The organism is Chitinophaga pollutisoli, from assembly GCF_038396755.1.
Taxonomy (GTDB): Bacteria; Bacteroidota; Bacteroidia; order Chitinophagales; family Chitinophagaceae; genus Chitinophaga; species Chitinophaga pollutisoli.
This window is the reverse complement of sequence record NZ_CP149822.1, coordinates 1,844,847-1,960,189: the sequence shown is the minus strand read 5'-3', so window position 1 is coordinate 1,960,189 and position 115,343 is coordinate 1,844,847. Positions and strand designations below refer to the sequence as shown.

Below are 115,343 nucleotides of genomic sequence, written 5' to 3'. Positions count from 1 at the left end.
TCCTGGGCCCCACCGGCGTCGGTAAAACCGAACTGGCCAAATCCCTCGCCCGGTACATGTTCGACTCGGAAGACGCGCTCATCCGTATCGATATGTCCGAGTACATGGAGAAATTCTCCGTAAGCCGCCTCATCGGCGCGCCTCCGGGATACGTAGGTTATGAAGAAGGCGGACAGCTCACCGAAAAAGTGCGCCGCAAACCTTACTCCGTGATCCTGCTCGATGAAATCGAGAAAGCCCATCCGGATATTTATAATATCCTGCTGCAGGTGCTCGACGACGGTATCCTGACCGACGGTCTCGGCCGGAAAGTGGACTTCAAGAACACGCTCATCATCATGACCTCCAACATCGGGGTGCGCCAGTTGAAAGACTTCGGCGCGGGAGTGGGCTTCACCACCGGCACCCGTGTGGTGAACGAGGAAGAGAACACCAAAGCAGTGATCGAAAAAGCACTGAAACGGACGTTCTCCCCGAGTTCCTGAACCGTATCGACGATGTGATCATCTTCAACTCGCTCAGCAAAGAAGATATCTACGTCATCATCGATATCACCATGAAGGGAGTGCTCGCCCGCCTGCAGAACCTGGGCTTCAGCCTGGAACTGACAGACGAAGCGAAAGGGTTCCTGGCAGAGAAAGGCTACGACCAGCAGTTCGGCGCCCGTCCGCTACACAGGGCCATCCAGAAATACCTGGAAGATCCCCTGGCGGAAGAAATCCTCAATATGAACATTCATAACGGGGATATCCTGATCGCGGATCTCGACAAGGAAAACCAGAAACTGGTGTTCTCCCTGAAGAATCCCTCCAAAAGCAAATCGGAGAAATCCGAAGCGTAAATCGTAACATATCACACGATGATACCAGCTGCCGGCAATCGCCGGCAGCTTTTTTTATGCCTATGGTTGATTATCAAAGGGTTTAAAACGAGGTTTTGATATATTATAAAAAATTGGAATAAATATTCTGAAAAGAACATATTATTCAAAAACTATATGTATCATTGTGGAAGATTAGCGCTAAGTACCGGTCGGGGGACCGGAGTTTTAACCGTATCAGTTATTCGATTCAGAGCCGAGGTTTTTACATTTTATCTCTATAAACGCATATTTTTTAATTTCTTACCTATGAGACAGTCGTTACGCATAGCGGGCATGATCCTCGCATTATTTCTCTCGTACAACAGCGTGAAGGCACAGGTCAAAATCGGGGGCGACCCTGCAACAGTGGACCCTAACGCCATCCTTGAACTCGAAAGCAGCCGGAAAGGCTTGCTGCTGCCCCGCCTCGACCGGGCCGGGTATGAATTGCTCGTCGGCCGCAACCCTCAGGCCGGTATGGTCATATACATTAAAGATCCGCTGGCGGATACCCGTGGCGTAGGTTTCTACGTGAAAACAGGCGCTGCCGCCGACAAAACTTCCTGGACCAAACTCGCCGCGGACAACGGCGGCGCGGGATTCTGGAAAGTGAACGGCAATGATGAAGTGATCGACGGCGACTGGCTGGGTACCAAAACCGCCATCCCGCTGATCTTCAAAGTGAACGGGAACAACACGGTGATGCAGTTCGACGGCACTTCCGGCCAGTTGACCATCCCTTACGCCAACGTTCCCGTAGCCGGATCTTCCGTGAGCGACGTGGTGATGATCGACAACAACGGTCTGATCCATAAGAAAGATCTGTCCCTCACATCCGTGACTTCCCTCAATTCCTTCCAGGGAAATGTTACGGTGAAAGTATCGCCAAAGAATACTTTCGACACGGCGGCACTGAAGGCAACTTCCTCCCCGAATGAACTGGATGTGCAATTGCCCATCATGGCAGGCGGCGCCACGCAGGAATATGGCTTCATGACCATCGCAGACTGGAAGAAACTCCAGGCTATTACTTCCACCGACGGGATTACCATCGGCAACCTCATCACCTCAGGTGCGCTCGCCGATAATGGCGCGCGGATCGAGCGGCTGACGGGAGCCGACGAAGGCAAACTGGTGCTGCGCCTTGTAGAAGCATCCGCCACAGCTCCGGGTATCGTGAGCGTGGGTGCGCAGACTTTTGCCGGCAACAAATCCTTCACAGGAACAGTTTCCGTAGCGGAAGCGGCGACCTTCGCCAAAACCGTCGGCATCACCGGTAATACAACTGTTGGCGGTACACTGGGCGTTACGGGCGAGGCAACCTTCGCAGAAGCGGCCACATTCAATAAAACAATCGAAGTGATCGAGAATGCCGCTATCGCCGGCAACACCACGCTCGGCGGTTCCCTGGGCTTTAATAACCCTGTTTTTTACAGCACCCCGAAGCCTTTGACTTATCGCCTGGCGGTATTGAACCCGAATAACGACAACAAGCTGGAAATGGTGGAAGTACCTGCCGCCAGCGTAAAAGGCATCGGTTCGATCCGGCTGCCGCGTACATTACCCGCACCGGACGATACCGTTACGGCCGACGGCTCCAGCGGCGCGCTGACGCTCCTTGCCGGTAAAACCGGTAACGCATTCAATATCGCCACGGATGCACCCAATACCCTGACCATCAATATTCCGGATGCAAGTACCACAGCCAGCGGTGTTGTTACCACGGGTACGCAAACTTTCAACGGGATCAAAACCGTGGAAGATACGCTGAACGTGGGCGGCAATACGACGCAGACATCCCGCTTCAACCTGAACAGCGCGATGTCGGTTCCATTCAAAATACTGAACCCGGGCAACTACATCATGGGCAACGATGATTACATCGTAGTTACAAAGTGCGATAACAGCGCCGTGGGCGCGGATCCCGAGCCGATCAACACCGTGACGCTTCCCGCCGCTACGGATGTGAAAGGAAGGATGTACACGATCCGCAGGGCGCGCCGTATCACAAACGAAATCGCGCAGCTCCACATTGCTGACGCCAACGGCGTTAAGATCGATGGCCAGGACGCCATCATCATCTACGAACCCAACTTCGCAGTAACATTGGTTTCTGACGGAGCCGCCTGGCACGTAATTTCCAGATCAGTTATGTAATAGATTTTCGATTGAAGGGAACGGCGGTTCCATGCCGCCGTTCCTTTATAATCCAGTAATCGTTCGTTATGAAATTCTTTCTCACGCTTTGCAGCATTACCGCATCCGTTTTCTTTGTCCTGATCTTCGCAGGACAGGATGCCAAAGCCCAGCTGAAAGTTGGCGGCAATACCACCATCACGCGTGGAGATGCGATCCTGGAGATGGAAAGCAACCGTAAAGGGATGCTTCTGCCCCGCGTCACTTCACTGGCATTAACCGTGCCGCCGCTCGATACCGCGGCACAGGGCATGATGGTCTACAACCTTACCGACAACAAAATTTATATCCGCGCAAGCGGCGCCTGGAAAGCACTCAGCGATGCAGATGCCAGCGGTTGGAACCTCACCGGCAATTCATCCGTCAACCCCGCATTACATTTTTTAGGTACCACCAACGCCCAGCCGCTCATCCTCAGGACCAACAACCTGGAAGCCGCCCGCATTACCGCCGACCGGAAACTGGGTATCGGCACCACCGCGCCTCATTCCATGTTGCATGTGAACGGTTCCACCGCCACCAACGTGGCCGTGGGTACAGGAAACTTCACCATGGCGGATTCCAACAGTGTGGTGATCATGAACAACAACGCCGTGGCGAATTTTGCTTTGCAGAATCCCGCGAGTTTTAAAGGCCGCGCTATTGAAGTGATCGCCTACGGAACGGATTCCGTGAAATTTGCAGGGTATAATGTACGCGGGCAGCAGTCCGTCAATCCCACGCTGGCGATCCTGCCGGGTTACAGCGTCCGGCTCGTCAGCGACGGCGCCAGTTGGGTGATTGCGGCTAAACAGCGCAGCGGGTTGCCGTTGTATTATGCCACTACCCTGGGCACCGGCGAAGGGGAAGTGGTCCGCGATTATAATGGTTATATCAGTCATGGCAGCGGCGTGTTTCAAACGGACGTGAGGGCCGAGGCATTGAACCAGATTCCCAATGAAACGGCATGGTTCAGCATGATGCTGCAAACCGTTGGCGGCGGGTATTTCGGGCAATTCAACCTCAACGACCATGACGCTTATTTCCGCGGCAATTCTATCAGTAATCTCGGGACTTCCGTTTGGCAGAAAATGATCAGCCATCCCGCGACGATCAATTTCAAAGGCGAACGGCTGGGGACGGATAGCCTCAATCTCAACATGATCGCCAACCGGAACGTGGTTTTCAGTACGAATAACACGGCGCGGATGCGGATTCATAACAACGGAAATATCGACATGATGAGCCCATCGGTTACGATGGAAGGCTCCACTAGCATGAAAGGAGCGGTGTTCAATAACATCACCACAGTTGGCGGCAGCTATACCGTGGCCGACGATGACTATACCATTTATCTATATACTAATTCCACCAATCAGACAATCACACTGCCGTCTGGCGCGGACAATATCGGTCGGGTCATCGTAGTGAAAGGAAGGAGAAGCGGAGGTACAACCAGGTCTTTTACGGTGAACGTAGCAAACAGCGGCAACATCGATGGCGCTACAAGTGTGACAATGAATGCCGGAACTTCAACGAGCACCGACAGCCACATGACTTTCCAGATGGTGAACGCCACCACCTGGCTGATTATCGCAAGGTAGAAAACTGAAAAGATGAAACGTATTTACACCTTACTCGCTTTATCCTTCCTGCCGTTGCTGTCGAAAGGGCAGCAGGGCGTGTACATTGCGCCGGGCGAGCGTTTGCAGGTATTTTCAGGGGAGAACTTCAGCATTTACGGCAATATGGTGAACAGCGGCGCTTTCGGCACCGGGAATAATACGGTCGTTCATTTTTTCGGGAAATCGTGGACTAACGGCAACGGCGCTTCCTTGCCGGACGAGAGCAATAACGGGCTTAGCGGCAGGGGAGGCGTGATCCGCTTCCAGGGGAACAATCCTTTGTATGGAAATCTCGGGGCGCAACAGGTATTCGGCGGCTACAGCGCCGTCAGCAAGCTGGGTGCTACCTTTCCCAATATCGATATCAATAATCCTTTAGGATTGATCATGGACGACTTTACCGACATGAAGATCCGCAATACGCTCAACTTCACCACCGGCCATCTGTTCCTTAACGGTTGGAACCTGGTGGTGGGTAACGGGCATCCGGGGCAGATCACCGGTTTCAGTGAAAGGGCGTTCATCATCACCGGTACCGCTATTGCGGGAGGGTTTCTCTTCCGCGAAAAGGTGAAAGCTTCCGATGGAAAGGTGGCATTCCCCATTGGTTCCTCCACCGCGGGATACGCCCCCTTCCAGATCGAATACAGCGGCCCTGCGGATGATTTCCGCGCCAGGGTGTTCGACAGCGTTTACCAGTACGCCGTTTCCGGCCTGGTCAACAAACTCGATTTCACCAACAAAACCTGGAACATCGCCCGCGGGCGCACCGATCAGGGCGATACCCGCCTCACCATTCAGCACATGGATATTGACGAGGGCCGCGATTACAGCGCCTGGCGCGCCGCTTCCTACGTTACCCGCTATTTGAACAACGCCTGGGATTACGAAGAACCGGAATCCTTCCCCACGGCGGGCAACATCAGCACCGGCGGCACGCTGAGAAATGCGACCATGCACGTCCGCCGGTTCAGCAACGGCATCCGCAACAATGAATATTTCACAAAAGCTTCCATATTGTACGGCCCGTATGCTCCGGCCGTTTTCATCGTCTTTAACGCTTACCGCATCAACGAATCCCAGGTGCAGCTGGAATGGTCGGTGGCCCGCGAGATGAACAACGAGCGATTCATCATCGAGCGCCGGCTGGATACCGATACCGGTTTCGTGAAGGTCGGGGAGCTTTTTACCATGGCGCCCAACGGGAGCACCGGCACCCGGCTGGATTACCGGATCGTGGACCCCAACGGGCACGACGGATGGAGTTACTACCGGATCCGCGCCGTGGCGCGCAACGGCCGCGAAAGCGTTTCCGAAATCCGGGAAGTACCGCCCTTCCTCCGCCTCGACGTATTCCCCAACCCCAGCTTCGGCAGCTTCCAGGTGCGGGTGAGGGGCACGCAATCCAACCTGCTTATGCAAATCGTGAATACGATGGGGCAGATCATGAACCAATACAGTATCGAAGGCGAACGCACGATTTATGTGAACAACCTGGCGAAAGGCACCTATGTACTGGTGTTTTATGACAAATCCACCGGAAAGCAAATCCGCACTTTCAGGGTAGTGGTCCTGGAGCGGTAAGAACAAATTGCTTTGTAAAGTCCCGGAATTGCAGCAAATTTGCAGTGTCTGATTATACTACTGCACACGCTTAGAATTTACCGGGTTTGAAAAAGATCATCATCACGATAGACGGATACTCCTCCTGCGGGAAAAGCACGCTGGCCAAACAACTGGCCGCGAAACTGAACTATCTGTATATCGACAGCGGCGCCATGTACCGCGCGATCACCTTGTATTTCATCCAGCAACGGGTGGACTGGGCGGACATCTTCCAGGTGAAAACCGCTTTGGACAATATTCATCTCGAATTTGTGCACAACCAGCTGACCGGCCAGAGCGATATGTTCCTGAACGAAGAGAATGTGGAGCCGATGATCCGGGAGATGGTAGTAGCCGAAAAGGTGAGTGAAGTAGCGGCGATCAAAGAAGTGCGAAACTTCGCGGTGGCCCAGCAGCAAAAGATGGGCGCGGGCAGGGGAATCGTGATGGATGGCAGGGATATCGGAACGGTTGTTTTTCCCTATGCCGAACTGAAAATTTTCATGACGGCGGACCCCGGCATCCGGGTGCAGCGCCGGTTCAAAGAGCTGTACGCCAAGAACCCCAATATCACCCTCCACGAAGTGAAAGAAAACCTGGAGCTCCGCGATTATATCGATTCCAACCGGGAAGCCAGCCCCCTCCGCAAAGCCGACGACGCCATCATCCTCGATAACAGCAACCTGACGATGGATGAACAGCTGGACCTCGTGTCCCAGTGGGTGGAAGATGCTATCATGTCACATTCCTCCTGATTTTTTTTGTATATCAAAAAAACGTTATTACCTTTAGGTAACGATACTATACCTTCTTAACCTCATCCTCCGAAATTCCTGCATTATTTAATGGTCTTGGCGCTATTTCCTCCAGAGAGGAGATGCAGAGCATTTGCCGCCCCGATATTGGACCTTGTGACTTTATTCCTGGAAAAAAACCTGCTACATTGTTGCCTGTCAACCTGTTGACACCTGTTCCCGGACGCCGCTAAGCGCCGCCGGCAACTTGCCATCGCAACAATCAGCGGTTTTTGTGATTGTCCAAAGGCTTTAAGCCATATCCGGACTGCATCCAGTTAAAAGACCATGCTATTAACCGTATAACAATGAACTCTGAAATATATTCAACACTGCCATGCCCTCCGGGCTGGCGGGCTTGTAAAATCAATGTGGACCGGCGGCGTTTTCCGCCCCGATTCATATTTTCAGTAGGTGTATTCGGTTAATAGGAAAGGGGCGAATTCTTTCGCCCCTTCGTTTTTCTACCTGAAAACGAACCGGATAACAGGATTTCGCAATTATATTTTACCTTGTGGAAGCTGTTTGCTCCATTAAGCATGTTTCTTAGAAGGACCATCACCCTGCTCATACTGCAGTTATTCCTCATGGTTGGCGCTACGGCGCAGGATTCCCTGCGGGTATTCGGGTTGCTCGACTCGATCCGCGGCCTGCGCGATGATACGGCGAAAGTCAATGCCTACCTGGCCAAATCCCGGACAGTATACCGGTATTTCGACAAAGGGGGCAGGGAGAACCCCTTTCTCCAGGAAGCCCTCGCACTGTCTGTACGCCTCAATTACCCGAAAGGCCGGGCGGAGGCTTACAACGACCTCGGCACCTCGCGCCGCAACAAATCCCAATACATCCTCGCCACCGAGTACCACGAGAAAGCCCTCAAAGCCGCGATCGAAAGCAAAGACCAGCGCCTTATCGCCACCTCGTACAACAACGTGGGCGTCGACTACCGCCGGCGGGAAATGCTCGAAAAAGCCTTCGATAACCACTTCGAGGCGCTTAAAATCGCCGAAAAGATCAACGAGACGCGCTCCCTCACCGTGGCCATCAATTCCATCGGCAACATTTACCTGTCAGACGCGAAGTACGAAGCCGCCATCCGCGAATTCACCCGCGCCCTGGAACTGGAGCAGCAGGGCAATAACAACCTGGGCGTGGCCATCAACCTCGGCAACCTCGGGTACGCTTACGAAGGCCTCAACCAGCTCGACCGCGCCATCGATTACTACGAACGCTCCCTGGCCGTCAACCAGCAGCTGAACAATCATACCGGCATGGCCATCTGCTACACCTGCCTCGGCACGGCCTACCAGAAAAAAGGCAATTACGCCGCAGCCATGGTCTACCTCCAGAAAGCCCTCGAAGCCAACGAGCAAGTGGAAGACAAAGTGCACCTGGCCGAAAATTACATCTCCATCGGCCGCCTCCTGAACAACGAAGGCAAGCTCCCCGAAGCCCGCAAATATATCCAGCAAGCCCTCGACCTGGGGCACCAGTGGACCTTCAACTACATCCTCCAGGAAGGCTACAATGCCATGGCCGACAACTACAAACGCGCGGGCGATTTCGCGAAGTCGTTCGACAATACGCAGTTATCGTTGCAATACAAGGACAGCATCCTCGAAGAGCGTACCAGCACGGAGTTCGCGCAAATGAAAGCGCTGCATGAGGTACACCGGAAAGACAATCAGATCAAGGAGCTGCAGCAGGACCAGGAGATCAACCAGCTTCGCATACGGCGGAACCTCGCATTGGTGATCGCCCTGGCCGGGTTCCTGTTTATGCTGATCGTGGGCGGCTTTTTCTATATCCGCCACCGCAACCTGCAGGCCAACCGGCAAACGCTGCAACTGGAACTGCGGTCGCTCCGATCGCAGATGAACCCGCACTTCATCTTCAATTCCCTCAATTCCATCCACCGTTACATCTGGAGCAACAACCAGGAGGAAGCATCCGAATATCTCACGAAGTTTTCCAAGCTGATGCGCATGATCCTCGACAACAGCCAGCATACCTTCATCCCGCTCAATAAAGAGCTGGATTCTTTGCGGCTGTACCTCGACCTGGAGGCACTGCGTTGCAGCCATATGTTCGATTATCATATTTTTGTGGACGATGAGATCAATGAAGAGGAAGTGCTCATCCCGCCCATGATCATCCAGCCGTATGTGGAAAACGCCATCTGGCACGGGCTGGTACACCGGAAAGAGAAAGGAAGACTGGATATTGAGGTAACGCTGAACGGGCGGATACTGGAAGTAACGGTGACAGATAACGGGATCGGGCGGAAGCTGGCGATGGAAATCCGGGAGAAGAAAGACAAGCTGCATAATTCCATGGGCATGAAGGTAACGGAAGGGCGTATCGCACTGATCCGGAAAATCAATAACACCAAAGACGCAAACGTCGAGATCACGGACCTGCACGGTCCGGAAGGGGAGGCCACAGGCACAAAGGTGCGCATCGTGCTGCCGGCAGAGTTTTTATTTTAACAGCATAAATATTCCTGTATGAGTGAAATCAGAACCATCATCGTAGACGACGAGCAACATTGTATCGAGGCATTGCAAACGATGCTGACAAAGAAATGTCCGGAAGTAACGGTGTTGGCCGGGGTGAAGAGCGTGCAGGAAGCCAGGAAATTGATTGACGAGCTGCGGCCCGACCTGGTGTTCCTGGATGTGGAAATGCCCCATCAAAACGGTTTCGAGCTGCTTAAACAATACGACCGCATTCCTTTCGACGTCATCTTTACCACCGCATACGAGCAATACGCGCTCAAAGCTATCAAATTCAACGCACTCGACTACCTGCTCAAGCCGTTCAGCATACAGGAGCTGCAGGATGCGTTGCGGAAGTTTCATGAAAGGCGGCAAAACAAACCTGAGCCGGGCATGGCGCCGCTGGAAATGTTTCTGCAGAACATGAAAACCCTCCAGCATTCGAACAAAAAAATCGCATTGCCGACCATCAATGGCCTGGTGTTCATGCCCGTCCAGCAAATCGTGCGCTGCGAATCCACCGGCAACTACACGAAGATCTTCTTCACCGACCGCAAGCAACTCCTCGTGTCCAAGCCCCTCAAGGAGTTCGAAGAGCTGCTGACCGACGTGGATTTCTTCCGCGTCCATAACTCCCATCTTATCAACCTCCAGCAAATGGACAGCTACATCCAGGGTGAGGGCGGTTTTGCGCTGATGAGCGACGGTACCCAGGTGGAAGTTTCCCGCCGCCGGAAAGCGGAGTTCCTCCGCAAGGCGATGCAATTTTAAGTCCGCTTCCGCATCCGAATTTCATTTTCACACCGCCAGTTATGCGTTATTCGATACCGGATATTAATTACCGGTTGCGGACGTTTGTACCTGATAGTACATTTGTACCAGCAATTATCACCGTGTTTGTTACTAAGCCCCAAAATTAATTTTCTCTGCATTACTAGCGTTTGATTACCCCCAAAGAAAAAAGCACCGCTCAGCGGTGCTTTTTTCATGTATATACAATCTGTTAGTCAGTAAAGTTGTCTTTTAAGCCCATGCGGCGGCGGTTTCATCAACCAGGTGCTCCAGTCCGAAGAATCCCGCCAGTTTGCGGATAACCGCTTCCACGATGGCATCCGGGCAGGAGGCGCCGCTGGTGAGGAGGAGGGTGATATTTTCCTTTTGTGGCAGGTAGCCGGAGCTGCGGAGCTCTTCGTGGTTGTGGAAATCGTAGTGCAGGAGCTCTTTGGGCGAAATCAGTTTTTCTTCGGAAGAAATGAAATAGGTAGGGAGCTTTTCTTCGCAAAGTTCCACGAGGTGCGAGGTGTTGGAGCTGTTGTATCCGCCTACCACGATGGCAAGGTCGGCTTCCACGTTGAGCATGCCGGTAACGGCCGTCTGGTTGTCGTTGGTGGCGTAGCAAAGCGTGTCGCGGGTATCGGCGAAGCGTTCGGCGATCCGGTCGTCGGGGAGTTGGTAATGTTCCTGGATGGCCTGGCGCACGTAGTCGGCGATGGCCTGCGTTTCGGAAGCGAGCATGGTCGTCTGGTTCACGACGCCTACGCGCCCGAGGTGTTTCGTAACGTCGAACCCTTCGCTGTACTGCCCTTTGAATTCTTCGTAGAACCCTTCGGCCGGGGCTTCTTCCCGGATATAGGCGGCGAGCCGGTGCGTTTGCTCCATGTCTTTTACCACGATGGTGGGCGTATGCGAACGGCTATGCGAAAAAGTAGCCCGGGTTTCCTCGTGCTTCGGTTTCCCGTGAACGATCACCGTGTAATCCTTCCCGCCGATCTGCTCAGCTTTATTCCAGACCCTTTCCACGAACGGACAGGTGGTGTTGTATTTCAAAGGCGCGATTCCCAGCGATTCCAGCCGCGCTTCGATTTCCAGCGTGGTGCCAAAAGCGGGGATGATGACGATATCTTCGGGCTGCAGCGATTCCCAGGGAATGAGCTGCTTGCCGGAAGTGTCCATGAGAAATCGCACCCCGCGCGACAGAAGGTCGCTGTTGACCTGCGGGTTGTGGATCATTTCGCTCAACAGGAAAATCCTTTTTCCCTCATTTTCCTCCACCGTCCGGAATGCAATCTCGATGGCGTTTTCCACGCCGTAGCAAAACCCGAAATGCCGGGCCAGCAGAATCGTAAGCGGCCCAAATTCCAGTCTGGTAGGCGTAAAATCTTTCTTCATCTTGTCCTGCTGCTTTCTTTGCTGTTTGATGGCAGAGATGAGCGGGCTGCGGTATATGATCGGTACGTTGAATGTTTTCATGGCTTATGCGATAGGCAAAGATAGGCATTTCATCGGTGGAATTCCCGCGGCGGGATGACGCCCGCCAGACAATTCCCGCGGGGTTTGTTGAAAATGAGGAAAGCGACGGATGAGAAGCACGACCATAAGCTGGTGCAGGAGCACGTCGCCCGGGGCGAGGCCGAAATACAGGATGGCGAAGCACTGGTTGAGATAGGTGACGAGTGCGGCGGGGGTGTGTTCATTCCGGTGGTTCAAATACAGCGCTGATGCGGCGATGAGGCTTTCAGCAACGGCAGGAAGGATGATGTAGGGGTTGCCGGTCAGCAGGTAAAACAAGGGGCCGGTAATCAACACCAGGGCGCTGAGCGCTGTTGACGAGGATGATGCTCTGGATGGCGGACTCCTCGTGCAGGCCTTTGGTCCCCGTTTTGGTGATCGAAGCAATCTTTCTGCCAGCCGAACGGATCATGGTCTGGACGGACTTTGGAACACGGGATCTAACGTCTTGCAATGTATGTATCTCCAGCATACGGCCGGAATTATTTTTCGTTGCTGTACTGGCGGAGCCATTGCTTTTCTTCGGAGGTGAGGCTGTTGTAGCCTTTTTCCGAAATCTTGTCAAGCAGCTGGTCCAGCCGGGAAGCGTGGGAGGGATCGGGGGCGTTGCGTACCACGCGGAGGGGGGATTTTTGGGTTTGAAGGTGCGGGTGTTGGTTTTCCGGCGGCTGAAGAGGTGGTTGATGCCGTCGAACAGCTGCATGAGCGGTGCGCAGAGGTCGGTGCCGGAGGATTTGAGAATGCGGACGTAGCCGAATCCGAAAAGGGCGCCGCCCAGGTGGGCGAGGATGCCGCCGACGTTGCCGTCGGGGATGGATATGAGGTTGAGGATTAGCACGGCGACGGCGAGCCATTTCAGTTTGAAGTGGGCGACGAGGATGCTGATTTCCAGGTTGGGCATAAGGGTGGCGCTGGCGATGAGGAACGCCATGGTGGCGCCGGATGCGCCCAGGAGGGGGCCGCCGAGATAGGGCGTGGCGGGAAGGAGGTAGTAGAAAAGGAGGTACATCCCGGCGCCGAAAAGGCCCGAGAGGAGGTAGAGGGGAAGTACGCGGCGGTTACCGAGCTCAGAGCGGAACAGGTTGCCGAACCAGTAGAAGGTCAGCATGTTAAACAGGATATGCAGGACGCCGATGTGGAAAAACATATAGGTAATGGCGCCCCAGGGCTTGAAAAGCAGGGTTCGGTCTGCATGCATCACGAGGTTGTCGACCAGGAACGCCCAGGCGCCGGCGGCGAAAGGGATTTGCAGGGTGCCGAGGAGCCGCAGGATGCCCACGATAAGGAACACGGCTACGTTAATGATCATCAGGTGGTTCACCGTATTGTCCTGTCTGAGCCAGTATTTGATATCCGCTTTGAAAGTAGTTCCGTTCATACCGGAAAATTAAGGAAAAAAATGCTCGCCGGCCTTTCCCACGGCCAATTTTCCATTTTCGCACCGAAAACGGATGGTTTTGGCGGAAATGCATAAATGATTCATTTTCAATAACAGTTTTGGTCAAATAAAGTTGTCGCGAAGGGAGATTTATCGTATCTTTGCCCCCTTAAAACTTTATATTTTGGAAGAAAACAACATTACTAACGAACAAAACGCTGAACAACAGGCTCCTGTGGCTCCGGCCGCGGCAGAAACAGCGACAAAAAATGCTCCTGTTGCAGTAGTTGAGACCGCTCACGATGATTTCGACTGGAGCGTGGACAAACGTAACGTTACTTCTTACACCGCTGAGGAAAAAGCGAAGTATGATGCTACTTACGACGGTACCTTCAAGGTGTTCGACGAGAACAGCCTGCTGATGGGTACGATCGTTGGCCTGACGAAGACCGACGTGGTGATCAACATCGGGTTCAAATCCGACGGTTTGATTTCCTTCAACGAATTCCGTGACCTTCCCGGCCTGAAAATCGGCGACGAAGTGGAAGTACTGGTAGTTGAGAAAGAAGACCGCGACGGCAACCTGCACCTGAGCCGCAAACAGGCTCGTATGCAACGTGCATGGGAGCGTATCGTGGAAGTTTACAAAACCGGCGAAGTGGTTACCGGTACTGTTACCAGCAAAACCAAAGGCGGCCTGATCGTGGACGTTTACGGCATGGAAACGTTCCTGCCCGGTTCTCAGATCGACGTGAAACCCGTTACCGATTACGACCAGTTCGTGGGCAAAACCATGGAATTCAAGGTGGTGAAAGTGAACGAGGCTATCCGCAACGCCGTGGTATCTCACAAAGCGCTTATCGAATCCGATATCGAGCAGCAACGTGTGGACATCATCTCCAAACTGGAGAAAGGCCAGGTGCTGGAAGGTACTATCAAGAATATCACCGATTTCGGTGCGTTCATCGACCTGGGTGGTCTGGACGGTCTGCTCTACATTACCGACATCAGCTGGGGCCGCATCAGCCACCCGAGCGAGGTGCTGCAGATGGACCAGAAGATCAACGTGGTTGTGCTCGACTTCGACGACGAGAAGAAACGTATCTCGCTGGGTTACAAGCAACTGACCCCGCATCCGTGGGATACTTTGCCCGCTACCATCTCCGAAGGAGCGAAAGTAAAAGGCAAAGTGGTGAACATCGAAGATTACGGCGCGTTCCTGGAAATCCTCCCCGGTGTGGAAGGTCTGGTACACGTTTCCGAGATCTCCTGGGCTTCTACCCCCATCAATGCGAAAGAATTCTTCAAACTTGGAGAAGAATACGAAGCAGTGGTGGTTACCCTCAGCAAAGACGAGCGTAAAATGTCGCTCTCTATCAAGCAACTGACCGAAGATCCCTGGTCTACCATCGAAACCAAATTCCCGCTCGACAGCCGTCATAAAGGTATTGTGAAAAACATCACTCCTTACGGCGTATTCGTTGAACTGGAAACCGGCATCGGCGGTATGATCCACATCTCCGACCTCAGCTGGATCAAACGCTTCAACCACCCCTCCGAGTACACGAAAGTGGGCAACGAGATCGAAGTTGTTATCCTGGGTATCGATAAAGACAACCGCAAGCTCTCCCTCGGTCACAAACAGATCGAAGAAGATCCCTGGAACACCTTCGAAACCATCTTCCCGATCGGTTCCATCCATGAAGGTACCGTGGTGAAGAAAGACGACAAAGGCGCTACCGTGCAGCTGCAATATGGCCTGGAAGCTTACGCTCCCGCCCGTCACCTGCGCACCGAAGATGAAAAACCGATCGCTGTTGAAGACGTGAAAGAATTCCAGATCATCGAATTCGATCGCAACGAAAAACGCATCCTGGTTTCTCATACCAAGGTTTGGGAACAAGCGAAAGCCGACGAAAAAGATGCAGTCATCAAAGAAAAACGTGCTGACGCTGAGAAAACCCGCAAGACTGTGAAAAACATCCAGTCCAAGGTAGAAAAAGCCACCCTGGGCGACCTGGGCGCGCTTGCCGAACTCAGAGAAAAACTGAAACAATCCGAAGGCGGCGAAGAAAAGAAAGCCGAGTAGTAGTATTGTTCTCGAAAAATAAAAATCCCCCTGGTGAAAACCGGGGGGATTTTTTTGCCCCGCCCTGATCCCGCACGAATACAACATCATAGCACCGTACTTCATGGTTAGGCAAGGGGCCGGCATGGATACGCTGTAGCAGCATACTTTCCCCCTATAATATCATTTCATTCGACTTGAATGAACCATTCCGTAACAGGCAAACAATACTTGGATTAACATCAATACGTATTCCCGTATTTTTTCAGCATATAGCCCCAGGCCGGATTGTACAAATCACGGCAAATGAATTGGCATCGCCCCCTGAAAGTACGTCCTGTAGCCCGTTATAGCCTGTCTATATCCCCTATAACCAAAATTTATTAGGTTTATTTTAACACTTCCTATACCTTCGCACCCTATATAGTCTATAAAATTAATAGGGTAAAAGATGTCAAATTTGTACAAGCTAACCCTGCTTATGCTGCTGTTTAACCTGACTACATATGCACAAAGCAGGAAGATCTCCGGAAGCGTTCGCTCCGGCGATGGCCAACCACTTCCCGGCGTCACCGTTTTCATAGCGGGCACATCCACCGGAACTATTTCCTCACCCGACGGCACCTGGAGCCTCTCCATCCCCGATACTGCGACCGCAGTGTCTTTCCGCCTCATCGGCATGGAAACGCTCGTGCTGGCCATCAACGGCCAGTCGGTATTGAACGCCGTTCTCCACAACTCGGATAAGCAACTCCAGGAAGTAGTGGTGACCGCGCTCGGTATTTCCCGCGCCAAAAAAGCCCTCGGTTATTCCGTGCAAGAGGTGAAAAGCGCGGAACTGCAAACCCGGCCCACCAACGCTCTCGGAGCCCTCTCCGGTAAGGTAGCCGGTCTGCAGATCATCTCCGGCGGCGGTAACATGGGCGGCTCCAACAGGGTACTGCTCCGTGGTATCAATTCCATCTCCGGTAATAACCAACCGCTCTTCGTGATCGACGGTATCACGATCGACAACGCCGATATGAACACCCGCACCACCGCACAGGGCGGCGCGGGAAAAGACGTGGGCAACACCATCCAGGACCTCAACCCAGATGATATTGAATCGGTGAACGTGTTGAAAGGCCCCGCTGCCGCGGCACTTTACGGTACCCGCGCAGCCAACGGTGTGATCGTTATCACCACCAAAAAAGGCCGCGCCGGCAAAGGGCTCGACGTCACCATCAACTCCGGCCTCGAACTGGAACGCATCGTGCGCCTCCCCGAACGCCAGCAATTATACGGCGGCGGTAAATCCAATTCCTTCCAAACCGCCAACATCAACGGTACCACCTATAACCTCGTCAACTACGGTATGGATGAAAGCTGGGGCCCCAAACTCGATGGCACCCCCGTTCTCCACTGGTACAACCTCGACCCGGAGTTCGCAGACGATTACCTCAACCCCCAACCCTGGGTGTATCCCAAACACGACGCCACCGACTTCTTTCGGACCGGCCTGGCCACCACCAACAACGTTTCCGTGAGCGGCGGCAACGACAACCAGACCTTCCGCCTGTCGTACACCAACAAACTCGTGCGCGGCACCACGCCCAATTCCAAACTGCAACGCAACACCGTGAACTTCTCCGGCTCCAACCGCTTCGGGAAATTCCTCGCTACCGGGAACTTCAACTTCGTGAAGAACCAAAGCACCGGCAGGCCCTGGACAGGCGCCACCAACCGGGGCATTATGCTCGAAGCCTTCCAGTGGGGACAGGTACAGGTGGATTACGACAAACTCCGCGAATACAAACGCGCCGACGGTACCCCTCGCGCCTGGAACCGCAACAGTTGGGATAATACCGCCGCCGGCCGCGCCACCAAATACATCGACAATCCTTTCTGGTCGGCCTACGAAAGCTATCTCGAAGAAAACCGCGACCGCTTCTACGGCAATATCGGCCTGAACTTCGAAGTCAATTCCTGGCTGAACCTCAGCACCAAAGTAAACGCAGACCTGTACGGATACGATTACCAGGATCGCATCGCCGTGTACTCCCGTTCGCCGAGCAGCTACACCGAGTACAATAACAAATTCAGCGAGTTCAACTACGAATTCCTCGCTAACGCCAACAAACGCTGGAATGACATTTCGCTGTCTGCATACGCCGGCGGTAACATCATGAACCAGAAGCGCACGATTTCCAACGCGGTTACGCAGGGCGGACTGATCGTGCCCTTGTACTACAACCTCAAGAACGCGAACAGCGTCCTCAACGAAACAAACCGTTACCAAAAAAGTATCTATTCGCTTTTCGGAAGCGTGTCGCTCGGGTACAAAAACCTGTTATTCCTCGATGGTACGCTGCGGAACGACTGGAGTTCCACGCTGCCGCTCGACCGGAATTCTTTCGCATATCCTTCCGTTTCGTCCAGCTTTATCGTGAGCGAACTTTTGAAAAGCGCTTCCTGGCTGGATCTGCTGAAAGTGAGGCTGAGTTGGGCGCAGGTAGGGAATGATACCGACCCTTACCAATTGCAGCAAGTGTATGAGTCGGTGCAGTCGTTCAACGGCAACCCCGGCGCCAAACTGCCCACGGTACTGGCCAACAGCCGCCTGAAACCGGAAATCACGTCGTCCCTTGAAGCGGGTGTTAGTTTCCGCATCCTGAAAAACAGGCTGGGACTGGATGTGACGGGTTACAGCAACGACAGCCGCAACCAGATCATCAACATACCAACTTCCACCGCTTTCGGTTATGACAGCAAATTCATCAATGCCGGTAAAATCAATAATACCGGTCTGGAAATCACGCTGACGGCGGTGCCCATTTCGAAGAAAGATTTCAACTGGGATGTCAACCTTAACTGGTCCACCAACCGCAACAAAGTGGTGGAACTGACGGAAGACGTGACCAGTTTCCCCATCAACGACGCCAATAGCCTCATCGCGCTTGTGGCGCGGGAAGGACAGTCGTTCGGCCAGCTCATGGGCTATGATTTCGTATACGACGGCCAGGGGAATAAAGTGATTGACGCAACCGGCGCCTATGCGCGTACCCAGCAGCTGGTACCGCTCGGCAGCGTGCTCCCGCGCTGGCAGTTCGGTATCGGGCAGCACTTCACCTACAAGCGTTTCGATGCCGGCTTTTTGGTTGACGGGCGCGTAGGTGGCAAGGTGTTTTCGCAAACGTATAGCGTAGGTATGACCACCGGGGTGCTGAAAGCGACAGCCGAAAACGGCATCCGTGAAAACGGCCTGGTGCTCGAAGGCGTGAACGGAACGGTTGTTTATAATGCCGATGGCACTTACACCGTTTCCGGCACCAAGCCCAACACCACCCGCATCACGGCGCTGAACTGGGGCGCGGGACATAGCAGCGGGCCAACTTCGCAGAGCATCTTCGACGCCACTTTTGTGAAACTGCGGGAAGTAACGGCAGGTTATACGATTCCATTCCAAAATAAAACGGTACAGCAACTGCGCGTTTCCGCCTATGGCCGTAATCTTTGGAATATTTACCAGGCCAACCGCAGCGTGGATCCCGAAATCACCAGCAGCGGCGGCAACATCCAGGGCATCGAAGGGGGCAACATCCCCGTGCCGGCCACTTTTGGCGTAAACGTACAGGTAAAATTCTGATAAACCGACATGAACATGAAACAGCTTACTTTTCTTAAATATACATTCGCAGCCATTGCCGGGCTCTTCCTGGCAGCTTGCAGCGACGATAAATTCAGGGACATCAATACCGATCCCAATCGTCCGACAGACGTACCCACCACCATGCTAATTACCACCGGCCAGAAGCAGTTGGTGGACGCCCTCCGTGGCTCCGCCGCCAATTTCCGCGGCAGCATGTTGTTTGCGCAGTATTTTTCCCAGAACCAGTACACCAACGAATCGCGGTACGACCTTGGCCGTACCGGTTCGGACGCTATTTGGGACGGAACTTACAAAGCGTTGAATAACCTCGAGCAGATCATCCGCCTGAACACGGATCCGCTGACCAAAGACAGGGTCGCCGGCGCTGTGGGGCCCAATGAGAACCAGATTGCCATTGTGCGCATCCTGAAATCCTGGGCTTTCCTGTCGCTGACGGATGTTTTCGGTGATATTCCTTACAGCTCTTACGGCAGCTCCGACCCGGATTTTCAGGCGTTGAAGCTCAATCCGGAGATACTGAAGCCGAAATACGCTTCCCAGGAGAAGATTTATACTGATATCCTGAAAGAGTTGAAAGAAGCGGCGGCACAGCTCACAGCGGAGAATACATTCCAGGCTTACGACGGGATTTACAAAGGCAATACGGCTTTATGGAAAAAATTCGCCAACTCGCTCCGGTTGCGGGTGGCGGTGCGCATCCGCGCGAAATTGCCTCAGCTGGCGGAAACGAATATCCAGGAAGCCATTGCAGGCGGGTTGATCTCCAGCAATGCGGAGAACGCCACCTTGAAATATGAGAATAAGTCACCCAATGAGGCGCCTTTATTCCGGATCACCGTCACGGAGAACCGCCGCGACTTTTCCGTTTCGCATATCCTGATCGATGTGCTGAAAGGAGATGTGGGGCCATTTACCACGGCTGATCCCCGGTTGGCGGTGTATGCCCGTCCCAACACCCAGGGGCAATACCGTGGCCAGCCTTACGGGCTGCAGCCTTCGGTGGCGAGCCTGCTGACGGCGGAAAATATCAGTTTGCCCGGTACGGTCGTGAATGCGGCAGATTATGCGGAAGTGCTGATCGAGCTGGCGGAAGTGAATTTCCTGCTGAGTGAGGCCCGTGGCTGGACGCAGGCGGATTATGTGGCGGGGGTGCGCGCTTCCCTGGAGAAATGGGGGGTTGATGGCACCGCGGCTACCACTTACGTGAACGCCCTGCCCGCGGCAAACCGGGAGAACGTGCTGTCGCAGAAATACCTGGCGTTGTACATGCAAGGTATTGAAGGATGGGCCGAGGTTCGCAGGACCGGCGTGCCTGCCTGGCTGGTGAAGCCGGGGGATGTGGTTTGGCCGGATCTTCCGGATCCGTTGCCGGGAGAAGATAAGTTTACCCCGTTTGTAGGAACCGGTATTCCCGCCCGGTTGTATTATCCGCAGAAGGAGCAGACGGTGAATGTGGACAACTACCGCTCGGCGCTGGCCGCCCAGGGTGGTGACGTGTTGGCGACCAAACTTTGGTGGAATAAATAAAACCAGCCATATATTTTTTAAGATGGTGGAAAGGCGTTCTGAAAAGGATGCCTTTCCTTTTTTATATTTATCGGGTGGAATTTATATTGGCCATATTTTCATTCAGCATTGCCGTGTTTTATAGGACTATTGTAGGGTTCGTACTCGTCTCATTGCCAGGAGGAACGATCCGGTGGCTGACTGGCGGCCGGAAACGGTGCTGGAGATCATATCTAACAGAAAATGAATCGTTTGATAACTTCCGGGCGGTGTGCTTATTCGTGCTGGCCCTGGCTGTTACCGGTGGGATGGGATATTTGATTTTGCGGAAAGCGGGGTTGATATAATAGATTCCCCCGATGTTTATCGTATTGAAATGCCCGACACAAACCCGGAATCCAACTGTACCTCACTATTTTTCCCGATTGCGTAAATCATTTTCCCTTTTCGATAAGGTGTCCCCCTCGTCCTGTATGACCTTTGCGCCGGATTGAGACACCGGAGATGGCCCATTTGTACCCTGCAAAGTGCCTTTTCTATCTGCGGTGTTTCTTTCCACCAAACTTTGCTTTTTTAAACATACATGATGAAACATTTAATCTATACTTTATTGCTGATGGTTGGTTTTGCCGGTATTGCGCAGGCAGAAGAACAGGCGCCGGGCAATATCGTGGGCGTGGTATTGACGAACGACGGTCAGCCGGCACCCATGGTAACGGTATTGCTCAAAGGCAAGAACCGTGGTGATATGACCAACGAAAAAGGTGAGTTCAACATCCGCCGGGTGCAGCCAGGGACATATACCCTGCAGGTTTCCCTCGTAGGTTTCGAGACTTCCGAGCAGACGGTGACGGTAGAGGCCAATCAGACGGCCACCGTCAACATCCACCTGCAACTGTCCAACACCCAGCTGAACGAAGTGATTATCAAAGGCATCCAGCTGAAAGGGAAACGCGAAAGCGACCATATCGCCCGTTTGCCCATCAAGAACCTGGAAAACCCGCAGGTATATAATACGATTGGACTGGAACTGATGAAGGAACAGGTAGTTGTTTCGTTCGATGATGCCATGCGCAATGCACCGGGCGTGAACAAGTTGTGGTCTTCCACCGGCCGTCCCGGCGACGGTGCCAGCTATTTTTCCATGCGTGGTTTTGCCGTGCAGCCTTCCATGATCAATGGGATTGCCGGTCTTACCAACGGGAACATCGATCCCGCGAACATTGAGCACATCGAAACCATCAAGGGGCCTTCGAGCACCTTGTTCGGCAGTAGCCTCATTTCTTTCGGCGGGCTCATCAACATTGTGACGAAGAAGCCTTACGACCACTTCGGCGGCGAGCTTTCTTATACAGGTGGCGGATTCGGGCTTACCCGTATTACTGCGGATGTAAACGCACCTTTGAATACGGATAAATCGGCGCTCCTGCGCGTGAATGCCGCCTATCATAACGAAAAATCTTTCCAGGACGCCGGCTTCCGGAAATCCATCTTCCTGGCGCCGAGCTTATCGTATCAGGTAAACGATCGCCTTTCATTCAATGTAAATGCGGAGTTTTACAACGGCGAAGGCACCAATCCACTCATGGTGTTCCTGAACAGGTCGCGCCAGCTGAAGTACCGGACGCCGCAGGAAACCGGTATCGATTTCGACCGTTCCTTTACCAGCAACGACATCACCAACCGTACACCCACCGTGAACCTGTACGGCCATATGCAATATAAACTGTCCGACAAATGGACTTCCCAGACCAACGTTACCCGCAGCAGCCGCAAAAGCGACGGTTACTACCAGTATGTAATGTTCCTGGACGCGCCTTACAATCCGATTCCGGGTCAAACGAAATATCCCGAGCAGGATTCCTTCATGACGCGGTATGCCTATAAGCAAAACTCCATCGCCGTAACTACCGGGATCCAGCAGAATTTCATCGGCGATTTCAAGATCGGTTCCCTGCGCAACCGCATGGTGTTCGGCCTCGATTTCCTCGGCATGGAAACGACCAATAACAACTCGCCTTATGCCATTTTCGACGTGGTAAGCGCCATGGACCCGAAGGATCCTCGTTATTCCCAGCTCAACGCGTCTGCGGTGGATGCAAAACTGGCCGGATTAACAACGGGTCAAACGCGCAATGAGCAGTCGACATATACCTACAGCGCCTACGTTTCGGATGTTTTAAATATTACGGAAAAGCTGATTGCGATGGCGAGCCTTCGCGTGGATTATTTCGAGAGCAAGGGAACGAAGAACTTCATTAACGGCACCAAGGCCGGCCATTACAACCAGACCACCGTTTCTCCGAAATTCGGCCTGGTGTACCAGGTTGTGAAAGACAAAGTGGGCGTTTTTGCCAACTACATGAACGGGTTTAAGAACGTGGCGCCGGTGACGCAGCCGCTGCCGGAGCTGGATGGCAATTTCAAGCCGCAACATGCCAACCAGATTGAAGGTGGTGTTAAATTCGATGTGCTGAACAAGCGGTTGAATGCTACCATCAGCTATTACGACATCAAAGTGGACAACATGAATATGCAGGGTTCCATTACCAAGGAAGGCGTGAATTACAACTATACCTACCAGGGCGGCACCCAGCATAGTAAGGGCGTAGAGTTCGATCTGAATACGAATCCCGTAGATGGATTGAATATCGTAGCGGGTTATTCCTATAATAACAGCAAGATGGTGAAGGCCGATAAATGGACTTTGGGTCGCAGACCGGTAAGCGCAGGTCCGGAGCATTTTGCTAATTTGTGGGCCACCTATACAGTGCAAAGCGGTGTATTGAGCGGGTTCGGTATCGGTGCGGGTGGTAATTACGCCGGCGACAATGTGATCACCAATGATTTCCGTACGGGTACTTTCACGCTGCCGGCTTACACAGTGTTCAACGCCACAGTGTTCTACAACGCGAAAGCGTTCAGACTGGCGCTGAAAATGGATAACATTGCCAATAAAGAATACTTCACGGGTTGGACGACCATTGAAAAGCAAATGCCCCGTCGTGTTTCTGCAAACATGACTTTCAAATTCTAGGCAGAAGGAAAATATCTTCTTGACAAGGGCGCTCCCGGCATGGGGCGCCCTTGTTCATTCTATCGCAACTGATGCAGATAACTAATTGACGGGCAGTATGGTCCCAGCTTTCAGCTGTTGAGTAGCTGGAAGTCGGTTGCCTGGATTGGGTATTTAGAAATCATGTGACGATGCATCAAAGCGAGAGCTTCTCCAGTTCCGCTTCGCCGAATGCGAGGAGGGAGGGGAGTTGCATATCTGCCAGTACGAACCGTTGTTCGGTGCGTTTGTGGGCTTCTGGTATCACGACCACTTTCATGCGGGCGGCTTTGGCGGCGATCATGCCGGTAACGGAATCTTCGAAGGCCAGGCAGTTGAGTGGATGGGTGTTAAGGGCTTCAGCGCAGGCAAGGTATACAGCTGGATGGGGTTTGCCATATGCTTCAAATTCGGCGGAGGATACGGCGCCGAAGTAGGAACGGATATGCAGGTGGTCCAATACGGATTGGATGAGGCGCATGGGGGAGGAGGAAGCGAGGCCGATTTTGTAATTACGGGAACGGAAGAAGTCGAGAATGTAGGTTAGTCCTTCCATAGCCTGGGCCTGACGGAGGATTTTGGCGGTAACGCTCTCGATGATCTCGTCGGTCACTTGCTCGGGGCTTTTGGTGTCCCAGCCGAAGTAGTTGTGCCAATAGCTGACAACTTCGCGGGTGCGGAGGCCGGTGGTGAGGTGCGTGAGCTCGGGAGAAAGGGAAACGCCTACGGTTGAGAAGACTTCCCGCATCGCGATACCCCAGAGTGGTTCGGAGTCGATGAGGAGGCCGTCCATGTCAAAAATCGCCGTCTGAATCATCATATTGTACCTTTTTGCGCCGCAAAGGTACGTGGTTTTGGGGAGAAATGGGGCGGAAATGGAGGATGACGGAAGGATTGGATAGTATAAGTGGTTGATAGATAATTAGATGAGATGAGTTTCGCGATATTTGGTAGTTTTTGCTCCAGAGACATCCTAAAGGATGAGTATTGGGGGCAAATCAACCTGTTGGGAGGAACTTTGCGATCATGATTTGGCTGATTGGGGATGAAACAGTTACGGGAAGCGGCAATTGGACGTTGACCTGTTGGGAGGAACTTTGGTGTAATGATTTTGGCTGATTGGGAGGGATTTGGGGATGGGAGAGCACTAGCCAGCCGATAAATAAAAGTTATGGGCCATAACCAAAGCTCCCCGGTCCCGGAAGCTGGCGTTGCGTCGCAATCCCGCTGTGGAAGGGTGCGACGCAACGGTTGCCCGGGCAGAATTCCTCCGCTGGCTCCTCCGAGTTTAGAAATTTTCTAAAATCCCCCCGCCTTTTTTATGAAAAAAGTTTTGCGTTATGAAGGTGGACCTATACCTTTGTATTACTCTACAAAATCTATAGGAATATGGGTTATGAAATAAGGAAGAAAGTAAGGATGCACATGTGCAGATGCTGTTGGGAAAACCCGGCGGACTAGAGCGGAGCGCTTACATAGGAACATCTGTTTACAGAAATATACTACAAGAGCCTCCCATGCCAGGGAGGTTTTTATGTTCTTACGACCTCCCCTCCCAATGTTATGAATACCATTTTATCACGAGCAACTCATTCATCATGCAAAGTTTCAGAACCGAACTGGAAAATCCGATCGTAGAAAAGGACATCATCGAACTGGAGCAGAAAATCAGACTCTACCGCGAAGGCAAAATGACGGACGAAAAATTCCGATCCCTCCGCCTCGCCCGCGGCGTCTACGGCCAACGCCAGCAAGGTGTGCAAATGGTCCGCATTAAACTCCCCTACGGCAAAATGACCCTCCGGCAATGGAAACGCATCTCCGATATCTCCGACGAATACTCCACCGGTAACCTGCACCTTACCACCCGCCAGGATATCCAGATACACTTCGTGTCGCTGGACCGGACCCCGGAGCTGTGGTCCAAACTGGAACTCGACGAAGTCACCATCCGCGAAGCCTGCGGCAACACCGTCCGCAACATCACCGCGTCCGACACCGCCGGCATCGATCCCAACGAACCCTTCGACGTAACGCCCTACGCCGACGCCGCGTTCCGGTATTTCCTCCGCAACCCCATCTGCCAGGACATGGGCCGCAAATTCAAAATGGCCTTCTCCTCCAGCCCGAAAGACTCCGCCCTCACCTTCATCCACGACGTTGGAGCCATCCCCAAAATCCGTGTGGTAGACGGGAAAGAAGTGCGTGGATTCAAAGTAGTGGTAGGCGGCGGCCTCGGCGCCCAACCCTATCTCGCCAAAACGACCTTCGATTTCCTCGAAGCGGACCAGCTTATCCCGTACATCGAAAGCCTCCTGCGCGTGTTCGACCGCTACGGCGAAAGATCCTCCCGCCACAAGGCCCGCCTCAAATTCCTCATCCAGAAAATCGGAATCGAAGAATTCGAGCGCCTCGCCAAAGAGGAATACAAAGCCCTCAAATCCAAAACCTACCCAATCGATTTCGCTGCATACCCCGAGCCGGAGCTCCCAGCGGCCAACCCCGCCCTGCCCGCGTTCACCATCCGCGACCCGAAAGCCTTCGAAGCCTGGAAAAAAACAAACACCTTCGAACAAAAACAAAAAGGCTTCTTCGGCGCATACATCCGCGTGCTGCTCGGCAATATCAGCTCCGTAACCTCGCGCTCCCTCATCGAAAAACTGGCGCCCGTAATAGGAGACGACATCCGCGTGACCGTGAACCAGGGCCTGCTGCTCAAGTTCATCCGTCCCGAACACCTTCCCTACGTTTTCAGCGTACTCGAAGAACATGACCTGCATAAAGCCGGTTTCGATTCCGTAGCCGACATCACAGCCTGCCCCGGCACCGACACCTGCAACCTCGGCATCTCCAGCTCCACCGGCATAGCTGTTGCCCTGGAAGACGTGATCCGCGACGAATTCCCGGACCTCATTTACAACAACGATATTAAGATCAAGATCTCCGGCTGCATGAACTCCTGCGGCCAGCACGGCCTCGCCCACATCGGGTTCCACGGCTCCTCGCTCAAAAGCGGCGGAAGGGTGCTCCCCGCCCTCCAGGTGCTCCTGGGCGGCGGCGTCCTCAGCGACGGCGAAGGCCGCGTGGCCGACAAAGTACTGAAAGTGCCCAGCCGTAAAGGCCCTGACGTACTGCGCACCCTCCTGCACGACTACGAAGCCAATGCGCAAAAAGGCGAACTGTTCAACGACTACTACGACCGCAACGGCGAAAAATATTTCTACGAGCTGCTCAAACCCCTCACGGATCTCACCGCCCTGAGCGACGGCGACTTCGTGGACTGGGGCCAGGCTGAAACCTTCGCCACCGCCATCGGTGTGGGCGAGTGCGCCGGCGTGATGATCGACCTCATCGCCACCCTGCTCTTCGAAGCGGAAGAAAAACTGGACTGGGCTACGCAGGCTTTTGCCAATGGAGCCTGGGCCGACGGGATCTACCATTCCTACGCCTGCCTCATCCAGACGGCGAAAAGCATCCTGCTCGACGAAAATGTGAACTGCAACACGCAGCACGGGATCATGAACGATTTCGACAAGCATTTCGTGGAAACCGGCAAATTCCCTGTGGAAGGGACTTTCCGCGCGCTGGTCCTGCAAATCAACCAGCACGAGCCTACCGAAAGCTTCGCAAAACAATATTTACAACAAGCCCAGGCGTTTTTCGACCGCGCGCAGCAATACAGAGCCGCCCGCCAGGCCGCAGCCGCCAATGCTTAATCATCAACCACCATTCTTAAAAAACACGATCATGCAAACATTACATCCGAAAGTGACACTGGTAGGCGCCGGCCCCGGCGATCCGGATCTGATCACGGTGAAAGGGCTGAAAGCCATCCAACAAGCCCGGGTGATCCTCTACGACGCCCTGTCTAACAACGAACTGCTGGACCACGCGCCGCAGAATTGCCTCAAGCGTTTCGTAGGCAAGCGCGCCGGCATGCATGTTTACACCCAGGCGGAAATCAACCGCATGATCGTGAAGTACGCACTGACATACGGCAGCGTGGTACGGCTGAAAGGAGGGGACTCCTTCGTATTCGGCCGCGGCCAGGAAGAAATTGCCGCCGCACAGCAGTACGGGATCGAAACCGAAGTAATTCCCGGTATCAGCAGCGCCATATCAGTGCCCGGGGTCAATAAAATCCCCGTAACCGCCCGCAACGTCAGCGAAGGGTTTTGGGTGATCACGGGCACCACACAGGACGGTAAACTGAGTCGCGACCTCGAATTCGCCATCCAGGCGGATACCACCGTGGTGATCCTCATGGGCATGAGCAAACTCGCGGAAATTGCTTCCATTTACGAAGCGAAAGGCCGCGGCCAGGTGCCTGCCGCCATCATCCAGAACGGTACGCTGCCCGACCAGAAAGTGGGCGTGGGCGTAGCCGCCGATCTGGCCGCTATCGCGGAAGGCCAGGGCCTGCGCAACCCCGCCATCATTGTGATCGGCGAAGTCGTACGCTTCCATGAAGCCTTCCAGGAACTGCAAACCAAACTGGCGGATAACTATAAACTGGCTGTTTAATTCTTTATCTTGTCACCATGGAACAGAACCATCTTTTTCCCATCTTCCTGAAACTCGACCAGCTGCAAGTGCTGGTAGTGGGCGGGGGGAACGTGGGTTGCGAAAAAGTGGGGGCGATCCTGAATAATTGTCCTGCCGCCCGCGTAACCGTGGTTGCCACCTGGTTTGCCCCCGAAATGGCGGGCATCGTGGAAGGCTTTCCCAACGTAACGTTGGTGGAAAAGCCGTTTTCCTGCGGGGACATTTTCGGGAAAGACCTGGTGATTGCCGCCACGGCAGACAGGGACCTCAACTACTGTATCTGGGAAAAATCCAAAGCGGCGAAAGTGCTGATCAATGTAGCGGATACACCCGCATTGTGCGATTTTTACCTGAGTTCGGTAGTGCAGAAGGGGAATCTGAAGATCGCCATCAGCACCAACGGCAAGTCGCCGACCATCGCCAAAAGGTTGAAGGAAGTGCTGAATGAATCGATTCCCGAGGGCCTCGAATCCATTTTACAGCATTTGCACGCCATCCGCGACCGGCTGAAAGGGGATTTCTCCGAAAAAGTGAGGAAATTGAACGAGTTGACAAGCGTGTTGGTGAAGAAAGACTGAAGTTTCATATATACAGATATCTCAGAAAAAATGGGCGCGCATCCTCCGGGGTGCGCGTTTTGTGTTGGGGGAAACGAAAATCCCGCCGGAAGCGTGAGCCGCCGGCGGGATCGGTATTTTGAATAAACGGTGGTTTATTGTTCGTAGAAAAGGGCTTTAAGCTCGTTGGCGTCGGCCGGTTTCATTTTACCGCCGAGGATGAGGCGGAGCTGGCGGCGGCGTAGGGCGCCGTCGTAGAGTTTTTTCTCGTCTTCCGATTCGGCGATCACCTGGGGAACGGGGCGCGATTTGCCGTTGGGGTCCAGGGCAACGAAAGTCATAAAGGCTTCGTTGGATTTGTAACGGTATTGTAAAACCGGGTCTTCGCCCCAAACTTTCATATGCACTTCGATGGACGTGGTGAAAGCGCGGGTTACGATGGCTTCGATATGCACCACATTGCCCAGTTTGATAGGGTTTTCGAAGGAAATGTTGTCGACGGAAGCGGTAACTACCGGGGCGGCGCAATGTTTCATACAGGCCAGGGCGGCGGCAATATCCATCCAATACATCAGGCGGCCACCCATCAGGTTGCCGAAAGTATTGGTATCGTTAGGGAGCACCAGCTCGGTCATCTGAATGAGCGATTCATGGGCCTTTTTAGGCATCAAGGTCATAATGGAACGAATTTCGGGGGCAAAATTACGGGAATGCAATGACAATTCCCGGGGCTTGCGATGGAAGGGAGTTTGAAGCGATCTTCCGCCGGGAAATTTTTGAAACATGCTGTGGTGGCTGGTTTGAGAGGGGTTTTGGAGGGCGGTGGGAAAATTCGGTTTGGGAGGGGAACAAATTTGTGTAACTTTGCATGACCTTACGGAAGTAAATTACTTGACAGGATACCACCATTACAGTCCCGGCATCACTTCCCGCTTTGGTCAAGTAAAAGAATCAGGAACTTAGTTTTTATGGCAAAATATATCTTCGTTACGGGAGGTGTTACTTCCTCATTGGGTAAAGGAATTATCGCTGCGTCCCTCGCTAAATTATTGCAGGCGCGCGGCTTTAAAGTGACTATTCAGAAATTCGATCCGTATATCAATGTGGATCCCGGGACATTGAACCCTTACGAGCACGGCGAGTGCTTTGTAACTGAAGATGGCGCAGAAACCGATCTTGACCTGGGGCACTATGAGCGTTTCCTCAATACACCCACTTCCCAGGCTAACAACGTTACCACCGGCAGAATTTACCAAACCGTTATCAACAAAGAGCGCGAGGGCGCCTACCTGGGCAAAACCGTTCAGGTAATCCCGCATATCACGGACGAAATCAAACGCCGTATCCTCCTGTTGGGGAAAGACGGTAAGTATGATATCGTTATTACCGAACTCGGCGGCACCGTGGGCGACATCGAGTCGCTGCCCTACATCGAGGCGGTTCGCCAGCTGCAATGGGAGCTGGGCGAAGAAGATTGCCTGGTAGTACACCTCACCCTCATCCCTTACCTGCGCGCCGCGAAGGAGCTGAAAACCAAGCCCACGCAGCACTCGGTAAGACTCCTTTCTGAAAACGGCGTGCACCCGGATATCCTGGTGTGCCGTACCGAAGAGCCCATGTACCGCGAGCTGAAGAAGAAAATCGCGCTGTTCTGTAATGTACAGGTCGACGCGGTGATCGAAGCCAACGACGTGGGGACCATCTATGAGGTGCCACTGGAAATGATGCGCGAAAAACTCGACGTCATCACCCTCAAGAAACTGAACCTGCCCGTCGAAAAAGAACCTGAGCTCACCAAATGGCGCGAGTTCCTCGACAAGCTGAAATATCCCAAGACTAAAGTAACCATCGGCCTCATCGGTAAATACGTGGAACTGCAGGATGCATACAAGTCCATCCTGGAGTCGTTTATCCATGCAGGTGCGGTGAACGAGTGCAAGGTTATTGTGCAAAATATTCACTCTGAGCACATTACACCCGATAATGTAGCGGAAAAACTGAAAAACCTGGACGGCCTGCTCGTGGCGCCCGGATTCGGTCACCGCGGCATCGAGGGTAAAATCACGGCGATCCAATACGCCCGTGAGAATAATCTGCCCTTCTTCGGCATCTGCCTCGGCATGCAAATGGCCGTTGTGGAATATGCCCGCAACGTCATGAACCTGAAGGATGCGCATTCTACGGAAATGAATCCGGAAACCGCCCATCCCGTGATCAACCTCATGGAAGAGCAGAAAAAAGTGACCAAAATGGGCGGAACCATGCGCCTCGGCTCCTACGCCTGCGACCTGAAACCCGGTTCCCAAGCCTCTGCTATTTATAACGGCGCCACCGCCATCACCGAACGCCACCGCCACCGCTACGAGTTCAACAATGACTTCCTCGACCAATTCGAGAAAGCAGGCCTCGTTGCTTCCGGTAAAAACCCGGAAACCGGACTCGTGGAAATGATTGAGCTGCCCGGCCATCCCTTCTTCGTCGGCGGCCAGTTCCACCCCGAGCTGAAATCCACCGTGGAAAGTCCGGCGCCGCTCTTCGTTAGCTTCGTTGCCGCTGCCAAAACCTATGCCGAATCTAAAAATGGCAAGGCTAAACAGCAGGAAGAGAAAGTGGTACATGAATAATAAAATCTTGATGTAATATGGATTTCTGTTAGCGGATGACTTTAACATTTCCGCTAACAGAAATCATGCATCATACCCGCCTTTATATTACCTTTGCTCCTTAAATTTTAATTTTCGACATGGATAGAAATTCGGTCATTGGTTTTGTGTTACTGGGCGCCCTCCTCGTAGGGTATATCTGGTGGAACCAGAAGAGCGCGCAGGACGCAAGAATCGAAAAGGCCCGCCAGGATTCCATCGCCAACCTGAACAAACCCAAAGAGCAACAAGCGAAAACCGTTGCCATCGGCGATAGTTCAGCGCCCGCCGGTCAGGATTCCCTGCGCCTCACCAACGAATATGGTCCCTTTACCGCAGCAGCCACCGGTGCCGAAGCCACCGCAGTGCTGGAAAACAAACAGGTGAAAATCACCTTTACCAATAAAGGCGGCCAACCCAAAGCCATCCAGCTGCTGGATTTCAAATCCTCCGCCGGCGAACCCCTCATGCTCCAGCAAGGTTCCTACAACCGCCAGGGCATCAAGGTTCCCTTGCCCAACAACCAGTCACTCAATACCGCAGACGTATTCTTTACCCCCGGCAATGTGGAAAAGCACCCCGATGGCAGCCAGTCCATCAGCTACCGCCTCCCCACTTCCAACCCGGCGCAATACATCGAATACACCTACATGCTGAAAAACGACAGCTACCTGGTAGACTACACCATTAACCTGGTAGGTATGCAAGGCGTGCTGGGCGCAAAAAATGTAGAATATCAGTGGAACAGCCAGTCGGACCTGCAGGAGCACGACATGCAGCAGGAACGCCTGAACAACCAGATCCACTGGCGCGACTCGGAGAAGGACCACGACTACTTCACGCTTTCCAACAGCAGCGAGAAAAAACTCGACCGTAAACTGCAATGGATCAGCTTCAAGCAGCAGTTCTTCAACACGACCCTCATCGCCAGGAAAGATAATTTCGCATCCGCCGACATTCACACCAAGGTGCCCGAAAGCGCCAACATCGTGGGCCAGCAGATGACAACCCTGTTCATCCCGTACAACGGCGCCGCCAGCTACAGCTTCCCCATCGAAGTGTACTACGGCCCCAATAAGTACAAGACCCTCAAGGCGATGGACATGGAGCTGCAGAAGATCATCCCCCTCGGCACCGGTATCTTCGCCTTCGTGAAGTATGTGAACATCTGGATCATCATCCCCGTGTTCGATTTCCTGGGCGGCCTTACCTCCAACTACGGCCTGATCATCCTTCTGCTCACCATTTTCATCCGCCTCATCATCGCGCCGTTCACGTACCAGAGCTATGTGTCGTCCGCCAAGATGAAAGTGCTGAAACCCGAACTGGACGAGCTGCGCGCCAAATATAAAGACGACCAGCAGGCTTTCGGTATGGAGCAGATGAAACTCTTCCGCAGCGCAGGCGTGAACCCGCTCGGCGGCTGTTTGCCCGCACTGTTGCAATTGCCGATCCTCGTAGCGATGTACTCGTTCTTCCCCAGCTCCATCGAGCTGCGCCAGGAAAGCTTCCTGTGGGCGAAGGACCTCAGCACCTACGATTCTGTCTATAACTTCGGATTCACCATCCCGCTGTACGGCGACCACATCTCGCTGTTCACCATCCTGATGACGATCACCAGCTTGATCCTCGCGTTCTACAACAGGGGCATGGCCGACCAGAGCAACCCGGTGATGAAGTACATGCCTTACGTGTTCCCCATCATGCTGCTGGGTATCTTCAATAGCATGGCGGCGGCGCTCACGTACTACTACTTCCTGTCTAACGTGATCTCGATCCTGTTGCAGTGGGTGATCCAGACGTTCATCATCAACCACGACAAGATTCACGCGCAGATCCAGGCGAACAAATCGAAACCCCAGAGCAAGTCCAAATGGGCGGAAAGACTGGAAGAGATGCAGAAACGCCAGGCAGACATACAGAAAACACGGAAGAAATAATGTAACCGCATAACACAAAAAGGCTCCACTCAAATGGGGCCTTTTTTTACTTTTACCCATATGAAGCAGATTGCAATATTGACGATCTGGCTGGCCGCAGCAGGCGCAGCCATGGCACAGGAAACGGCGCCATCCCCTGAAAGGATCAGCGCCACGGTGAATTACCTCGCGTCCGACAAGCTGAAGGGCCGGGGTACGGAAACGAAAGGAGGAGAGAAGGCCGCGAAATATGTAGAAAAGGAGTTTAAGTCGATCGGGCTGAAGCCCGCCGTCGCTGGACAATATTACCAGCATTTCGTGTTTGCCCGCGGGAATCATTACAACCTGCGCAGCAAAAACGTGCTGGGCTATATCGACAACGGCGCTTCCCGCACCGTGATTATCGGCGCGCATTACGATCATCTGGGGCATGGGGAATTGTTTAACGGGCGCTATCCGAACGAGATTCATAACGGGGCGGACGACAATGCATCCGGTGTGGCCGGGTTGCTGGAGCTGGCGCGGCATTACCAGGGCAACGGGGTTAAGGAGCCATTCAATTTCCTGTTCATCGCTTTTGGTGGAGAAGAGCTGGGGCTGCATGGTTCGAAGTATTACACCCGTTACCCGCTGGATTCGCTGGGCAAGGCGCATTTCATGTTGAACATGGATATGATCGGAAGGTATGATGCAAAGCGTGGCGTGGGGATCGGCGGTTATGGCACGGCGAAGGAGTGGCCGGAGATTTTCAAGGGCGTGCAGGATGGAGGTATAAAGTTCTTCACCGACGGTTCCGGAAAGGGCGGCAGCGATCATCATAGTTTTTTCATCGCGGGGGTTCCGGTGTTGTTTTTGCATACGGGTGGGCACGATGATTATCACAAGCCTACGGACGACGCGCCGAAGGTGGATGCAACGGCGGAAGCGGGAATCCTGAAGATCGCGATCCAGTTGATTGATAATGCCATGAAATTTGAACGGTTGACGTATGTGAGCCAGGATTAAATGTATCCAAAGGAATTGTAAAGCGCGCGCTGTTCAAGGCACGCGCTTTTTTATTTTTATCAAATTAAAAAGGCTGATTTCTTCGATTTATGGAGAAACTCTCCGCAATCCGGAGATATTCTCGCCGTTTTTCCCAACGCCGGATCATTTCGCTCATTACATTTGACAACTCAACCACCTCATTAAAAAAATACGATTGTTATGTTAACGACCATTGATTGGGAGAAATTCCACCGGATACTGGGCACTTATCTGTTTATGAACAGCCGGATGACTTTGGGTTCTGACGAGCATCTGGATTTGATTTTGCGCGTGCGCGATGATTTGCGGGAACTGACGGCCTTGATAGAAATGTTGACCGGTGAAATCGGGCAACATATTCCCAGGTTCACTTATGCTTTAGCCCGCGACACGGTGATGGCTTTGATTCCCTGCATCCGGCTGACGCGGAATGTGGTGATGGAAATCAGGCAGGCGTCGTTGTTGGATGGTAAAGTGGAATTGCTAGAGATGGAAGCGGCCCTGGCGGGGCTGCAGGAAGTCGTTTTGGAACTGACGCGGGGCCATATGCAGGGTCGGCGTGAAATGCACAACATTTTAAATTGATGATTATGTATACGGCCAATCAAATTGCCAGTTGGTTTCTCATGCATCTGAATACCGAAGCAGGGGATACAATTTCACCGATGAAGTTGCAAAAGTTGATATACTATGCGCAGGCGTGGCACCTTGCGCTGTATGATAAGCCCCTGTTTGAAGACAGGATTGAGGCGTGGGGACATGGGCCTACGGTGCCTGCCGTGTATAAGCGGTTTAAGGACGAGTTCCGGGATGGAATTCCTTTCGATGAATTGTATAACAGTGAATATGATTGTCCAAAATTTACCATTGAACTGGAGGATTTTCTGAAGGATATTCAGTTCAGGTATGGAGAACATTCTGCTGGATTTCTCGAAACGTTGGTATGCAGGGAGGTGCCATGGCGTAAAGCGAGAAGGAATGCGAGAAATAATATACCGGATTACTCCCTGGCGGAAATCACGCAGGAATCCATGAAAGCTTATTATACAAACTTAAATATGGAAAGCAGCCGCGAACGGCGACGCATTGATTCATCCTTTGCGGTTAACCCACAGCATTTCGTGCAGCAAGAAAATTACCAGGCGGTAATTTCCAATGGTGCGAATCCGGAAGATGAAATAAAGATGTTCGTCTCAATTACATTTTTGCAACACCGATTTGAGTGTTTTTCTCAATGGGGAAAGCCTGAAATGAGGCGTTTCTGGCGATTTCTGGATAAGCTGGTGCACTCGAACTGGCTGGAACTGAAAATGAACGGTGGGAAGAGCGGCAAAGCTGGTTTTGGCAAGACCAAAATCCGGAGAGATTTGTATCCAGCCGGCGGGTACATTTATGGAGTGGATGCGGATCAGGCATTTTATGAACTGAGGGTAGATGACCGGAGAAGAGTTCATGGGTTTTATAAAGGCAATGTATTTCACATCTGTTACCTCGACCGGAACCACCGAATCTGCTCATAAAAAAAGAGCGTGCATTTTTCGTACACGCTCTTTCTGGTTATGTTAGTTGTTGTTCTTCGGTTTCGCTGGCATCAGGGCTTTGGGTTGGGAGCCTGGTGATTGTTGAGGCTCGTCGCGCTTTGGGGCTTTTTCCTTCGGAGTTTCCTTTGGATCTTTTTGTTCCTTCGGGGCGTCTTTCGGTGTTTCTTTTGGCTGTTCTACAGGTTCACCGTATGCGCCCACGTCGATGCTTTCATAATCGCTGGCCCCGCCGTTGCCGACATCTTCCGCTTCCGCGCCCGGCTGTATGTTGTTTTCATAGTTGAAATACAGGTCGTTGTGCATATTCGGCGGAATGGGGAATTTGGAATTCGGGTCGATGCCGAGGGTTTTGTCGGCATACACTTTTTGCAGGAACATCGCGAAGATGGGGAGGCCGGTATTGGCGCCCTGGCCCAGCGAGGTGCTGTTGAAGCGGAGGTAGTTGTTGTCGCAACCTACCCAGGCGCCGGCCAGCAGCTGCGGGGTGTAGCCGAGGAACCAACCGTCGGTATTATCGTTCGTTGTACCGGTTTTACCCGCTACTTCGCCGGGGATGTTGTAACGGAAGCGCAATCGGGCACCGGTACCGCCGCTTGCGGTCACGCCTTCCATCATTTTTACCATGGTGTAGGCATCGATCTCGCTGATCACTTCTTTCTTCTCGGGAACATATGTTTCGAGGATGTTGCCGAAGCGGTCTTCGATGCGGGTAATGTAGATGGGCGTAGTGATCACCCCGCGGGCGGGGAACATCGTATAGGCACGGAGCATGTCGTACAGCGAGATCGTAGAAACCCCCAGTGCGATGGAGGGATACGGTTCGATCTTGGTCGACTTGAAGCCGATTTTGTCGTTCGCGAAATTGGCGAATGACTTGGCGCCGAATTGCTTGATGAGGTATGCGCTCACCAGGTTGAGCGATTTAGCCAGCGCGCCCGCCATGCTGATGGAGCCGCCCACGCTGCCTTCGGAGTTGCGGGAGAGCGTCCAGTTGCCAATGGTAACGGGCTCGTTGGGGAGCATCGTATTCGGGTTGAATCCGTTCATCAGGGCGAACAGGTACAGGAACGGCTTGAAGGTGGAACCAACCTGCCGCGTAGTCTTGAACACGTGGTCGTTCTTGAAATAACGGAAATCCGGGCCGCCAACCCAGGCCTTGATTTCGCCGCTTTCAGGATCCATGGCCATAAAGCCGGACTGGAGAATGGCGCGGTGGTATTTGATCGAATCGACCGGCGTCATCGTCGTATCGATCTCGTTCTGGTCTGTATTGGTATAACTGCGCCATCCAAAGGCTTTCATCTTCGTGGGCGTGTTGAATGCCTTTTCGATGTCTTCGTCGCTGGCGCCTTCTTCCTTCATGCTGCGGTAGCGGTCGGTGTCTTTGATGAAGTTTTGCAGGTCCCTGGAAGCGATCGGTCCTGTCCAGATCTTGCCGGATTTGATGTTGGACTGCTGCTGAAAGGATTTCTGGAGGTCTTTCAGGTGATGCGCCACTGCTTCTTCGGCATACAGTTGCATGCGGGGATTGATAGTGGTGTAAATCTTCAGGCCGTCGCGGTACAGGTTGTATTCGGTGCCATCGGGTTTTTTATGCTCCTTGCACCAGGCTTTCAGTTCGCCGCGCAATACTTCCCGGAAGTAAGGGGCCAGCCCTTTGTTGTGGTCGAGCTTGTTATAGCGGAGCACGATCGGACGGGCCTTTGCGGCCTCGCCTTCGGCGCTTGTGATATAACCTTCGTCTACCATGTTGGCGATCACCGTGTTGCGGCGGTTGAGCGCTACTACGGGATTGCGGCGGGGATTATATTGGGTGGAACCTTTGAGCATGCCCACCAGTGTGGCGGCTTCCTCGATGGACAGGCGGGCCGGATCTTTACTGAAGAAAGTCCGTGCGCCGTTCTCAATGCCGTACACGTTATCGCCGAACGCGACAGTGTTCAGGTATAACGTGATGATTTCCTTTTTAGTGAGGTTTCTTTCCAGCTTAATGGCGATTACCCATTCCGAGAGCTTCTGGAAAGAGCGCACCACCAGGTTGCGGGAACGCGTTTTGCCTTCGCCGTCTTGCTGCAGGTTAAGCGCCAGCTGCTGGGTGATGGTGGAGGAGCCGCGTTTCTTCCCGATCATCAGGTAGAAAGGTATGGCCGCCGTGGCTTTGGCGTCGATGCCGGAGTGACTGTAGAAATTCCGGTCTTCCGTGGCCAGGAGGGCGTTGAAAACGTTAGGGGAAATATCCTTGTAGTCGACATTGGAACGGTCGACCTGGAGATATTTACCCATGATGGTACCATCTTCCGCGATCACTTCGGAGGCGAGGGCCGTTCGCGGGTTTTCCAGTTCCTCCATGCTGGGCATGTGTCCGATCAGCCGGAGATTGATCAGCAGGAGCAGAATGAGGAATAAGGACACCCCGCACCCGAAAACTACCCATAATATTTTTACGGATTTTCTCATATATTAAAAAGTGTGAAACAGTCTGTTTGCTGCAAAATTATGCTTTTTCCCCTGCGTTTCATAGGCCGGGCGGCATAGCTAACTTGTTTGTATCGCAAATATTATTCCGTTATGTAGTTGTTGCCAAAGAATTTGCGGTAGCCCTCCAGGTCTTTGGTATTATTTAACAATATGAAGTTTTCCCTGGAAATGATGAATAGCTGGTAGTCGGTGGGCCGTATCCGCGGGATAATGGTTTCACTTGCCACGCGGGACACCTCGTCGAAATACGTAAGTGCTTTATTCTCATCGGGGAACAACCTTACGATCACCATGATTTCATTCGGCGTAAGGGCATACATGCTGGTTTGCAGCTGCTGGGATGCGTGTTTTTCGCTGTTGTATTTCGAGAATTGGGTCACGGCCTCGTCAATCAGGACTTTCGAAACCCGGTCGAAGTGGATCACCACAAAGTGCGGAATCGATGCCTTTTCGTCGCCAAGCTGGTAAGGAGTTACAGGTTTCACCGGGGCGGGAGGTGTCATGTTTGCCACGGCTGCCGCGGAATCCGCTTTGGCTTTCAGGGCCAGGGAGTCCGGCAGGTCGGGCGTTGGTGTTTGCCAGGGATACCGGATGCGGATGTTCTCGTCTACGATGGCCGTTCCGCTGCTGTCGCGTTTGATTTCCAGGTTGGCGAGGTACTCGGTCAGCTGCTGGCGGCGCTCAAGGGCTTCCTGGATCGCTTTGGCCTGGCCGAGTATGGCGGCGTCTCCCGGATATTTCGTGATCACCGAAGCGATGGCGGCTTTGCCTTCGTCGTCGGGGCGCGTTTTGATGATGGCCATAGCCTCCAGCAAATCGAATTTCGGCTGAAGCGAACTGTAACCCACCGTGGAATCGGATACCTTGCGCAACACGAACACGGTATCGTAGTTTCCACTGCGGAAAGCATTATACGCGGCTTCATAAATGGCTGCGGCGGCCTGCGTTTTCTCCTTGTCCTCCTTCTTCTCCAGGCCATACGTTAGGATGCTGGCGTACTGGCTGCCGGGAAACTGGGTGAGGATCTGGTTCTTGAATTTCGCTGCCTGGTCGTTGTGATTCAGCTTGTTATGCCAGGCATACAGGCTGTAAAGCACTTCCACCTTGCGCGGATGTTCCGGGAACCGCAGGAGCAGGGAATCGTAGGTATGAATCCCCTCACGGGTATCGTCGAGCTTATCGTTGTAAAGTTTGCCGAGATCGTAGAATGCGTCTTGCTGGCGCGAACGGGAAGTTTCCAGTTTCTCAGGGGTATCGGGCAGGCGGCTGGCCAGCAACGTTGTCGTGATGCTGTCGGCCGGGAGGTCGGCGATGGACGGCGCCCCGCTGCCTTCGGTCCCTTCCGTTTCCGGAACGCTGCCGATGCTGCTGGAATTATTGTTACCCGCTAGCAACGAACTTGCCTGGCTGCGGCGCCAGTTGTCGACCGGTGCACGGTTGCCCCAGCGCCGGCGGAACTCGCTGAACCCGGATGATTTATTGGTTTGGTTATAAAAATACCACTCACCACCTTCCGTATTGGGACCGAAAGCCGAATTATTGTTGTTTTTGCTGACGGCGAAAGGCGCATTGTCCCTCGCGGAGGTGCCTCCGCCTTTCTTTCCGCTTTCCACCGGCGGGTTCTTGGCGGCCTTGATGGCGGCCACCTGGGCGACGAGGAAGGAGTCGCGCATTGCCGGGGAAAGACTGGCGATTTGCTGCAGGCTGTCTTCGTCATGAATGATCTGCACTTTCTCCGCCACCGCGCCCAGCGTTTCTTTCCGGGCGTTCACAACGTCGCGGTCATGGAAATCGGGCCCCATAATGGAAGCGGTGCTGTCGTAGTATCGTTGTGCGTCGCGGTAATTTTTCCGGAAATAGTTGATGTCTGCCATCCCTTTGAAAGTCAGGGTTTTCTGGAACATGTTGGCGCTTTCCACCCGCAGTGATTCATTCAAAAAAGCAATGGCGCGTTCGGGGTCTTCATTGGCGCACAGTACCGCCATATTATACCAGATCGCGTCGCGGAAGGGGAAAAAGCGTTCTTTACGGAGCATGCTTTGCAGCGCGGCGATGCTTTCTTCGAGGCTGCCGCCATTCACTTTGGTATTGGCTTTGGCGATTTGCACCCGGGCGTTGAAATCGATCGTGGCGTCGGGTTTGGCGGCGATCACCTCGCGGAAGGCGGTCATGGACGAGTCGTGCTGCCCCTTCCAGGCGTAGAGCTGTCCGAGGATGTAGTACATGCGCGCCTTCTGGTCACGGCCGCTGCTGCCTTTCTTCAGGGCTGTTTTCAGCGGTTCGATGGTTTCGGCGTACATGCCCTGTTTATAGAATTTCCAGGCCTGGAGCTCGGCCAGCTGCCCGTCGAGCCGGCGGGGGAAATAAGGGTCGGTTTCGAGAATGTTGAGCAGCGATTGCGCCTCGTCATGCTTATTTTGCTCGATGAGGGTGCGCGCCTGCCACAGAAATGCGTCGTTGCGGGCCACTGTATGCCGGAACTGGCGGTCGTACCAGGTTTTTTCCTTTTCGCGGCTGGAAATCGACAGCAAGTCGTTCTGGTTGCTGCCCACCACCGCGTTATAATCGGATTTCTTTTTGGGCGCGAATTTGGTATTGATGAACTGGAAAGTGGTAAAGGCATTTTCCCAGTCGCCTTTGTAATAATAAGCCTTCCCTACGAGGAGATAGCAATCGTCGATCCAGCGGCCGCGCGGATCGTGGATCTGCACGGCCACGGAGGCTTTGTGGATCACGGAGTCCAGCTCGTTAACGTCGAGGTTGAGCTTTTCGACAGTATAAGGGTAGAAGGGTAGGAAGATATTATAATTGTCCTGCCGCTGACTGTTGATGCCGGCGAGGACTTTTTCCAGTTTAAGTTTTGCGTGATAGTAATAGTTGTACCGGGTCACGGTATTCTGTACCACCCTGCGGGTGAAGGAGTACGGCTTGGAGGCCATTTTTTCTGACGGGGGGCGCCGGTCTTCCACCTTAAGGGGCTTCTCGGGCCTGGCCGGGGGCTGTGTGGCAGGTTTTTCCTGTCCGAAAACCGTGGCGGAAGCGGCGAATACGAATATCCATCCCATCAATCCGGCACGTAATAGAGATATATTAGAACAATGCATGTAAAGCCAGGTCGGTAAATACTTCTTTATTAACTTTTTTATGGTAAAAAATATTTTAAAGATAGGATAATTTTTTTCACGTCTGTGCGTAATAGGGGCTAACTTGGGGCTTTTCGTAATTCGTTTTTACAAATTATGAATTTTTGATGGATATTTCGGTAAAATCTTCAATCTTTACATCTTTGCAGACATATGGCTACTGAAGACAAAAATAAGGGGAGAAGCCTCGACCGGTTGAACCATAAATACCGCCTGGTGATCATGAACGACGATACCTATGAGGAAGTGACGGCTTTCCGGCTATCCCGCATGAGCGTATACGTGGCCCTGAGCACCCTGTTTGTGCTCCTGGTAGCGATTACGGTGGCAACGGTGGTGTTCACTCCCCTGCGGTATTACATCCCGGGGTATGGCGACCTGAAGCAGCGCAAAGAGTTCCTGCAGCTTAAAATGCGCACCGATTCCCTCGAGCGCGCCATTTCCACCCGCGACCGCTACCTCCAGAACCTGAAAAATGTAATCGGAGGCAACATCCAGCTGGATACCACCATGCTGAAGGTCCCGAAAGTCGAAAACAGTACCTATTAAATATTTTTTCACTATCTTACACCATCTTTATTAAAACGAAAAACCTTCTGACCTATGTTTAACCAAAGTAAGAAAAGTGAAGGCAAGAGCATTATGCCTTCGTCTAACATCAACCTTATCGGGAACGGAACCACTATTCAGGGGGATATTGTGTGTGAAGGGGATATCCGTATCGATGGACAGGTAACAGGCCTGGTTTCTACCAAAGCGAAAATCGTGGTAGGACCGGAAGGGGAGATCCTGGGAGATCTGATCTGCAATAGCGCCGATATCCTCGGTAAAGTGACCGGGATCATCAAGGTAGACGATTTATTGTTCCTGAAAGGCAACGCCTACATCAAAGGCGATATCTATACCGCGCATTTCGAAATGGAGCCCACCGTGAAGTTCAATGGCCGCTGCTATATGGACCCGGCCGACGCTCCGCCTGCGCGCTCCGAGTCAGCCACCACCGCAGCATCCAAACATGGAAGACCCGTCATCCAGGAAGAAACAGAAACAGAAGCCGTCTAACCTGCTGTTGCGGTATGCCGGACTGGCCTTCCAAATGATGGCCGGGATCGGTGTGGCGCTATGGCTGGGTTACCTGCTGGACCAAAAAGTGGACCTGGGTTTTCCTTTGTTCATGATCATTTTTTCTTTACTCGCTTTAGCCCTACTTTTGTGGCAAATTGTAAAAGATACCAGCAGGCATGACCGATAAATTTATTTTCTGGCTGGCGGCAGTGTTCGCGGCGATTACGAGTTTGTTATTTATTCTGGAGAAAGGATGGCTCACCTCCCTGGGCGTGCATTTCCCCGTTCTCATTATCGGCAATATCGTGCTCGCGCTCATTACCCTGGTTGGTTATTCCCGCAGCAAAAAAGGCCTGTCTGCGGCCAATCCGAACGTTTTCGTAAGATCTGTCTATGCCTCCACGCTGAGCAAGCTTGTGCTCTGCGTGGCGGGCATCGGCGCGTATGTATTCGCCAACCGCGACCACGTCAGCAAGGCCACCATCTTCATCCTGCTGTTCTTTTACCTCGTGTATACCGTGCTGGAAACCTGGCAGCTGTTCCGCGCCAGCATCCGGCAGAAGAAACCTGAGTAGCCGTTGAAGCAAGAACATCCTTTACAAGCATTGGCTGCCTACCTGCCGGAAAGCACTTTCGAGCAGGTAATCGCCTACATCACCGAATTCCGGGTCCACCTAACCATCACCCGCGAGCGCCAGAGCGTGCTCGGCGACTATCGCCACCCATTTCAGGGCAAGGGCCACCGCATCAGCATCAACGGTGGCCTGAACAAATACGCTTTCCTGCTCACCCTTCTCCACGAAATCGCCCATCTCACCACTTTTAATATCTACGGCAATTCCGTTTCCGCACACGGCCGTGAATGGAAAAACGAATACGGTAAAATCCTGAAAGAATTCATCGGCAAAGGTTATATGCCGATCGACGTCGAAACCGCCGTCCGCAAAAGTCTCCACAACCCCGGCGCCACTTCCTGCTCCGATGAAGAGCTTATGCGCGTGCTTATGCGGTACGACCGCAAAAAAGAAAACCATTACCTGGTGGAACAACTCCCCATTGGCCAGCTCTTCCGGACGAAAGACGGCCGCATTTTCCGGCGCGGGGAAAAAATCCGGAAGCGCATCCGTTGCGAAGAAGTCGAATCACGGCGGGTGTATCTTTTCAGTCCCGTTTATGAAGTGGAGCTCGTTAGCGAGTAATGTCAGTCATGATTGACCATCTGCCGGAATAGTTTCCATTCCCCGTTTTCTTCTTTCTTCCAGATATTCACACTCTTCCCGCTGCCGGTGCCGCCTGTTGGGTCGGCTTTCGTATGCCAGCGGACTTTATAATATCCGTTCTCCAGCACCAGGTCTTCACTGAGTTGGATCATATTGGCATACCGGATATCGAGTGAATCGATGAGAAGGTCGTCGGGCCTTTCGTGGCGTACGAAATACGCCTGTATACTGTCGAACCCGACGTGCATTTGCTCATAATAAGGCATATAAATCGCATCCGGCGCAAACAATTGCGCATGCGCCGAGCCGTTCCTGGCGGACACGAGCTGCCTGATCTGTTCGTTCCGTCGCGTGATTTGTACTGCTACCGCCGGGGCAACGGAAGAAGCGGGCGCCGCCGCCGGGAAGTCGGGTATCTGCGGGAGCACCGACCGCTCGAACCACTGCACCGAGCCCCAGATTTCCGCTATGATGCGCGGGGTTTTCCGGTCGCGGAGATTCCAGACGCGGAGGTATTTGGCGTTGTACAAGCTGGTATCTTTCCCGGTTTGCCCGAACTGCTGCTGGAATGTGCCCGCTTCGATGGCGAATGCCCCCGACTCCCGGATATCCGCGATCTGCCGGGTAACTTGGCTGTAACCGGTACCCCGCAGCCAGTGGTCAAAATACTGTCCCACGCTTTTGCTGCCATAAAGAATGGAATGGAACTCGGGCATGACAACAGCCTCCGGCGCATAAAACGCACTGATCTCCGCTGCGCGGCCCTGGTGGAAAGCTTCCGCCTGCCGTTGGCCAGCGGACTGTATGGTCGTTTTTGCATCTTGCGCATGCAGGTGCAGGGAAAGGAACAGAAAGCCGGATGTGAGGATGTGTAGGGGTTGCATGGAAAGGGATTTATGAGGATACCTGGAAAAATGCATGCTATTCCCGGATAAATGACCGGAAGATTTGCCGGTATTCCCGCAACCGGTCGCTGTTCCCTGGCTGTTTTAGCCCTTGCGCACGTCGATCGAATTGAGTTTTACCGGGGTGCCCGCGCGCAGCGATTGGGGGATATCGGCCGTTTGGTCTACGCTACGGATGAGCGCCTCCACTTCCTCACGTGGGGCGGTGGATTCCAGTGTGATGTCGTACCGGATGTTGCGCGCCTGCACGGGCTCGCCGCCCCAGTCGCCGTTGACCACGATTTCCACGTGGGCCACGGGGATGCCCCGTTCCGCGGCTTCGCGGTACAGGCTGTTGCAGACACCCGCGGCGATCGACATCATGAACAATTCTTCCCCGCTGAACCCGATACCCAGTCCGCCTGCGCGTGGGGTACGGTCGATGACGAGACTGCGCGGGCCCGCCCAGCCAGCCGCCGCACTCGTTTCATGGATGGTTTTAAGATGTACCTGCATAGTATGTTTAATGTACGCAAACTTCGGGTGATTAGCAAATGTGGGTGGCTACACGTATGCGGTTTCTTCCTCCGCTTTGCGTATGCGGGTGTCGGTCTGCATTTGGAGGATAGCTTTCTTTTCTTTCCGATGCATGGCGAAAGTGAATTCGTGTTGGTCGAGCAGATCGTCGTAGGGTCCCCGTGGCGAGATGAGTTTTACGAATACGGGTGCGGTTTCGAGTGCGATGAAGAGCAGCATGATGAACCAGTTGGCCCATTGGATGGGGGCGCTTTTTTGGGTGATGCGGCCGAGTGCTTCCAGGCGGGAGGCCATGCCGTCGGGTTTGTGGCGTTCGAGGGCGAGGATGCGTGCGGCAAGGCTATCGTCTTCCGCGCGGATATCGGCGGTGAGGGCGGCGCGTTGTGCCTGGAGGGCTTGCAGGGCCGCGGTGGCGCTGTCGGCGTCGGCTTTTTTGGCTTTGTAGATGGGGCCAAGATTTTTGACGCGGGAGCCGCCGGTGCCGTCGGCTTCTTCCTGGGCGCGCAGCTGGAGGGTGTCGACGCGGGCGGTTTGTGTGGCAACCTGGGCCTGGAGGGCCGTCATCCGTGTGGCCAGTTCTGCCTTGCGGGCGGTGAAGGCGCCACGGACGAGGGAGTCTTCCGCCTGCCGTTGCTCCTGTTCCATGAGGGTGAGCTCTGCGAGGATTTCACGTTCGAAGATCTTCAGCTCCAGGGGTTTGGAGATTACTACGGCGATCATGACCGCCAGGATGATACGCGGCAATGCCATCCAGAGCTCTTTGCCGAAGCGGTCGCGTTTCTTGAGGCTCGACACGATGTAGCGGTCGAGATTGAAGATCATGAGGCCCCACAGCAGGGCGAACCCTACGGCAGCCCAGGGGGTCCGGAAAACGGTCCATAAGGCGTAACCGGCTGCGAGGGCGGCAAAGAGGCCGGTAAAGAAAATAGTGGCGCCGATGCCGGCGTACTTGTTGGTTTCGGCAGGTGCGCGGCGAAGCAGGGGCAGGTGAGCGCCCGAGCAGATAAGGAAGAAATGACGGATTCGTAACATGCTGTTCGTGATTTTAGGCCGTCATGTTTTAGCAAGGAAGGATGGACCATAAAAATAGGCATTTTTTCGGCCCGGAACGCAAAATTACCGCGGATGCATCCGCCGACAGCGCGCTGCCGTTGAAGGGAGTGACACAACGGGGGCCGGGGCAGGGGAATGGTGCCGGTTACAAAAGAAAAAGACGGTCAAACCGACCGTCTTTCCCAGGAAAAATATGATAAAACCGGCGGCTTATGCGCTTACGGCTTTGTTTACGAGTGCTGCCGCTTCGCTGAGGAGGATCGCGGATTGTACTTTCAGGCCGCTTTCTTCAATGAGGGCTTTGGCTTCGGGAGCGTTGGTGCCTTGCAGGCGAACGATGATGGGAACGCTGATGTTGCCGATGGATTTGTAAGCGTCGATAACGCCTTGCGCCACACGGTCGCAACGAACGATACCGCCGAAGATGTTGATGAGGATGGCTTTCACTTTCGGATCCTTCAGGATGATGCGGAAACCGGCTTCCACGGTTTGGGCGTTGGCGGTGCCGCCTACGTCCAGGAAGTTGGCGGGTTCGCCACCGGAGAGCTTGATCATGTCCATCGTAGCCATGGCGAGGCCTGCGCCGTTCACCATGCAACCCACGTTACCGTCGAGTTTCACGAAGTTGAGGTTGTATTTGCCTGCTTCCACTTCGGTAGGATCTTCTTCGGTGATGTCGCGCAGGGCAACGAGTTCGGGGTGGCGGATCAGTGCGTTGTCGTCCAGGTTCAGTTTGCAATCCACCGCGATGATTTTTTCGTCGCTGGTTTTGAAGAGGGGGTTGATTTCGAGCATGGCAGCGTCGAGGCCAACGTATGCGTTATACAGGTTGGTCACGAATTTCACCATGTTTTTGAAAGCTTCGCCGGAGAGGCCGAAGTTGAAGGCGATTTTACGCGCCTGGAAGCCTTCGAGCTTGCCGCCGGGGTATACCCATTCTTTAAAGATCTTGTCGGGCGTGTTATGCGCAACTTCCTCGATGTCCATACCGCCTTCGGTGGAATACATGATCACGTTCTGGCCGGTGGCGCGGTCGAGGAGGATAGAGAGGTAAAATTCCTTTATGGGATTGGCGCCGGGATAGTAAACGTCCTGCGCTACCAATACTTTATTGACAACCTTTCCGGCTTCGCCGGTCTGGATCGTAACGAGGGTGCCACCGAGGATATTTCCGGCGATGGTTTTTACATCTTCCGCGTTTTTACCCACGGCAACGCCGCGTTGTTCGGTACCACGTACTTTCCCTTTCCCGCGGCCTCCCGCATGGATTTGCGCCTTTACAACGGCGAACTCGTTTCCAAACTGCACCTTCAGTTGCTTGTAAGCCTCTGCGGCAGCTTCGGGCGTGTCAACCGGGATACCTTCCTGTACCGGTACATTGTATTTTTTCAGCAGTTCTTTAGCCTGGTACTCGTGTAAATTCATCGGAATACAAATTTGGCCGCTAATTTAGGCATTTTATGTTTTAATATGGGGATTTCTTTGGAGGGGGCGGATGATATGCAACGAAGAATTAACTTTGCGGGGCATAAAACCCGGATGGATATGCTGGAACAGATCAACGAATCGAAGGCTTACATACAGCAATTCGCCAAGGAGCGCCCCGTGCTGGGCATCATCCTGGGCAGCGGCCTGGGCAACCTGGCGGGGGAGATAACGGATAGGACCGAAATCCCCTATGACCAGATCCCCCACTTTCCACCGGCGACGGTGGAAGGCCATTCGGGGCGGCTCATCCTCGGGAAGCTCGCCGGCAAACCGGTCGTGGCCATGGCCGGGAGATACCATTATTATGAAGGGCTCTCCATGCAGCAGGTCACCTTCCCCGTCCGCGTGATGAAGGCCCTCGGCATCGAAACCCTCCTCATCTCCAACGCCGCCGGCGGCATGAACGCGAATTTCCGGGTGGGCGACCTGATGATCATCACCGATCATATCAACCTCCAGCCCGAGCATCCCCTCCGCGGTCCCAACAACATCGCCCTCGGCCCCCGTTTTCCCGATATGAGCGAGCCTTACAGCAAATCCCTCATCGCCGCCGCCAAAAGCATCGCGGCAGGGAAGGGGATACCTTTGCATGAGGGGGTGTACGTTGGCGTCCAGGGCCCCACGTTCGAAACGCGGGCCGAATACAAATTCATGCACATCATCGGTGGCGACGCCGTGGGCATGAGCACCGTTCCCGAAGTGATCGTGGCCATCCACAGCGGCCTCCGCGTGTTTGCCATGAGCGTGATCACCGACCTGGGCATCCGGGAAGAGGAAAACGTCATCACCCACGAAGAGGTACTGGCCGCCGCCAAATCGGCGGAACCACATTTAACTTATATTTTCAGCGAACTGGCCCGGCAATTGTAGCATATGCCGGACCTTACACGAATCATCCCGATGAGGCAATTCTCGATCCTTTTCTTCCTGCTGGTTTGCACCGGCACCGCCCTTAAGGCACAATTCAACACCGGCCGCCTTCCCGGACGCGGCATGGGCGGCGGCGGCAACACCAGCATGCAGCGCGATACCACCAAGCACGACCATGAGCCGGATACGCTCACGCTCCGCTACCGGTTCCTCGACGAGCCCACCGATTTCACCATCGACTCCACCATCGCCGACTTCTCGCTGAACTACCTCGGATTCCCCTCCACCTACATGACGCTGGGCAACAACGGCAACGCCGCCCGCAACCTCGTGTTCACGCCCCGCATGCTGCCGGGATTCGATCCCGGGTTCCACGCCTACGACGTGTACGCCTTCAACCACCAGAACGCTAAATTCTATAACACCAACCGCCCCTTCTCCGAACTGTGGTACCTCATCGGCGCCAAGCAGGAGCAGATGATCAACGTGCAACACACGCAGAACCGGGGCGAGAAATTCAATTTCTCCTTCCAGTACCGCAAAGTGAACAGCCCGGGCTTCTTCCAGAACCAGGCCACCAACCACGATACCTATAATGTAACGGCCAATTACAACAGCCAGGACAAACGCTATCACCTCTACCTCAGCTATTACCTCAATAAAATCAATGGCGGCGAAAACGGCGGTGTGATGGACCCCGCGGACCTGAGCGACCCGGACAACAAAGACCGGCGCCTCGTGCCCGTACGCCTGGGTGGCAACAACCCCGGCCTCGGAGGACTTCTCAACACCAACATCCCCACCAAAAGCTATAACCAGGACGCCAGCATCCTCGTTCGCCAGCAATACGACTGGGGCCACGGCGACACGGTGCATGTGAACGATACCACCCAGTACTACAAGTTCGACCCGGTGTTCCGCGTGGAGCATACGCTTACTTACACCGAAAACACCTACCGCTTCCAGGATGCGGCGCCTGATTCGCTGTACTACCGCACTTTCTATAATCTCACAGTACCGCTGAACAATCCGGATACCCTGCGCACCCGCCACCGCTGGCGCGTGTTCAGCAACGACATCTCGCTCATGCAGTTCCCCATGCGCGGGAACCAGGCGCACTTCATCCGCGTGGGCGCGGCCTTCGAGATCATCAAAGGACAATTCCAGGGAAGCGAGCTGAGAGAGGAATCTTTCACCAACCTGCGCCTCCATGGCGAATACCGGAATAAAACCCGCAACCAACGCTGGGACCTCCAGGCCAAAGGCGAGCTCTATCCCATCGGCGAGAACGCCGGCGACTTCTCGGCCTACGGCCGCCTGAGCCGCTATCTCAACGAAACCCTCGGCAATGTAAGCCTCATGGTCAACAACGTGAACCGCGAACCGTCGTACGTGTACCGCTACTTCGGTACCCGCTACGGTGAAGAGTGGTCCAACAACAGCCTCAGTAAAGAAAATATCACGCAGGTGCAGTTGAGGGCAGACAATAAAAAAGGGAAGTACAACCTCTCTGCCAACTATTTCCTGTACACCAATTACACCTACTTCAAAAGCTTCACCGAAAGCGCCCAGAACAGCGGGTTGTTCAACCTCCTCCAGCTCGTGGCCTACAAACGCATCGATGTGAGAAGCTTCACTTTCGACGGCGACGTGGCCTTCCAGCAGCTGGCGGGCACCGCGCCCCTGCAGCTGCCCACGGTATGGGCGCGCCTCCGCGTGGCATACACCGCCAAGCTCTTCAAAAACCTGAATCTCTACACCGGCCTGGAAGGCAAATACAATACGCCGTACTATGCGGACGAATATTCCCCCGTTCTCGGTCAGTTCTTCTACCAGAACGTGCAGCAGATTTCCAATATGCCCGACGTGGCCGCTTTCGTGCATTTCCGGATCAAATCGCTGTCGGCCTACGTCCGAGGCGAAAACCTGAACTCGCTGGTATGGGACAACAACTTTGTTTCCCCCTGTACCCGTCGAACAACTTTGGTATCCGGGTGGGCCTGCGCTGGTGGTTCGTAAACTGATGGCCCGTTGCCGGAAAAAAGCGTAACTTTGTAATATGAAGAAATTCCTTACCATATGCATTGCAGGGCTGTACACGCTGATTACCAGCGGGTTCAGTGTGAATGTGCATTACTGTATGGGGGAATTGGCTTCGGTGGATTTGCACGATACCCATGACGAAGGCTGCAATAAATGCGGCATGCCGGTGAAAGGGGATTGCTGTAAAGACGAAGCCCACTTCGTGAAATACGACGACTCCCACCAGGCCGCCAAAGCCGGGACGAACCTTCCGGCCCCTTCACCCGCCGTTTTGATGGTGCTGCAACCCGACTGGCAGGCCATTGCCGCCGTTTCGCCCGCGTTTACCGTTTGGGCGCCCATCAACGCCCCGCCGCCAACCGGCATTCCCCTTTACAAACAATTCTGTCTCTTCCTGATTTGATATGGCGTCTTCCTCAAGACACCATTATTGAACTATTAGCATATTCAACCGGCCCCCGGGCCTCAAATCCAGGAAAAATGAAAACGATTCTCTTCGCGCTGGCGCTGACCGGCATTACGTTCTCCGCATCCGCGCAACAATATAAAAAAGCTTCCCTCCAGGCCGCCGGCCTCACCTGCGCCATGTGCTCCAACGCCACGCAGAAAGCCCTCAAAACACTGTCTTTCGTCGACAAGATCGACACCGACCTCAACGCCACCACCTTCATCCTCCATTTCAAACCCGGCGCCAACGTCAATATCGACCAGATTCGCCAGAAAGTGGAAGGCGCCGGATTCTCCATAGGGAAACTGGTGATGACGGCAGACTTCAACAACGTGAAAGTCGAGAACGACGCCCACATTCCCTTCGCCGGGCAAACCCTGCACTTCGTGAACGTGAAACCGCAGACCCTGAGCGGCGAAAAAGACGTGACCGTCATCGACCGCGATTTTCTGCCCTCCAAATCCTTTAAAAAGTACAGCGCCCTCACCAAAATGAACTGCATCAACACCGGCTTCATGGAAGCTTGCTGCAGCCAGGAAAAGAAAGGCGCCGGCAACAGGGTTTATCACGTCACCATTTAACCGCCGCACATGCTGAAAAAAATTAGTATCATCCTCGCGCTCGCAAGCGCGGGGCTGACGGTGCAGGCGCAGGAACTGTACGTCAACACCGAGCCCGCCAGCAACATGCCCGCCAACTCGTTCGGCGTTCGCGTGACCAATAAATGCTATCCCCTCGACCACGACAGCTACACCGGCTACCGCCTGCAACCGGAACTGATGTTCGGCATCAGCAAAAAGCTTATGGTACATGCCAGCGGATTTTTCTCCAACGTGATGGAAAACCGCTTCAGGGCCGAAGGTGCGCAGTTGTACGCCAAATACAGGTTCCTTTCCGTCGATGATGTGCAATCCCATTTCCGGATGGCCGCCTTCGCAAAAGGTTCCATCATCAACAATCCCTACACGCCGCCAATGGACGGCAACCATGATCACAACGCTCCGGCATTCAACAACCAGGACCTCGATCTCGACGGGATGACGTCCGGTGTGAGTGCGGGCATCGTGGCCACGCAGCTGGTGCACAAGCTGGCCGTGTCCGGCAGCCTGGCTTACGAACGGTATATGAACAACACGCGGCACAATTTGCCGTACGTGTCGCGCAGCGCGCTGAATTACACGCTGTCGGCCGGTTACCTCTTGTTGCCCAGGAAGTATAAAAGCTACAGGCAGACGAACGTGAACCTGTACGTGGAGCTCCTCGGCAAATCGAACCTCGACCCATACCGCAGCGGTTATTACGTGGACGTGGCGCCGGCGGTGCAATTTATCATCAACAGCAATTCACGCGTGGACCTGGGTTACCGCACGCAGTTATTCGGTGATATGACCCGGATGGCCGATCAGAGTTTCCTCGTTCGTTACGAATACAATTTGTATAACATCTTCAAAAAATAGCATGAGCACGGTATTACATATCAAAAACATGGTTTGTCCGCGTTGCATCAAAATGGTGCGGTATGTGCTGGAACACGAAGGACAGGTAGTGAATGATGTGACGTTGGGGAAAGCCGTTCTCGCAACCGCACCCGATGCTGAAGCCTCCGCGCGCATCGCGAAAGCTTTGGAGGAAGAAGGATTCCTGCTGCTGGACGACCGCAAGGCGCAAACGGTGGAAGCCATCAAGAATTTCGTCATCGAAACCGTGCATTACGGCGAGCTGGATGAGATGAATGAAAATTTTTCCACGCTGCTGTCGCAGAAGTTGCAGAAAGATTATCACCTGCTGAGCAAACTGTTTTCTGAAACGGAGAATTCCACGATCGAGCAGTTCATCATCCAGCAGAAAATAGAAAGGGTGAAGGAATTGCTGGTATACGGCGAGCTGACGCTGAGCGAAATCGCCTGGAAGCTGGGTTACAGCAGCGTGGCGCATCTCTCCGGCCAGTTCAAGAAGGTGACGGGGCTTACGCCGAGTCATTTCAAACAACTGAAGGAAGAGAAGCGCCGGCCGCTGGATAAAATCTGATCAGACCGCGTTGCTGAACAGCTGTGATTGCGGCACGTTCCGCCACAACCGGGCATCGAAAGCCATACATATATTGCGTATGTATGGCTTTCCTTTTTCGGTGACCACCACTTTGCCGGGATGCACTTCCACCAGTCCGTCGTGTTCCAGTTCCTGCAGGCGCTGGAGGCTTTCGGAGATGGCGTCGCAGTTGGCGTCCTGGCGGTCCCAGCTGGTTTCGAAGCGGCACATGAGGTTCAGAATGTGGTTGCGGAGCCGGAGGTCTTCTTTCGTAAGCATATGTCCGCGGAACACGGGGAGTTTCCCCTGGCGGACTTTTTCCTGATAGGCAGACAGGGATTTCTCATTTTGCGTGTATGCATTACCGGTATCGCTGATCGCGGAAACGCCCAGGCCGATCAGGAGGGAAGTGCGATGGTCGGTGTATCCCATGAAATTGCGGTGCAGGCTGCCGTTGGCCGCCGCTTGGAACAGTTTGTCGTCGGGCAGGGCGAAGTGGTCCATGCCGATTTCTTTGTAGAAGTAATTTTCGAGGATGGATTTTCCCAGTTCGTACAGCGCGCGTTTCTGGTCGCCGGTGGGCAGGTCTTTTTCACTGAAGAGCCGTTGCCCGTTGCCTTTGATCCAGGGCACGTGGGCGTAGCTGTAGAAGGAAATGCGTTCGGGGAGCAGGTGCATGCACTGCGTGAAGGTATTGCGTATGCTGTCGGGCGTTTGCAGGGGCAGGCCGTAGATAAGGTCGAAGTTGATGGAATCATATCCGATCCGGCGTGCGATGTCGACGCAATTGCGGACGTTTTCGAAAGGTTGGATGCGGTTGATGATGGTTTGGACGTTCAGGTCGAGGTCCTGGATACCGAGGCTCATCCGGCGGAAGCCGAGGTCGTAGAGCGCCTGCATATGCGCTTCGGTAGTGTTGTTGGGGTGCCCTTCGAAGCTGTGTTCCGCGCCGGGCAGCACGTCGGCCGTGGCGAAGATGGCTTGCATGAGGCGGGTGAGGTTGGCGGGGCTGAAGAAAGTGGGTGTGCCTCCGCCCAGGTGCACTTCGCGGATGCGCGGGCGCTCCGGGAAATGTTGCAGGTAAAGATCCCACTCTTGCAGGATGGTGTTGATGTAAGGAATTTCGTGGTCGTGGTTGACGGTGATATATTTATTGCAGCCGCAGTAAGTGCAGAGCCGCTCGCAGAAAGGAAGGTGGATGTAGAGGCTGATACCGTCTTCATTGTTCAGCGAGGCGAAAGAAGGCGCGAGCCCGTCCAGCCATTCGGTCTCCTTGAATGCGCCGGTTTCCCAATACGGGACGGTTGGATAGCTCGTATATCGCGGTGCGGCGACCTGGTATTTTTTCAACATGGTGGTAGTCATGACGCTCTATTTATGACAACATTTTTCAATCACTTTTTCCGCTTGTACAGCATGCGGGTGCATCTCCGGGCTAACATACGGGATGCCGAGGTTCAATCCCCGGAGAATCAGCAACACGGCCATCAGGCCCATCACATAAGGCATGGCGCGGCGTACGGTGAGGCGCCCCTTCATCCCCAGGAGCTGGCTGAACCACGAAACGGCCGCCATGGCAGGTAAAGTGCCCGCGCCAAACGCCCCCATAAACAAGGCCCCGCCCCACACGCTCCCCGACGCTACCGCCCCCGCGATGGCCATATACACCATTCCGCAGGGAAGAAAACCGTTCAGGAACCCGATGGCATACAAGGTGCCGGTGCTGCGGCGCGCCAGCAATTTGCCCAGCGAACGCTGCACGAACCCGATCTTCATATTGGGCATCAGCTTGCCGAAGAGCACGGCGGCGAGGAGCAACACGCCCAGGCCCACCGACAATCCCTGCTGCCATCCGCCCAGGTAAAACTGCTGCCCGAGCCAGCCGAAAGCCATGCCCAGCAACATATACGTCGTAACCCTGCCGGCATTGTACAACAGGATGCCGCCCATTTTCCGCCAGCCGCTCAAATGCTGAACGGGCAGCGTGAGGGCGATGGGCCCGCACATCCCGATGCAGTGGAAGCTGCCGAGGAAGCCCAGCCCCAGGGCGGAAAGCAGCCATGCGGCGGTAATGGCGGTGGTCATCATTGTACGTAGAATTGCGTTTCCTGGAAATAATCTTTACCGTTGTGCTGCCACTGGAATTTGATGCGGTATGGGCCACGGTCGAGCTGCGAACGGCTTACCAGCAGCCTGCCGGCTTCATCCAGTTGCAGGGGCAGCGTAATGTCCCGCCGGGAATCCGACGGACGGTAGAAATGCACTTTCCCTTGCAGGGGCTCGCCTTTCAGCTCGCCGGGGAACGTGATCTCGATGGTGTCTCCGGGCTGTTGCACGCGCACCGGAGCGGAAAGGGCGCCGGTGTTGTTGCGCGCGTCGATGGTAGCCTGGTATTTCAATTCTTCGGCGTAGTAATCGGGCGTCACCATGTCGATGCGGGTTTGCATGCTGCGGGTGACGAGCGTAAGAATGCCTATGGCGAAGAGGACGAATACGATGATGATGGAATGACCCCAGTTCATAGTAGTTTGTTTTTATTGGCTGACGGGCCCGAGGAAGGTGGTCTTCTTTTCCCCGATCCTTTTGCCGTTTTCATATAATCCCACTTTTAAAACGGATTTCCTTTCCAGGATGGCGCTACGCGGCAGCACGATAAAGAACGTGCCCTCGCCCTGCGCTTCCGCTTTCACATGGATGGGCATCCCCACCACTTCCACTTTCCCGCTGCCGCTTTCGATGCGGAGTTCCAGCGGTACATCCTGCAATGTTTTGTTGACAAGTTTGATGCGGTAGAGATTGCTCACACTGTCTTGCCCGCGCTCCTGGTACAGCATTCCCGCCGTCCGCAGGATAGACCCATCCACCGGTTTGCGGCTGATGAGGAGGAAGGTGATGGCGGTGAGCAATAAGGTGCAGATGACGGTATAGACTTTCAATCTTCCCGTATACCGCAGCGGCTGCTTCTGCGCGATGCCGTTTTCGGAAGCGAGGCGGATGAGCCCCTGCGGACGGCCTACCTTCTCCATCATGAAGTTGCAGGCGTCGATGCAGGCGGTGCAGTTCACGCATTCCAGCTGCGTGCCGTTGCGGATGTCGATGCCGGTGGGGCAAACGTTGACGCATTGCATGCAGTCGATGCAATCCCCCAGGTCGTTCGCTTCTTTTTTAAATTTGCCCCGCGGCTCGCCGCGTTCGTAATCGTAGGCAACCACCACGGAATTCTTGTCGAGCAGAACGCTTTGCAGGCGGCCATAAGGACAAACCACCGTACACACCTGCTCACGGAAGAAGGCGAACACCGCATAGAACACGAATGAGAACGCGATCATAGCGAGGAAGCCTCCGAGGTGGGCGCTCATGGGATCGGTCATGATCTTTTGCAACTCCTTCACGCCGATGACGTAGGCGAGGAAGGTGTTGGCGATGATGACAGACAGGAGGAAGAATGCCGCATGTTTGCCGGTCTTCTTCACGATCTTTTCCGGACTCCATTCCGCGCGGTTGAGAATACGTTGCTGCGCTGCGTCGCCTTCGATCCAGTATTCTATCTTCCTGAACAACATTTCCATGAAGATCGTCTGCGGGCAGATCCATCCGCAGAAAATCCTTCCGAAGGCCATGGTAAAGAGTACGATGAAGACGATGAACGCCAGCATGGCCAGGCCGAAAATGAAGAAATCCTGCGGCCAGAACACGGCGCCGAAGAGCGTGAAACGGCCGTTGGGAATGTCGAAAAGAAACAAGGGCCTGCCGTCGATTTGAACGAACGGCAGGCTGAAGAACAGCAGGAAATAGCAGACACTCAGGACCGTTCTGGCTGTATACAGCCTTCCGGATGGTTTCTTGGCATAGATCCATTTGCGTTTTCCTTTCTCGTCGATGGTGGCCAGATGGTCCCTGAACTCGTCGTGTTCTTCCATGTTTCCTTGTTTTTTATTCCGCTACCTCAACACCTTCCGGTGCTTTGGGATTGGCGGGAGTCGTACCTTTTATGGAGTGGATATAAGCGCACAGCTGCGCGATCTGTTTGGGGGAAAAGTCTTCTTTCCAGGATTTCATTCCTTTCTCCGGAACACCGTATTTAATGGTGGAGAAAATCTCACCTACCTTACCGCCATGCACCCAGAACTTGTCGGTGAGGTTGGGGCCAACGAGGCCTTGTCCTTCCGGCCCGTGGCAGGCGGCGCAGTTGGTGGAGAACATTTTATGCCCCGCTTCGATATCGGCCGCATCGGCCAGCAGCGTCACGTTGTTCTCATCGATATTGTTGGCGGAGTTTTTCATGTATTCCGCTTTTGCGATGGCTGCTTTTTCTTCTTCGATGGCCAGTTCCTGCAATTGCAGGGGCGCCGTTTCGGAGATGTGGAACCGCCATACATACACGACACCGAAGATGATACTGATGTAGAACGTCCAGCGCCACCACGGCGGCGTGGGGTTGTTCAGCTCGCGGATGCCGTCGTAGTCGTGCCCCATGTCCACATCTTCTTCGGATGCGGCATCCAGGCTTTTGGTCTGGTTGAGGCGCTCCATAAGCGTAACGCGCGGCTTGCCGGGCTTCGCTTCCGTCGCGGCTTTTACTTTCTTCTTCTTCGCCGCGGTAATCCCGGTGAGGATGCGCAGGGCCTGCAGGAGGAACAGCAGCACGAGAATTTCCAGCCCGATCACTGTCAGCAGCATATAGAAAGTGCTGTCTGTAAGCCCGGCCACGACCGGTTGCGATACTTTTTCCGCCACTTGCTCCGCTTCCTGTGCAAAGGCGCCATGGCCTGCAGCGAGCAGGAGCAGCACCAGCGGGAGTTTTTTCATGCGGTCGCGGAAGATGTCGATAGCCCCTATCACGGTATGCCCGAGGATGACGATGGCGATCAGCAGTCCGCAGGCAATGGCGATCAGCAGGATGGCCACCGGGTGAGACAGCTCGCCGTAAGGATCGGGCGGTGCGCCGGCGGCGGATACCTGCAGGGCGGCGAGCGTGAACAATAATGTGAGAATGCGTTTCATGGGCTTACTGTTTTTCGGTTCCATCGTTGTCGATCGGGTAGTGGCTGATTGCGTCCATCGTCTTCTTATCGCTGCGGAACGCGAAATACGCGGCCGCGAGGAAGAAGATGGAGAAGATAAGCAGCGATGCCATCGGGTAAACGCTGACGTCCTGTATGCTTTTGAGATAATTGATAAATTTCATGGCGATCAGTTTGAAGTAGCGGTTGGTGTTGCTTTGATATCTTTACCCAGTCGTTGCAGGTAGGCGATCAGCGCCACTATCTCGCGGTCGGCCGGGATTTCCAGCTTGTCCTTCTTCAGGTTGGCCGTGATTTCCTTCGCCTGTTTCTCCAGGTCTGCTTTAGACTGTTGTTCGTACCCTTCTGCGTAAGGCACGCCGATCTTGCGCATCACGTTGATCATCGCCGGCGTTTTTCCTTTATCGATCCGGTTGTCGAACAACCAGGGATAAGCGGGCATGATCGATCCGGGGGACATGGACACGGGGTCCAGCATGTGATTGTAGTGCCAGCTGTCGGGGTACTTGCCGCCCAGCCTTGCCAAATCGGGCCCGGTGCGTTTGGAGCCCCACTGGAACGGGTGGTCGTAGATGAACTCGCCGGCTTTGGAATACTCGCCGTAGCGGGCTACTTCGTCGCGGAAGGGGCGTACCATCTGGGAGTGGCAGGTGTAACAGCCTTCGCGGATGTAAATGTCGCGGCCATGGAGTTCCAGCGGTGTATAAGGTTTCACGCTGCTGATGGTGGGGATGTTGCTGCGTACCAGGAAGGTGGGCACCATTTCGAGGGCGCCGCCAATGCCAACCACGATCAGGCTGAACACCACCATTTGCACAGGGCGTTTCTCGATCCAGTTGTGCCAGTGGCCTTTGCTTTTGCCATGGTTTTCTACAGCGGCGGTTTTCACGAGGGGCGCGGCTTCAGCGGGCTCGTTGGCTACGAAAGTACCACGGCGCACGGTTTTCCAGATGTTCACGATCATGAGCACAACACCGGAAATGTAGAGCAATCCGCCCACTGCCCGCAGGGCGTACATGGGAACGATGACGTTCACGGTTTCGATGAACTGGTATTTCAGGGTGCCGTCTTCCGTAAACTGTTTCCACATCATGCTCTGCGTAAACGCAGCCCAGTACAGGGGAATGGCGTAGAAGATGATACCCAGGGTGCCGATCCAGAAGTGGGCGTTGGCCCATTTGCGGGAGAATATTTGCGTGTTGAACAGCCGCGGGATCATCCAGTACAGGATGCCGAAGGTCAGGAAGCCGTTCCAGCCGAGGGCGCCCACGTGTACGTGCGCGATGGTCCAGTCGGTGTAGTGGCTGATGGCGTTCACATTTTTCAATGACAGCATCGGTCCTTCGAAAGTGGCCATGCCGTAAGCGGTGAGCGCTACCACGAAGAATTTCAGCACGGCGTCTTCCCGCACGCGGTCCCATGCGCCGCGGAGGGTGAGGAGGCCGTTGAGCATACCGCCCCAGGAGGGAGCGATCAGCATGATGGAGAATACGGTGCCGAGGGATTGCGCCCATTCAGGCAGCGCGGTATATAATAAGTGGTGCGGGCCGGCCCAGATGTAGATAAAGATCAGCGCCCAGAAATGGATGATCGACCAGCGGTAGGAATAAACCGGGCGGTTGGCGGCTTTGGGTACGAAGTAATACATCAGCCCGAGGTAGGGCGTGGTGAGGAAGAACGCCACGGCGTTGTGCCCATACCACCATTGCACCAGGGCGTCCTGCACGCCGGCGTACCACGAATAGCTCTTGAAAAGCGACAGCGGCATCTCGAAGGAGTTCACGATATGCAACATGGCGATGGCCACCCAGGTACCGATGTAGAACCAGATGGCAACGTACAGATGGCTCACACGGCGCTTGAGGATCGTGCCGAGCATGTTGGCGCCAAATACCACCCAGATAATGGTTATGGCGATATCGAAAGGCCATTCCAGTTCGGCGTATTCCTTACCGGTAGTGTACCCGAGGAAGAGCGTCAGCGCGCCCCCCAGGATGATGGCCTGCCATCCCCAGAAGTGGATTTTGCTCAGCAGGTCGCTCCACATGCGCGCCTTGCAAAGGCGCTGCAGCGAGTAGTACACCCCCATGAAAATACCGTTGCCCACAAATGCGAAAATCACCGCATTGGTGTGCACCGGCCGGAGGCGTCCGAAAGTGATGGGCGCAAAACCCAGGTTGGCGCCGGGGACCACCAGCTCCAGCGCGGCCCAGAGGCCCGCCAGCATACCAATGAGGCCCCAGAAAATGGCGGCATAGGCAAACCATTTGACGGTGCGGTTGTCGTACGAAAATTGTTCAAGAGACATATTAACGGAGGTTTATTCTTTACTGGTTTTGTCGTCGAAAAGCATGCGGTGCGCAGGGGAATAATCATCGTCATACTGGCCGTCTTTGACAGACCAGATAAATGCCGCCAGGAAAAAGATGGCCACGGCAAGACTGACGCATAAAAGAATGATGATAACACTCATGATCCGGTGGTTTGTAATTGTGGTGTAAAAGTATCGAGGCGGCGCCCGCGTACAGATGACCCGGATCAAACCGCCCGATGATGCTCATCAACGGAGTTGCTTCCTTCCCGCATATTCGCTCATCCCCCAGGTCAGCAGGATAATGCTGATGGAACTGGATGGCATGAGGATAGCGGCCGTCAGCGGGCTTAAAATGCCCTGCACGGCGAAGAACAACCCCGTCAGGTTATACACGATCGAATACACGAAAGCAATGAGAATGATGCGTTTATTGATCCGGCTCATCCGGATGAACGCCGGTAGCCGGTGCAGCTGAGATGCTTCCAGGATGCCGTCGCTGGCAGGGGTGAAGTTGTTGGAGTCCTCTGTAAGGCTGATCCCGGCATCGCTCTGGCGAAGGGCGCCGGCGTCGTTGAGCCCGTCGCCGATCATCAGCACCTTTTCCCCTTTTTCCTGCAATTGTACGATCCGGTCGAGCTTGTCGTGCGCCTGCTGCTGGAAAAGCAACGTCGCTTTGTCGCCCATCATCCGCCGTAAATTCCCCGCTTCTCCAGGCTGGTCGCCGGAAAGCAGCGTCAGCCCGAAATGCTGCTGCAATTCACCCAGCATTTCCGGAATTCCTTTCCGGTAAGCGTGTTCCAGGAGGTAATACCCGGCATGGTCGCCATTGATGTTCACATGCACCACGCTCGCGCCCGGCTGCGCGGCCTCCCGCGCGCCGGTGTACGCCGCGCTGCCCAGTTGCACGTGCATCTGGTGCACCCAGCCCTGCAAGCCCTGCCCCGGCTGCTCGCTGAACCGGTCGATGGTATGCACCACCGGCTTACCCACAAACTCGCGGACCTGCCGGCTCGCCGGGTGCTGCGAGTGGGCCGTCAACGCCGCTACGGCGCTTACTTCCGCGTGCGTCAGCTCCCGCCCGTGCCACGACACGGTGGTGCTCGACTTACCCGTCAGCGTGCCTGTCTTATCGAAAACGATATGCGTCACCCCCGCCAGCCGCTCGATGGCCTGCGCATTGCGGAGGTACAGTTTATGCCGGCTCAGGATCCGCAACATATGCCCGTTCGTGAACGAAGCCGCCAGCAGCAGCGCGCAGGGGCAGGCGATGATAAGGATCGCCGTCACCGAGGGCCAGATTTTAGCATTGTCGTAAATCCCCCAGTACACGGCCGTTGCCGCCGCTATAAACAACACCACCCAGGTGAAATATTGTCCCAACAGGTGGATGAACGATGGTTTGCCGGGATTGTCGCGGCGCAGCTCTTCGCGGTTCCAGAGGCTCGTCAGGTAGCTCTGCGCCACCTCGCGGATGGTGAGGATTTCCATATTCCCTTCCAGCTGCCGCCCGCCGGCGTAAATGATCTCGCCCATCTGTTTGCGAACCGGAACGGATTCCCCCGTCACAAAGCTGTAATCAATCAACGCCGAACCCTTCACCAGCAAGCCATCCGCGGGGATCAGCTCCTGGTGGTGGATCAGCAGGGTATCGCCTGTTTTTACGTCGGGGAGCTGCGTGGGCGCTTCGTTGCCGTCTTTCATCACGGTCACGGCAATCGGGAAATAAGCCGTGTAATCCCGGTCGAACGAAAGCCCCCGGTATGTTTTATCCTGCAGCAACCGGCCGATCAGCATAAACATCACGATGCCGGTCATCGAATCGAAATAGCCGCCCCCTGAACCGGAGAGCACATCCACCACGCTGCGGACAAATGTGGTCACGATGGCGAGTACAATGGGGAGGTCGATATTGAGGAAACCATGCTTGAGTCCTTTCCAGGCGGGCATATAGAAAGCCTGTGCGCTATAGAGAAAAACGGGAAGGGAGAGCAGGAGGTTCAGGTATCTGAAAACCACTGTCATCTGGCCTTCCATATGCCCCTCGCCTGAAAAGTATTCGGGGAACGACAGTAGCATGATGTTGGCAAAACAGAATCCCGCCACGCCCAGCTGGTAAATGAGCTTGCGGTTGGGAGCGGGCTTGCGGGACTTGAGATCCTGCAAGCTGATGTACGGCTCATAACCGATGCTGGTCAGCGTTTCGGCTATTTTCCGCAATGAAGTTTGATTGGGGTCGTAGATGATGCGTACATCCTTTTCCGCGAAATTCACCTCCGTCTGCTGCACGCCGGCGTCCAGGCGGTGGAGGTTTTCGAGGAGCCACAGGCAGGAGCTGCAATGGATGTGCGGGATGTGAAACGTAACGTGTGCCTGCTTTTCGTCGCGGAACTGCAACAGCTGCCGCTCGGTGCGCTCGTCTTCCAGGAAAGCGAATTTATCCTGGCGTACCGGCTGGCGCTGCGCCACGCCGGGCTTGTCGTTGATCTCATAATACCGGCAGAGGCCGTTTTCGTTCAGCAGTTCGTAAACTGTCTGGCATCCCTGGCAGCAGAACTGTTCGTCGGGTGGACAAGGCTCGCCGCAATGCGCGCATTGATGGCTTACTTCCTGGGCTTGTTTGATCATGCGCCAAAAGTATCGGCACTTGCGCGCATGGGCGATGAGTCGGGTCACACCCGGCAATGATCGTTATCAGCTTCCTTTGAGGGAAATAATGAACCCGGTCACCTGTGCGGTCTCCAGGTCGCTGAGGACTTTCTCCCAGGCCTGCATCCCTTTTGAGGGTACACCGTTCTTAATGGTGTGGAAAATCTCGTTGGCGCTGCCGCCGTGGAGCCATTCGCCGTCGGTGAGGTTGGGCCCGATGGTCCCTTTGCCGGCGCCGCCGTGGCAAACCGCGCAGCGGCGGGCGAAAATGCGTTTCCCGGCTTCGAGGTCGGCCGCATCGGTCAGTTCCGGCACGTTGGCCGGGTCGATCTTCCGTTCGGGCGCGGGCGCGGTGGCTTCCGCTATGGTTGTTGGCGGCAACGGTCGCTCACCCAGCGTGTTGGCCAGCACAAAGCCGAATACCCCGAAGAGGATGAGCGTGGTGGCCCAGGCCTTATAGCTGATCCTGATGCCGGTCATGAAACGGAGGAGGGCCAGCAGGACGAGGATGACCAAAACCTCCAGCACCACAACCGCCGTAAGGGTGAAGAACATATCATCGGCCAGACCGGGAACGAGGATCAGGGGGAAGAAGGATTGGGTCAGGTTGTCTTTTTTCAGGTGTTTATCACGGTAAACATCCATGGAGGAAATAACGGTATTGGCAAGAAGAATGATGATGAAAAGCAGGCCGGTGGCCGTACAGAGCAGGAACAACGCTACAGGGTGCGTGAGCTCTATCCATTGTGAAGCATTCATAGGTCGAATCGTTTAAGGAAAGCTACGAAGGGATATCATACCCGGAGGTGAGCCGCCTCAGGCGGAACGTTGACTTTCATCAATTTCCCGGCAAGGATGTTGTAAATGAAAGGGATATAAATGATGTAACAGAAGCGCATAATTGTGTAACGGAGGCCCCCGGGATGGGGGGTACCTTTGTGTCATCATTCAAATTTGGCCAATATGAAGATCGTCACCAGCATTTTCCGTTTTATCGGATCGCTATTCACAAAGAAAAATTGTTGTAAGTAAACTTTTGGGTATGAAACGACTAGCAGCACTGGCCTTGTTTGCCACCATCGCTATATCCGCGTCCGCGCAGCATGAGCATCATACGATGCCGAAAAAAGACACCGTGCCTTCGAAGGATCCCCACGCCGGGCATGCCATGCAGGACCACGGCGGGCATCAGCAACACGGAATGGGCAATATGTCCCACGCTTACAGCCTCCACCTTCCCATGAACCGCAACGGGTCGGGAACCAGCTGGCTGCCCGACAACAGCCCGATGTACATGTACATGACCGGCAACGACCGCACCAGCTTCATGTTCCATGGCAACGTCTTTTTTCGTTATACATCCACTGATTTCACCGCCAAAGGCAGTCGCGGCGCCGCCAAACTTGATGCGCCCAACTGGTTCATGGGCATGATGAACCACCGGGTGGGCAAGAAAGGGCTTTTCAATACCACCGTCATGCTCAGCTTCGACCGGCTCGTGATGGGCGGCGCTGGTTACCCGCTCCTGTACCAATCCGGCGAAACCTGGAACGGTCGCCCGCTGGTCGACCGTCAGCACCCGCACGATCTCTTCGCGGCGGTGAGCGTGGGGTACACGCATAGCATCAATAAAGACATGGATGTGTATGCTTACCTCGGTTACCCTGGTGAGCCTGCGATAAGCGCCCCTGTGTTCATGCACCGCGTTTCCGCTATGAGCAACCCCGACGCGCCGCTGGGCCACCACTGGCAGGATGCCACCCATATCACGTTCGGCGTGGGTACGCTGGGGTTCCGGTATAAGCAGGTGAAGGCGGAATTCTCGTCGTTCACCGGGCGGGAACCTGATGAAGACCGCTACAATTTCGACAAGCCGCTGTTCGACAGTTACGCTTACCGCGTGAGCTACAATCCCTCGCGCCAGTGGGCCCTCCAATTTTCGCAGGCTTTCGTCCACAGTCCGGAAGCCGGCGAGCCCGAAGAAAACGTGACGCGCACTACTGCGTCGGCCATTCATACCGTTCCGCTTCGCAAACCCGGCAGCTTCGTGGCGTCTTCGGCTGTGTGGGGGCTGAACGACAAGAGCGACGGCCACCGCGAGCACTCCTTCCTGGCGGAAAGCAACCTGCAGTTGCAAAGGAACGCCGTGTACGGCCGGTACGAGTTTGTAGAGAAATCCACCCATGAGCTGCAACTGGAAGACAAGTTCGGCGAAGATAAATTCAGCGTACATGCTTTTACGTTAGGTTACGCCCGCACGCTAGCCACCGTCTGGAAAACGAACGTGGCGCTCGGCGCCCAGGGCACCATTCATTTCGCCAATTCCGCGCTGGACGGCCTGTACGGCAAGCAACCCCTCAGCGGACAGGTGTACCTGCGGATCAGCCCGGCCATGCACAAATAACCCACCTCCCGGCAACAACACAAAAATAACCGGATCACCCATCCGGATGCAAAAAATGGGGTGACCGGCAGACGTATTGGGGTGAGCAATGTAAAAACGTGGGGTGAAAGGACAAAGGTACGCTCATCCTTCAATGATCCTTCTGCCATCCTTCAGGTAAACACCCTCAAACCTAAGCCAGCATTGGAGACGCTTGGAGAATCATTGAAGGATGTCAGCAGGATGTCAGCAGGATTTGCCGGAGAAACGGCCGGCAGGATGTGACAAATCTCCGTCGATCCTTCGTCAATCCTTCGTTCATCCTTCGTCGATCCTTCGTCCAAATACCCTCAAACCCGCACCACGAGCGAACACGTTCGAAGGATGAACGAAGGATGGCAGGAGGATGTCAGTAGGGATATCCGGGAGAATTTGCGGTAAATACGCAATCCGGTCGGGTTAACACGCATAATCGGACAATCACACGTTCATAGCAGCACGGTCTTTGCAATAATCACTACATTCGAAAGTCAATTTTAATCTGCGTCAGGAATGAGATTTTGCAAGATCGTATTGTCTTTTTTTGTCATCCTTATGGCCGCGGCTTGCGGGCAGAAAAAGGGAAGCCCCGTCAACAGGAAGTTGTGCAGAACGTGCAGCAGCTCGACGAAGTGGTGCCGCAACAGATTGCGGAGCGGCTGGAGTATGTGGATGGGAATGAGGGTTGGATGGAAGACAGCGTGATGGCGCAAAGCCCAGCCGCACTACATGCTGCTTATGCCGGCAATGGCGGGAAGGCCATCTGGTCCAGGAACGGGGAAGCTACCCCACAGGCCGACAGCCTCCTCCTTTGGATTCGGAACGCCCGGCTGTATGGGCTTAACCCCGCGCACTACCACGCGGAAGCTTTGCAGGCCGCGCAAGACCGGAGGCGCAATGATAAAGACGCCCGCCGCGACGCCGCCCTGTGGGCGCAAACTGACGTGCTGCTCACCGACGCTTTCTTCAAACTCGCCAACCACCTGCATTGCGGCGTTATCCCGCGTGACAGCATCGCCCTGCGAAAGGATTCGGTGATCGCCGACGATACGCTCAATGCCTTCCTCCGCGACGCGCTGGCCGGCAACCGCATCAGTGAAGTACTGCAGGCGTGCGAGCCTTCGCACGAAGCCTATCAGCTGCTCAAATCCGGCATTGCAGCATACGAATTGCGTTTCGGGAAAGAAACCTGGGACACCATTCCCGCCGAATATGCCGATACCGCCGCATTCCGCCGTCAGCTAGCGTTGCGGCTGGCGAAAACAGGGCATTTCGATACCTTGCTGTATCCGTTGGAGGATACCGTTGCCCTCAAAAAATCCATCAAACAATTCCAGCAGGAAATTCAATTATACCCGGATGGCATCGCCGGGAAACGTACCATTCAATACCTGAACCGCCAGCCCGTTGAATGGATCGAACAGGCCGGGATCAACCTCGACCGCTGGCGTAAAATGCCGGATACTTTGCCGGCGCGTTACCTCATGGTGAACATTCCCGCATTCCGCCTCCAGGTGTGGGACGATTCGGCGGGCCTGGTGCTGGAATCCCGCGTGATCGTGGGAACGTCCCGCACGCGCACGCCGCAGCTCAGTTCTGTCATGACCAACTTCGTGCTGTACCCTTACTGGCGCGTGCCCTACAGCATCGTGTTCAAGGAAATGCTGCCGCAGATCAAAAAAGACAGGAATTATCTCTACGAAAAGAATTTGGAAGTGGTGGATCACCAGGGAAATATCATTTCCCCGGATTCCATCGACTGGCAGAAGCTCAACAAAAATTACTTCCCTTATGTGCTGCGGCAGATGGACGGGCTCGATAATTCCCTGGGCATCATGAAGTTCAATTTCGCCAACCGTTTCAGCGTTTATCTCCACGACACCAATAACCGCAAGTTGTTCGCCAATTCCAACCGCGCCCTCAGCCACGGCTGCGTGCGGGTGCAGGCCTGGGACAGCCTGGCCATGTACCTCGTGAGCCACGATCCCAAACCCGGCATGGCAGACACCGTGCGCGCCTGGCAGGCCCGTGAGGAACAGCGGACATACGCCTTTACGAAGCGCCTTCCGATCTACATCCGTTATTTTTCGGCCGAGTACCGCGACGGGAAGCTGCGGTTTTATGAGGATGTGTACGGCGAAGATGCCCGCGTCCGGCAGTATCTCCGGTAATACCATTCACACCCTGAAAACAACGGTTGGGGACGGGCGGGCTTGATTTGGGTGGAAAAGCGGGGCATTTTTGCGGGAAAAATAACCCCGATGAAGCTCATTATCAAGATTGGACTTTTTGTTTTGATCACTTTACAGTCGGTGGCGCAACCCCTGCCCCGACAAAACGTCAAGGGCGTGATCACCGATCGCGCGACGCATTTCCCCCTTCCCGGCGCGGCCGTTTCTTTCCCGGACCTGGGTAAAGGTGTGGCCACCAACGAAAAAGGAGAATTCCGGATCACGGAGATTCCCGTGGGCCGCCACACCGTGCAGATTAGCATGATGGGCTACGAGCCCGTAGTGCTGCAGGGTGTGGAAGTGAACGCAGGTAAGGAAACCGTGCTGGAAATCCCCCTGACTGAAACTGTCATTACGCTGAAAGGCGCCGAAATTACCGTGAAGCGCGGCGAAGGGCCGGTGAGCCCGCTGGCGCTGTCGAGCGCGCGCCAGCTCAATATCGAGGAAGGCATGCGCTACGCCGGCACCCGCAACGATCCTGCCCGCATGGCGCAGAATTTCGCGGGGGTGTCGGGCGCCAACGACGGGCGCAACGATATCATCATCCGCGGCAACTCGCCTTCGGGCGTGCTTTGGCGGGCGGAAGGCGTGGATATTCCCAATCCCAACCACTTCAGCACTTTCGGTGCTACGGGCGGGCCGGTGACGATTCTCAACACCAATACCCTCCGTACTTCCTCCTTCCTGACAGGCGCTTTTCCGGCGGATTACGGGAACGCGATGGCGGGGGCTTTCGATCTGCGGCTGCGTAACGGGAACAAAGACCGGTATGAGATGCTGGCGCAGGTAGGCTTCAACGGGTTCGAAGCCGCGGTGGAAGGCCCGCTGGGCAAACGTGGCGGCGCTTCTTTCCTGGTGGATTACCGCTATTCGCTCATCGCGGCGGTGCATGCGCTCGGATTGAGCGTGGGAACGGGCGCCAGCGTGCCCAAATACCAGGACCTCACCATGAAAATCAACCTGCCCACGAAAAAAGCCGGGACCTTCGGCGTGTTTGCCATGGGCGGGCTCAGCAATATCCACTTCATCCCTTCGGAGGACTCCACCGACTTGTACAATACCGGCGATTATGAAGTGCTGACGACGTCCAACACCGGCGTGGCGGGTATTACGCACAGCATCAACTTCTCCCCGAAAACTTACGGCCGCGCCTTTGCCGCCATTTCCGCCGCCGAAAGCAAAACGGATAATTTCGAGATGGAAGCGGAAGTACGCGGCAAACGCAGGATGGACCTCGATTACAGCCTGATCAGGACCAGTTTCGGCTATCGTGTGGACCATAAGTTCAACGCGCGCAACCAGTTCAGCGTTGGTGCTTCCGGCGAAAAGATGCAACTGGATATGCGCAACCGCCGCATCAAGGATGGAGAAGAAGAACTGAGCGATATGGTGAACGCCAGCAACGGCGCATGGCTGGGCAAAGGTTGGATGAACTACCAGCACCGCGCTGGCAACGATCTCACGTTCAACGCGGGCGTATATGGACAGTATTTCGGATTGAACGGGCAATCCGTTGTAGAGCCGCGCTTCAACATGAAGTACGATGTATCGAAAAAGCAGTCGCTCAACCTCGGGTTGGGGATGCATAGCCAGTTGCAGCAACTGGAAGTGTATTTCAATGAATCCGCCGGCAGCCTGACCAATAAGGATCTGTCGCCCACCCGCGCATTGCACGCCGTGCTGGGCTACGACCTGCTGCTGGGAGAGCGCCTGCGCTTCAAAGCGGAAACGTATTACCAGCACTTGTACGATGCGCCGGTGGAAAGGAGGCTGACATCCTTCAGCATGTTGAATTACGGGGCGGATTTCGGTTTCCCCGACAAGCCGAACCTCATGAACGAAGGTCGCGGCCGCAATTACGGCGTGGAGCTGACGCTGGAGAAGTTCCTGCATAACGGGTTCTACTTCCTGTTCACCCAAAGCCTGTTTGATTCGAAGTACCAGGGCAGTGATAAAGTCTGGCGCAATACCGCCTTCAATTCGCAGTACGTGTCCAACTTCCTGATCGGCCGCGAATGGACGGTGAAGCCCGGTTTTTCGGTAGGCGCGGATAGCAAAGTGAGCCTGGCCGGCGGGCAATGGTATACGCCGTTCAACGAAATCGCGACAGTAGACGCGGGGTACGTGGTGTACCACGAAGACAGGGCTTATTCGATGCGGAATGACATGTATTTCCGGTGGGACCTGAAATTCTCCTTTACCTGGGAACTGGGCAAAACCACTCAGAAATTCTTTATAGATTTACAGAACCTCACCGCGAGGAAGAATATTTATACACGTACGATTAATGTGGAAACGGGCAAGATCACGGATGTCAACCAGATCGGGCTGTTTCCCAATGTTAACTACCAGTTTACCTTTTAAAAGCAGATGGGGCATATGCGCAAAAACGAAACGGCGCTCGGATTCAACGATAGATGGTTTGTGCTGCTGGGCATCCCACTCATGGGGTTCCTAACGCCCATCATGTACCTCGGCGTGACATTCACCCGGGAACCGCGGTACAGCTGGCTCATCTTTGCCTTTTCAACGGCCATCACGGCCATCTTCTGGCTGGGCAACCGGTGGATCATCATCCGGATGCGGAAGAAATTTCCCCATCTCAGCCAGGCGCCCAAGCGGATCTTCCTGACCTGCCTGCTGATGTTCGTATATACTTTTTCCGTATCGAACTTCAACGGTTTTACACCGCCGCTGTGGTCGAAAATACAATTGCCGTACCCCGACCTCAACGTGCTGGGTATCATCAATACGCTCATCATCGCGGGTATTTACGAAGTGATCTGGTACCAGGCGCAGCTGCGGCTGTCGATGCAGGGGCAGGAAGACCTGCGGAACGAAAGCCTGCAGGCGCAGATCAGGGCGCTGAAAAGCCAGGTTGACCCGCATTTTCTTTTCAATAACCTCAATACGCTCAGCTCCGTTGTGCATAGCGATCCGGACAAAGCGGAGCACTTCATCCAGCAGCTGTCGAAACTCTACCGGCATATGCTCGAAGTGCAGGACACGACGCTGGTAACGGTAAAGGAAGAACTCGGATTGCTCGATGCATACGTTTACCTGCTTAAAACGCGCTTCGGCGACAACCTTAGGGTAACGATCGAAGTGCCCGAAGCGTACCACGAGCGGAAGATCATTCCTTTCGCATTGCAGATCGTAGTGGAAAATGCCATGAAACACAACGTGGTATCGGCCGCCAAGCCACTGAATGTAAAGATAGAAGTGGTGCAGGACAAGATCGTGGTCACCAATAACCTGCAACGTAAATTACATGCCGTGCCCTCCACCGGGAAAGGACTGGAAAACATCAAATCCCGCGTCCGGCTGATCCGGGAGGCGGAAGAAGTGGAATCGGTGGTAACGGCGGATCATTTCATCGTATTATTACCCATATTTCCCGCCTCATGATCAAAGTGGTGATTATAGAAGACGAAGCCCCCGCCGCCAGCAAGCTCAAGACTTTGCTGGGCCGCCATACCGAACCGGTGGAAGTGCTCGCCGTGCTCGATAGTGTGGAGGAATCCGCGAAATGGTTCCGGCACTTTCCCGCGCCGGACCTCATTTTCATGGATGTGCAGCTGGCCGACGGCCTCAGCCTCGAAATCTTCCGGCAAGCCAACCTCACGGCGCCGGTCATTTTCACGACGGCTTATGACCAATATATGTTGCAGGCCTTCCGCAACAACGGCATCGAATATCTCCTCAAGCCACTCGACGAAACCGAGCTGCACCAGGCGCTGGCCAAATACAGCCAGCTTTGCCGGCCCAAAGCCGAAGGAGCGGGGTGGGAGGACAAGTTCCAGCAGCTGCTGCAATCCATGCAGCCGGCGGCTTACAAGGAACGCTTCCTCGTAAAATCGGGGCAGCAGTTGTATTACGTGAACACGGAAGACCTCGCATGTTTGTATGCAGACGGTAAACTCGTGTTCGGGCTTGATTTCGCCGGGAAGAAGCATGTGATGGAAGAGAATCTCACGGTTATCGAGCAACAATTGTCGCCGAAGGAATTTTACCGCGTGAGCCGGCACCTGGTGGTGCATGTGAAGAGCGTGCGGCGGGTGCACCCCTGGTTCAGCGGCCGCCTCAAACTCGATCTGCAACCCGCGCCCGGTGTGGATCTGGAAGTGAGCCGCGACCGGGTGGCCGGGTTCAAGGAGTGGCTGGGCAAATAGCGCTTTCCATAGCCATAAAAATAAAAGGGCTGACGGTTTACACCGTGCAGCCCTTTCTTTATCAATCAACTGTGGTACGCTTATTTGATCACTTCGGCCAGTTTGGCGGCGAGTGCATCGCCACGGAGGTTTTTGGCGATGATCTTACCCTGCGGGTCGAGCAGGAAGTTCTGCGGGATGGCGCGCACAGCGTAGAGTGCGGCCGCTTCATTTTTCCAGAACTTCAGGTCAGACACCTGCGGCCAGGTGAGGCCGTCGTCTGCGATCGCTTTCAGCCATTTGTCTTTGGCCGTGGGCTGGTCGAGGGAAACACCGAGGATGGTGAAGTTTTTGTCTTTATACTCGTTGTACGCTTTCACTACGTGCGGGTTTTCTGCACGGCAGGGGCCGCACCAGGAAGCCCAGAAATCGATCAGCACATATTTGCCGCGGAAAGAGGAGAGGGCGATGGGGTTGCCTTCGGGATCGTTCTGCGTGAAATCGGGTGCGATGGCGCCGATGGAAACGGCTTTCACTTTTTCCAGCATTTCGGCGTAAGCTTTACCGTCCGGGCTGGACTGTACTGCCGGCGCCAGTTTGGCGAACATGGGCTGGATGGTGGCGTAGTCGGGAACGGAGCCTGCCATTGCTTTGAGGGCTTCGAGGCCGGCTGCGGATTTGGTATGCGATTCAGCGAATTTTTTCAGGATCGCTTCTTCGTCGTCGTTGATTTGCTTGCTTTCGGCCATGATGGCGGACATCCAAACGGAGTCTTTTTTCTGCTCCTGGGAAGATGCGTAGTAACGGGCCATGAGGGCTTTGTTACGCTCGCCAACGGGTTTCAGCAAGGCGTCGAGTGCTACCTGGTCGTTGGTGTGGATACCGCCTTTCACGGAAGCATTCTTCAGGGAGTCGGCGCTTTTAATAGTAACGGTGCCGGGTTCCAGGTAGATTTTCAGCTGTTCGTTGGAGGAACGCGGCGCGTCGGGGCCGTAGCTGAACAGGATCGTGGCTTTGGTGATGCCGGGAACGGTGCCGGAGAAGGAGAACTCGCCGTTTTTCAGGAAAGCGGAATCGCGCTTCTGGTCGCCGTCTACGGTATAAACGAGGTAAGATTTAACGGGTTCGTTGTGCTTGCCTACTTTACCCTTCACGGTGTATTTCGTCTGGGCATGTACGAGCGCCGGCAGGAGGAGCACTGCAGGCAGGATCTGGATTGATTTCATGATTGGTTTGATTTTACGCTCTAAAATTATGGAAAGAAATCGGTTGGGCCGTTGCCGCCCATCATAAAATACCAACGCCCGCCCCTGCGCTGTTTTATGATGGTATCGATTGCAATCGGGCGTAGAATAATCCATGTCATGTCTACACTTATTTAACCCGTGAGTGATACAAAATGATGATAAACATATACTATTTTCATATCCGCGCCTAAAGCGGCCTGTGTAGTGTTCACCATAAGATAATCCATCACTTCCCCAATCCTATCCATTCTTCAATTTAAAACAACCTGCTATATTTGACGGCAATTAGTTGCACATTAGACGCAATCAACCAAATGCATTAAAATCTCGGCTATGAAAGTGATCCACGTTCGCTCCATTCCGGGTGGGCAAGTAACATCCCCACCTGGCGAACAATCTTTGTTTCGGATTTTCCCTTTACTGATGAAGATGCTGCTCGTGGCGGCGCTCCCGATGGCTTTGCCCCAATTGTCGGCCGCACAGGAGAGCAGCGGACAAGTAACCATAACGGGCAGCGTCAAGGATTCCACCGGCACACCGTTGCCGGGCGTGACCGTGCTGGTAGCGGGCGTTTCCGGAAAAGGCACCACCACCAATGGCGACGGCCGCTTTGTACTGGACGTGAAACCCAATGCCACGCTCCAGTTCACGCTCATGGGCTTTGAAGCAGTGACCGTTCCGCTTGCGGGCAGAAACACCGTAGATGTAGTATTGCGGGAAAAAGTCAACCAGCTGACCGACGTGGTCGTTACCGCCTATGGCAAAAAGCAGCAACGCGAAGCAATTGTGGGAGCGGTTACGACCGTCAACCCCAAAGACCTGAAAATCCCTTCCAGCAACCTCACCACGGCGCTGGCAGGGCAGGTGGCCGGGATGATCGCTTACCAGCGCAGCGGCCAGCCGGGCCAGGACAACGCCACCTTCTTCGTTCGTGGTGTAACGACCTTCGGTTACAAGCAAGACCCGCTTATCCTCATCGATAACGTGGAGCTCACGGCCACCGATCTCGCCCGCCTGCAGGTAGACGATATCGCCAGCTTTTCCATCCTGAAAGACGCAAGCGCCACTTCGCTCTACGGCGCCCGCGGCGCCAATGGCGTGATCCTCGTTACCACGAAGGAAGGTAAAGCCGGTAAAGCGAAAATCAATTTCCGGTTCGAGAATTCGATTTCGCAGGCTACAAAGAATATAGAGATGGCCGATCCGGTAACGTACATGAACCTGTTCAACGAAGCGATCATGACGCGGGATTCCCTCGGGGCGCCGCGCTACGATCAAAACAAGATCAATCATACCATCAACGGCGACAACAAATTCGTATACCCGGCGGTAAACTGGATGGATGAACTGTTCAAAAAACGCACGAACAACCAGCGCGCCAACCTCAGCGTGAGCGGTGGCGGCGAAGTAGCCCGGTATTATGTGGCAGGCTCCTACAACCGGGATAACGGTATCCTGAAGGTAAGCCCTGTCAATAATTTCAATAACAACGTAAAGCTGGACAACTACCAGCTCCGCTCCAACGTCAACATCAACCTCACCAAAACAACCGAGATGGTGGTAAGGCTGGCGGGCAACTTCGATGAGTATACCGGTCCGGTTACGCAGGACGCCTCTTACGGCACCGACCTGTATTCGCTGGTGATGCATACCAGCCCGGTGGACTTCCCGGCATATTATCTGCCCGACTCTTCCACCATTTTCGAGAAACATATCCTTTTCGGCAACAAGCCGCTGGAAAACGGACTGCTCGGCACAAACCCTTACGCACAATTGCTGCGTGGGTACAAGAACTTCTCCCGTTCCCGCATGTCGGCGCAGGTGGAGCTGACGCAGAACCTGTCGTTCATCACCCCGGGGCTTAATTTCCGCGGGATGGTGACTACCAACCGCTATTCGTTCTTCGACGTTGTGCGCCAGTACAATCCGTTCTATTACCAGGTTGGCGATTACGACCGAAAAACGGACAAATACCGCCTGGTATGGTTGAACAACAAGCCCGGCGAAGCCACCGAATACCTCGATTTTACGGCGGGCAACCGGGTGATTTCCACGTTCGTGTACCTGCAGGGTGTACTGGATTACAACCGGACATTCGGGGACCATACGATCAGCAGTACGCTCGTGGGCACCCGTCAGCAGACGCTGAACACCGATGGTTCCTCCCTGCAGACGTCGCTGCCTTACCGCAACCTGGGCCTCGCGGGCCGTGCCACATATTCTTACCTGAGCCGTTACTTCCTGGAGTTCAACTTCGGGTACAACGGCAGTGAGCGGTTTTCTTCCAATAACCGTTTTGGGTTCTTCCCCACGATCGGGGCATCCTGGGTGATGTCTAACGAAAAGATGTGGGAAGGCTTGCGCGATGTGGTGACGAGAGCGAAGATCCGCGCGAGCCACGGGCTCGTAGGGAACGACGCCATTGGCAGCCAGCGTTTCTTCTATATGTCTGAAGTAAATATGAACTCCGGCTACGGGGCCACTTTCGGCAGGAACAACGCTTACGGCCGCAACGGTGTTTCCATCATCAATTACGAAAACCGCGATGTGACCTGGGAAACCTCGCACCAGACAAACATCGGCCTGGAGCTGTCGTTCTTCGACAAACTGAATTTCATCGGTGAAATCTATCGCCAGCGCCGGACCAATATCCTGCAGCAACGTACTTCCATCCCGAGCACTTCCGGTCTGGAAGCGGGCATCAGCGCCAACATCGGTGAAGCCATGTCGGAGGGGATCGACCTGTCGCTGGATTACAAGCAGCAATTCGGGAAAGACGCCTGGGCTGCCGTTCGCGGTAACCTGACGTATGCTACCAATAAATTCGTGCAATACGAAGAGCCTAAGTTCAATGAGCCCTGGCGCTCGCGCATCGGCAATTCCATCAACCAGATATATGGCTTCATCGCGGAAAGACTTTTCGTGGACGATGCCGAAGTGGCTAATTCGCCTCGCCAGAATTTCAATGGCTACGTGACCCGCGGTGGTGATATCAAATACCGCGACGTGAACGGCGACGGGCAGATCACCGAACGTGACATGGTGCCCATCGGCATGCCCACCGCGCCGGAGCTTGTGTATGGCGCCGGTTTCTCGGTAGGGTATAAGAACTTCGACCTGTCGGCCTTCTTCCAGGGGCTGGGCCGGGAGTCTTTCTTCATCGACGTGTCCGACGTGGACAGGGCCGGCAGCGATTACCTCGAAAGCACGATGCCTTTCGTGGCGAATGCGCAAATCCTGAAAGCTTATTCGGAGAATTACTGGTCCGAAGAGAACCAGAACATCTACGCCATGATGCCCCGTTTATCCCATACGCACAATTACAACTCGGCGCCCTCGCCTTCGCAGGGGGTAACGATCCCCAATACCTGGTTTATGCGCAACGGGGCTTTCCTCCGCCTTAAAAGCCTGGAAGCCGGTTATACCATCCCGCGACATATCACCAAACGGTACCACATCGAGAACTTAAGGATCTATTTCAACGGGCTGAACCTGCACACCTGGAGCGCCTTTAAGCTGTGGGATCCTGAAATGGCCGGTAAAGGCATGTCTTACCCGGTTCAGAAAGTCTTCAACTTCGGTATCAACGTCAACCTGTAGCGAGTTAAAAATGCAAATCATGAAATTCAACATACGTATTTGGATAGTGGCGGCAGTGCTGCTGGCAAGCTTCCCGTCTTGCAAGAAATACCTGGACGTGGTGCCCGACAACGTAGCGACGGTCGATTACGCTTTCCGTAACCGCAACGAAGCGGAGAATTACCTGTTCACCTGCTACGCCACGATGCAGAAGTCCATCTTCTACGCCTGGTCCGACCCTGCATTCACCACGGGCGGGGAGCTGCTGCACCCTTTCCCGGTAGAAAATAACAGGGACATGGGTTTCCGGATGCTGCGGAGCGGCAATAACGTGCTGTCGGTGGAGCTGGACTTCTGGAGCGGCAATAACGCCGGCGTGAATCTTTACCAGGCCATCCGCCGCTGTAATATTTTCCTCGAGAATGTGGATAAACCGGTGGATCTGACCGCCAACGAAAGGGCGCGCTGGACTGCCGAAGCGAAGTTCCTCAAAGCCTACTATCACTATTGGCTGGTGCGCATGTACGGGCCGGTGGCGGTGATCCGGAAGAATTTGCCGGTGAACGCGTCGATCGACGAAGTGCGCGTGAAGCGCGAGCATGTGGATACCGTGTTTAATTATGTAGTGCAGTTGCTGGATGAGGCCGCCGCCGGATTGCCGCGCATCATTACTTCGGAGGCGAGCGAGCTGGGCAGGGTGACGCGGTCCGCGGCGCTGAGCGTGAAAGCGGAAGCGCTCGCCTGGCAGGCAAGCCCGTTATTCAACGGCAACCCCGACTACCTCAATTTCAGCTCGAAGGAAAACAAACCGCTGTTCTCCACCACGGCCGATCCCCATAAATGGGTGTTGGCCGCGGAAGCGTGCAAACAGGCGATCGAAGAAGCGGAGTCGGTAGGGCGGAAGCTCTATCCCTTCGTGCCGCCGGCTAACCTCACCGGCCTGAGCGACTCCACTATCCACCTGCTGGCTTTCCAGGGCGCGGTTACGCACCTGTTCAACGACGAAGTGATCTGGGGCGCCAATCCGGTGAATGCCGACTGGCAGTATATCTGCATCCCCAAAATGGCGGTGGAATCTCAGACCAACGACGTGATATGGGGGAGCCTGTCGGCGCCCCTGGCCATCGCTGAGATGTTCTACACCAACAACGGCGTGCCCATCAACGAAGATAAAACCTGGGATTACGGCAACCGGTATGTACCGCGCGCCAGTGATGAAGCGCACCGTTATTACATCCGAAACGGCTACCAGACGGCCGGCCTTAACATGAACCGGGAAGTCCGCTTTTACGCCAGCCTCGGTTTCGACGGCAGCAACTGGTTCGGTAACGGCACGCTCGACGACGATAACCAGCAATACATCCAGGGCAAAATGAAGCAGATCAGCGGCGCCGCCATGATCGTTAAAACGAACAGTACCGGTTACTGGCCCAAGAAGTTGGTGCCGTACCAGAGCGAGTTCCTGGCGCGCAGCCTGCCCGTGCCCTTCGCCGTGCCGCGCATCCGCCTGGCCGCGTTGTACCTGTTGTACGCCGAAGCGCTGAACGAAACCGGCAACCGCACCGAAGCGCTGACATGGATCAATAAAGTGCGCGAAAGGGCGCAGCTCAAAACGGTGGAAGAAGCCTGGAGCATGTATTCCAATAATCCCGGGAAGTTCAACAGCAAAGAAGGATTGCGCCAGATCATCCACCAGGAAAGAAGGATTGAGCTGGCCTTTGAAAGCCAGAGCGGCTGGGATCTGCGCCGCTGGAAGGAAATGAAGGATTACCTGGCTAAGCCCATGCAGGGATGGAGCGTGTATGAAGAAACAGTGGCGGGATATTACCAGCCCCGCACGATCATCATGCCGGTATACAATACCCGGGAATACCTGTGGCCGATCAGCGACGCGGATCTGACCATCAATCCCAATCTCGTGCAAACGCCTTTATGGTAACCGCGTTTTCCTTCTTCAACTCAAAATGATTTCAAGATGCAATCTTCACAAACCAAAATATTCGCGTTGCTGGGCCTGATTGGCCTGGCAACCGCATGGGGCGGCTGTTTCAAAGACGAAGCCTACAACGAGCCCACCGATAAGGACGGCGCGAAACCTGGCCCGGTCACTAATGTGCAGGTAACCAACCACAACGGCGCGGCTACCATCACCTATACACTGCCGAACTCCTCCAACCTGCTGTACGTAAGGGCGAAGTATAAAACCAACGATGTTGCGACGCGGCAAACGCAGGTTTCCTATTACACGAATAAAGTGGAAGTGAGCGGCTTCGCCGAGAAGAAAGAATATGAAGTGATCCTCACCACGGTTTCCCGCGCTGAAGTGGAATCCGAGCCCGTGATCGTGAAAGTGAATCCTGAAACACCGGTGCACCGGCTGGTAATGCCCACCGTACGGATCGCGCCCGATTTCGGCGGCGTCTTTATCGGTGCGGAAAATGCTATCCGGGAAAAGATCGGCGTGATCGTGATCACCAAAGACAAGAACGATGAATTCAAGCCCATTGAAAGCCGGTATACCACCAACGAGCAGATCGGTTTCAGTGTGCGCGGCTACGAAAACGAGCCCCGCGAATTCGGTGTCTATATCGTTGACCGCTGGGGTAACAGCTCCGACACGCTGTTCGAAACGATCACCCCGCTGTTCGAAGAACTGCTCGACAAAAACAAGTTTGCGGACATGAGCGTGCCCGGCGACGAACCATCCGATTACCAATGGTACATGAACTACCTCTGGGACGGTAACACCGATCCCAACAGCACCGGTTTCCACACCACCACCATAGGCGCCCTGCCCAAGCACATCACGTTCGACATGGGCGCCAGCTACCACCTCAGCCGTTTTAAAACCTGGCAGCGCGGCGGTGGATGGTACGACTTCTCCCATGGCAACCCGAAAAGATGGCGCGTATGGGGCACCGACGAAAGGCCCGCTGCAGACGGCAGCTTCAACGGCTGGACGCTCCTTGGCGAATTCGAAGCGCCCGCCAAGCCTTCCGGAAGACCGCCCTACGACAACACGGCGGAAGACGTGGCCTTCGGCCGCAACGGATTCGAGTTCAACATCCCGGCGGGATCGCCCAGGGTACGGTATATCCGTTTCCAGGTCCTGGAAACGTGGTCCAATACCAACTTCTGGCATATGATCGAAATCTCTTTCTGGGGGCAACAATAACGCAAAACAGGCAACACATGCAATTCAAACCGCTTCATACTTCCTTCGCAGCATTGGCAGGGTTCCTCCTATTGGGAGGACTGCTTGCCTGCGACAAACAGGCCACTGATTACAGGGCATTCCTCAACGACAAGGAAAAAATTTATCCCGGGGTCATGAACCAGCTGGAGGCCCTGCCAGGGCGCGATCGCGTCCGCTTCAGCTGGAAGCCCAGCGCCGATCCGTCGGTCAAGTCCTATAAAATAACCTGGAACCGGGGCCAGTCTTCGCAGGAAGTGGCCGCTATCACGCACGATCCCGCGCAAACGATGACCGCCACCGTCAACGGTTTAACGGAAGACAGCTATGACTTCACCGTGTACGCGCTGGATGGAGCGGGGAATATCTCCGTTCCGGTAGAGCGGTCGGGCATCCGCAGCTATGGGGAGCGTTACGAAAGTGGTCTCCGCAACCGCGGTGTGGTTTCCAAATGGTTCGAATCCGCAACGCTTGTGATCCAGTGGGCCACTGCGGATACCGTACACACCGGTTCCCGGATCGTGTACACGGATCTTGCGGGGAATGAGCAAACCGTAACAGTGGATCCGGAAGTGACAGAGACGCGGTTGGCGGATTGCCGGGAAGGCGAGCCGGTGAGCGTTTTGTCGGGATACAAGCCTGTCCGCCTGGCCATCGATACTTTTTACGCCCTGAAACCGGATACATTGAAATTTTAGTTTTTTATCGTTTGTAAGTTAGCAATCCGGCCCCTGGGACTTTTTGTCCTGGGGGCTTTTTTGTTGCCGTGCGGGCATAAAAAAAGCGGCCTCCGGGTGGAGGCCGCTCCTATGGAAAGCTTTGATTACTTAGCGAGTTTGGCTTTCAGCGCGGTGTCCAGCGCTTCGAGGAACTCCTCGGTGTAGAGGTAGTGTTTGCCATGCTCTACTTTGTTGCCGTGAATGCAAACCGCGAGGTCTTTGGTCATCTTGCCGCTTTCTACGGTTTCGATGCACACGGCTTCGAGGGCGTGGCAGAAGTTGATGAGCTCCTGGTTGCCGTCCAGCTTGCCACGGAATTCCAGGCCGCGGGTCCATGCGAAGATGGAAGCGATCGGGTTGGTGGAAGTGGGTTTACCGGCCTGGTGGTCACGGTAGTGGCGGGTAACGGTGCCATGCGCCGCTTCGGCTTCCATCGTTTTGCCGTCGGGGGTAACGAGGGTGGAGGTCATGAGGCCGAGGGAACCGAAGCCCTGGGCCACGGTGTCGGACTGTACGTCGCCGTCGTAGTTTTTACAAGCCCATACGAAGTTGCCGTTCCATTTCAGGGCGGAGGCCACCATGTCGTCGATCAGGCGGTGTTCGTAGGTGAGGCCGTTTTTATCGAATTCGGCTTTGAATTCTTTTTGGTAAACGTCTTCGAAGATGTCTTTGAAGCGGCCGTCGTATTTTTTGAGAATGGTGTTCTTGGTGGAAAGATACAGGGGCCATTTCTTCATCAGGGCCTGGTTGAAGCAGGCGCGGGCGAAGCCGTAGATGGATTCGTCGGTGTTGTACATCGCCAGGGCAACGCCGTCGCCTTTGAAGTTGTACACTTCGAATTCCTGCACGTCGCCGTTCTCGCCTTCAAATTTGATGGTGAGTTTGCCTTTTCCTTTGGTGAGGAAGTCGGTAGCGCGGTACTGGTCGCCGAATGCGTGGCGGCCGATGCAGATGGGAGCGGTCCAGTTGGGAACGAGGCGCGGAACGTTCTTCATCACGATGGGCTCGCGGAATACGGTGCCGTCCAGGATGTTGCGGATGGTGCCGTTGGGCGATTTCCACATCTGTTTCAGCTTGAACTCCTCTACACGCTGCTCGTCGGGGGTGATGGTGGCGCATTTGATGCCCACGTTGTATTGTTTGATGGCGTTGGCTGCGTCAATGGTCACCTGGTCGTTGGTGGCATCGCGGTGTTCCATGCCCAGATCGTAATATTTGATATCCAGGTCGAGATACGGTGTGATCAGTTTGTCTTTGATGAACTTCCAGATGATCCGCGTCATTTCGTCGCCATCCAGTTCAACCACAGGGTTTGCAACTTTGATTTTTTGTGACATCGATTTAATGTTTTGTGTTTCTTCTTATAAAATCTTTATGAGACACGAAATCCCGCTACGGATTACGTTTTTCTATCAAATGATGTTATTTGAATGTCGAAAGATAGTATTATCCTTCAAAAAAACGTAATCGTGGCGGGAAAATCGGTGTTAAGGCTATTTTAGAGCTGCTTGATAATCTCGTCGGCGAACTCGCTGGTCTTCACGAGCGTAGCGTCGTCCATGAGCTTGTAGAAGTCGATGGTTACGCGTTTGCGCATGATGGCGGTGCTGAGGCCATGGGTGATGATATCGGCGGCTTCCTTCCAACCCATGTATTCCAGCATCATAACGCCGGAGAGGATCACGGAGGATGGGTTCATGGTGTCGGTGTCGGCGAAGCGGGGCGCGGTGCCGTGGGTGGCTTCGAACACGGCGTGGCCGGTGGCGTAGTTGATATTGCCGCCAGGCGCGATGCCGATACCGCCTACTGCAGCTGCCAGCGCGTCGGAGATATAGTCGCCGTTCAGGTTGAGGGTGGCGATCACGGAGTAATCCTGCGGCGCCAGGAGGATCTGCTGCAGGAAGTTGTCGGCGATCACGTCGTTCACGATGATCTTGTTATGCGCCTTCGCTACTGCGATTTCCCTGTTGGCGGCGTCTTCTCCCTGTTCTTTCTTGGTTTTCTCCCATTGTTCCCACGTGTACACATAATCGCCGAACTCGCGTTCTGCCAGTTCGTAGCCCCAGTTCTTGAAGCCGCCTTCGGTGAACTTCATGATGTTGCCCTTGTGTACAATGGAAACGGAAGGTTTTTTATGCTCGATGGCATATCTGATGGCAGCGCGCACCAGCCGCTCGGTACCTTCCTTCGACACCGGTTTGATGCCCAGGGAAGAAGTTTCCGGGAAACGGATCTTGTTCACACCCAGTTCCTCGGTGAGGAATTTCAGGAGCTTATTGGCGCCTTCGGTGCCATACATATACTCGATGCCGGCGTAGATGTCTTCAGTGTTCTCACGGAAAATCACCATATCCACCTTTTCGGGATGCTTCACGGGGCTGGGCACCTTGTTGAACCACCGCACGGGGCGCACGCAGGCGTAGAGGTCCAGCTCCTGGCGCATGGCCACGTTCAGCGAACGGATACCGCCGCCCACGGGAGTGGTCAACGGGCCTTTGATAGACACCAGGTATTCCTTCAGCGCGTCCAATGTAGTTTTGGGCAGCCATTCGCCCGTTGCCTGGAAGGCCTTCTCGCCCGCCAGTACTTCTTTCCATTCAATCTTCCGCTCACCGCCGTAGGCTTTCTCCACAGCCGCGTCGAACACCCGCACGCTCGCGCGCCAGATATCCGGACCGATGCCATCACCGATAATAAATGGAATAATAGGATGGGCAGGAACCTTGATCTGCCCGTTGATCATCTGAATTTTTTCTGCCGGCATATTGCTTGTTCTTTATTGCACCGCAAAGGTAACACATTTACAACGGTCCCGGACCCCCCAATTGTGAGAATTAACTTAAATTCGTGGCGTATTGTCTGACCCGCAAAAAAGGACCCAATGGAGCAACATATTGTCGAAATAGTAGATATTACCCCCGTCACGCACGACGTTAAACGCTTCAAATTCCGCAAGCCGGAGGGGTATACCTTTATCCCCGGACAGGCTACGGACGTGGCTATCAACAAACCCGGGTGGAACGACCAGCTGCGGCCGTTCACTTTCACCGCGCTCAACGACTGGGATCATCTCGAATTCACCATTAAGATATACGATGACCACGAAGGCGTCACCCACCAGCTCGGCCAACTCAAAACGGGCGACCAGCTGCTGATCCACGAGCCCTGGGGCGCTATCCAATACCATGGCGAAGGCGTTTTCATCGCCGGCGGCGCGGGGATCACCCCCTTCATCGCCATTTTGCGCCAATTGCAAAAGGAAGGCAAAGTGGGGAATAACAAATTGATTTTCAGTAATAAGACCCGGGAGGATATTATCCTGGAAGCGGAGCTGCGCGGCATCCTGGGGGGTAACTTCATCAATACCCTCACGTCTGAAGCGCAACCGGGCTACGACCATCACCGGGTCGATGAAGTATACCTCCGCGACAAGGTCAAAAACTTCAAACAGCACTTCTATATCTGCGGCCCGGATGCCATGGTGGCCGCTTTGCCGCCCATAATCCGCAAATTGGGCGGTGAATCCGTTGTAGTGGAGCTCTGACCGGTTTCACCGGCGATTTCCCCGTTTTTACCGGTAAATCCACCCCCGCTTGCCTGTATGGGGTTGCCCGGCGTATATGCGCTCCGTATGTTTGCATCATCAATCATAACTCGTAAATCGCAAACACTACAACTATGAGCAAGTATAATCGTCGGTACGACAACGGCAACAGCGGTCTCTGGGCCGGCGTCATCGTCCTCTGTGTCGGTTTATTTATTTTACTGAGAAGAATGGGGCTTGAAATGCCCCACTGGCTGTTCTCCTGGCCGATGATCCTCATCGCCGTCGGTTTCGTGATGGGGGTGAAGGGCAAATTCCAGGGCGTGGCGTGGTTCATCGTCACTTTTATCGGCTGCGTTTTCCTGATCGGCGACATTTTCCCATATGAATGGAACGTCCGCCGGTTCGTTTGGCCCGCCATCCTGATTGTAATAGGTATATATATCATCGGGCGGGCCACGAGCAAGCGGCAGCATTATGAAAAGATTTTTTCGGCAGACGAATCCGCTAATACAAATGATTATATCCAGGCCACAACCTTGTTCAGCGGCACCAATAAAGTGATCCTTTCCAAGAATTTCCAGGGCGGCAGCATCACTACGATGTTCGGCGGCACGGAACTGAACTTCTCGCAGGCCGATATAAACGGGGAAGTAGTGCTCGATATTACCACCTTGTTCGGCGGTGTGGAGATCATCGTGCCCTCGCACTGGGACGTGAAAGTAGACGTGAACACGGTGTTCGGCGGCATTGAAGACAAGCGCATGATCCCGCCGGTCATTCCTTCCAATAAAGTTCTCGTGCTGAAAGGCTCCTGCACTTTCGGGGGAGTTGACCTGAAAAGTTATTAATCCTTTCCTTCCGCCATCTTTCTACCATCGTTTGTTAGCCCCAGGATCCATCCATCCTTTCCATCACCGAAAACCTTTAAAACATGTATTGGTACGTAGCCAAGATCGTATATCAGATCGTTTGCGGCACCGGCGACCACCTCCCGCAATTCGACGAGCAGCTGCGCCTCATCAGCGCAACGAGCAAAGCCGAGGCCTGGAAAAAGGCGGTGCAGATCGGGGAGCAGGAACAGTATGCTTTCCGCAACCAGCGCGAAGAGCTCGTGGAATGGCGATACATCAACGTTCCCGAATTGCATACGCTAGACGAGCTGAAAGACGGCATGGAGATCTATTCCCGCGTGGAAGAGCCCGATAACGCCAACAGTTATGTGGCGCTCCTGCAGATGAAAGCGGCACAGCTGCAATCGCAGAAGATGTTTGAACTGAATCTTTAACCCGGAAATCAGCTCCCTTGGCCACGCAACTGCTCAAAGAACAACCTTTACGCTGGACGTTCCTCATCGCCTGCTGCCTCTTTTCCGCCGTGCATGGTTTTATCATGCGGTACTGGCTGGGAGTAGACGGCACCATCGCCTGGATGGACGCCAACATCCATAATATTCTCCTGTTCATCGCGGTGGCCGCCATCACCCAGATGCAGGCTTACTACAGACCGGTGAGGATGCGCTACTTGTACGTGGTGGTCCTCACCACTGTTATCACCATCCTCTGGCTCATGCTCACGCTGGTGATCCTCCGGAACGTTTTCCCGAAAGACGTTGTGTACCTGCAATGGTTGTCGGACACGGCGCCGGTCCGGTTCGCGCTGGGGTGGTTATTGCTTACGGGAGCGGGGTACCTGAGTTTCATTCTGTACGAGATGGAAGAACAACGGCAGGCGCTCGCCCGGAAAGACGCGGCGGAGAAAATGGCGCGCGAAGCCGAGCTGTACAAACTCCGCCAGCAGCTGCAACCGCACTTCCTGTTCAACAGCCTCAACTCCATCAATGCGCTCGTTTCCATCCGGCCGGAAGAAGCGCGGATGATGATCCAGCAGCTGAGCGATTTCCTCCGCGGAACGCTCAAGCGAGAAGACCAGATCTGGATCCCGCTGCGCGAGGAGCTTCAGTATTTGCAATTGTACCTCGATATAGAAAAAGTCCGCTTCCGCCACCGGCTCACTACCGAAATAGAAACAGCCCCCGGCGTGGGGAATTCAGCATCCCGCCCATGCTCCTGCAGCCCGCCGTGGAAAACGCCATCAAATTCGGGTTGTACGACACCACCGACGCGATCTGTATCCGCATCCGCGCCTGGACCGAACGCGACGTGCTCTTCGTTTCCATCACCAATCCATTCGATAACGAGTTGTCGTCGCCCGCGCCCAAAGGCACCGGTTTCGGCCTCAATTCCATCGGCCGCAGGCTGTACCTGCTCTTCGCCCGGCAGGACTTGCTGGAAACGAAGGCCGAAGGCAACATATTCACCACCCTCATTAAAGTACCGCAACAGCATGATAAAGACCATACTGATAGATGACGAACCCCTCGCGCGGGAGCTCGTCCGTGAATACCTGCGCGACTTCCCGCAGGTGGACGTGGTAGCCGAATGCAACGACGGCTTCGAAGGGCTCAAAGCCATCCAGCAACACCAGCCCGATCTCCTTTTCCTGGATATACAAATGCCGAAGATCAACGGTTTTGAAATGCTCGAACTGGTCGATAAGCTGCCGCAGGTCATCTTCACTACCGCATTTGAAGAATATGCCCTCCGCGCCTTTGAAGTGAGCGCCGTCGATTACCTGTTGAAGCCCTTCTCGAAAGACCGCTTCGCCAAAGCTCTCCAGAAGATGCTGGAGCGCCGCAGCGAAGTGGCGCCCGAACTGCTCGACAACGCCGCCCGCGAAATGCCGATGCAGCAAAACAGGGTAGTGGTGAAAATCAACGGAAAGATCAAGATCATCCCCGTGCAGGATATCCACTACCTCGAAGCGGCCGACGATTATGTGAAGATTGTTACCGCGGAAGGATCCTTCCTGAAGAATAAAACGATGGCATATTTCGAGAAGATGCTCGACCCGCAGCAATTCATCCGCGTACACCGGTCGTACATCCTCAGCATTACGCAGATCACGCGGATCGACCCTTACGAGAAAGAAAGCTACCTGGCCATCCTGCGCGACGGCAGCAAGGTAATGGTGAGCAAAACGGGGTATCCCAAACTGAAAGAGGTATTAGGTTTATAGCGTTTTTATATTCATACCAATGTTAGTTATTGCAACGACTGGAACATCCGTTCCAGTTTTTCTTTTTTAAGGATCTTCTGTCCCTGCCGCCCTTTGGCCACGAGGCGCCCGTTGCAGCGCGCTTCGAACGTGCAGATGATTTCATGGCCGTTGATGCTTTCGGCGATGGATATAAAATCCACGGTGGAACCTTCGGGGGCGGGGCTGAGGTGTTCGATGGAGATCATGGTGCCGATGCCTTCTTCTTCGTCTGATTTCATATCGAGGACGAACAGCCGGCCGCACCATTCCGCGTCGCGGGCGAGGGCGAAGGTGGCGTAAACGGGGTGTACGCTGCCGCTATCGAATGCGGCGCAGTCTTCGGGGCGCACCAGGCGGCTGAAGCGCCGTTCGTCGCCGGGTTTTACGGGGATGGGCATTTTTGAAATTACGGATTTTATTGCACCACCAGCACGGGGATATGCACTTTGTGGCGGACGTGGTTAACGGTTTCGCCGTACAGCCAGTCTTTGATGCCCGAGTGCCCGTGCCCGCCGAGCACCAGCAGGTCGGCGTTTTCCGCCTTCACGATGCGGGCGATCTCCTTGGCGCGGTGGCGGTAGCCCAGTTGCCCGGTGGCTTTCACGCCGCGTTGTGCGAGCAGGGCGATGTAGGTATCGAGTTGTTCCTGGTCTTTTTGTGTTTCGAAATCGAGCGCATCATTCCCGAAATACCGCGCCGAGGCGCTTTCCACGATATGGATGAGCACGTATTCGGTGTGCGGGCTTCCCTGCGCGAGGGCGTTGGTGATCACGCGGGCGTCTTGCTCGGAGAAGTCCAGCGCCATGGCGATACGGCTGTAGACGGGCTTTTCGAGGTCGCCGAGGGATAGTTTGACCGGGTGCATCTGCGCCGAGTGCATCTTGCGGTAGCGGCTCAGCCAGGGATAAAGCACGGTGATGACCAGCAGCGCGATGAAACCGAGGATCACCAGGAAGATCAACCCATCGATCCACCAGGGATGTTCACTGTTTACGAATGCTTCGGCTTCGTTATACACCATCCTGATATTCAGGTAGACCAATACGCTGGAAATGAGCCAGGCAGCGGCTTTCACGATGGGTTTGATGGCGAATACCCCCATCGTTTGTTTATCGCTGACGAAGTGGATGAGCGGGATGATGGCGAACCCGAGCTGGAGGCTCAGCAATACCTGGCTGAACACGAGCAGTTCCCCGATCTTTTCTTCCCCAGCCACCAGTATCACGATCAATGCCGGAATGATGGCCACGAGCCGCGTGATGAGGCGCCGCAGCCAGGGATTGATGCGCAGGCGCAGGTATCCTTCCATAACGATCTGGCCCGCGAGGGTGCCGGTAACGGTGGAACTTTGCCCCGCCGCAATGAGCGCCACGGCGAAAAGGATCGGCGCGAGCTTGCTGCCCAGCAGAGGTTCCAGCATGCGGTGCGCTTCGTGGAGATCCGCGATGCCGGTGTGCCCGGCTTTATAAAATACGGTGGCGGCGAGGATGAGGATGGCGGCGTTCACGAAGAAGGCCAGGTTCAGCGCGATGGCCGTATCGGCGAAGTTGATTTTCAACGCCCTCCGGATGCCGCTTTCCGTTTTGGAAATTTTGCGCGTTTGCACGAGGGCGGAATGGAGGTAGAGGTTGTGCGGCATAACGGTGGCGCCGATGATGCCGATGGCGATGTACAGCGCCGTTTCGTCGGGGAGCGCCGGCACGAAGCCCTTCACTACTTCGCCCATGGGCGGCTCCGCGATGAGCAGCTGCACGAGGAAGGAGGTGCCGACGACCGCCACCAGGGCGATGATGAACGCTTCCATCTTGCGGATGCCGTAGCGCTGGAGCACCAGCAGCAGGAACGTGTCGAGCACCGTAAGGCTCACGCCCCAGATGAGCGGAAGCCCCGTCAATAACTGGATGCCGATGGCCATGCCCAGCACTTCGGCGAGGTCGGTGGCGGCGATGGCGATTTCGGCAAGTATATATAAGATGAAGTTGACCGGCGCGGGATAAGTTTCGCGGTTGGCTTGCGCGAGGTCGCGCCCGCGCACGATGCCCAGCCGCGCGCTGAGGCTTTGCAGCAGGAGCGCCATGATATTGCTCATCAGCAGCACCCAGAGCAGCGTATACCCGTACCGGCTGCCGCCTGCGAGGTCGGTGGCCCAGTTGCCCGGGTCCATGTACCCCACGGAAACGAGATAGGCGGGCCCGAAGAAGGCCAATATCCTCCGCCATTTGGATCGCTGGGGTTTGGTGGTGTCTATACTCTGGTGAACTTCGCTGAGTGAGGCGCTGGATTCCTGCGTGTGCATGATGCCGGTTTACAATGATTTTACCATGATGTTCTTCGATACCTGTTCGCTCAGGGTAAAGGCGGGCTGATTGCGTATCTTGACTTCCACGGAGTTGTCGAATTCGTATCTTTCTATAATATCGAGATGGGTGCCGAGGCGGATTCCCTTGGCGTTGAGGAACTCCAGCAACGCCGACGACTGGTCCGACACACCGGCCACTTCCAGCCGCCGCGCCGTGGCTTTATCCAGGGAAACGAGGGGCTGGCTCTTCGAAATCCTGCCCTGCGCATCCGGTATGGGGTCGCCATGCGGGTCGGAGGTAGGGTTGCCCAGGAAAGCGCTCAGCCGTGAAATCAGCTTCTCACTCCGCACATGCTCCAGCTCTTCGGCGATCTCATGCACTTCATCCCAGCTGAAACTCAGCTTGTCGACCAGGAAACATTCCCATAAACGGTGGCGGCGGACAATCTGCAAAGCGATTTTACGGCCATCCGCCGTGAGGCTGATCCCCTGGTACTTCTCGTAATCGATCAGCTTCTTCTCTTTAAGCTTCTTCGCCATGTCCGTCACCGATGCTGGCTTGGTAGCCAGCTCGTAGGCGATGGCGTTGGTGCTCACCACGTCGTTTCCATCCTGCAGCTTGTAAATGCTCTTAATGTAATTCTCTTCCGCAACCGTCAAGTTCATAGCCTCTAAAATATTATTTAGACAAATCTAAATAAAATATTGGGAAAGTAAAAATAGTGGGAGAAAATTGGAAATATGACTACCTTTTCGCCGAATTACGACAAATCACTATGCGGAGCATTTTATTCCTGTTTTTGATGATCGGCGTACTGGCCGGTTGTACATCCCGTAACAAGACGATTAGCGAAGACGATCGCGAGCTCACGTTCGCGGATTATTCCAACAAGTTCCCCGCTGCGGAGGCGCTGCGCTGGAACGCGGATTCGCTGAAGCGCAAACGGGCCGACAGCCTGGCTTTCAAGTCCCGTTACCTCAAACAGTTCCTACCCGATACCCTCGGCAAAGGCGTATTCTCCGCCGCCGAAAAGCCGAAATTCTGGGCGGTAGGGCAGGTAAAAATGACCGAAGATCTCCGCCTTTTCCTCGTGGAAGGCGCGGCGAAATCGGGCGCCGCCGCATGGATGTGTTTTTATGACAAGAACGGCGCTTTCCTGCAAAGGCACCTCGTGGCCCGCTACACGCCCGGCGGCGCGAAAAAGACGGGTTTTTCGGTAGACAGGAAAGGGAATATCCGCATCCACACTGAATCCGGATCCGCCGTTTCCCGGGAGGATGTATACGCCGCCAACCCCGACGGCAGCCTGGCGCTGGTGCTCACCAATTCCAACGAGCCCTCGGTAACGGGGCTCTTCAATCCCATCGATACGCTTCCCCGCAAACATAAGTATTCCGCCAACTACACCGCCGGCGAAGGCAACATCGTATCTATCCGCGACGGCGAAACGGCGAAGGAATTCCTTTTCTTCATTCACTTTACGCGCGACAAGGGCGCCTGCGTGGGGGAAGTGGACGGAACGGGCCGCTTTACCGGCGCCAATACCGGCCAGTGGCGCGATAAGCAATCGGGTTGCATCATCGACTTCACATTCAGCAGCAGCAAGGTGACAATCACCGAGTCTGGCTGCGGGGCCTATCGCGGCATCAAATGCGCGTTCGAAGGCGCGTTTACCAAAAAACGCAAATAGGTTAATTAATCCAGGTTTCGCTGTACCGTGTCGAGGAAAGAGATGCGGCTGATGAACCGTGCGCCCAGCGAGGCGAGGTGAGGGGTGTGTACCTGGCAGTCGATAATGGCCAGCTGCGCGGCATGGGCTTGCACAAAGGTGATGAACGCGGCTTTGGAAGCGTTGCTGACGGCGGCGAACATGCTTTCGCCGAAAAAGCAGCGGCCGATCTTTACACCATATAATCCGCCGACGAGTTCATTCTCCTGCCAGCATTCCACGCTGAGGGCGAAGCCTTGCCGGTGGAGTGCGGAATAGGCGCGGAGCATGTCGCGGGTGATCCAGGTGCCGTCTTGCCCTTCACGCGGTGCAGTGCGGCAGCGGTCGACCACCGTTTCGAAGCATTCGTTGACGCTGATGCGGAAGTTCCCTTTTTTCAGGATCTGCTTCATGCTATGGGAAACTTTGAGCGCTTCCGGGAAGAGGACGAACCGGGGATCAGGGCTCCACCAGAGGATGGGTTTGCGGTTGTACCAGGGGAAGATGCCCGAACGGTAGGCCAGCAGAAGGCGCTCGGGGCTGAGGTCTCCGCCGATGGCAAGCAGCCCGTCGGGTTCGGCCAGCGAAACCGGGGGAAAGTACAGCTCGTTATCGGGAAGATGGAAAAGGGGCATTTATGATGCTACGGTTTCTTCGATGGTGGCGCTGATGCCGCGGTCGAGCAGGGCTTCGCACATGGGCTTCAGGTCGGTGAGCGAACCTTTTTTACTGCATATTTGCCATTGAAGTGGATGATGAGCGCGCATTGTTCGGCCTGCTCTTCGGTATGGCCGCAGACTTCTATAAGGGATTGGATCACCCAGTCGAAGGTGTTCACTTCATCGTTCCAAACTACCAGGCTGAAAGGGAATTGTTCCGCCGTTTCTACCAGCACATCCTCCGCTTCCTGAACGGATACGCCTGTTCCCGTGTAATGCATTTTAGGTCGAATATTTCTGCAAAGTTACATTTTTTTGCGATGGCCGGTGTGTTTGCGCAAATGGTTGTAAATTAACGGCAATGAAACCGGGCTTGCACGGTTCCATCTACCACCGGAAAGTAAATAGTACATGATGAAAGGATTGGTTTTACTCTTGAATATCAGTTTGCCGCTGAAAGATCCCGTGCCGATTTTTAGCCTGGTTTTATTTATTATTTTATTGGCCCCCATTATCCTCCGGAAATTCCGGATTCCCAGTATCATCGGCCTGATCCTGGCCGGAATGGCCATCGGGGACCACGGTTTCAGGATCATCGAGCAGGGGAGTATCAAGTTGTTCGGGAACGCGGGACTGTTGTATATCATGTTTCTCGCGGGGCTGGAACTGGATATGACGGAGTTCCGGAAGAACCGGCACCGCAGCGCCGTTTTCGGCGCGTTCACGTTTTTTATACCGCTGGCGCTGGGATATGTGCTCTGTACCTACGTGCTTCACTTCAACCTGATGGCCACCCTGCTGATCTCCAGCATGTTCGCCACGCATACGCTCGTCGCTTATCCGCTCGCCAGCCGCCTCGGTATCAACAAGAACGAAGCGGTGACGGTAGCCGTGGGCGGCACCATCATCACCGATACGGCGGTACTGCTGATCCTGGCCATCATCACCGGCGCGCAAACGGGGCATCTCGATACCGCATTCTGGCTGCGGCTGGGCATTTCCCTGACGATTTTCGCCGTAGTAGTGATGTATGGTTTTCCAATGGTGGGGAGATGGTTTTTCAAGAAGATCAAAGACGATAAGACTTCGCACTTTATTTTCGTACTGGCGCTTGTTTTCCTGGCGGCCTTCCTGGCCGAGCTGGCGGGTGTTGAGGGGATCATCGGGGCCTTCCTGGCAGGGCTGGCGCTCAACCAGCTCATCCCGCATACCTCACCGCTGATGAACCGCGTGGAGTTTGTGGGTAACGCCATCTTTATTCCCTTCTTCCTCATTTCTGTGGGGATGATCGTGGACCTGAAAGTATTGCTGAAAGGTCCGGAGGCCCTCATCATTGCGGGCTCCTTAACGGCCATGGCGCTCCTCAGCAAGTGGCTCGCCGCCTTCTTCACGCAACTCGTTTTCGGATATACGCCCACGCAGCGCAACGTCATCTTCGGCCTCAGCAGCGCGCACGCCGCCGCCACCATCGCCGTGGTGCTGATCGGTTATAACATGGGCATCATCAACGAAAATGTGCTCAACGGAACGGTGGTGCTGATCCTCGTTACCTGCATGGTCAGCTCCTTCGTAACGGAGAACGCCGGCCGCCGCCTCGCTATCGTGGAAGCCGACCGCAAGCCCGAATTCAGCGGCGGACCGGAGCGCTTCCTCATCCCCATCGCCCAGCCCGAACGGATGGAGCCCCTGCTCGATTTCGCGCTGATGGTCAAACAGCCCGGCAACCCCGCGCCCGTGTACCCGCTGGTAGTGGTGCAGGACGATGAAGAAGCCCGCGAGAAAATCCATCTCAGCAATAAAATGATGGAGAAAGCCGTTATCCACGCCGCCGCTTCCGAAAGCAACCTGCAGGTAGTAACGCGGGTGGATCTTAACGTAACCGACGGTATCTCCCGCGCGGTGAAGGAACTGCTGATCTCCGACGTCATCCTTGCCTGGAGCGAGAAGAACAGCGCCACCGACCGGATATTCGGCACCATCTTCGGCAGCACCACCGACAATGTGTTGCAAAGCGTCTGGGAAAACGTTTATATCTGCGATTTCCATTCCCCCATCAATACCACTAAAAACCTCGCCCTCATCCTCCCGCGCAACGCGGAATACGAGCTGGGATTTGCGCATTACATGGAAAAGATCGTGCTGCTTGCCAAGCAGGCCGGCGCGCGCATCGTGGCGTATTGCGGCAAGGGTACGCAAACGGCCGTGGAGAAATTCGTGACGGAGGCAAAGGCCAGTGTGGAAATCAGTTTCAAAACACTGGAGAACCCGGAAGACTTCCTCGTGATCGCCCGCAGCGTAACGGCAGACGATCTCATCGTGGTGGTTTCCGCGCGGCGGGGAACGCTGTCTTTCCAGCCCTACCTCGAAGGCATCCCCGCGAAAATGATCCGCCATTTCCGGGAGAACAATATCATCCTCATCTACCCCGAACAACGTACCGCCGAAAACAGCGAGCCGGGCATGCAGGACGAAGACATCTCGCTCATGCCCATCCAGGAGCAGCTGCGCAACTTCCAGAAACTGAAACGCGCGGTACAGAAGATTTTCAAAAACGAAAACGGCAAACAGGAAGGGGAATAATCAAGGCGCCAGGAAATCCCCGTCGATAATCAGCAACTTAACGCCGCCTTGAGTGCGCGAACGGTGAAGGCTTGCATCGTCGGAAACGATATAGGTCATGCCTTCCATTAAGGTATGCGTTTCGCCATTTTGCAATTCACTATCGAAGCTGCCGCTAAGGCAATGTACGATATGCCCTTTCGCGCACCAGTGGTCCGCGAGGTAACCTGGCTGGTAGGTTACGATGCGCAAGCGAAGCCCGGGGTATTGCAGTGTTTGCCATTGCGCGGCACCCGTGGTGCCGGGGTGGGTGGAAGGCAGGATATCTTGCCAGTTGATGACAGTAAATGAAATGGCCATATGCGGGATTTGGGGGTGATTGCCATAAACAAAAAATCCCCGCAGATACTGCGAGGATTCTTGTTGGTGGGAGCTGGCGGATTCGAACCGTCGACCCTCTGCTTGTAAGGCAGATGCTCTGAACCAGCTGAGCTAAGCTCCCTTTTTGTTTCCCGTTTCGTGAACGCTTGTCGTTCGTTGGGAGTGCAAATATATAGACAAATATTTCAAAAACAATCAGCTGTGCAAGAAATTTTTTTCGATGCTTTGCAAGGTGTCGTGGAATCCGCTACAGGACTGGATTATAAGTAGTTGCGCGATTTTGACGATGCGTTTTGTTCGATGTTTGTACTCACTTTTTATGCGGGAATAGTAGCCGAAGGATCTAAGCAAGCGATTTTCCGGTTGGGGATCTTCATTCTCCGGATATGGTAACGGGAAATCTGGAATTTGCAGCTTCAAACACACCGACATGAGACAATACTACAAATGGTTCACAGGCGCGATGGCTTCGGCAGTGATCCTGGCAGCTTGTTCGAAAGACGACAAGGATGAATCGACGCCTCCGGCGAGGAATTACAACAAGCTGATCACCGTGTCCAACTTCAACGGGGATACCACGACCAGCAAGACTGTGATCTATTACAGCCTGGAGCAGGAAAAGGCCGGATCGCCCAGGAACCTGAAAAGTGCTGATTGGGATGTTGCCTTTGGCGGCAACGCAAATTCTTCCATTTCCGGCAATTATGGTGCGGATGTGGATGAGAACACCACGGCAGGGAAGGGCGGCCCCGGTAAAGGCGGCGTGTTGATTATCGGCAAGCCTTTCGACCAGGTGACCCGCGTCCCGGACGGAGCCGTGTTCATCACGACATCCGGCGGCGTAGGCCTCGATACAGCCGGGATGTTTGGCACCACCACCGGCTGGTGCGTGTATGATTTCGCCGGCGTGCTGCGCGCCACCAAAGGCATCGGCGGCAACAACGCCACCACGCAGAAACACACCGTATGGGCGCGCCCCGACCGTACCATCATCGTGCGCACCGCTTCCGGCAATTACGCCAAACTGAAGATCACGAGCATGTATAAAGAAGCGCCCGCCGAACCGGTAACCGGCACCGAACGGCCGTATTTCCACTTCCAGTACGTACTGGCGGCTCCTGGATCTAAGGACTTCACCATCAAGTAAAATCTTTCATTTAAATATTCTGCTAAAACCGACGATTAAACAGATAACGTCCCGCTTCGCCGGGACGTTTTTTGTCAACCTGCAATTAATATTTTCGGATTCGAAGTTTTTGAGCATTTCGCATAAGATGAGATCAGCTGTTATCTGTTAAAAAACAAGCATTCAGCTTTTAGTAAAGAGCAGATGGAATGCGTAGTTAGCGCAACGTATACTTGACTGAGCCAGGGTAAGGTGAAATTTGAAGGTGAGTTACGACAGGGCATAAAAAAGCCCCGCAAATTGCGAGGCTTTCTGTGGGAGCTGGCGGATTCGAACCGTCGACCCTCTGCTTGTAAGGCAGATGCTCTGAACCAGCTGAGCTAAGCTCCCGTTTTTGTGAACGCTTTTCGTTCGTTGGGATTGCAAAGGTAGAATCTTTTTGAATAACGCCAAATTTTTTTCGAGAAAAATTTTAGCGCAGTTCCCAATCCACGATTTTATTGCTCCATTCTTCCCGGAAGGGCGTGGAAACTTTGATGTAGTTATCAGTATATCCTTCCATCATCCCGTCTTTACTATGCGACTCGAAAAGTACCGTGCGCGTTTGCCCTACATGTTGTTCGGTGAAGAACGACATTTTCTTGTGGCTCAGGTTGCGCAGGGCTTTGTTGCGCTCCTGGCGAACGTTCACGGGTACCACCGGTTTGATCGACAGCGCATGCGTATTGTCGCGCTCGCTGTAGGTGAAAACGTGCAGGTACGACACGTCGAGGCCGTGGAGAAAATCGCAGGTTTCCTGGAAGTGCGCGTCGCTTTCGGAGGGGAAGCCCACGATCACGTCGACGCCGATGGCGCAATGCGGCATTTTTTCCTTGATGCGCGCTACTTTCTCCGCATACAGCTCGCGGCGGTAGCGGCGGCGCATCAGGGCGAGAATCTCGTTGCTGCCGCTTTGCAGGGGAATATGGAAATGCGGCATGAACTTCTTGCTGGCGGCCACAAAATCAATGATCTCGTCGGTCAGCAGGTTGGGCTCTATGCTGGAAATCCTGTATCGCTCGATGCCTTCCACTTCATCCAGCTGTTGGATAAGTTCGAAGAATGATTCTTCGCGCTTCTTGCCACCTTCGAACCCCTTGCCGAAGTCGCCCAGGTTTACACCGGTGAGCACGATTTCCTTCACGCCGTTGCCAGCCAGTTCGCGGACGTTTTTCAGCACCCCTTCGACGGAGTCGCTGCGGCTGATGCCCCGCGCCATGGGGATGGTGCAGAAAGAACAGGTATAATCACATCCGTCCTGCACTTTGAGGAAAGTACGGGTACGGTCGTTAATGGAATAACTGGAATGAAAAGTATTGACATCTTCGATGTCGCAGGAGCAGACCTTCGCCCCGTCGTCGCCCTTGGTGAGCTCGCGGATGTGGTCGGCGATGTTGAATTTCTCGGCGGCCCCCAGCACGAGGTCCACCCCCGGGATCTCGGCGATCTCCCTGGGCTTGAGCTGGGCGTAGCAGCCGGTGATCACCACCATGCTGCCCGGCGCGCGGCGCTGGATGCGGCGCACGATCTGCCGGCATTCCTTGTCGGCATTGTCTGTCACGGAACAGGTGTTGATCACGTAAACGTCCGCCGTGTCGTCAAATTCCTTCCGCACAAACCCGTCCTTTTCCATCATCCGCCCGAGGGTGGAAGTCTCCGAAAAGTTCAACTTGCAGCCGAGCGTGTGAAATGCCACTGATTTTGTTCCTGTCATAAGGATGGCAAAGGTACGATTTCCCAAGGTTTTTCAGCCTGTTGATATACGAAAAGATCGATATGTATCCGCCGCCCTTGAAAAGCTCCCCGGGATACAGTAACTTGCCGGTTTTATGCGTGTAATATCGAAAATCGGAAAGGGCGTCTATGTGGTCTATGCCGGAGTGGTCTGGCTGGCCATCATGCTCGTCATCCTCCTGCCCATCGTGGCCGTTTCTTTCCTGGGAAAAGTGAGGGGTGGGAACCTCGTGTTCTATTTTCTCCGTTTCTGGGCACATGTATGGTTCCCTGCCGTGGGCATCATCGTGACCCGTAAGTGGAAGTCCCCCCGCACCAAGGAACCCTGCATCTACATCGCCAACCACGCCAGCTACCTCGACGCGGCCCTCGCCGTAAAAGTAATGCCCCTCCCTTTCCGCCCCCTCGGCAAAAGCGAGCTCTCCAAAGTACCCCTGTTCGGCATGATCTACAGCCGTTCGGTCGTACCGGTAGACCGCTCCAGCGCCCGCGGCCGGGTACAGTCCGTCCGCGACATGATGTTCATGCTCCAGCATAAAGTGAGCCTGCTCATTTTCCCCGAAGGTACTACCAACAACTCCGGCCAGCCCTTGCTGCCCTTCCACCAGGGCGCTTTCCGCATCGCCATAGAAACACAGACCGATATCCGGCCGGTAATTTACGTAGACTGCCGCGCCCGCCTCCAGGAACTCAACCCCATGAGCCTCAACCCCGGCCGCTGCCGCGTGGTGTTCATGGAGCCCGTTTCCGTAAAAGGCATGACCATCGAAGACGTGCCCGTCCTCCGTCAGAAAGTTTACGACCTGATGGACGCCGAGCTGCGCAAATTCAGATCGTTTCCGGCGCTCCAGCCTGCATGAAATACGCCGACGTCATATTGCCCTTAGCCCTGCCGCGTAACTACACCTACGCTGTACCGCCCGAAATGGAAGCCTCCGTGCAGCCGGGCTCCCGCGTGGCCGTACAACTCGGCAAGCAAAAGCGATACGCCGGCATCATTAAACGCATCCACGAACAGCCACCTTCCGCCTACAAAACCAAACCCATCCAGGACGTGCTCGACAAAGAGCCCGTGGTGTACCCCACCCAACTGGCCTTCTGGGAATGGATCGCGCAATATTACATGTGCAACGAGGGCGACGTGCTCAATGCCGCGCTCCCCGCACACCTCAAGCTCTCCAGCGAAACGGTGCTGCTGTATAACGACGCCTTCGGCGACGATTTCACCGATCTCAACGACCACGAATACCTCATCGCCGAAGCCCTCCAGATCCGCAAGGAACTACGCATCGGCGAAGTACAGCTCATCCTCGACCGCCTGGATATCTATTCCGTCATCAAGCAACTCATCGAAAAGCGGGTCTGCCTGGTGTACGAAGAACTGAAAGAATCCTACAAGGCGAAGATGGAAAATTACGTTTCCCTTCAACCAGGACTGGAAACCGACGAAGCGCTCGCGCCGCTGTTCGACGAGCTGGGCCGCGCGCCCAAGCAAATGGAGCTGCTCCTCGCATACCTCCACCTCGTGAAAACGCAGGGCGCCGTGCTGCAAAGCGAACTGCTCAAGAAATCCGGCGCCTCCGCCGCGCAGCTCAAAGGGCTCGTGGATAAAGGCATTCTGCAAGTGGAGAAACGACAGGTCGACCGGGTGCCACTGGGCAAAATGGAAACGCAGCTCGATTTCGACCTGAGTCCCGCCCAGGAAAAGGCCCTCGCCGGCGTCCGGGAAGGCTTCCAGGAGAAACAGGTGGCCTTGCTGCATGGGGTGACGTCCAGCGGTAAGACCCAGATCTACGTGAAACTGATCGAGGAGGCGTTATCCAACGGCAAACAGGTGCTCTATCTTCTTCCCGAAATCGCCCTGACCGCGCAGATCATCCGGCGGTTGCAGAAGCATTTCGCGGGGCAGATCGGCATTTATCACTCCCGTTTCTCCAATAACGAGCGCGTGGAGATCTGGAACAAAGTGAAAAGCGGGGAAATCCGCATCGTGCTGGGCGCCCGTTCCAGCCTGTTGTTGCCATTCCGCGACCTTGGCCTTATCATCCTCGACGAAGAGCACGACGCATCATTCAAGCAGCATGAACCCGCGCCCCGCTACCACGCGCGCGACGCGGCCATCTATTATGCCAGCCTTTTCAAGGCGAAGGTATTGCTCGGTTCCGCCACACCCGCGCTCGAAAGCTATTTCAACGCCAAACAGGGGAAGTACGTTTTAGTGGAATTGAATGAGCGTTTCGGCGGTATCGATATGCCTGATATCGAGATCGTAGATCTGAAAAAGGAAAACGCCCTCAAGGAAGTGGTGCACAATTTTACTTCTGTATTGCGTAAGGAGATCTCCCAATCGCTGGAAGCGAAAAAGCAGGTGATCCTTTTCCAGAACCGGCGCGGTTACGCCCCGTTCCTGATTTGCACCACCTGCGGCTGGATCCCGAATTGCAAGCAATGCGACGTTTCGCTCACCTATCATAAATACCAGGATAAACTCAGTTGTCACTATTGCGGTACGCGATATCCTTATATCCATGTGTGCGGCGCCTGCGGCAGCCAGACTTTGCAAACAAAGAATTTCGGTACCGAGAAGATCGAGGAAGACCTCCTGGAGCTATTTCCCAAGGCACGCATCGCCCGGATGGACCTCGACGCCATCCGCAGCAAAGACAGTCACAACAAGATGATCCAGCTGCTGGAGCAACACGAGATTGATATTCTCGTGGGCACGCAGATGGTGGTGAAGGGACTGGATTTCGCGAATGTTAACCTGGTCGGCATCCTCAGTGCCGACAGCCTGCTAAGCTACCCGGACTTCCGGGTGAACGAGCGCGCCTTCCAGCTGATGGAGCAGGTGAGCGGCCGTTCCGGCCGGCGCGACGGTAAGGGGAAAGTGGTGATACAGGCGAGCAATACGCGCCATCCCATCCTGCAATTCGTGGTGGAGCACAATTATAAGAAAATGTATGAGAGCGAGATCGCGGAGCGCGAACAGTTCGGGTATCCCCCGTTCTACCGCCTCATGAAGATCACGCTGAAGCATAAACAGCAGCAAACGGTGGAACAGGCCGCCATGGTGCTGGGCAACTGGCTGAAACCGCATCTGGGCCATCAGCTGGTAGGCCCTGCCGCGCCGTTGGTAAGCCGGGTGCGTGGATTCTATTTGCAGGAAATGCTGATCAAACTTCCCCGCGACAGCAAAAAGATAACCCAGATCAAGCAGCTGGCGAAGGAGATGTTCCTGCAGCTCACGATCGAAAAGCAGTTCCGTTCCGTGATCATCATCCCGGACGTGGATTGCGTATAAAGTTAAGACTGGTGGAAGAGAATGTAATGCACGCCGGTTTCGCCCTTCTCTGATAATTCCCGCATTTTTATGGCTACGTCTTCCGCTTTGACGGGCCGGTATTTCGCCCATCTGCCGCGCAGCAGGAAGCCGAAAACCGGCATGATCCACAGTGCCACCTGTTCGCCGAAGCGCATTTCTCTGCGGTTGCCGGTCAGGAAGCTGGGTTGGTAAATGTAGAGGGAAGAAAATTGCAATGCGCGCAAAGCTGCTTCGGTGCGGCCTTTAGTACGGAGGTAAAAGTTTTTGGAAGAAGATTGGGCGCCGATGGAAGAAACGAGGTGGAATTGTTCGATGCCGTTTTTCCGGGCGATGGCGCCGCAGCGCATGGGGATGGCGTAATCCACGGCCGTGAAGGCTTCCTGGCTGCCTGCCTTTTTGATGGTGGTGCCAATGCAGCAGAACAGGACGTCGCCATGCAACACGGATTGCAGGGCGGCTTCGTCGGTGAAGTCGACTACGATTTGTTCGAGCTTGCCGTCGCGGAAGGGGAGGGGCTTGCGGACGAGGGCTTTCACTTTATCATACCCGCTGTTTTGCAGGAGATCCTGCACCAGGTGCGAGCCCACGAGGCCGGTGGCTCCTATCACAATTGCTGTTCCCGGCATATGAATGTTGTTTATATTTGTTCTGTTAATAAAGATAGGATATTTGAACACTTGCATATGAGGGTATCAGAAAATGTTTCGCTCCGGCCTTACAATACATTCGCAATAGACGCCACGGCGCGCTATTTCGCCGCTTTCCATTCCCGCGAACAGCTGGAAACGCTCCTGCTAGACCCCCAATACGCCACCCTGCCCCGGATCATCCTCGGCGGCGGCAGCAACATCCTGCTCACGAAGGATTTCGACGGGATCGTATTAAAAAACGAAATCAAAGGCATCACTTCCGTCAGGGAAGACGATGACTTCGTTTACGTGAAGGCAGGCGCAGGTGAAAACTGGCACCAGTTCGTGCAGGACTGCATCGCCAAAGGGCTCGGCGGACTGGAAAACCTTTCCCTCATCCCTGGCAACGTGGGCGCCAGCCCCATGCAGAATATCGGGGCGTACGGCGTGGAAATCAAAGATACCTTCGAACAGCTCGAAGCTTTTCACCTGCACGACCGGGAAATCCGGTTGTTCGACAAGGACGCCTGCGCCTTCGGGTACCGCGAAAGCGTCTTCAAGCATCAATTCAAAGATCAGTTCGCTATTCTGAACGTCACTTACCGGCTTTCCCAAAAGCCGGTGTTCAATACCAGTTACGGCGCTATCGAGCAAGAGCTGGAGCGTATGGGCGCGAAGGAGTTATCTATCCGTTCCATTAGCCAGGCCGTGATCAATATCCGTTCCTCCAAACTCCCCAATCCAGCGGAAATCGGTAACGCGGGCAGCTTCTTCAAAAACCCGGAAGTGACCGCCGAGACCCACGCTTCCCTGAAACTCGCATTCCCTAACATCGTCGCCTATCCCCTCGCCAACGGCCATTTCAAACTGGCTGCCGGCTGGCTGATCGAACAAGCGGGATGGAAAGGGTACCGCGACGGCGATGCCGGCGTACACGAACGCCAGGCGCTGGTGCTCGTCAATTACGGCCGCGCCGAAGGCGAACAGATCGTGGAACTGTCCTGGAAGATCGTGGAAAGCGTAAAGGAGAAATTCGGCGTCGTACTCGAACGCGAAGTCAATATCATTTAGTTTTTGCAGCGATGTGGCGGATGATTTTGTCCGCATGTTCACGGGAATTCTCGATGAACCACACGTGTGTATTCATTCCTCCGCAGACCACGCCGGCGAGATAAATGCCCGGCATGTTCGTTTCCATCGTGTCTTCATTGTAAACCGGTTCCCTGGCGCCATCGGCCGAAAGCTGGATGCCCGTGTTCTCCAGGAAATGGAAGTCAGGCTGGTAGCCGGTTGCCGCGATCACGAAATCGTTCGGGATGGTGATGATGCCTTCCGGCGTGAGGATGTCGGCCTCCTGTTCGCGGATACCCACCAGCGACGAATGGAAATACGCCTTGATACTGGATTCTTTGATCCGGTTTTCGATATCCGGTTTCACCCAATATTTCACGCGTTTGCCGATCTCGCCTTCCCGGATCACCATCGTTACATCGGCGCCTTTGCGGTAGGTTTCCAGCGCCGCGTCCACGGATGAGTTATTGGCGCCCACCACGATCACTTTGCGCGTGGCGTAGAAGTGCGGGTCTTTGTAGTAGTGCGTCACCTTTGGGAGATCTTCCCCAGGAATGCGGAGTAGGTTGGGGATATCGTAAAACCCGGTGGCGATCACGATGTTGCTGGCTTCGTACACGGCTTTATCGGTGATCACGGTGTAGCCTTCCTGCGCGGGTTTGATGGTTTCTGCTTTTTCGAAGAGTTGGATGTTGACGTGCTTGCTCACGGCTACGCGGCGGTAATATTCGAGGGCTTCCGGGCGGGTGGGTTTCGCGTTGTTGGATACGAAAGGAATGCCGCCGATCTCCAGCCGCTCGCTGGTGGAGAAGAAAGTCATATTGACGGGGTACCGGTAGAGCGAGTTCACGAGGCAGCCCTTTTCAATCACTACATAGTCCAGTCCCTGTTGTTGCGCCGCCAGCGCGCATGCGAGGCCGATAGGGCCGCCGCCTACGATCAGTAATGCTACCTTTTTTGCCATATGCTAATGTACGCCATTTTGCGCCAGCGAATCGAGCAGGCGGAATAGGGTGGCTTTCGCTTCCTGCGCGTAAGGGATACCGTCGCGCAATTCCGCCGCGCTCTGAACCCAGTCCCCGTCCTGCAGGTGATGGCCGCATGCTTCGATCATGCCTTCGAGGGAAGCGGGCGTCATTTCCAGGTGGAATTGCAGGCCCACGGCGTTGTTCCCCACCCGGAAGGCCTGGTGTTTCGTGATGTCGGAACTCGCCAGCAATACAGCCCCTTCCGGCAGGTCGAAGGTGTCGCCATGCCAATGGCAAACGGTGAGTGTTTCGGGCGCCCAATCCGCTGTAAACTTCACGGGAAACCAGCCGATTTCCGGCTGCGCGTTCGGGTACACTTCCGCGCCAAGCGACGCGGCGAGGAGCTGAGAGCCCAGGCATACGCCCAGCACGGGTTTGCCGGATTCCACCGCATCGGCGATGAAAGCCTTTTCGTTACGGAGCCAGGGATATTGTCCGGTGTCGTTTACACTCATCGGCCCGCCCATCACCACCAGCATGTCCACATCGGCCGATGCGGGCAGGGGATCGTTTTCGTAAAAGCGGGTGAATTCGAGCTGATGGCCTTTACTTTCCGCCCACTCCGCAATCGCGGCAGGCCCTTCGAATGGTACGTGCTGGAAAATCCGGATGCGCATATATGTCAGAGTTGAAGATGATAGAATTTAGTGTCTACCGGCATGATATACGGTCCGTCGGGTACCATACCGCGATCTACCTCTATGAAGCCATTCTTTTCGTAGAACCGGTGCGCCGCGCGAAGAAGGTCCGGTGTGCCGAGATAGATGTTGTGAATGCCATGCTCCCTGGCCCAGTCTTTCAGCGCTTCCAGCAAGCGGAGCGCTATGCCATGCCCGCGTCCGCGGTAATCGGCGTGCACGAACATCTTGCGCAAAGCGGCTTTGCCTTCCCCAAGATCGTTCAGTGCGATGGTGCCGATCAGCCGGCCGTCATGCTCGGCGATCCAGAAGTTGCTGTTGCCCTGTTGGTAAATTCCGGGAATGTCGGCCAGGTCGGGCTGCTGCGCGCGGGTAACGGGCAGGCCGAATTCCTGTTGCTGGATGTGAAGGATGAAATCGTAAATCTGATCCGCAAATGCGGGCGTAAAGGGGTGTACGTTTACCATGAATTCTTTGTTATGCATTGCCAGGGATCGCTTTCAGCCCGTCGTCGGGGAAGCGCACACCCATGTCGTTGGCGATATCTTTAGGCAGGGATTTGGTCGTTTTCGCGTCCAGTTCCCTGATCTGTTCCAGTTTTCCGATGATGGTATCACCCTTCCTTTTGCCTTCTTTCAGCCGGTTCATGGCCTCCGCATAGGCGTTGCCGGCTTTATCCAGATGCTCGCCCATGCTTTGCATTTCTTCGAGGAAGAGGATGAACTTGTCGTACAAAAGCCCGCACTGGCGGAAGATTTCGTCCACATTCCGGGCCCTGTTCTCGTGCTGCCAGAGTTGTTTGACGATCTTGAACGTAGCCACCAGGGTGGAAGGGGTAATGAGGACGACTTTCTTGCTCAGGGCGCGGTTGAAGATCTCCGGGCTTTCGTTCAGGGCGAGGGTGAGCGCCGGTTCGAAGTGCATGAACATGAAAACGAAGTCCGGCGATATGAGCGTGCCCAACCGCTGGTAATTGCGCGCGCCGAGCTCGTCGATGTGTTCGTTGATATTACGGACGAGTTGTTTGAGATATAGCTTTTTCTCCGCGGGGTCTTGCGTGTTGAAGTAGGCGACGTATGCGTTGAGGCTCACTTTGCTGTCGATCACCAAATGCTTGCCGTCGGGCAGTTTCAGGATGAAGTCGGGCCGGAAGTTGCGCGCCTGGTCATGATCGCGGTGCACTTCTTCGCTGGTGTAATCGATGTATTTCTGAAGGCCTTCGGCTTCGAGGATGAGGCGGAGGCGGTCTTCGCCCCAGTTGCCCTGCACCTTCACGTCGGACTTGAGGGCGCTCGCCAGGCGCTGTGCGTCTTCGCTGAGGCGGAGGTTCAGCTGCTGGAGGGATTCGATTTCTTTTTTGAGGGAAGTGAGGTCCTGGATGTCTTCCTTCCGGGTGTCTTCGATCGTTTTGCGGAACTGGCCGATGTCGGACTGGAGGGGGCCCAGCAAATGGCTGAGCGATAATTGGTTCGACTCCATGAAATCGCGGCTCTTCTTCTGGAGGATGTCGTTGGCGATATTCATGAACTCCTGCCGGTTGTTCTCGTGCATCTTTTTCAGTTGCTCGCCCAGCAGGGAAAGCTGCTCTTTTTCCTTATCCGCCGCCGCCAGCAGCGCCGTCAGCGACCGCAACTCGCCTTCCTGCGTTTTCAGTTCCTGGTCGCGCTGATGAAGTGTGAACAGCGTGTTGTCGTACATTTCCCGGGTCACGTAGCCTTCGTCTACCTGTTCGCGGCTCAGCCGTTGGGCCAGTTCGTACTTCGGGACGTAAAACCGGCGGAGGAGCAGATACCCGCCCAGGCCGCCAGCAAACAGCCCTGCCATCAGTACCGAAAGGAGGGTTAATGTCATATCAGTCAAAGTTAACGAATGATTGCGATGCGTCGTTGGCTGGATTATGCACATCTGTGCATAAAACGAAAAAGGTCCGGGCGTGTTGCCCGGACCCATCAAACATATCTCTAAAGTCGACTTTTACATGAAGTGGTAGCGAACGAACGCTTCCATTGCCGCGTATTTCTGCAGGCCCAGTTTGTCGTACAGCTCGGCGGTGTTGGCGTTGCGCTCTTCGGCGCGCTGCCAGAACTCGCGGGCGTCGGTACCCTGGAAGGGAACCACGTCTTTCTGGCTCTGGTGGATGAAGATACCCAGGCGTTTCTGCATGATCTGGTCGGGGCTCATGGGCACCGCCATTTCGATTTCGTGGATATCCCATTCCTGCCATGCGCCTTTGTAAAGCCATACCCAGCAATCCTTCGCCCAGTCGTCGTTTTTCACTTCTTCCAGTGCGGCGAAGATCACGTCGAGGCATACTTTATGGGTGCCATGCGGGTCGGCGAGGTCGCCGGCGCAATAAATCTGCTGGGGTTTCAGCTCGCGGAGCAGCTCCACGGTCAGCCTCACGTCTTCCGGGCCCATCGGCATCTTTTCCACCAGGCCGGTTTCGTAAAAGGGCAGGTTCTGGAAGTGCGCGTGCTCGTCGCCGATGCCTACATATCGGCAGGTGGCTTTAGCTTCGCAACGGCGGATCAGGCCTTTGATGGCGCGAATCTCCGGTGTGTCTTTCTGGCTGGGCTTCTTGCTGCCGATGAACGCCTTGGCGTTCTCCAGGATCTGCGAGCTCTTGCTGCGGTCGATGTCGAACATGCCTTCGAAACCTACGGCGAAGTCGATAAAGCGGAGCACAAACTCGTCGGTCACCGCGATGTTGCCGGAAGTCTGGTAGGCAACATGCACTTCGTGCCCCTGCTCGTGCAGGCGGATGAACGTACCGCCCATGGATATGATATCATCGTCGGGGTGCGGGCTGAAAATGAGGGCGCGCTTGCGCGCGGGGGTCGACCGCTCGGGATGGTTCGGCAACTCCGCCCCGGGCTTACCGCCGGGCCAGCCGGTGATGGTATCGCGGATGGCGTTGAACTCCTTGATATTCAGTTCGTAAGCGGAACCGTATTGTACGATCAGGTCGTTCAGGCCGTTGTTATTATAATCCTTGTCGGTGAGCATGAGGATGGGCTTGTTGAGCTTCAGCGCCAGGCTGGTAACCGCCTTGCGGGTGAGCTTGGGCGTCCATTCGCAGTCGCCGGTGAGCCAGGGCTCTTTGTTGCGGGTAAGCTCGGCAGCCGCCTGTTCGTCGATCACGAATTTGCAGTTGCGGTGTTGCTGCAGCAGGGAGGCGGGCACCTGGTCGGTGCTGGAGCCTTCCACGGAGCGGCGCACGATTTTGGCCTTGTGCTGGCCCCAGGCGAGGAGGATCACCTTCTTGGCGCGCATGATGGTGCTGATGCCGGTGGTGATGGCCAGGCGGGGAACCTGGCTCATGTTGGAAAACTCGTAGGCATTCGCCAGGCGGGTACTGTTGTCCAGCGTTACCAGGCGGGTGTGCGAATTCACATGGGAACCGGGCTCGTTGAAGCCGATGTGGCCGTTGTTGCCGATGCCCAGGATCTGGATATCGATACCGCCGACAGTCTCGATCTTGCGCTCATACGCCTCTGCGTAGGCCTTGATCTGCTCCTTGGGAACTGTGCCGTCGGGGATGTTGTAATTTTCTGCAGGAATGTCGATGTGGTTGAACAAATGCTCTTTCATAAACCGGTTGTAGCTCTGCAAAGCGTCCGGTTCGATCGGATAGTACTCGTCGAGATTGAAAGTAACAACGTTTTTAAAGCTCAATCCTTCTTCTTTGTGAAGACGAACGAGTTCAGCATAAAGGTACTTCGGAGTGGATCCGGTGGCAAGACCTAATACGGCGGGCTCATTGGCGGCCTGTTTTTCACGTATAAGAGCAGCGATCTCCCGGGCAACGGCTTTCGAGCCTTCCTTGGCGTCCGGGTGAATGTCCACGGAAATCTGTTCGAAACTGTCGATCAGTTCAATTTCCTGGTGATTGATGGTCATTGTTCAGTTATTTAATGCGTTTTCAAAAACGAGCCGGAAAATTAAATAAAATACAGGGATTCTTATTAAAAATTTATGATTGACTATTTCCGGAACGTTCCCATCCAAAGAAATCCAAAATGATTCCTGCTGCGTAATTATAATCAGCCACCCGTTGATAAGCCTGAATGGCAGTGCCCCTGACCCAGACGAACCCGGCTACCATCGGTAACCAAAAAAAGCGATACTACATCACCCTTATGCAAAAAAGCATCCTGCTGGCCGCCTCCGCCTTCCTGTTGCTCGCCCATCCCGCGTTCCCGGCCACCCGGTCCGATCCCCCGGTACCCCAGTACAGGGAAAATAACTGGGTGAAGTCGAAAACCGGCGCCTGGGCAGCCCGTAGCGACGGCAAGTCATATTGGTACAAGCTCGATAAAAACGCCCGCGTCTGGTGGAGTCCCAGCGGGCACGAATGGTCCGAAGTACCCACTGGCATGTGGGCCGACAAACAAGACCGGCAACTCAAAATCGGGGAAGGGAAACTGTGGTGGACCGCCGACGAAGGCAAGAACTTCGAGGAAGTCCCGGAATGGAAATGGCAGGGCCCCCGCGGCGAATGGTACAAATTCGACGCAAAATGGACCCTCTGGGTCATGCGATAATACTTACATAGATGAATTTGGTTTCATAGAATAGAGTCACGAATAGCATACAGATGAAGAAAAAGGTCCGCCGTTCTTGAGCGGTGGTCAAAAAAAAGTCAAAGCCGGGCCTTCATGGCCCGGCTTTTTGTATATTCCGTTATTCTACAATCAATTCATCGGTAAACAGCCAGGCCGGCTCCCCCTCGCCCGGCGCCCCCTCGGGTATCCGGCCGAGCGCCCGCAACGTGAATTTTACATACCTGGCTTTCACGTCTTTCACCCCCTCCCGCAACCGCACGATCCCATAACCGCCGGGGTCTTTTCGCTGCAGCACTTCTTTATAATGCTTCCCGTCGGCCGAAACGGCGATCACCACCTCTTTCGGCGGATAGATCCACTGTTCCCGGTTCGCCAGGTAGTTCAGGCCTACCCGGGAGATGTCGGTACTGTCCCCCAGGTCGATCACTGCTTCCATCGTGCCGCCGCTGTAGCCGGTCCATTGGCTGTCGTTAAATTCCTTCACCCCCCCGATCCCGTTCACCAGCGTAAAAGCGCCCGGGTTATAATGCTGGTGGGGCGCCCGCGGCAGGATCACTGGCCGGCCCAGCGCCTTGTGGAAAACGAACGCCTGCTGGTACTCGTTGCCGTAGGGCTTCGCTTCCTGCAAAACGATAGCGCGGATCGTTCCTGATTTCGTGATGTGGATGGGGCCCGTGTAAGAAATGGCTGCCGCATCGGGGGCGGAACTGTCGGTGGTGAAGACGATCTTCCCGCCGTCCAGCTTCGTATCCAGCCTGAGCTGGACGCCGTTCTTACCATCGGGTTCCACGGTGGGCCGCACCTCGAACACGTGCTTGGCGTAATTCACGCTTTTCTTGTCAAGCCGGCGGAAATGTTGCTTGAGCCTTTCAAGGAAACCGTCATAATTCTTCCGCTCTTTGGGCGACCACAGCACTTCGGCCAGCGCCACGGCGCGGGGGTACACCATGTATTCCGCGTGCTCCGGACTGCCGATATACTCGGTCCATAAGTTGGCCTGCGCGCCCTTGATAAAGGAGGCTTCCCTGGCGGAAAGGCCCTCTGGAACAGGCTCGTAGCCATATACTTTGCTCACCGGCGTGAAGCCGCCGATCGCCAGCGGTTCGTTCTTGCCCTGCGACTGGTAATAATCGAAGTACACGAAGTTGCCGGGCGTCATGATCACGTCGTGATGCTGCTTCGCGGCTGCGATCCCGCCTTCGATCCCGCGCCAGCTCATCACGGTGGCATTGGGCGCGAGGCCGCCTTCCAGGATCTCATCCCAGCCGATGATCTGCCGCCCTTTTTCGTTAAGCCATTTTTCCATCCGGCGGATGAAGTAGCTCTGCAGGGCATGTTCGTCCCTGAGCCCTTCCGCTTTCATGCGGGCCTGGCATTTGGGGCATTTCTCCCAACGCACTTTCGGGCTTTCGTCGCCGCCGATATGGATGTATTTCGAGGGGAAAAGGATCAGCACTTCTTCCAGAACATTTTGCAGAAACTGGAACGTAGTATCGTTGCCGGCGCAAAACACGTCGTCAAACACGCCCCATTTCGTGGCCACCGCATACGGCCCTCCCGTGCATCCCAGGTGCGGATAAGATGCCAGCGCCGCGAGGGCGTGTCCTGGCATTTCGATCTCGGGGATCACGGTGACGTGGCGCTCCGTGGCATACGCGACTACTTCCTGGATGTCTTCCTGCGTATAAAAACCGCCATATGGCTTGCCGTCGAATTTATTGTCTTCCAGCCGCCCGTCCAGCGTTTCCTTTCGCCGGCTGCCGATCTCCATGAGTTTCGGGTAGCGCTTTATCTCGATGCGCCATCCCTGGTCGTCGGTCAGGTGCCAGTGGAACGTATTCATTTTATGCATCGCCAGCAGGTCGATGTATTTTTTGATAAAGGAAACGGGGAAAAAGTGCCGGCACACGTCGAGGTGCAAACCCCGGTATGCGAATCGCGGCTGGTCGGAGATGCTTACACCGGGTAGCCAGTAGGCCGTGGCGGATTGCAGCGGGAACAGCTGGATGAGGGTTTGCATCCCGTAGAACGTTCCGGCTTCGTCATCGCCCTCAATGGTCACGATGTCTTTGCCGGATTTTAGCTGATACCCTTCTGCAATGGCTTTCTCACCCGCCGGCCGGGTCCTGAATACAATGGCATTCATCGATCCGCTGTCCGCAATCGCCAGTTCGAACCCGCTGAGCGAATGGAACCATTCGTTAAAAAGCTCCGCCGTTCTCCGGTCGGCTGGCGACGCAGCCACCAGCACGGTACGTTTATCGAGCAGGAAAGAGTCTGTGGTTTCCGACAGCCGCGCAGGCAAGGGAATGAGCTGGATGGGCGCTTTGGGCGCGGTGCCCTCGGGCCCGTGCGTTCCGCAGGAAGCGAGGCCTGCAATGGCCAGAAAAGTAATCAGGAGCGTTTTAATGGTCATGTCCTTCGCAGTCTGTTATAAATAAAATGGGAGGAATCAATCCTCCCAAAATACTATTCTATGATGATTTCATCTGCAAAAATATGGCCATGTTCGCCTTTGCCCGGATGCCAGTCCGGTATGACGCCGATGGAAGTGGCGACCACCTTCACATACCTGGCTTTCGCGTTCAGCGGCAGGCTCAGCGTCTGGATGAAATTGCCGTGCTCGCGGGGCGAAAAATCATTTTTCACTACGCCCGCGGAAGTGAAGTTTTTCCCGTCGTCCGACAGCAGGAACTCCACCTGCGTGGGGTACCAGATCCACGATCCGATGTCCTGCAATACGCCCAGGCCAAGCTTTTTCAGCTGGCGCGGCGCTTTCAGATCTACAACCGCTTCCAGGTTGCCGGGGTAATGGCTCTGCCAGGCGCCCAGGCGGAAGTCTTCCCGGCCGCGGATGCCGTCGATCAATGCGTCAGGCCCGCCAGCCGTGAACTGCGGGTTTATCTTCGACAACACCGAAATGGTTTTATCGGTAGGGATGAGGTAGAACGGTGTTTCCGTCACCTGGCTGTACTGTCCGTTGCGGAAAGCTACGGCTTTCAGGCGCAGGGTGTTTTTCAGCGTAACGGGACCGGTATATTTCTTCGAATTTTTGTCTGGTGTGCTGCCATCGGTTGAATAGAAGATGGTGGTATTCGGTTCCACGGCTTTCAGCTGTACCTGCATGGAATTTTTGAAGCGGTCTTCCGCTGCAACCAAATAGGGCACAGCCACGATGAGGTCTTCAGTGATGGTGCTCACAGGCACGTTGGCGCCGGTGGCCCAGGTTTTATCGGGCGTGCCGCTCATCTCGAAGGTCATTTCGCCGCCCGCCATGATAGCGCTGTGCGGAACGGCGGAGATGCGGAGGTTTTCCGTTTTGCCATTGGCGTCATTCACACGAACGCCTTTCACGTAGTAATTTTTGTCGCTGCGGTTGTGGGCTTTGATGGTGAAGGTCTTGCCGCTTTCGAGGTGGATTTTCACTTCGTCGAAAGTGGGGGTGCCGATGGCATACTGACCGTCGCCGGGACGAACGGGGTAAATGCCCATGGCGCTCATTACGTACCAGGCGCTCATTTGTCCGCAATCTTCGTTTCCGCTCAAGCCGTCGGGTGCGTTGTGGTACATGGTGTTCATGACCTGGTGCACCAGTTCCTGCGTTCTCCAGGGCTGGCCGGCGTAATTGAACAGGTAGGCGATGTGGTGGCTGGGCTCGTTGCCGTGGGCGTATTGGCCGATGAGGCCGGTAATGTCGCTCTGGTGGCGGCCGGAAAGTTTATCTTCCGTCGTAAAGAGGTGATTCAGCTTATCGATGAATTTTTCCCTTCCGCCGTTCAGTTGCATGAGGCCGCTCACGTCTTGCGGGGCGTAGAAGCTGTATTGCCAGCTGTTGGCTTCGGTGAAATAGTTGTTTACTTCGGTGGGTAGGAAGGGGCTCATCCAACGGGCGCCGATTTTGCCGCGCATGAACCCGGAAGAAGCGTCGTAAATGTTTTTGTAGGATTGCGCGCGGCGCATATACCGGTCGTATACTTCCATATCGCCGAGCATTTTGCCCATCTGCGCGATGCACCAGTCGTCGTAGGAATATTCCAATGTCCGCGATACAGATTCGGGCTGCGTATCCATGCTGAGATATCCCTGGCGGATGTAGTCCTGCATCCCGAAACGCGTACCTTCCGCATAGCTGCGCATGGCTTCCAGCGCAAGTTTCGCATCATAGCCGCGGATGCCTTTCTGGTAAGCGTCCACAATCACGGGGACGGAATGGTAACCGATCATGCAGAAAGTTTCGTTGCCGCTCAGCTCCCAGACGGGCAGCATGCCGCCGTTTTTGTATTGAGCGAGGAAGGTGTTGATCCAATGGTTGGTACGGGTGGGATTGATGATGGTCATGAGCGGGTGCAATGCGCGGTGCGTATCCCAGAGTGAGAACACGCTGTGGTTTTCGAACCCTTCGGCCTGGTGGATTTTCAGGTCTGTTCCGCGGTATTTCCCGTCCACATCCATGTAGAGGTTGGGGTTGAGGCAGGCGTGGTAGAGGGCGGAATAGAACATGGTTTGCTGGTCTTCCGTCCCGCCTTTCACTTCAATTTTTCCCAGTTCTTTGTTCCACGCCTGAATGGCCGCCGCGAGGGTGCCATCGAAGTCGAAGCCGGGCATTTCGGCGTCGAGGTTTTTCATGGCGCCTGCTTCGCTGACGCCGCTGATGGCCACTTTCACGTAAACGGGTTTTGTTACGTCGAATGTGAAGTAGGCTTTGATGTTGCGCCCTTCCGCTTGTTGCAGCGCGCCTTTCGTGGTATCGCCCAGGGCAACGGTGTGCGTGCGGAACGGCTGGCTGAATTTCATGGCGAAGAACAGGATCTGTTCCTTGGCCCAGCTGGTGGAAGTGCGCATCCCCACGATGGTGGAATCGTTGATCACTTTCAGGGAGGAATTGACCACGATGTCGCGATGGTAGAGGTCGAGCAGCACATGCCCTTCCTTCGCGGATGCCGGGAATTCGTATTTATGCAGGCCTACGCGCCGTGTGGCGGTGAGGCTGGCCCTGATGTCGTATTTGTCGAGTTTCACGCTGTAGAAACCTGCGTAGGCTTTTTCGTTGGCGTGGGAGAAGGGCGAGGCGTAGGCTTCGTTGTGCCAGGCGGGCTGGCCGGTTACAGGCATCAGGAGGATATCACAATAATCTTCGATGCCGGTGCCGCTGAGGTGGGTGTGGGAGAAGCCATACATCACGGAATCGGTATAGTGGTAGCCGGAGCAGCCGTCCCAGCCTTTGAGACGCGTATCGGGGCTCAGTTGCACCATACCGAAAGGCATGCTGGGGCCGGGATAAGTGTGGCCGTGGCCGCCGGTTCCGATGAAGGGATTTACTTTGTGCGCATGGTCTTTCTGCTGTGCATGCGCGGCTGTAGCCAGCCCCAGGGCCAGCAATACCATCCATTTTTTCATTCACTGTTTATTTAAAATCCACCCGCCGGCACCGCGGCATAGAAGCAGCCCGGTCGGAAAAAGCTAAAATAAGGAAAAATGATTCGCTAAAACGTTTTAGTGTATTGAAAATGATGAACGGGCATCTCGTATTAAAAAAGCCTCCGGCGCAAACCGGAGGCTGATAGGAGCATATTATGCATGCCTTTTTTCAGGACTTGCCCGGCTGCTATCTGCAGCCGATTCGGATAGCCTTCGTTCCCTTATTTCAGAAGCAGTTCGGCGATCACCGGCCGGTGGTCCGACGCCACGGTTTCTTCCACCACATGCGCCCCGCTCACATGCCAGCGCCCTTTGCCGGATAGCAGGATATAATCGAGCTTCTGGGTGGGCTTGTCGGAAGGCCAGGTAGGGCCGAGCTTCTCCGTGGCATCCATGAAATGCGCCTTCAGTTGGGTGATTTCTTTCGAATGCGGTAAAGCATTAAGATCGCCGGCGAGGATCATGGGAACGGGGGAGCGCTGCTGCTGTTGCAGGATCAGCTGTATCTGCGCGAGCCGGTCCGTAGGATCGTCGAGATGGTCGAGGTGGGCGCTGGCGAAGCGCAGGAGGCTGTCGCCCGGAAGCTGAACGGTCACAATCGCGGCCGATCTGGGCTCACCGTCTTTCCCTTTCGCCGGCAGCGCCAGTGTTTGGGCATGCTGTATAGGATACCGGGAAAGGATGCCGTTGCCGTATCCGCCGCCATCAAAATCCATGGCTTTGGCAAAGTAGATGTACATGCCCGTGGCGTCTGCGAGTTCCTGGAGAATATCGGCTTTGCCGATGCGGAGCGTGGCGGAGTCCACTTCCTGGAGCGCCACCAGGTCGGGATTGGTGGCGAGGATCACGGTGGCGATGCCCTGGATGTCGAGCTTGCCGTTCATGTTTTCGCCATGGTGGATATTGTAGGTCATTACCTTGATCACCTGGCCCTGGACCTGCGCTTTTGCGGACAGCGCGCCAACCGAAAGAATCAGATATAGAATAATTCGCTGCATACAGTGTC

The 115,343-nt window shown here is 54.8% G+C and carries 89 protein-coding genes, 2 tRNA genes and 2 pseudogenes (1 of these 93 only partly in view); 50 read left to right on the top strand and 43 right to left on the bottom strand.

All coding sequences use genetic code 11. From position 1 onward, the window contains the following. From WJU16_RS26045 to WJU16_RS07945, 7 genes and pseudogenes are all read left to right on the top strand, one after another. Nucleotides 1-841 (top strand): annotated as a pseudogene (locus WJU16_RS26045) (ATP-dependent Clp protease ATP-binding subunit) (it extends 1,688 nt beyond the left edge of the window). Nucleotides 842-1,129: 288 nt separating this feature from the next. After that, nucleotides 1,130-3,019, top strand: coding sequence for a hypothetical protein (locus tag WJU16_RS07970; RefSeq protein ID WP_341837792.1), 1,890 nt, complete (start codon nucleotides 1,130-1,132; stop codon nucleotides 3,017-3,019). Nucleotides 3,020-3,087: 68 nt separating this feature from the next. Beyond that, the gene (locus WJU16_RS07965; protein WP_341837791.1) at nucleotides 3,088-4,641 is read left to right on the top strand and encodes a hypothetical protein; all 1,554 of its coding nucleotides are present in this window, start codon (nucleotides 3,088-3,090) and stop codon (nucleotides 4,639-4,641) included. A 12-nt stretch (nucleotides 4,642-4,653) separates the two neighbouring features. After that, the gene (locus WJU16_RS07960) at nucleotides 4,654-6,246 is read left to right on the top strand and encodes a T9SS type A sorting domain-containing protein (RefSeq protein ID WP_341837790.1); all 1,593 of its coding nucleotides are present in this window, start codon (nucleotides 4,654-4,656) and stop codon (nucleotides 6,244-6,246) included. A gap of 86 nt (nucleotides 6,247-6,332) precedes the next feature. Then, nucleotides 6,333-7,022: a (d)CMP kinase gene (gene cmk / locus WJU16_RS07955; protein WP_341837789.1), complete on the top strand. Its 690-nt coding sequence runs from the start codon at nucleotides 6,333-6,335 to the stop codon at nucleotides 7,020-7,022. A 578-nt stretch (nucleotides 7,023-7,600) separates the two neighbouring features. Next, the gene (locus tag WJU16_RS07950; protein WP_341837788.1) at nucleotides 7,601-9,550 is read left to right on the top strand and encodes a tetratricopeptide repeat protein; all 1,950 of its coding nucleotides are present in this window, start codon (nucleotides 7,601-7,603) and stop codon (nucleotides 9,548-9,550) included. Nucleotides 9,551-9,568: 18 nt separating this feature from the next. Continuing rightward, nucleotides 9,569-10,330, top strand: coding sequence for a LytTR family DNA-binding domain-containing protein (locus WJU16_RS07945; RefSeq protein WP_341837787.1), 762 nt, complete (start codon nucleotides 9,569-9,571; stop codon nucleotides 10,328-10,330). 252 nt (nucleotides 10,331-10,582) lie between these two features. Here the strand turns inward: WJU16_RS07945 and WJU16_RS07940 are convergent, their stop codons facing one another. From WJU16_RS07940 to WJU16_RS26035, 4 genes and pseudogenes are all read right to left on the bottom strand, one after another. After that, entirely contained in the window at nucleotides 10,583-11,809 is a 1,227-nt protein-coding gene (locus WJU16_RS07940; protein ID WP_341837786.1) for a 4-hydroxy-3-methylbut-2-enyl diphosphate reductase, read from the bottom strand. A 3-nt stretch (nucleotides 11,810-11,812) separates the two neighbouring features. Continuing rightward, entirely contained in the window at nucleotides 11,813-12,127 is a 315-nt protein-coding gene (locus tag WJU16_RS07935; protein ID WP_341837785.1) for a hypothetical protein, read from the bottom strand. Nucleotides 12,128-12,330: 203 nt separating this feature from the next. Then, entirely contained in the window at nucleotides 12,331-12,702 is a 372-nt protein-coding gene (locus WJU16_RS26040; RefSeq protein WP_404980339.1) for a DUF6576 domain-containing protein, read from the bottom strand. Beyond that, nucleotides 12,597-13,046, bottom strand: a pseudogene (locus tag WJU16_RS26035) (rhomboid family intramembrane serine protease); the annotation flags it as partial. The gene WJU16_RS26040 and the pseudogene WJU16_RS26035, both read right to left, overlap by 106 nt. Before the next feature lie 364 nt (nucleotides 13,047-13,410). On the opposite strand from WJU16_RS26035, the gene rpsA reads away from it, so the two are divergent. The 4 genes from rpsA (at nucleotide 13,411) to WJU16_RS07910 (ending at nucleotide 23,486) form a co-directional block, all read left to right on the top strand. Beyond that, complete coding sequence (gene rpsA / locus WJU16_RS07925) at nucleotides 13,411-15,315, top strand: 30S ribosomal protein S1 (protein WP_341837783.1); 1,905 nt, start codon at nucleotides 13,411-13,413, stop codon at nucleotides 15,313-15,315. A 460-nt stretch (nucleotides 15,316-15,775) separates the two neighbouring features. Continuing rightward, nucleotides 15,776-18,919 (top strand): SusC/RagA family TonB-linked outer membrane protein, encoded by a 3,144-nt coding sequence (locus WJU16_RS07920; RefSeq protein ID WP_341837782.1) that lies wholly within the window; start codon nucleotides 15,776-15,778, stop codon nucleotides 18,917-18,919. Nucleotides 18,920-18,934: 15 nt separating this feature from the next. Beyond that, a complete protein-coding gene (locus WJU16_RS07915) occupies nucleotides 18,935-20,470 on the top strand; it encodes a SusD/RagB family nutrient-binding outer membrane lipoprotein (protein WP_341837781.1) in 1,536 nt (511 codons plus the stop codon). 562 nt (nucleotides 20,471-21,032) lie between these two features. Next, nucleotides 21,033-23,486, top strand: a complete 2,454-nt coding sequence (locus WJU16_RS07910; RefSeq protein WP_341837780.1) for a TonB-dependent receptor — start codon at nucleotides 21,033-21,035, stop codon at nucleotides 23,484-23,486. A 175-nt stretch (nucleotides 23,487-23,661) separates the two neighbouring features. Here the strand turns inward: WJU16_RS07910 and hxpB are convergent, their stop codons facing one another. Continuing rightward, nucleotides 23,662-24,324: a hexitol phosphatase HxpB gene (hxpB, locus tag WJU16_RS07905; RefSeq protein WP_341837779.1), complete on the bottom strand. Its 663-nt coding sequence runs from the start codon at nucleotides 24,322-24,324 to the stop codon at nucleotides 23,662-23,664. 778 nt (nucleotides 24,325-25,102) lie between these two features. On the opposite strand from hxpB, the gene WJU16_RS07900 reads away from it, so the two are divergent. From WJU16_RS07900 to WJU16_RS07890, 3 genes are read left to right on the top strand one after another with little or no spacing between them, the layout of a single operon-like run. Further along, the gene (locus WJU16_RS07900) at nucleotides 25,103-27,220 is read left to right on the top strand and encodes a nitrite reductase (RefSeq protein WP_341837778.1); all 2,118 of its coding nucleotides are present in this window, start codon (nucleotides 25,103-25,105) and stop codon (nucleotides 27,218-27,220) included. Between the two features lie 31 nt (nucleotides 27,221-27,251). Next, nucleotides 27,252-28,028, top strand: coding sequence for a uroporphyrinogen-III C-methyltransferase (gene cobA / locus WJU16_RS07895; RefSeq protein ID WP_341837777.1), 777 nt, complete (start codon nucleotides 27,252-27,254; stop codon nucleotides 28,026-28,028). A 17-nt stretch (nucleotides 28,029-28,045) separates the two neighbouring features. Then, nucleotides 28,046-28,627 (top strand): NAD(P)-dependent oxidoreductase, encoded by a 582-nt coding sequence (locus WJU16_RS07890; protein WP_341837776.1) that lies wholly within the window; start codon nucleotides 28,046-28,048, stop codon nucleotides 28,625-28,627. Between the two features lie 134 nt (nucleotides 28,628-28,761). Here WJU16_RS07890 and WJU16_RS07885 read toward each other — a convergent pair whose 3' ends face one another. Beyond that, nucleotides 28,762-29,283, bottom strand: coding sequence for an acyl-CoA thioesterase (locus WJU16_RS07885; RefSeq protein ID WP_341837775.1), 522 nt, complete (start codon nucleotides 29,281-29,283; stop codon nucleotides 28,762-28,764). Between the two features lie 291 nt (nucleotides 29,284-29,574). Here WJU16_RS07885 and WJU16_RS07880 point away from each other — a divergent pair, with 291 nt between their 5' ends. From WJU16_RS07880 to WJU16_RS07860, 5 genes are all read left to right on the top strand, one after another. After that, entirely contained in the window at nucleotides 29,575-31,230 is a 1,656-nt protein-coding gene (locus tag WJU16_RS07880; protein ID WP_341837774.1) for a CTP synthase, read from the top strand. 119 nt (nucleotides 31,231-31,349) lie between these two features. Next, nucleotides 31,350-33,188, top strand: a complete 1,839-nt coding sequence (gene yidC / locus WJU16_RS07875) for a membrane protein insertase YidC (RefSeq protein WP_341837773.1) — start codon at nucleotides 31,350-31,352, stop codon at nucleotides 33,186-33,188. A 60-nt stretch (nucleotides 33,189-33,248) separates the two neighbouring features. Beyond that, nucleotides 33,249-34,172 (top strand): M20/M25/M40 family metallo-hydrolase, encoded by a 924-nt coding sequence (locus tag WJU16_RS07870; RefSeq protein ID WP_341837772.1) that lies wholly within the window; start codon nucleotides 33,249-33,251, stop codon nucleotides 34,170-34,172. A gap of 201 nt (nucleotides 34,173-34,373) precedes the next feature. Further along, nucleotides 34,374-34,778: a hypothetical protein gene (locus WJU16_RS07865; protein WP_341837771.1), complete on the top strand. Its 405-nt coding sequence runs from the start codon at nucleotides 34,374-34,376 to the stop codon at nucleotides 34,776-34,778. Between the two features lie 5 nt (nucleotides 34,779-34,783). Continuing rightward, entirely contained in the window at nucleotides 34,784-35,713 is a 930-nt protein-coding gene (locus tag WJU16_RS07860; protein ID WP_341837770.1) for a type II toxin-antitoxin system antitoxin SocA domain-containing protein, read from the top strand. Nucleotides 35,714-35,755: 42 nt separating this feature from the next. Here WJU16_RS07860 and WJU16_RS07855 read toward each other — a convergent pair whose 3' ends face one another. Together WJU16_RS07855 and WJU16_RS07850 are read right to left on the bottom strand one after the other, a co-directional pair. Next, nucleotides 35,756-38,191: a transglycosylase domain-containing protein gene (locus WJU16_RS07855; RefSeq protein WP_341837769.1), complete on the bottom strand. Its 2,436-nt coding sequence runs from the start codon at nucleotides 38,189-38,191 to the stop codon at nucleotides 35,756-35,758. A gap of 101 nt (nucleotides 38,192-38,292) precedes the next feature. Further along, nucleotides 38,293-41,277, bottom strand: coding sequence for a tetratricopeptide repeat protein (locus tag WJU16_RS07850; RefSeq protein WP_341837768.1), 2,985 nt, complete (start codon nucleotides 41,275-41,277; stop codon nucleotides 38,293-38,295). A 231-nt stretch (nucleotides 41,278-41,508) separates the two neighbouring features. Here WJU16_RS07850 and WJU16_RS07845 point away from each other — a divergent pair, with 231 nt between their 5' ends. The 5 genes from WJU16_RS07845 to WJU16_RS07825 are packed head-to-tail and all read left to right on the top strand — an operon-like array spanning nucleotide 41,509 to nucleotide 43,619. Further along, nucleotides 41,509-41,904 carry a hypothetical protein gene (locus tag WJU16_RS07845; protein WP_126245397.1) on the top strand — a complete coding sequence of 132 codons (396 nt, stop codon included), beginning with the start codon at nucleotides 41,509-41,511 and terminating at the stop codon, nucleotides 41,902-41,904. A 54-nt stretch (nucleotides 41,905-41,958) separates the two neighbouring features. Next, complete coding sequence (locus tag WJU16_RS07840) at nucleotides 41,959-42,417, top strand: polymer-forming cytoskeletal protein (protein ID WP_341837767.1); 459 nt, start codon at nucleotides 41,959-41,961, stop codon at nucleotides 42,415-42,417. Next, nucleotides 42,371-42,607, top strand: a complete 237-nt coding sequence (locus WJU16_RS07835; RefSeq protein ID WP_341837766.1) for an AtpZ/AtpI family protein — start codon at nucleotides 42,371-42,373, stop codon at nucleotides 42,605-42,607. Before WJU16_RS07840 ends, WJU16_RS07835 begins: the two co-directional genes overlap by 47 nt. After that, entirely contained in the window at nucleotides 42,597-42,995 is a 399-nt protein-coding gene (locus WJU16_RS07830; RefSeq protein WP_341837765.1) for a hypothetical protein, read from the top strand. The genes WJU16_RS07835 and WJU16_RS07830 overlap by 11 nt, the downstream gene beginning before the upstream one ends. Nucleotides 42,996-42,998: 3 nt before the next feature. Then, nucleotides 42,999-43,619, top strand: a complete 621-nt coding sequence (locus tag WJU16_RS07825; protein ID WP_341837764.1) for a SprT-like domain-containing protein — start codon at nucleotides 42,999-43,001, stop codon at nucleotides 43,617-43,619. Between the two features lie 2 nt (nucleotides 43,620-43,621). Here WJU16_RS07825 and WJU16_RS07820 read toward each other — a convergent pair whose 3' ends face one another. The 4 genes from WJU16_RS07820 to sucC all read right to left on the bottom strand — a co-directional run bounded on the left by WJU16_RS07820 (nucleotide 43,622) and on the right by sucC (nucleotide 47,539). After that, nucleotides 43,622-44,524 carry a nuclear transport factor 2 family protein gene (locus tag WJU16_RS07820; RefSeq protein ID WP_341837763.1) on the bottom strand — a complete coding sequence of 301 codons (903 nt, stop codon included), beginning with the start codon at nucleotides 44,522-44,524 and terminating at the stop codon, nucleotides 43,622-43,624. 105 nt (nucleotides 44,525-44,629) lie between these two features. Continuing rightward, nucleotides 44,630-45,040, bottom strand: coding sequence for an OsmC family protein (locus WJU16_RS07815; RefSeq protein WP_341837762.1), 411 nt, complete (start codon nucleotides 45,038-45,040; stop codon nucleotides 44,630-44,632). Nucleotides 45,041-45,088: 48 nt separating this feature from the next. Next, on the bottom strand, nucleotides 45,089-46,093 hold the full coding sequence (locus tag WJU16_RS07810; protein ID WP_341837761.1) for a DUF4407 domain-containing protein: 1,005 nt from the start codon (nucleotides 46,091-46,093) through the stop codon (nucleotides 45,089-45,091). Nucleotides 46,094-46,324: 231 nt separating this feature from the next. Continuing rightward, nucleotides 46,325-47,539, bottom strand: coding sequence for an ADP-forming succinate--CoA ligase subunit beta (gene sucC, locus WJU16_RS07805; RefSeq protein ID WP_341837760.1), 1,215 nt, complete (start codon nucleotides 47,537-47,539; stop codon nucleotides 46,325-46,327). A 120-nt stretch (nucleotides 47,540-47,659) separates the two neighbouring features. Here sucC and WJU16_RS07800 point away from each other — a divergent pair, with 120 nt between their 5' ends. From WJU16_RS07800 to WJU16_RS07775, 6 genes are all read left to right on the top strand, one after another. Next, complete coding sequence (locus WJU16_RS07800; protein ID WP_341837759.1) at nucleotides 47,660-48,472, top strand: purine-nucleoside phosphorylase; 813 nt, start codon at nucleotides 47,660-47,662, stop codon at nucleotides 48,470-48,472. Between the two features lie 30 nt (nucleotides 48,473-48,502). Then, nucleotides 48,503-50,491, top strand: coding sequence for a putative porin (locus WJU16_RS07795; RefSeq protein ID WP_341837758.1), 1,989 nt, complete (start codon nucleotides 48,503-48,505; stop codon nucleotides 50,489-50,491). Between the two features lie 40 nt (nucleotides 50,492-50,531). Continuing rightward, nucleotides 50,532-50,918 (top strand): HYC_CC_PP family protein, encoded by a 387-nt coding sequence (locus WJU16_RS07790; RefSeq protein WP_341837757.1) that lies wholly within the window; start codon nucleotides 50,532-50,534, stop codon nucleotides 50,916-50,918. 77 nt (nucleotides 50,919-50,995) lie between these two features. Then, a complete protein-coding gene (locus WJU16_RS07785; protein ID WP_341837756.1) occupies nucleotides 50,996-51,544 on the top strand; it encodes a heavy metal-associated domain-containing protein in 549 nt (182 codons plus the stop codon). Nucleotides 51,545-51,553: 9 nt separating this feature from the next. Further along, on the top strand, nucleotides 51,554-52,420 hold the full coding sequence (locus tag WJU16_RS07780) for a hypothetical protein (RefSeq protein WP_341837755.1): 867 nt from the start codon (nucleotides 51,554-51,556) through the stop codon (nucleotides 52,418-52,420). Nucleotide 52,421: 1 nt separating this feature from the next. After that, nucleotides 52,422-52,991 (top strand): AraC family transcriptional regulator, encoded by a 570-nt coding sequence (locus tag WJU16_RS07775; protein WP_341837754.1) that lies wholly within the window; start codon nucleotides 52,422-52,424, stop codon nucleotides 52,989-52,991. Here the strand turns inward: WJU16_RS07775 and hemN are convergent, their stop codons facing one another. The 10 genes from hemN to WJU16_RS07725 form a co-directional block, all read right to left on the bottom strand. Further along, complete coding sequence (hemN, locus tag WJU16_RS07770; protein WP_341837753.1) at nucleotides 52,992-54,356, bottom strand: oxygen-independent coproporphyrinogen III oxidase; 1,365 nt, start codon at nucleotides 54,354-54,356, stop codon at nucleotides 52,992-52,994. Between the two features lie 6 nt (nucleotides 54,357-54,362). Next, on the bottom strand, nucleotides 54,363-55,079 hold the full coding sequence (locus WJU16_RS07765; protein ID WP_341837752.1) for a sulfite exporter TauE/SafE family protein: 717 nt from the start codon (nucleotides 55,077-55,079) through the stop codon (nucleotides 54,363-54,365). Next, a complete protein-coding gene (locus WJU16_RS07760) occupies nucleotides 55,076-55,513 on the bottom strand; it encodes a FixH family protein (protein ID WP_341837751.1) in 438 nt (145 codons plus the stop codon). Before WJU16_RS07760 ends, WJU16_RS07765 begins: the two co-directional genes overlap by 4 nt. A gap of 12 nt (nucleotides 55,514-55,525) precedes the next feature. Further along, nucleotides 55,526-56,911 (bottom strand): cytochrome c oxidase accessory protein CcoG, encoded by a 1,386-nt coding sequence (gene ccoG / locus WJU16_RS07755; RefSeq protein WP_341837750.1) that lies wholly within the window; start codon nucleotides 56,909-56,911, stop codon nucleotides 55,526-55,528. 13 nt (nucleotides 56,912-56,924) lie between these two features. Beyond that, entirely contained in the window at nucleotides 56,925-57,995 is a 1,071-nt protein-coding gene (locus tag WJU16_RS07750) for a cbb3-type cytochrome c oxidase N-terminal domain-containing protein (protein ID WP_341837749.1), read from the bottom strand. 4 nt (nucleotides 57,996-57,999) lie between these two features. After that, on the bottom strand, nucleotides 58,000-58,179 hold the full coding sequence (locus WJU16_RS07745) for a CcoQ/FixQ family Cbb3-type cytochrome c oxidase assembly chaperone (RefSeq protein ID WP_298709646.1): 180 nt from the start codon (nucleotides 58,177-58,179) through the stop codon (nucleotides 58,000-58,002). 5 nt (nucleotides 58,180-58,184) lie between these two features. Continuing rightward, complete coding sequence (gene ccoN, locus WJU16_RS07740) at nucleotides 58,185-60,323, bottom strand: cytochrome-c oxidase, cbb3-type subunit I (protein ID WP_341837748.1); 2,139 nt, start codon at nucleotides 60,321-60,323, stop codon at nucleotides 58,185-58,187. A 12-nt stretch (nucleotides 60,324-60,335) separates the two neighbouring features. After that, the gene (gene ccoS / locus WJU16_RS07735; RefSeq protein WP_341837747.1) at nucleotides 60,336-60,488 is read right to left on the bottom strand and encodes a cbb3-type cytochrome oxidase assembly protein CcoS; all 153 of its coding nucleotides are present in this window, start codon (nucleotides 60,486-60,488) and stop codon (nucleotides 60,336-60,338) included. A gap of 87 nt (nucleotides 60,489-60,575) precedes the next feature. Then, entirely contained in the window at nucleotides 60,576-62,954 is a 2,379-nt protein-coding gene (locus WJU16_RS07730) for a heavy metal translocating P-type ATPase metal-binding domain-containing protein (RefSeq protein ID WP_341837746.1), read from the bottom strand. Between the two features lie 66 nt (nucleotides 62,955-63,020). After that, on the bottom strand, nucleotides 63,021-63,734 hold the full coding sequence (locus WJU16_RS07725) for a c-type cytochrome (RefSeq protein ID WP_341837745.1): 714 nt from the start codon (nucleotides 63,732-63,734) through the stop codon (nucleotides 63,021-63,023). Between the two features lie 283 nt (nucleotides 63,735-64,017). On the opposite strand from WJU16_RS07725, the gene WJU16_RS07720 reads away from it, so the two are divergent. The 5 genes from WJU16_RS07720 to WJU16_RS07700 all read left to right on the top strand — a co-directional run bounded on the left by WJU16_RS07720 (nucleotide 64,018) and on the right by WJU16_RS07700 (nucleotide 71,800). Beyond that, complete coding sequence (locus tag WJU16_RS07720) at nucleotides 64,018-65,379, top strand: hypothetical protein (RefSeq protein WP_341837744.1); 1,362 nt, start codon at nucleotides 64,018-64,020, stop codon at nucleotides 65,377-65,379. Between the two features lie 623 nt (nucleotides 65,380-66,002). Next, nucleotides 66,003-67,568 carry a L,D-transpeptidase family protein gene (locus WJU16_RS07715; RefSeq protein ID WP_341837743.1) on the top strand — a complete coding sequence of 522 codons (1,566 nt, stop codon included), beginning with the start codon at nucleotides 66,003-66,005 and terminating at the stop codon, nucleotides 67,566-67,568. A gap of 90 nt (nucleotides 67,569-67,658) precedes the next feature. Next, complete coding sequence (locus WJU16_RS07710; protein ID WP_341837742.1) at nucleotides 67,659-69,992, top strand: TonB-dependent receptor; 2,334 nt, start codon at nucleotides 67,659-67,661, stop codon at nucleotides 69,990-69,992. A gap of 15 nt (nucleotides 69,993-70,007) precedes the next feature. Further along, nucleotides 70,008-71,036, top strand: a complete 1,029-nt coding sequence (locus WJU16_RS07705) for a histidine kinase (RefSeq protein WP_341837741.1) — start codon at nucleotides 70,008-70,010, stop codon at nucleotides 71,034-71,036. Then, nucleotides 71,033-71,800 carry a LytTR family DNA-binding domain-containing protein gene (locus WJU16_RS07700; RefSeq protein WP_341837740.1) on the top strand — a complete coding sequence of 256 codons (768 nt, stop codon included), beginning with the start codon at nucleotides 71,033-71,035 and terminating at the stop codon, nucleotides 71,798-71,800. Before WJU16_RS07705 ends, WJU16_RS07700 begins: the two co-directional genes overlap by 4 nt. Nucleotides 71,801-71,880: 80 nt before the next feature. Here the strand turns inward: WJU16_RS07700 and WJU16_RS07695 are convergent, their stop codons facing one another. Further along, nucleotides 71,881-73,005 (bottom strand): TlpA disulfide reductase family protein, encoded by a 1,125-nt coding sequence (locus WJU16_RS07695; RefSeq protein WP_341837739.1) that lies wholly within the window; start codon nucleotides 73,003-73,005, stop codon nucleotides 71,881-71,883. A 444-nt stretch (nucleotides 73,006-73,449) separates the two neighbouring features. On the opposite strand from WJU16_RS07695, the gene WJU16_RS07690 reads away from it, so the two are divergent. The 4 genes from WJU16_RS07690 to WJU16_RS07675 are packed head-to-tail and all read left to right on the top strand — an operon-like array spanning nucleotide 73,450 to nucleotide 80,496. Further along, nucleotides 73,450-76,626, top strand: coding sequence for a TonB-dependent receptor (locus WJU16_RS07690; RefSeq protein WP_341837738.1), 3,177 nt, complete (start codon nucleotides 73,450-73,452; stop codon nucleotides 76,624-76,626). Between the two features lie 19 nt (nucleotides 76,627-76,645). Further along, nucleotides 76,646-78,544, top strand: coding sequence for a RagB/SusD family nutrient uptake outer membrane protein (locus WJU16_RS07685; RefSeq protein ID WP_341837737.1), 1,899 nt, complete (start codon nucleotides 76,646-76,648; stop codon nucleotides 78,542-78,544). 36 nt (nucleotides 78,545-78,580) lie between these two features. Continuing rightward, complete coding sequence (locus WJU16_RS07680) at nucleotides 78,581-79,780, top strand: DUF5000 domain-containing lipoprotein (RefSeq protein ID WP_341837736.1); 1,200 nt, start codon at nucleotides 78,581-78,583, stop codon at nucleotides 79,778-79,780. A gap of 17 nt (nucleotides 79,781-79,797) precedes the next feature. Next, nucleotides 79,798-80,496: a DUF4998 domain-containing protein gene (locus WJU16_RS07675; protein ID WP_341837735.1), complete on the top strand. Its 699-nt coding sequence runs from the start codon at nucleotides 79,798-79,800 to the stop codon at nucleotides 80,494-80,496. Between the two features lie 125 nt (nucleotides 80,497-80,621). On the opposite strand, the gene WJU16_RS07670 is transcribed toward WJU16_RS07675, so the two are convergent. Both WJU16_RS07670 and icd read right to left on the bottom strand, forming a co-directional pair. Then, nucleotides 80,622-81,854 carry an NADP-dependent isocitrate dehydrogenase gene (locus WJU16_RS07670; RefSeq protein WP_298716074.1) on the bottom strand — a complete coding sequence of 411 codons (1,233 nt, stop codon included), beginning with the start codon at nucleotides 81,852-81,854 and terminating at the stop codon, nucleotides 80,622-80,624. 161 nt (nucleotides 81,855-82,015) lie between these two features. Then, nucleotides 82,016-83,281, bottom strand: a complete 1,266-nt coding sequence (gene icd / locus WJU16_RS07665) for an NADP-dependent isocitrate dehydrogenase (RefSeq protein ID WP_341837734.1) — start codon at nucleotides 83,279-83,281, stop codon at nucleotides 82,016-82,018. Nucleotides 83,282-83,398: 117 nt separating this feature from the next. On the opposite strand from icd, the gene WJU16_RS07660 reads away from it, so the two are divergent. The 4 genes from WJU16_RS07660 to WJU16_RS07645 all read left to right on the top strand — a co-directional run bounded on the left by WJU16_RS07660 (nucleotide 83,399) and on the right by WJU16_RS07645 (nucleotide 87,139). Continuing rightward, nucleotides 83,399-84,061, top strand: coding sequence for an FAD-binding oxidoreductase (locus tag WJU16_RS07660; RefSeq protein WP_341837733.1), 663 nt, complete (start codon nucleotides 83,399-83,401; stop codon nucleotides 84,059-84,061). Nucleotides 84,062-84,195: 134 nt separating this feature from the next. After that, complete coding sequence (locus WJU16_RS07655) at nucleotides 84,196-84,912, top strand: LiaF transmembrane domain-containing protein (RefSeq protein WP_341837732.1); 717 nt, start codon at nucleotides 84,196-84,198, stop codon at nucleotides 84,910-84,912. Between the two features lie 83 nt (nucleotides 84,913-84,995). After that, nucleotides 84,996-85,349, top strand: coding sequence for a DUF4288 domain-containing protein (locus WJU16_RS07650; protein WP_298716080.1), 354 nt, complete (start codon nucleotides 84,996-84,998; stop codon nucleotides 85,347-85,349). A 17-nt stretch (nucleotides 85,350-85,366) separates the two neighbouring features. Then, nucleotides 85,367-87,139, top strand: coding sequence for a LytTR family transcriptional regulator DNA-binding domain-containing protein (locus WJU16_RS07645; protein ID WP_341837731.1), 1,773 nt, complete (start codon nucleotides 85,367-85,369; stop codon nucleotides 87,137-87,139). Between the two features lie 26 nt (nucleotides 87,140-87,165). On the opposite strand, the gene WJU16_RS07640 is transcribed toward WJU16_RS07645, so the two are convergent. From WJU16_RS07640 to WJU16_RS07630, 3 genes are read right to left on the bottom strand one after another with little or no spacing between them, the layout of a single operon-like run. Continuing rightward, nucleotides 87,166-87,558, bottom strand: a complete 393-nt coding sequence (locus tag WJU16_RS07640) for a thioesterase, FlK family (RefSeq protein WP_341837730.1) — start codon at nucleotides 87,556-87,558, stop codon at nucleotides 87,166-87,168. 17 nt (nucleotides 87,559-87,575) lie between these two features. Continuing rightward, nucleotides 87,576-89,456: an Nramp family divalent metal transporter gene (locus WJU16_RS07635; protein ID WP_341837729.1), complete on the bottom strand. Its 1,881-nt coding sequence runs from the start codon at nucleotides 89,454-89,456 to the stop codon at nucleotides 87,576-87,578. A 9-nt stretch (nucleotides 89,457-89,465) separates the two neighbouring features. Beyond that, on the bottom strand, nucleotides 89,466-90,125 hold the full coding sequence (locus WJU16_RS07630; protein ID WP_341837728.1) for a metal-dependent transcriptional regulator: 660 nt from the start codon (nucleotides 90,123-90,125) through the stop codon (nucleotides 89,466-89,468). Between the two features lie 110 nt (nucleotides 90,126-90,235). Here WJU16_RS07630 and WJU16_RS07625 point away from each other — a divergent pair, with 110 nt between their 5' ends. Then, entirely contained in the window at nucleotides 90,236-91,150 is a 915-nt protein-coding gene (locus WJU16_RS07625) for a hypothetical protein (RefSeq protein WP_341837727.1), read from the top strand. A gap of 5 nt (nucleotides 91,151-91,155) precedes the next feature. Here the strand turns inward: WJU16_RS07625 and aat are convergent, their stop codons facing one another. Then, nucleotides 91,156-91,803, bottom strand: coding sequence for a leucyl/phenylalanyl-tRNA--protein transferase (gene aat / locus WJU16_RS07620; RefSeq protein ID WP_341837726.1), 648 nt, complete (start codon nucleotides 91,801-91,803; stop codon nucleotides 91,156-91,158). A 68-nt stretch (nucleotides 91,804-91,871) separates the two neighbouring features. Then, nucleotides 91,872-92,108, bottom strand: coding sequence for an ATP-dependent Clp protease adaptor ClpS (locus WJU16_RS07615; protein ID WP_341837725.1), 237 nt, complete (start codon nucleotides 92,106-92,108; stop codon nucleotides 91,872-91,874). Nucleotides 92,109-92,238: 130 nt separating this feature from the next. Between WJU16_RS07615 and WJU16_RS07610 the strand changes: the two genes are divergently transcribed. Then, entirely contained in the window at nucleotides 92,239-94,407 is a 2,169-nt protein-coding gene (locus tag WJU16_RS07610; protein ID WP_341837724.1) for a cation:proton antiporter, read from the top strand. Here the strand turns inward: WJU16_RS07610 and WJU16_RS07605 are convergent, their stop codons facing one another. Both WJU16_RS07605 and WJU16_RS07600 read right to left on the bottom strand, forming a co-directional pair. After that, nucleotides 94,408-94,746 carry a DHCW motif cupin fold protein gene (locus WJU16_RS07605; RefSeq protein ID WP_341837723.1) on the bottom strand — a complete coding sequence of 113 codons (339 nt, stop codon included), beginning with the start codon at nucleotides 94,744-94,746 and terminating at the stop codon, nucleotides 94,408-94,410. A gap of 64 nt (nucleotides 94,747-94,810) precedes the next feature. Continuing rightward, nucleotides 94,811-94,888 (bottom strand) — tRNA-Val (locus WJU16_RS07600). A 309-nt stretch (nucleotides 94,889-95,197) separates the two neighbouring features. Here WJU16_RS07600 and WJU16_RS07595 point away from each other — a divergent pair. Next, nucleotides 95,198-95,914, top strand: coding sequence for an HmuY family protein (locus WJU16_RS07595; RefSeq protein WP_341837722.1), 717 nt, complete (start codon nucleotides 95,198-95,200; stop codon nucleotides 95,912-95,914). 294 nt (nucleotides 95,915-96,208) lie between these two features. Here WJU16_RS07595 and WJU16_RS07590 read toward each other — a convergent pair. Beyond that, nucleotides 96,209-96,283: transfer RNA gene (locus WJU16_RS07590), tRNA-Val, on the bottom strand. 82 nt (nucleotides 96,284-96,365) lie between these two features. Next, nucleotides 96,366-97,628, bottom strand: coding sequence for a tRNA (N(6)-L-threonylcarbamoyladenosine(37)-C(2))-methylthiotransferase MtaB (gene mtaB, locus WJU16_RS07585; RefSeq protein ID WP_341837721.1), 1,263 nt, complete (start codon nucleotides 97,626-97,628; stop codon nucleotides 96,366-96,368). 133 nt (nucleotides 97,629-97,761) lie between these two features. Between mtaB and WJU16_RS07580 the strand changes: the two genes are divergently transcribed. Beyond that, entirely contained in the window at nucleotides 97,762-98,526 is a 765-nt protein-coding gene (locus WJU16_RS07580; protein WP_341837720.1) for a lysophospholipid acyltransferase family protein, read from the top strand. Further along, nucleotides 98,523-100,967 (top strand): primosomal protein N', encoded by a 2,445-nt coding sequence (priA, locus tag WJU16_RS07575; RefSeq protein ID WP_341837719.1) that lies wholly within the window; start codon nucleotides 98,523-98,525, stop codon nucleotides 100,965-100,967. The genes WJU16_RS07580 and priA overlap by 4 nt, the downstream gene beginning before the upstream one ends. A gap of 2 nt (nucleotides 100,968-100,969) precedes the next feature. Here priA and WJU16_RS07570 read toward each other — a convergent pair whose 3' ends face one another. Beyond that, nucleotides 100,970-101,614, bottom strand: coding sequence for an NAD(P)H-binding protein (locus tag WJU16_RS07570; protein ID WP_341837718.1), 645 nt, complete (start codon nucleotides 101,612-101,614; stop codon nucleotides 100,970-100,972). A gap of 57 nt (nucleotides 101,615-101,671) precedes the next feature. Between WJU16_RS07570 and murB the strand changes: the two genes are divergently transcribed. After that, on the top strand, nucleotides 101,672-102,688 hold the full coding sequence (gene murB / locus WJU16_RS07565; RefSeq protein ID WP_341837717.1) for a UDP-N-acetylmuramate dehydrogenase: 1,017 nt from the start codon (nucleotides 101,672-101,674) through the stop codon (nucleotides 102,686-102,688). Here the strand turns inward: murB and WJU16_RS07560 are convergent. The 5 genes from WJU16_RS07560 to nagB all read right to left on the bottom strand — a co-directional run bounded on the left by WJU16_RS07560 (nucleotide 102,681) and on the right by nagB (nucleotide 108,254). Continuing rightward, nucleotides 102,681-103,652, bottom strand: coding sequence for a YpdA family putative bacillithiol disulfide reductase (locus WJU16_RS07560; protein WP_341837716.1), 972 nt, complete (start codon nucleotides 103,650-103,652; stop codon nucleotides 102,681-102,683). The two genes, murB and WJU16_RS07560, sit on opposite strands and share 8 nt — an antisense overlap. A gap of 3 nt (nucleotides 103,653-103,655) precedes the next feature. Next, a complete protein-coding gene (locus WJU16_RS07555; protein ID WP_341837715.1) occupies nucleotides 103,656-104,333 on the bottom strand; it encodes a glutamine amidotransferase-related protein in 678 nt (225 codons plus the stop codon). A 5-nt stretch (nucleotides 104,334-104,338) separates the two neighbouring features. Beyond that, nucleotides 104,339-104,839: a GNAT family N-acetyltransferase gene (locus tag WJU16_RS07550; RefSeq protein WP_341837714.1), complete on the bottom strand. Its 501-nt coding sequence runs from the start codon at nucleotides 104,837-104,839 to the stop codon at nucleotides 104,339-104,341. Next, entirely contained in the window at nucleotides 104,832-106,205 is a 1,374-nt protein-coding gene (locus WJU16_RS07545; protein WP_341837713.1) for a DNA recombination protein RmuC, read from the bottom strand. The genes WJU16_RS07550 and WJU16_RS07545 overlap by 8 nt, the downstream gene beginning before the upstream one ends. A 123-nt stretch (nucleotides 106,206-106,328) precedes the next feature. Beyond that, a complete protein-coding gene (nagB, locus tag WJU16_RS07540; protein WP_341837712.1) occupies nucleotides 106,329-108,254 on the bottom strand; it encodes a glucosamine-6-phosphate deaminase in 1,926 nt (641 codons plus the stop codon). 239 nt (nucleotides 108,255-108,493) lie between these two features. Between nagB and WJU16_RS07535 the strand changes: the two genes are divergently transcribed. Beyond that, nucleotides 108,494-108,898 carry a hypothetical protein gene (locus tag WJU16_RS07535; protein ID WP_341837711.1) on the top strand — a complete coding sequence of 135 codons (405 nt, stop codon included), beginning with the start codon at nucleotides 108,494-108,496 and terminating at the stop codon, nucleotides 108,896-108,898. 139 nt (nucleotides 108,899-109,037) lie between these two features. Here the strand turns inward: WJU16_RS07535 and WJU16_RS07530 are convergent, their stop codons facing one another. The 3 genes from WJU16_RS07530 to WJU16_RS07520 form a co-directional block, all read right to left on the bottom strand. Beyond that, nucleotides 109,038-111,335: a family 20 glycosylhydrolase gene (locus WJU16_RS07530; RefSeq protein WP_341837710.1), complete on the bottom strand. Its 2,298-nt coding sequence runs from the start codon at nucleotides 111,333-111,335 to the stop codon at nucleotides 109,038-109,040. Nucleotides 111,336-111,388: 53 nt separating this feature from the next. Next, the gene (locus WJU16_RS07525; protein WP_341837709.1) at nucleotides 111,389-114,316 is read right to left on the bottom strand and encodes a GH92 family glycosyl hydrolase; all 2,928 of its coding nucleotides are present in this window, start codon (nucleotides 114,314-114,316) and stop codon (nucleotides 111,389-111,391) included. A gap of 242 nt (nucleotides 114,317-114,558) precedes the next feature. Further along, complete coding sequence (locus WJU16_RS07520; RefSeq protein ID WP_341837708.1) at nucleotides 114,559-115,335, bottom strand: endonuclease/exonuclease/phosphatase family protein; 777 nt, start codon at nucleotides 115,333-115,335, stop codon at nucleotides 114,559-114,561. Between the last annotated feature and the right edge of the window lie 8 nt (nucleotides 115,336-115,343).

Excerpts from the sequence above, each read along its gene's own strand:
- WJU16_RS07745 (WP_298709646.1), bottom strand. The coding sequence starts at position 58,179 with ATGAAATTTATCAATTATCTCAAAAGCATACAGGACGTCAGCGTTTAC.
- WJU16_RS07525 (WP_341837709.1), bottom strand. The coding sequence starts at position 114,316 with ATGAAAAAATGGATGGTATTGCTGGCCCTGGGGCTGGCTACAGCCGCG.
- WJU16_RS07820 (WP_341837763.1), bottom strand. The coding sequence starts at position 44,524 with ATGCAACCCCTACACATCCTCACATCCGGCTTTCTGTTCCTTTCCCTG.
- WJU16_RS07760 (WP_341837751.1), bottom strand. The coding sequence starts at position 55,513 with ATGAACTGGGGTCATTCCATCATCATCGTATTCGTCCTCTTCGCCATA.
- WJU16_RS07555 (WP_341837715.1), bottom strand. The coding sequence starts at position 104,333 with ATGCGCATCCGGATTTTCCAGCACGTACCATTCGAAGGGCCTGCCGCG.
- WJU16_RS07945 (WP_341837787.1), top strand. The coding sequence starts at position 9,569 with ATGAGTGAAATCAGAACCATCATCGTAGACGACGAGCAACATTGTATC.
- yidC (WP_341837773.1), top strand. The coding sequence starts at position 31,350 with ATGGATAGAAATTCGGTCATTGGTTTTGTGTTACTGGGCGCCCTCCTC.
- WJU16_RS07660 (WP_341837733.1), top strand. The coding sequence starts at position 83,399 with ATGGAGCAACATATTGTCGAAATAGTAGATATTACCCCCGTCACGCAC.
- WJU16_RS07650 (WP_298716080.1), top strand. The coding sequence starts at position 84,996 with ATGTATTGGTACGTAGCCAAGATCGTATATCAGATCGTTTGCGGCACC.
- WJU16_RS07915 (WP_341837781.1), top strand. The coding sequence starts at position 18,935 with ATGAAACAGCTTACTTTTCTTAAATATACATTCGCAGCCATTGCCGGG.
- WJU16_RS07855 (WP_341837769.1), bottom strand. The coding sequence starts at position 38,191 with ATGAGAAAATCCGTAAAAATATTATGGGTAGTTTTCGGGTGCGGGGTG.
- WJU16_RS07830 (WP_341837765.1), top strand. The coding sequence starts at position 42,597 with ATGACCGATAAATTTATTTTCTGGCTGGCGGCAGTGTTCGCGGCGATT.
- WJU16_RS07610 (WP_341837724.1), top strand. The coding sequence starts at position 92,239 with ATGATGAAAGGATTGGTTTTACTCTTGAATATCAGTTTGCCGCTGAAA.
- WJU16_RS07880 (WP_341837774.1), top strand. The coding sequence starts at position 29,575 with ATGGCAAAATATATCTTCGTTACGGGAGGTGTTACTTCCTCATTGGGT.
- WJU16_RS07640 (WP_341837730.1), bottom strand. The coding sequence starts at position 87,558 with ATGCCCATCCCCGTAAAACCCGGCGACGAACGGCGCTTCAGCCGCCTG.
- WJU16_RS07705 (WP_341837741.1), top strand. The coding sequence starts at position 70,008 with ATGCGCAAAAACGAAACGGCGCTCGGATTCAACGATAGATGGTTTGTG.
- WJU16_RS07785 (WP_341837756.1), top strand. The coding sequence starts at position 50,996 with ATGAAAACGATTCTCTTCGCGCTGGCGCTGACCGGCATTACGTTCTCC.
- WJU16_RS07845 (WP_126245397.1), top strand. The coding sequence starts at position 41,509 with ATGGCTACTGAAGACAAAAATAAGGGGAGAAGCCTCGACCGGTTGAAC.
- WJU16_RS07655 (WP_341837732.1), top strand. The coding sequence starts at position 84,196 with ATGAGCAAGTATAATCGTCGGTACGACAACGGCAACAGCGGTCTCTGG.
- WJU16_RS07670 (WP_298716074.1), bottom strand. The coding sequence starts at position 81,854 with ATGTCACAAAAAATCAAAGTTGCAAACCCTGTGGTTGAACTGGATGGC.
- WJU16_RS07730 (WP_341837746.1), bottom strand. The coding sequence starts at position 62,954 with ATGATCAAACAAGCCCAGGAAGTAAGCCATCAATGCGCGCATTGCGGC.
- WJU16_RS07940 (WP_341837786.1), bottom strand. The coding sequence starts at position 11,809 with ATGAAAACATTCAACGTACCGATCATATACCGCAGCCCGCTCATCTCT.
- murB (WP_341837717.1), top strand. The coding sequence starts at position 101,672 with ATGAGGGTATCAGAAAATGTTTCGCTCCGGCCTTACAATACATTCGCA.
- ccoG (WP_341837750.1), bottom strand. The coding sequence starts at position 56,911 with ATGGAAGAACACGACGAGTTCAGGGACCATCTGGCCACCATCGACGAG.
- WJU16_RS07615 (WP_341837725.1), bottom strand. The coding sequence starts at position 92,108 with ATGCATTACACGGGAACAGGCGTATCCGTTCAGGAAGCGGAGGATGTG.
- WJU16_RS07965 (WP_341837791.1), top strand. The coding sequence starts at position 3,088 with ATGAAATTCTTTCTCACGCTTTGCAGCATTACCGCATCCGTTTTCTTT.
- WJU16_RS07835 (WP_341837766.1), top strand. The coding sequence starts at position 42,371 with ATGGAAGACCCGTCATCCAGGAAGAAACAGAAACAGAAGCCGTCTAAC.
- aat (WP_341837726.1), bottom strand. The coding sequence starts at position 91,803 with ATGCCCCTTTTCCATCTTCCCGATAACGAGCTGTACTTTCCCCCGGTT.
- ccoS (WP_341837747.1), bottom strand. The coding sequence starts at position 60,488 with ATGAGTGTTATCATCATTCTTTTATGCGTCAGTCTTGCCGTGGCCATC.
- WJU16_RS07780 (WP_341837755.1), top strand. The coding sequence starts at position 51,554 with ATGCTGAAAAAAATTAGTATCATCCTCGCGCTCGCAAGCGCGGGGCTG.
- cobA (WP_341837777.1), top strand. The coding sequence starts at position 27,252 with ATGCAAACATTACATCCGAAAGTGACACTGGTAGGCGCCGGCCCCGGC.
- WJU16_RS07810 (WP_341837761.1), bottom strand. The coding sequence starts at position 46,093 with ATGTTACGAATCCGTCATTTCTTCCTTATCTGCTCGGGCGCTCACCTG.
- WJU16_RS07710 (WP_341837742.1), top strand. The coding sequence starts at position 67,659 with ATGAAGCTCATTATCAAGATTGGACTTTTTGTTTTGATCACTTTACAG.
- ccoN (WP_341837748.1), bottom strand. The coding sequence starts at position 60,323 with ATGTCTCTTGAACAATTTTCGTACGACAACCGCACCGTCAAATGGTTT.
- WJU16_RS07635 (WP_341837729.1), bottom strand. The coding sequence starts at position 89,456 with ATGCACACGCAGGAATCCAGCGCCTCACTCAGCGAAGTTCACCAGAGT.
- WJU16_RS07570 (WP_341837718.1), bottom strand. The coding sequence starts at position 101,614 with ATGCCGGGAACAGCAATTGTGATAGGAGCCACCGGCCTCGTGGGCTCG.
- WJU16_RS07720 (WP_341837744.1), top strand. The coding sequence starts at position 64,018 with ATGAAACGACTAGCAGCACTGGCCTTGTTTGCCACCATCGCTATATCC.
- sucC (WP_341837760.1), bottom strand. The coding sequence starts at position 47,539 with ATGAATTTACACGAGTACCAGGCTAAAGAACTGCTGAAAAAATACAAT.
- WJU16_RS07815 (WP_341837762.1), bottom strand. The coding sequence starts at position 45,040 with ATGCAGGTACATCTTAAAACCATCCATGAAACGAGTGCGGCGGCTGGC.
- WJU16_RS07960 (WP_341837790.1), top strand. The coding sequence starts at position 4,654 with ATGAAACGTATTTACACCTTACTCGCTTTATCCTTCCTGCCGTTGCTG.
- WJU16_RS07800 (WP_341837759.1), top strand. The coding sequence starts at position 47,660 with ATGCTGGAACAGATCAACGAATCGAAGGCTTACATACAGCAATTCGCC.
- WJU16_RS07535 (WP_341837711.1), top strand. The coding sequence starts at position 108,494 with ATGCAAAAAAGCATCCTGCTGGCCGCCTCCGCCTTCCTGTTGCTCGCC.
- WJU16_RS07545 (WP_341837713.1), bottom strand. The coding sequence starts at position 106,205 with ATGACATTAACCCTCCTTTCGGTACTGATGGCAGGGCTGTTTGCTGGC.
- WJU16_RS07695 (WP_341837739.1), bottom strand. The coding sequence starts at position 73,005 with ATGAAATCAATCCAGATCCTGCCTGCAGTGCTCCTCCTGCCGGCGCTC.
- WJU16_RS07765 (WP_341837752.1), bottom strand. The coding sequence starts at position 55,079 with ATGATGACCACCGCCATTACCGCCGCATGGCTGCTTTCCGCCCTGGGG.
- WJU16_RS07725 (WP_341837745.1), bottom strand. The coding sequence starts at position 63,734 with ATGAATGCTTCACAATGGATAGAGCTCACGCACCCTGTAGCGTTGTTC.
- priA (WP_341837719.1), top strand. The coding sequence starts at position 98,523 with ATGAAATACGCCGACGTCATATTGCCCTTAGCCCTGCCGCGTAACTAC.
- WJU16_RS07920 (WP_341837782.1), top strand. The coding sequence starts at position 15,776 with ATGCTGCTGTTTAACCTGACTACATATGCACAAAGCAGGAAGATCTCC.
- WJU16_RS07790 (WP_341837757.1), top strand. The coding sequence starts at position 50,532 with ATGAAGAAATTCCTTACCATATGCATTGCAGGGCTGTACACGCTGATT.
- WJU16_RS07630 (WP_341837728.1), bottom strand. The coding sequence starts at position 90,125 with ATGAACTTGACGGTTGCGGAAGAGAATTACATTAAGAGCATTTACAAG.
- WJU16_RS07750 (WP_341837749.1), bottom strand. The coding sequence starts at position 57,995 with ATGAAACGCATTCTCACATTATTGTTCACGCTCGCCGCCCTGCAGGTA.
- WJU16_RS07860 (WP_341837770.1), top strand. The coding sequence starts at position 34,784 with ATGTATACGGCCAATCAAATTGCCAGTTGGTTTCTCATGCATCTGAAT.
- WJU16_RS07865 (WP_341837771.1), top strand. The coding sequence starts at position 34,374 with ATGTTAACGACCATTGATTGGGAGAAATTCCACCGGATACTGGGCACT.
- WJU16_RS07870 (WP_341837772.1), top strand. The coding sequence starts at position 33,249 with ATGAAGCAGATTGCAATATTGACGATCTGGCTGGCCGCAGCAGGCGCA.
- WJU16_RS07605 (WP_341837723.1), bottom strand. The coding sequence starts at position 94,746 with ATGGCCATTTCATTTACTGTCATCAACTGGCAAGATATCCTGCCTTCC.
- WJU16_RS07675 (WP_341837735.1), top strand. The coding sequence starts at position 79,798 with ATGCAATTCAAACCGCTTCATACTTCCTTCGCAGCATTGGCAGGGTTC.
- WJU16_RS07890 (WP_341837776.1), top strand. The coding sequence starts at position 28,046 with ATGGAACAGAACCATCTTTTTCCCATCTTCCTGAAACTCGACCAGCTG.
- WJU16_RS07520 (WP_341837708.1), bottom strand. The coding sequence starts at position 115,335 with ATGCAGCGAATTATTCTATATCTGATTCTTTCGGTTGGCGCGCTGTCC.
- WJU16_RS07580 (WP_341837720.1), top strand. The coding sequence starts at position 97,762 with ATGCGTGTAATATCGAAAATCGGAAAGGGCGTCTATGTGGTCTATGCC.
- WJU16_RS07950 (WP_341837788.1), top strand. The coding sequence starts at position 7,601 with ATGTTTCTTAGAAGGACCATCACCCTGCTCATACTGCAGTTATTCCTC.
- nagB (WP_341837712.1), bottom strand. The coding sequence starts at position 108,254 with ATGACCATCAATCACCAGGAAATTGAACTGATCGACAGTTTCGAACAG.
- WJU16_RS07700 (WP_341837740.1), top strand. The coding sequence starts at position 71,033 with ATGATCAAAGTGGTGATTATAGAAGACGAAGCCCCCGCCGCCAGCAAG.
- WJU16_RS07970 (WP_341837792.1), top strand. The coding sequence starts at position 1,130 with ATGAGACAGTCGTTACGCATAGCGGGCATGATCCTCGCATTATTTCTC.
- WJU16_RS07530 (WP_341837710.1), bottom strand. The coding sequence starts at position 111,335 with ATGACCATTAAAACGCTCCTGATTACTTTTCTGGCCATTGCAGGCCTC.
- WJU16_RS07625 (WP_341837727.1), top strand. The coding sequence starts at position 90,236 with ATGCGGAGCATTTTATTCCTGTTTTTGATGATCGGCGTACTGGCCGGT.
- WJU16_RS07910 (WP_341837780.1), top strand. The coding sequence starts at position 21,033 with ATGATGAAACATTTAATCTATACTTTATTGCTGATGGTTGGTTTTGCC.
- hxpB (WP_341837779.1), bottom strand. The coding sequence starts at position 24,324 with ATGATGATTCAGACGGCGATTTTTGACATGGACGGCCTCCTCATCGAC.
- WJU16_RS07550 (WP_341837714.1), bottom strand. The coding sequence starts at position 104,839 with ATGCATAACAAAGAATTCATGGTAAACGTACACCCCTTTACGCCCGCA.
- WJU16_RS07795 (WP_341837758.1), top strand. The coding sequence starts at position 48,503 with ATGAGGCAATTCTCGATCCTTTTCTTCCTGCTGGTTTGCACCGGCACC.
- WJU16_RS07595 (WP_341837722.1), top strand. The coding sequence starts at position 95,198 with ATGAGACAATACTACAAATGGTTCACAGGCGCGATGGCTTCGGCAGTG.
- WJU16_RS07775 (WP_341837754.1), top strand. The coding sequence starts at position 52,422 with ATGAGCACGGTATTACATATCAAAAACATGGTTTGTCCGCGTTGCATC.
- WJU16_RS07900 (WP_341837778.1), top strand. The coding sequence starts at position 25,103 with ATGCAAAGTTTCAGAACCGAACTGGAAAATCCGATCGTAGAAAAGGAC.
- WJU16_RS07850 (WP_341837768.1), bottom strand. The coding sequence starts at position 41,277 with ATGGGATGGATATTCGTATTCGCCGCTTCCGCCACGGTTTTCGGACAG.
- WJU16_RS07560 (WP_341837716.1), bottom strand. The coding sequence starts at position 103,652 with ATGGCAAAAAAGGTAGCATTACTGATCGTAGGCGGCGGCCCTATCGGC.
- WJU16_RS07690 (WP_341837738.1), top strand. The coding sequence starts at position 73,450 with ATGAAGATGCTGCTCGTGGCGGCGCTCCCGATGGCTTTGCCCCAATTG.
- hemN (WP_341837753.1), bottom strand. The coding sequence starts at position 54,356 with ATGACTACCACCATGTTGAAAAAATACCAGGTCGCCGCACCGCGATAT.
- WJU16_RS26040 (WP_404980339.1), bottom strand. The coding sequence starts at position 12,702 with ATGGCTCGCCGTCGCCGTGCTAATCCTCAACCTCATATCCATCCCCGA.
- WJU16_RS07680 (WP_341837736.1), top strand. The coding sequence starts at position 78,581 with ATGCAATCTTCACAAACCAAAATATTCGCGTTGCTGGGCCTGATTGGC.
- icd (WP_341837734.1), bottom strand. The coding sequence starts at position 83,281 with ATGCCGGCAGAAAAAATTCAGATGATCAACGGGCAGATCAAGGTTCCT.
- WJU16_RS07685 (WP_341837737.1), top strand. The coding sequence starts at position 76,646 with ATGAAATTCAACATACGTATTTGGATAGTGGCGGCAGTGCTGCTGGCA.
- WJU16_RS07840 (WP_341837767.1), top strand. The coding sequence starts at position 41,959 with ATGTTTAACCAAAGTAAGAAAAGTGAAGGCAAGAGCATTATGCCTTCG.
- WJU16_RS07885 (WP_341837775.1), bottom strand. The coding sequence starts at position 29,283 with ATGACCTTGATGCCTAAAAAGGCCCATGAATCGCTCATTCAGATGACC.